This window comes from Paenochrobactrum pullorum (assembly GCF_041929845.1).
GTDB classification, from domain to species: domain Bacteria; phylum Pseudomonadota; class Alphaproteobacteria; order Rhizobiales; family Rhizobiaceae; genus Paenochrobactrum; species Paenochrobactrum pullorum.
The window spans coordinates 1-115,343 of sequence record NZ_JBHEEH010000003.1; the positions used below are offsets into that span (position 1 = coordinate 1).

95 protein-coding genes and 5 pseudogenes (1 of these 100 running past the window's edge) are annotated in these 115,343 nt (G+C 48.4%); 59 read left to right on the top strand and 41 right to left on the bottom strand.

Features of this window, described 5'->3' with window-relative positions; genetic code table 11:
- Positions 1-466: 466 nt before the first annotated feature.
- From JNC77_RS07735 to JNC77_RS07785, 11 genes and pseudogenes are all read right to left on the bottom strand, one after another.
- A pseudogene (locus JNC77_RS07735) lies at positions 467-1,148 on the bottom strand (IS6 family transposase).
- Between the two features lie 341 nt (positions 1,149-1,489).
- Positions 1,490-2,515 (bottom strand): annotated as a pseudogene (locus JNC77_RS07740) (IS110 family RNA-guided transposase).
- Between the two features lie 160 nt (positions 2,516-2,675).
- Positions 2,676-4,112, bottom strand: coding sequence for a radical SAM protein (locus JNC77_RS07745; RefSeq protein ID WP_374831159.1), 1,437 nt, complete (start codon positions 4,110-4,112; stop codon positions 2,676-2,678).
- A 36-nt stretch (positions 4,113-4,148) separates the two neighbouring features.
- Positions 4,149-5,435, bottom strand: coding sequence for a glycosyltransferase family 2 protein (locus JNC77_RS07750; protein ID WP_374831161.1), 1,287 nt, complete (start codon positions 5,433-5,435; stop codon positions 4,149-4,151).
- Between the two features lie 11 nt (positions 5,436-5,446).
- Positions 5,447-6,802 (bottom strand): glycosyltransferase family protein, encoded by a 1,356-nt coding sequence (locus tag JNC77_RS07755; RefSeq protein ID WP_374831163.1) that lies wholly within the window; start codon positions 6,800-6,802, stop codon positions 5,447-5,449.
- 18 nt (positions 6,803-6,820) lie between these two features.
- A complete protein-coding gene (locus JNC77_RS07760; RefSeq protein ID WP_374831165.1) occupies positions 6,821-7,840 on the bottom strand; it encodes a Gfo/Idh/MocA family protein in 1,020 nt (339 codons plus the stop codon).
- A gap of 36 nt (positions 7,841-7,876) precedes the next feature.
- On the bottom strand, positions 7,877-8,650 hold the full coding sequence (locus JNC77_RS07765) for a ThuA domain-containing protein (protein ID WP_374831167.1): 774 nt from the start codon (positions 8,648-8,650) through the stop codon (positions 7,877-7,879).
- Complete coding sequence (locus JNC77_RS07770) at positions 8,610-9,692, bottom strand: ABC transporter ATP-binding protein (protein WP_374831169.1); 1,083 nt, start codon at positions 9,690-9,692, stop codon at positions 8,610-8,612. Before JNC77_RS07770 ends, JNC77_RS07765 begins: the two co-directional genes overlap by 41 nt.
- Before the next feature lie 5 nt (positions 9,693-9,697).
- Positions 9,698-10,540 (bottom strand): carbohydrate ABC transporter permease, encoded by an 843-nt coding sequence (locus tag JNC77_RS07775; RefSeq protein ID WP_374831501.1) that lies wholly within the window; start codon positions 10,538-10,540, stop codon positions 9,698-9,700.
- A 2-nt stretch (positions 10,541-10,542) separates the two neighbouring features.
- Positions 10,543-11,520 (bottom strand): carbohydrate ABC transporter permease, encoded by a 978-nt coding sequence (locus tag JNC77_RS07780; RefSeq protein ID WP_374831171.1) that lies wholly within the window; start codon positions 11,518-11,520, stop codon positions 10,543-10,545.
- A gap of 17 nt (positions 11,521-11,537) precedes the next feature.
- Positions 11,538-12,818, bottom strand: coding sequence for an ABC transporter substrate-binding protein (locus JNC77_RS07785; protein WP_374831173.1), 1,281 nt, complete (start codon positions 12,816-12,818; stop codon positions 11,538-11,540).
- A gap of 168 nt (positions 12,819-12,986) precedes the next feature.
- Here JNC77_RS07785 and JNC77_RS07790 point away from each other — a divergent pair.
- From JNC77_RS07790 to JNC77_RS07800, 3 genes and pseudogenes are all read left to right on the top strand, one after another.
- A pseudogene (locus JNC77_RS07790) lies at positions 12,987-13,315 on the top strand (hypothetical protein); the annotation flags it as partial.
- A gap of 48 nt (positions 13,316-13,363) precedes the next feature.
- Complete coding sequence (locus JNC77_RS07795) at positions 13,364-14,416, top strand: sugar phosphate isomerase/epimerase family protein (protein WP_374831175.1); 1,053 nt, start codon at positions 13,364-13,366, stop codon at positions 14,414-14,416.
- Positions 14,417-14,444: 28 nt separating this feature from the next.
- Complete coding sequence (locus JNC77_RS07800) at positions 14,445-15,605, top strand: Gfo/Idh/MocA family protein (protein WP_374831177.1); 1,161 nt, start codon at positions 14,445-14,447, stop codon at positions 15,603-15,605.
- 382 nt (positions 15,606-15,987) lie between these two features.
- On the opposite strand, the pseudogene JNC77_RS07805 reads toward JNC77_RS07800, so the two are convergent.
- The 3 genes and pseudogenes from JNC77_RS07805 to JNC77_RS07815 all read right to left on the bottom strand — a co-directional run.
- Positions 15,988-16,158, bottom strand: a pseudogene (locus JNC77_RS07805) (IS6 family transposase); the annotation flags it as partial.
- Between the two features lie 15 nt (positions 16,159-16,173).
- Positions 16,174-17,214, bottom strand: a pseudogene (locus JNC77_RS07810) (IS110 family RNA-guided transposase).
- 396 nt (positions 17,215-17,610) lie between these two features.
- Positions 17,611-18,294 carry a GntR family transcriptional regulator gene (locus JNC77_RS07815; RefSeq protein WP_374831179.1) on the bottom strand — a complete coding sequence of 228 codons (684 nt, stop codon included), beginning with the start codon at positions 18,292-18,294 and terminating at the stop codon, positions 17,611-17,613.
- 120 nt (positions 18,295-18,414) lie between these two features.
- Between JNC77_RS07815 and JNC77_RS07820 the strand changes: the two genes are divergently transcribed.
- The 11 genes from JNC77_RS07820 (at position 18,415) to JNC77_RS07870 (ending at position 31,291) form a co-directional block, all read left to right on the top strand.
- Positions 18,415-19,056 (top strand): flavin reductase family protein, encoded by a 642-nt coding sequence (locus JNC77_RS07820; protein WP_374831181.1) that lies wholly within the window; start codon positions 18,415-18,417, stop codon positions 19,054-19,056.
- Positions 19,053-19,754, top strand: a complete 702-nt coding sequence (locus JNC77_RS07825) for an aspartate/glutamate racemase family protein (RefSeq protein ID WP_374831183.1) — start codon at positions 19,053-19,055, stop codon at positions 19,752-19,754. Before JNC77_RS07820 ends, JNC77_RS07825 begins: the two co-directional genes overlap by 4 nt.
- A gap of 298 nt (positions 19,755-20,052) precedes the next feature.
- Complete coding sequence (locus tag JNC77_RS07830) at positions 20,053-21,021, top strand: ABC transporter permease (RefSeq protein WP_374831185.1); 969 nt, start codon at positions 20,053-20,055, stop codon at positions 21,019-21,021.
- 9 nt (positions 21,022-21,030) lie between these two features.
- Entirely contained in the window at positions 21,031-21,963 is a 933-nt protein-coding gene (locus JNC77_RS07835; protein WP_374831187.1) for an ABC transporter permease, read from the top strand.
- Between the two features lie 3 nt (positions 21,964-21,966).
- Positions 21,967-23,160, top strand: coding sequence for an amidohydrolase family protein (locus JNC77_RS07840; RefSeq protein WP_374831189.1), 1,194 nt, complete (start codon positions 21,967-21,969; stop codon positions 23,158-23,160).
- Positions 23,160-24,668 carry an amidohydrolase family protein gene (locus tag JNC77_RS07845; RefSeq protein ID WP_374831191.1) on the top strand — a complete coding sequence of 503 codons (1,509 nt, stop codon included), beginning with the start codon at positions 23,160-23,162 and terminating at the stop codon, positions 24,666-24,668. Before JNC77_RS07840 ends, JNC77_RS07845 begins: the two co-directional genes overlap by 1 nt.
- Positions 24,661-25,647 (top strand): ABC transporter ATP-binding protein, encoded by a 987-nt coding sequence (locus JNC77_RS07850; protein WP_374831193.1) that lies wholly within the window; start codon positions 24,661-24,663, stop codon positions 25,645-25,647. Before JNC77_RS07845 ends, JNC77_RS07850 begins: the two co-directional genes overlap by 8 nt.
- Positions 25,644-26,624, top strand: a complete 981-nt coding sequence (locus tag JNC77_RS07855; RefSeq protein WP_374831195.1) for an ABC transporter ATP-binding protein — start codon at positions 25,644-25,646, stop codon at positions 26,622-26,624. Before JNC77_RS07850 ends, JNC77_RS07855 begins: the two co-directional genes overlap by 4 nt.
- A gap of 79 nt (positions 26,625-26,703) precedes the next feature.
- A complete protein-coding gene (locus tag JNC77_RS07860) occupies positions 26,704-28,275 on the top strand; it encodes an ABC transporter substrate-binding protein (RefSeq protein ID WP_374831197.1) in 1,572 nt (523 codons plus the stop codon).
- 54 nt (positions 28,276-28,329) lie between these two features.
- A complete protein-coding gene (locus JNC77_RS07865) occupies positions 28,330-29,814 on the top strand; it encodes a chlorohydrolase family protein (RefSeq protein ID WP_374831199.1) in 1,485 nt (494 codons plus the stop codon).
- Between the two features lie 10 nt (positions 29,815-29,824).
- Entirely contained in the window at positions 29,825-31,291 is a 1,467-nt protein-coding gene (locus JNC77_RS07870; protein WP_374831201.1) for an amidohydrolase family protein, read from the top strand.
- Positions 31,292-31,376: 85 nt separating this feature from the next.
- Here the strand turns inward: JNC77_RS07870 and JNC77_RS07875 are convergent, their stop codons facing one another.
- Complete coding sequence (locus JNC77_RS07875) at positions 31,377-32,318, bottom strand: isoaspartyl peptidase/L-asparaginase family protein (protein WP_374831203.1); 942 nt, start codon at positions 32,316-32,318, stop codon at positions 31,377-31,379.
- A 229-nt stretch (positions 32,319-32,547) separates the two neighbouring features.
- Here JNC77_RS07875 and JNC77_RS07880 point away from each other — a divergent pair, with 229 nt between their 5' ends.
- Positions 32,548-33,369 (top strand): M55 family metallopeptidase, encoded by an 822-nt coding sequence (locus tag JNC77_RS07880; protein WP_374831205.1) that lies wholly within the window; start codon positions 32,548-32,550, stop codon positions 33,367-33,369.
- Positions 33,370-33,470: 101 nt separating this feature from the next.
- Here the strand turns inward: JNC77_RS07880 and JNC77_RS07885 are convergent, their stop codons facing one another.
- The 4 genes from JNC77_RS07885 to ahpC all read right to left on the bottom strand — a co-directional run bounded on the left by JNC77_RS07885 (position 33,471) and on the right by ahpC (position 42,614).
- Entirely contained in the window at positions 33,471-34,940 is a 1,470-nt protein-coding gene (locus JNC77_RS07885; protein ID WP_374831207.1) for a glutamate synthase subunit beta, read from the bottom strand.
- Positions 34,941-34,972: 32 nt separating this feature from the next.
- Positions 34,973-39,661, bottom strand: a complete 4,689-nt coding sequence (gene gltB / locus JNC77_RS07890; protein ID WP_374831503.1) for a glutamate synthase large subunit — start codon at positions 39,659-39,661, stop codon at positions 34,973-34,975.
- Between the two features lie 740 nt (positions 39,662-40,401).
- The gene (gene ahpF / locus JNC77_RS07895; protein ID WP_374831209.1) at positions 40,402-41,970 is read right to left on the bottom strand and encodes an alkyl hydroperoxide reductase subunit F; all 1,569 of its coding nucleotides are present in this window, start codon (positions 41,968-41,970) and stop codon (positions 40,402-40,404) included.
- Positions 41,971-42,050: 80 nt separating this feature from the next.
- The gene (ahpC, locus tag JNC77_RS07900; RefSeq protein WP_374831211.1) at positions 42,051-42,614 is read right to left on the bottom strand and encodes an alkyl hydroperoxide reductase subunit C; all 564 of its coding nucleotides are present in this window, start codon (positions 42,612-42,614) and stop codon (positions 42,051-42,053) included.
- 270 nt (positions 42,615-42,884) lie between these two features.
- On the opposite strand from ahpC, the gene JNC77_RS07905 reads away from it, so the two are divergent.
- From JNC77_RS07905 to JNC77_RS07940, 8 genes are all read left to right on the top strand, one after another.
- Positions 42,885-43,556 (top strand): HAD family hydrolase, encoded by a 672-nt coding sequence (locus JNC77_RS07905; RefSeq protein WP_374831213.1) that lies wholly within the window; start codon positions 42,885-42,887, stop codon positions 43,554-43,556.
- On the top strand, positions 43,553-44,515 hold the full coding sequence (locus tag JNC77_RS07910; RefSeq protein ID WP_374831215.1) for a sugar-binding transcriptional regulator: 963 nt from the start codon (positions 43,553-43,555) through the stop codon (positions 44,513-44,515). Before JNC77_RS07905 ends, JNC77_RS07910 begins: the two co-directional genes overlap by 4 nt.
- Before the next feature lie 251 nt (positions 44,516-44,766).
- Positions 44,767-46,083 carry an ABC transporter substrate-binding protein gene (locus JNC77_RS07915; RefSeq protein WP_374831217.1) on the top strand — a complete coding sequence of 439 codons (1,317 nt, stop codon included), beginning with the start codon at positions 44,767-44,769 and terminating at the stop codon, positions 46,081-46,083.
- Between the two features lie 169 nt (positions 46,084-46,252).
- Positions 46,253-47,125, top strand: a complete 873-nt coding sequence (locus tag JNC77_RS07920; RefSeq protein WP_374831219.1) for a carbohydrate ABC transporter permease — start codon at positions 46,253-46,255, stop codon at positions 47,123-47,125.
- Position 47,126: 1 nt separating this feature from the next.
- Positions 47,127-47,960, top strand: coding sequence for a carbohydrate ABC transporter permease (locus JNC77_RS07925; protein WP_374831221.1), 834 nt, complete (start codon positions 47,127-47,129; stop codon positions 47,958-47,960).
- 20 nt (positions 47,961-47,980) lie between these two features.
- On the top strand, positions 47,981-48,979 hold the full coding sequence (locus JNC77_RS07930) for an ABC transporter ATP-binding protein (protein ID WP_374831223.1): 999 nt from the start codon (positions 47,981-47,983) through the stop codon (positions 48,977-48,979).
- The gene (locus JNC77_RS07935) at positions 48,976-49,746 is read left to right on the top strand and encodes an L-iditol 2-dehydrogenase (RefSeq protein ID WP_374831225.1); all 771 of its coding nucleotides are present in this window, start codon (positions 48,976-48,978) and stop codon (positions 49,744-49,746) included. Before JNC77_RS07930 ends, JNC77_RS07935 begins: the two co-directional genes overlap by 4 nt.
- Position 49,747: 1 nt before the next feature.
- Positions 49,748-51,214, top strand: a complete 1,467-nt coding sequence (locus JNC77_RS07940) for a mannitol dehydrogenase family protein (protein WP_374831227.1) — start codon at positions 49,748-49,750, stop codon at positions 51,212-51,214.
- 51 nt (positions 51,215-51,265) lie between these two features.
- Here the strand turns inward: JNC77_RS07940 and JNC77_RS07945 are convergent, their stop codons facing one another.
- The 8 genes from JNC77_RS07945 to JNC77_RS07980 all read right to left on the bottom strand — a co-directional run bounded on the left by JNC77_RS07945 (position 51,266) and on the right by JNC77_RS07980 (position 59,978).
- Positions 51,266-51,514 (bottom strand): YMGG-like glycine zipper-containing protein, encoded by a 249-nt coding sequence (locus tag JNC77_RS07945; protein ID WP_374831229.1) that lies wholly within the window; start codon positions 51,512-51,514, stop codon positions 51,266-51,268.
- Positions 51,515-51,682: 168 nt separating this feature from the next.
- Positions 51,683-52,456, bottom strand: a complete 774-nt coding sequence (locus JNC77_RS07950) for a DUF930 domain-containing protein (RefSeq protein WP_374831231.1) — start codon at positions 52,454-52,456, stop codon at positions 51,683-51,685.
- Positions 52,457-52,594: 138 nt separating this feature from the next.
- Entirely contained in the window at positions 52,595-53,290 is a 696-nt protein-coding gene (locus JNC77_RS07955; RefSeq protein ID WP_374831233.1) for a type 1 glutamine amidotransferase, read from the bottom strand.
- An 18-nt stretch (positions 53,291-53,308) separates the two neighbouring features.
- Positions 53,309-54,688, bottom strand: coding sequence for an aldehyde dehydrogenase family protein (locus JNC77_RS07960; RefSeq protein WP_374831235.1), 1,380 nt, complete (start codon positions 54,686-54,688; stop codon positions 53,309-53,311).
- A gap of 87 nt (positions 54,689-54,775) precedes the next feature.
- Complete coding sequence (locus JNC77_RS07965) at positions 54,776-56,077, bottom strand: NAD(P)/FAD-dependent oxidoreductase (RefSeq protein ID WP_374831237.1); 1,302 nt, start codon at positions 56,075-56,077, stop codon at positions 54,776-54,778.
- A gap of 25 nt (positions 56,078-56,102) precedes the next feature.
- Positions 56,103-57,470, bottom strand: coding sequence for a glutamine synthetase family protein (locus tag JNC77_RS07970; RefSeq protein WP_374831239.1), 1,368 nt, complete (start codon positions 57,468-57,470; stop codon positions 56,103-56,105).
- Positions 57,471-57,787: 317 nt separating this feature from the next.
- Complete coding sequence (locus JNC77_RS07975) at positions 57,788-58,483, bottom strand: TetR/AcrR family transcriptional regulator (protein WP_374831241.1); 696 nt, start codon at positions 58,481-58,483, stop codon at positions 57,788-57,790.
- Between the two features lie 85 nt (positions 58,484-58,568).
- Positions 58,569-59,978, bottom strand: coding sequence for an APC family permease (locus JNC77_RS07980; protein ID WP_374831243.1), 1,410 nt, complete (start codon positions 59,976-59,978; stop codon positions 58,569-58,571).
- A gap of 591 nt (positions 59,979-60,569) precedes the next feature.
- On the opposite strand from JNC77_RS07980, the gene JNC77_RS07985 reads away from it, so the two are divergent.
- The 7 genes from JNC77_RS07985 (at position 60,570) to JNC77_RS08015 (ending at position 70,916) form a co-directional block, all read left to right on the top strand.
- The gene (locus JNC77_RS07985) at positions 60,570-62,000 is read left to right on the top strand and encodes an SLC13 family permease (protein ID WP_374831245.1); all 1,431 of its coding nucleotides are present in this window, start codon (positions 60,570-60,572) and stop codon (positions 61,998-62,000) included.
- Positions 62,001-62,172: 172 nt separating this feature from the next.
- Positions 62,173-62,673, top strand: a complete 501-nt coding sequence (locus JNC77_RS07990) for an RNA polymerase sigma factor (RefSeq protein WP_374831247.1) — start codon at positions 62,173-62,175, stop codon at positions 62,671-62,673.
- A 126-nt stretch (positions 62,674-62,799) separates the two neighbouring features.
- Positions 62,800-63,753, top strand: a complete 954-nt coding sequence (locus tag JNC77_RS07995; RefSeq protein ID WP_374831249.1) for a FecR family protein — start codon at positions 62,800-62,802, stop codon at positions 63,751-63,753.
- 183 nt (positions 63,754-63,936) lie between these two features.
- Positions 63,937-66,456 (top strand): TonB-dependent receptor, encoded by a 2,520-nt coding sequence (locus JNC77_RS08000; protein WP_374831251.1) that lies wholly within the window; start codon positions 63,937-63,939, stop codon positions 66,454-66,456.
- Between the two features lie 229 nt (positions 66,457-66,685).
- The gene (locus JNC77_RS08005) at positions 66,686-67,207 is read left to right on the top strand and encodes a sigma-70 family RNA polymerase sigma factor (RefSeq protein WP_374831253.1); all 522 of its coding nucleotides are present in this window, start codon (positions 66,686-66,688) and stop codon (positions 67,205-67,207) included.
- A gap of 101 nt (positions 67,208-67,308) precedes the next feature.
- Positions 67,309-68,229, top strand: coding sequence for a FecR family protein (locus tag JNC77_RS08010; RefSeq protein WP_374831255.1), 921 nt, complete (start codon positions 67,309-67,311; stop codon positions 68,227-68,229).
- A 125-nt stretch (positions 68,230-68,354) separates the two neighbouring features.
- Positions 68,355-70,916, top strand: a complete 2,562-nt coding sequence (locus JNC77_RS08015; protein ID WP_374831257.1) for a TonB-dependent receptor — start codon at positions 68,355-68,357, stop codon at positions 70,914-70,916.
- 41 nt (positions 70,917-70,957) lie between these two features.
- Here the strand turns inward: JNC77_RS08015 and ccoS are convergent, their stop codons facing one another.
- The 9 genes from ccoS to JNC77_RS08060 form a co-directional block, all read right to left on the bottom strand.
- Positions 70,958-71,143 carry a cbb3-type cytochrome oxidase assembly protein CcoS gene (ccoS, locus tag JNC77_RS08020; RefSeq protein WP_374831259.1) on the bottom strand — a complete coding sequence of 62 codons (186 nt, stop codon included), beginning with the start codon at positions 71,141-71,143 and terminating at the stop codon, positions 70,958-70,960.
- A gap of 28 nt (positions 71,144-71,171) precedes the next feature.
- Complete coding sequence (locus tag JNC77_RS08025) at positions 71,172-73,352, bottom strand: cation-translocating P-type ATPase (protein ID WP_374831261.1); 2,181 nt, start codon at positions 73,350-73,352, stop codon at positions 71,172-71,174.
- A gap of 29 nt (positions 73,353-73,381) precedes the next feature.
- Positions 73,382-74,164, bottom strand: coding sequence for a DUF2189 domain-containing protein (locus tag JNC77_RS08030; protein WP_374831505.1), 783 nt, complete (start codon positions 74,162-74,164; stop codon positions 73,382-73,384).
- A gap of 204 nt (positions 74,165-74,368) precedes the next feature.
- Positions 74,369-75,247, bottom strand: a complete 879-nt coding sequence (gene ccoP, locus JNC77_RS08035; protein WP_374831263.1) for a cytochrome-c oxidase, cbb3-type subunit III — start codon at positions 75,245-75,247, stop codon at positions 74,369-74,371.
- Positions 75,248-75,260: 13 nt separating this feature from the next.
- The gene (locus JNC77_RS08040) at positions 75,261-75,431 is read right to left on the bottom strand and encodes a cbb3-type cytochrome c oxidase subunit 3 (protein ID WP_374831265.1); all 171 of its coding nucleotides are present in this window, start codon (positions 75,429-75,431) and stop codon (positions 75,261-75,263) included.
- A complete protein-coding gene (gene ccoO / locus JNC77_RS08045; protein WP_374831267.1) occupies positions 75,421-76,167 on the bottom strand; it encodes a cytochrome-c oxidase, cbb3-type subunit II in 747 nt (248 codons plus the stop codon). The genes JNC77_RS08040 and ccoO overlap by 11 nt, the downstream gene beginning before the upstream one ends.
- 2 nt (positions 76,168-76,169) lie before the next feature.
- Positions 76,170-77,825 (bottom strand): cytochrome-c oxidase, cbb3-type subunit I, encoded by a 1,656-nt coding sequence (ccoN, locus tag JNC77_RS08050; protein WP_374831269.1) that lies wholly within the window; start codon positions 77,823-77,825, stop codon positions 76,170-76,172.
- A gap of 5 nt (positions 77,826-77,830) precedes the next feature.
- Entirely contained in the window at positions 77,831-78,313 is a 483-nt protein-coding gene (locus JNC77_RS08055) for a redoxin domain-containing protein (protein ID WP_374831271.1), read from the bottom strand.
- Positions 78,314-78,573: 260 nt separating this feature from the next.
- Positions 78,574-79,149 carry a recombinase family protein gene (locus JNC77_RS08060; protein WP_374831273.1) on the bottom strand — a complete coding sequence of 192 codons (576 nt, stop codon included), beginning with the start codon at positions 79,147-79,149 and terminating at the stop codon, positions 78,574-78,576.
- A gap of 390 nt (positions 79,150-79,539) precedes the next feature.
- Here JNC77_RS08060 and JNC77_RS08065 point away from each other — a divergent pair, with 390 nt between their 5' ends.
- The 3 genes from JNC77_RS08065 to JNC77_RS08075 all read left to right on the top strand — a co-directional run bounded on the left by JNC77_RS08065 (position 79,540) and on the right by JNC77_RS08075 (position 81,723).
- On the top strand, positions 79,540-80,304 hold the full coding sequence (locus JNC77_RS08065) for an EAL domain-containing protein (RefSeq protein ID WP_374831275.1): 765 nt from the start codon (positions 79,540-79,542) through the stop codon (positions 80,302-80,304).
- 3 nt (positions 80,305-80,307) lie between these two features.
- Positions 80,308-80,790, top strand: a complete 483-nt coding sequence (locus tag JNC77_RS08070; RefSeq protein ID WP_374831277.1) for a hypothetical protein — start codon at positions 80,308-80,310, stop codon at positions 80,788-80,790.
- A gap of 141 nt (positions 80,791-80,931) precedes the next feature.
- Positions 80,932-81,723, top strand: coding sequence for an outer membrane protein (locus JNC77_RS08075; RefSeq protein ID WP_374831279.1), 792 nt, complete (start codon positions 80,932-80,934; stop codon positions 81,721-81,723).
- A 65-nt stretch (positions 81,724-81,788) separates the two neighbouring features.
- On the opposite strand, the gene JNC77_RS08080 is transcribed toward JNC77_RS08075, so the two are convergent.
- From JNC77_RS08080 to JNC77_RS08095, 4 genes are all read right to left on the bottom strand, one after another.
- Positions 81,789-82,889: a M24 family metallopeptidase gene (locus JNC77_RS08080; protein ID WP_374831281.1), complete on the bottom strand. Its 1,101-nt coding sequence runs from the start codon at positions 82,887-82,889 to the stop codon at positions 81,789-81,791.
- 61 nt (positions 82,890-82,950) lie between these two features.
- Positions 82,951-84,537 (bottom strand): ABC transporter substrate-binding protein, encoded by a 1,587-nt coding sequence (locus tag JNC77_RS08085; protein WP_374831283.1) that lies wholly within the window; start codon positions 84,535-84,537, stop codon positions 82,951-82,953.
- 59 nt (positions 84,538-84,596) lie between these two features.
- Positions 84,597-85,226: a helix-turn-helix domain-containing protein gene (locus JNC77_RS08090; protein ID WP_374831285.1), complete on the bottom strand. Its 630-nt coding sequence runs from the start codon at positions 85,224-85,226 to the stop codon at positions 84,597-84,599.
- A gap of 47 nt (positions 85,227-85,273) precedes the next feature.
- Entirely contained in the window at positions 85,274-85,426 is a 153-nt protein-coding gene (locus JNC77_RS08095) for a hypothetical protein (RefSeq protein WP_374831287.1), read from the bottom strand.
- Between the two features lie 116 nt (positions 85,427-85,542).
- On the opposite strand from JNC77_RS08095, the gene JNC77_RS08100 reads away from it, so the two are divergent.
- Genes JNC77_RS08100 through JNC77_RS08120 form a run of 5 tightly spaced genes read left to right on the top strand, consistent with a single transcriptional unit; the run spans position 85,543 to position 89,560 of the window.
- Complete coding sequence (locus JNC77_RS08100) at positions 85,543-86,538, top strand: ABC transporter permease (protein WP_374831507.1); 996 nt, start codon at positions 85,543-85,545, stop codon at positions 86,536-86,538.
- Entirely contained in the window at positions 86,535-87,440 is a 906-nt protein-coding gene (locus JNC77_RS08105) for an ABC transporter permease (RefSeq protein ID WP_374831289.1), read from the top strand. Before JNC77_RS08100 ends, JNC77_RS08105 begins: the two co-directional genes overlap by 4 nt.
- Positions 87,437-88,297: an ABC transporter ATP-binding protein gene (locus JNC77_RS08110; protein ID WP_374831291.1), complete on the top strand. Its 861-nt coding sequence runs from the start codon at positions 87,437-87,439 to the stop codon at positions 88,295-88,297. Before JNC77_RS08105 ends, JNC77_RS08110 begins: the two co-directional genes overlap by 4 nt.
- A complete protein-coding gene (locus JNC77_RS08115; RefSeq protein ID WP_374831293.1) occupies positions 88,294-89,037 on the top strand; it encodes an ABC transporter ATP-binding protein in 744 nt (247 codons plus the stop codon). The genes JNC77_RS08110 and JNC77_RS08115 overlap by 4 nt, the downstream gene beginning before the upstream one ends.
- A complete protein-coding gene (locus JNC77_RS08120) occupies positions 88,991-89,560 on the top strand; it encodes a GAF domain-containing protein (protein WP_374831295.1) in 570 nt (189 codons plus the stop codon). The genes JNC77_RS08115 and JNC77_RS08120 overlap by 47 nt, the downstream gene beginning before the upstream one ends.
- Positions 89,561-89,657: 97 nt before the next feature.
- Here JNC77_RS08120 and JNC77_RS08125 read toward each other — a convergent pair whose 3' ends face one another.
- Positions 89,658-90,653: an ABC transporter substrate-binding protein gene (locus JNC77_RS08125; protein WP_374831297.1), complete on the bottom strand. Its 996-nt coding sequence runs from the start codon at positions 90,651-90,653 to the stop codon at positions 89,658-89,660.
- Between the two features lie 184 nt (positions 90,654-90,837).
- On the opposite strand from JNC77_RS08125, the gene JNC77_RS08130 reads away from it, so the two are divergent.
- The 21 genes from JNC77_RS08130 to JNC77_RS08230 form a co-directional block, all read left to right on the top strand.
- The gene (locus JNC77_RS08130) at positions 90,838-91,482 is read left to right on the top strand and encodes a TetR/AcrR family transcriptional regulator (protein ID WP_374831299.1); all 645 of its coding nucleotides are present in this window, start codon (positions 90,838-90,840) and stop codon (positions 91,480-91,482) included.
- A 92-nt stretch (positions 91,483-91,574) separates the two neighbouring features.
- Entirely contained in the window at positions 91,575-92,387 is an 813-nt protein-coding gene (locus JNC77_RS08135) for an ABC transporter permease (RefSeq protein ID WP_374831301.1), read from the top strand.
- Positions 92,384-93,451 (top strand): NAD-dependent epimerase/dehydratase family protein, encoded by a 1,068-nt coding sequence (locus tag JNC77_RS08140; RefSeq protein ID WP_374831304.1) that lies wholly within the window; start codon positions 92,384-92,386, stop codon positions 93,449-93,451. The genes JNC77_RS08135 and JNC77_RS08140 overlap by 4 nt, the downstream gene beginning before the upstream one ends.
- On the top strand, positions 93,438-94,262 hold the full coding sequence (locus JNC77_RS08145) for a GNAT family N-acetyltransferase (RefSeq protein WP_374831306.1): 825 nt from the start codon (positions 93,438-93,440) through the stop codon (positions 94,260-94,262). The genes JNC77_RS08140 and JNC77_RS08145 overlap by 14 nt, the downstream gene beginning before the upstream one ends.
- 47 nt (positions 94,263-94,309) lie before the next feature.
- The gene (locus JNC77_RS08150) at positions 94,310-95,374 is read left to right on the top strand and encodes a dihydrodipicolinate synthase family protein (RefSeq protein WP_374831308.1); all 1,065 of its coding nucleotides are present in this window, start codon (positions 94,310-94,312) and stop codon (positions 95,372-95,374) included.
- Positions 95,371-96,168, top strand: coding sequence for an ABC transporter ATP-binding protein (locus JNC77_RS08155; RefSeq protein WP_374831310.1), 798 nt, complete (start codon positions 95,371-95,373; stop codon positions 96,166-96,168). Before JNC77_RS08150 ends, JNC77_RS08155 begins: the two co-directional genes overlap by 4 nt.
- Positions 96,169-96,557: 389 nt before the next feature.
- Positions 96,558-97,637 (top strand): HlyD family secretion protein, encoded by a 1,080-nt coding sequence (locus JNC77_RS08160; RefSeq protein WP_374831312.1) that lies wholly within the window; start codon positions 96,558-96,560, stop codon positions 97,635-97,637.
- A complete protein-coding gene (gene rbbA / locus JNC77_RS08165) occupies positions 97,634-100,423 on the top strand; it encodes a ribosome-associated ATPase/putative transporter RbbA (RefSeq protein WP_374831314.1) in 2,790 nt (929 codons plus the stop codon). Before JNC77_RS08160 ends, rbbA begins: the two co-directional genes overlap by 4 nt.
- A gap of 1 nt (position 100,424) precedes the next feature.
- Complete coding sequence (locus JNC77_RS08170; RefSeq protein ID WP_374831316.1) at positions 100,425-101,537, top strand: ABC transporter permease; 1,113 nt, start codon at positions 100,425-100,427, stop codon at positions 101,535-101,537.
- A 60-nt stretch (positions 101,538-101,597) separates the two neighbouring features.
- Positions 101,598-102,782, top strand: a complete 1,185-nt coding sequence (locus tag JNC77_RS08175) for an acetate/propionate family kinase (protein ID WP_374831318.1) — start codon at positions 101,598-101,600, stop codon at positions 102,780-102,782.
- A 16-nt stretch (positions 102,783-102,798) separates the two neighbouring features.
- On the top strand, positions 102,799-105,189 hold the full coding sequence (locus JNC77_RS08180; protein ID WP_374831320.1) for a phosphoketolase family protein: 2,391 nt from the start codon (positions 102,799-102,801) through the stop codon (positions 105,187-105,189).
- A gap of 94 nt (positions 105,190-105,283) precedes the next feature.
- Positions 105,284-106,225, top strand: a complete 942-nt coding sequence (locus JNC77_RS08185; protein WP_374831322.1) for a ribose-phosphate pyrophosphokinase — start codon at positions 105,284-105,286, stop codon at positions 106,223-106,225.
- Positions 106,222-107,583 carry an MBL fold metallo-hydrolase RNA specificity domain-containing protein gene (locus tag JNC77_RS08190; protein WP_445482847.1) on the top strand — a complete coding sequence of 454 codons (1,362 nt, stop codon included), beginning with the start codon at positions 106,222-106,224 and terminating at the stop codon, positions 107,581-107,583. Before JNC77_RS08185 ends, JNC77_RS08190 begins: the two co-directional genes overlap by 4 nt.
- Positions 107,580-109,097, top strand: a complete 1,518-nt coding sequence (locus JNC77_RS08195) for a thymidine phosphorylase family protein (RefSeq protein ID WP_374831324.1) — start codon at positions 107,580-107,582, stop codon at positions 109,095-109,097. Before JNC77_RS08190 ends, JNC77_RS08195 begins: the two co-directional genes overlap by 4 nt.
- A gap of 226 nt (positions 109,098-109,323) precedes the next feature.
- Positions 109,324-110,079, top strand: coding sequence for a YrbL family protein (locus JNC77_RS08200; protein ID WP_374831326.1), 756 nt, complete (start codon positions 109,324-109,326; stop codon positions 110,077-110,079).
- Positions 110,080-110,275: 196 nt separating this feature from the next.
- The gene (locus JNC77_RS08205; RefSeq protein ID WP_374831328.1) at positions 110,276-110,674 is read left to right on the top strand and encodes a ParB N-terminal domain-containing protein; all 399 of its coding nucleotides are present in this window, start codon (positions 110,276-110,278) and stop codon (positions 110,672-110,674) included.
- 42 nt (positions 110,675-110,716) lie between these two features.
- Complete coding sequence (locus tag JNC77_RS08210) at positions 110,717-111,712, top strand: ornithine cyclodeaminase (RefSeq protein ID WP_374831330.1); 996 nt, start codon at positions 110,717-110,719, stop codon at positions 111,710-111,712.
- Positions 111,703-112,341, top strand: a complete 639-nt coding sequence (locus tag JNC77_RS08215; RefSeq protein WP_374831332.1) for a type III PLP-dependent enzyme domain-containing protein — start codon at positions 111,703-111,705, stop codon at positions 112,339-112,341. Before JNC77_RS08210 ends, JNC77_RS08215 begins: the two co-directional genes overlap by 10 nt.
- The gene (locus JNC77_RS08220; RefSeq protein ID WP_374831334.1) at positions 112,230-113,036 is read left to right on the top strand and encodes a type III PLP-dependent enzyme domain-containing protein; all 807 of its coding nucleotides are present in this window, start codon (positions 112,230-112,232) and stop codon (positions 113,034-113,036) included. Before JNC77_RS08215 ends, JNC77_RS08220 begins: the two co-directional genes overlap by 112 nt.
- Positions 113,033-114,115 (top strand): PLP-dependent cysteine synthase family protein, encoded by a 1,083-nt coding sequence (locus tag JNC77_RS08225; RefSeq protein ID WP_374831336.1) that lies wholly within the window; start codon positions 113,033-113,035, stop codon positions 114,113-114,115. Before JNC77_RS08220 ends, JNC77_RS08225 begins: the two co-directional genes overlap by 4 nt.
- Positions 114,105-115,343 carry the 5' portion of an MATE family efflux transporter gene (locus JNC77_RS08230; RefSeq protein ID WP_374831338.1) on the top strand. Its footprint extends 165 nt past the window's final position, so only the first 1,239 of its 1,404 coding nucleotides appear in the window; the start codon lies at positions 114,105-114,107; its stop codon lies off the right edge, out of view. Before JNC77_RS08225 ends, JNC77_RS08230 begins: the two co-directional genes overlap by 11 nt.

Here is a 115,343-nt window from a genome sequence, read left to right on the forward strand (position 1 = left end):
TATCGACATCAACAGTTTCGATTTAAATGGTAAGGAGCTCAAAATAGCGCAGTTACCTCCGCAACTGACGCCGCCAGGATTGTTTTTGACAACAACTGAAACGTTTCAGGCGCGGTGTTATTGATAGCCATTTCAAATAAAAAACCGGAGTTTTTATACTCCGTTTTTTTATTACTTATAAATATATTAAGACGGTTTTGTTGCAAAAAGAATTCGGATTTGTCACAAAGTTTTTAAATTAGTGATTACCTAATCATCATATTGAATGCTGGTCTCGTGATACAGGAAGAGGAGATCTACATGCTGTTAAATGCTATTGTTGAGAAGCTCAAGATCACTCCAAGAATGATTTCAAGAGCCGCACTTTGAAGTTTGAACCGTACTGGGTTTGCCGGAGGCTCTAACTTGTAAGGGCTGTGTCGCAAAGTTTTGATTGGTTCAGAAGCGGCCATATTTCTGGACTCAATTATGCTGCGAGTTCAGCAAAGACCTGAAATGGCGAGCGGTTATCGTTTGCAAACTGGTTTTTACGGATCATGTGGGCTACTTTGATGCTCGTGACGGTGGCTGCGGCAGAATGAAAAGCTTTGAAGCCGATCATTGGCTTGGTGATCAGTTTGATAAAGCGGTGATCCTGATCAAGGATATTATTGAAATATTTGATCTGCCTGATTTCAATGGGATCGACTGTCCAGTGAATTTAAGGATGGTGTTAACAGCTTGAAGGCCAGCCAAATTGGCTCCGCTTTTGTCAATGACAACCCTCTCGGGAAAGCCATTAGTTACGATGATCTTCTTGAAACACCGCCACGCCGCGGCCAGATCCCGACGTTCAGACAGCATGAAATCAAGCGTTTGGCCATCGCCGTCAACAGCTCGCTAAAGATACGTCCATTTTCTTTTCACCTTGATATAGGTCTCGTCAACTCGCCACGAACTGGTTGTGCGGCGTTTTCGTAGCTGAGCTTGCACAGCGATCTGCGAAGAGTAGCGAACAACCCATCGGTTTAGGGTTGCATGGTCAACTGAGATGCCTCGTTCATCAAGAATCTCTTGCAATTCACGGTATGTAACTGGGTAGCGACGTAAAGGAAAACCGCATGCAGGATGGCGCTTTTGGGAAAGTGTGCGCCTTTGAAATCGACCATCACGCGCTTCCGCCTTATTAAATTCCTACATAATTTCATATGATAACTCAGCCCAATTGAAAACTTTGCGACATGTATGGACGCCCCGTTGGTTGCAAGAAAAATCTTTTGGAAATTATTACGCGTGTAAGTCGGGTGCTGACATGTATCCGGCCTCTGATGCAGCGTTCTACATGCGGCGGGCCTTTATGGGAGTTTGTAGATCAAGTCCAATTCAAAACCGCGTGCGCTGAGCACTGTGTCGCAATCTGGTTTTCCTGATCTCGTCTCATCGACTGTTACGCCATATCTTTTCTTCTGACCTTCTTACACCTCCGACAACCTCCTGATCGTCACAGTTTTTACCCTGCTGCGATCAGAGCCTGATAAATTCCGCCTTTTGCCATCAACACCCAAACAATACGTGCCATCTTGTTAGCCAGCGCGACCCTTATCAGCATTGGTGGCTTTCGTTTGAGCATATGTGCCGGCCATGAGCCGGGTGTACTTCCCTTTCGTGTCGCCCATCGTACAACAGCACTTGCCCCGATAATGAGTAGACGACGCAACGTTCGCTCTCCCATCTTCGATATTTTGCCCAGCCGCTGTTTCCCGCCTGTCGAGTGTTGTAGTGGTGTAAGACCAAGCCACGTGGCGAAATCGCGCCCGCGTTTGAACGTCGCCGCTGCAGGTACCTATGCGATTAGTGCGGTTGCGATGACCGGACCAATTCCGGCAATAGTCATCAGACGATGCGCGACTTCATCTTGTTTAGTGCGACGGGCTACCTCAGTATCTAAAAGTGTGATATGTTGATCCAAGGCACCAAGCATCTCTACGAACACTTCAAGGACTGGACGAGCCATGTCGGGTAGATCTCTCTCCGGGTCTTGCACAGCAATAATCAGCTTGCTGACATGGGAGGGACATTGCGCAACAATAACCTCAAACTCTGCCAAATGGCTGCGTAATGCATTGATGATTTACATGCGCTGTCGCACGAGAAGATCGCGCACTCGGAACGCAAGTGCTGAAGCCTGGCTCCCCTGACTTTTTGCAGCAACAAAGCGCATTGTTGGGCATAGAACTGCCTTGTAGATTGCCGCTGCATCAGCGGAATCATTCTTTTGGCGTTTTACAAACGGCTTGACATAAACAGGTGCGATCAACCCAAGAGTATGGCCAAGGTCGCCGATCTCCCGACCCCAATAGTGATTGATGGCGCATGCCTCCATTGCAACGGTACATGCTGGCAGCTTGCTAAAAAATTCGGATAATTGATCGCGCCGCAGTTTCTTGCGTAAAAGCACAGTTCCAGCTCCATCACAACCATGAACCTGAAATACATTTTTCGCTAAATCCAGACCAATAGTGGTAATCTTTTCCATGGACGCCACCTTTAAATGGTGTTCAACACCGCCATTATGCCACATTAAGGCTGTCGGGGCGCGTCAACCCCATCCGGGCCAGAATTCGCCTCCCTTGAACCTTCCGGCTTCAAGCCGAAAGTGCTTCAGTGAAATACAAATTTATAATATCAATATTATATTATAAATTTTTATTAAGAATAGCCTCAGAGAGAATTCTCCCATTCCTTGTTAATTCAACAGAATTAGAATTCATTACAATCAAATTTTTATTATTCAAATCAGTCAAATTATTCGATATATATTTATTATTAAAAAAAGAATTACCATTGAATTTTTCTCTATGTATTTCATCCAGGATAGGCTGGCATGTGGAAAGTGCCATTTTAAAAGATATGATTTCCTGTCTTGCGGGAGAAATACCCTTAACGGATAATATAGGTATTTTACCATTAACGACGGAATTTTCATAATCTGAGAACTCAGTGTAATTCACTGCCTCTGATCTGCGGCACTTCGAACTTCCTCCCAGACCAATTGCAACCTCCGGAAATTGCTTATCCTGATCTGTAATTATTCCTTTCCACTTCTCTGGCTTGGCGCCCTTTTTATAATAATACATATTAGGATGCTCATTATAATCGTTCAGCAATAATTCATCAATGATTTCACGCATTTGGTATTGCTCGCCAAGGCTTGGAAGATGTGTTTTTGGTTGCTCCTCCTTTTTCTGTAGCTTCTTTTGCCAGAATGACGGACGTTGCATGGAAACGCCGGTTCGGGTCTTCATAAAATCCTCAAGATGCAATTTTGTGCAGACAAGATGTTCTAAATTTAATTCACGCGCTTTTAATATATCCTGCCGTACCAGATCGACATTTTGATTGCGTAATCCGTAAATCAAATCAACGCTGATCCACTCAAAGCCCGCCATTCTGGCATTATGTACCGCTTCAAAGCAGTCCTGACTATTGTGCATCCTGCCTGATGACCGGATAACCTCATCCGAGAATGACTGAACGCCAAAAGAGATTTTTGTAATTCCCAGACGAGAAGCGGCTGTTAGAAAAGGCAAAGTTAAGCTGCCGGGCTCGCCTTCGATGCGTAAAGTTGCTTCGCTGAAGTTGAAATGTGTGCGATAGAATTGCAGCAGTCTTTCCAGCTCCTCAACGGGTAACAAAGAGGGGGTGCCGCCAAACAGATTAAATTCACCAATTGGAACATCAGCTAAATATGGAACTGCCTGCAACCACAATTTTGCTTCCAAAATATTCAGGTCGATCACTCTGGCATACATATCCCGTGATTTAGGATCCTTTGGGTTAACCAGAACGATCGGAAATTGGCAGAAATGGCAGCGATAGCGACAAGTCGGAATGTAAGCCCATAAATGGATTGGATTATTTTGCTTGAGCGTATGATTTAAATCTGAGAAAAACTTCGCTACAGGATAATTGTCGATATCTCCGGGAAAAACATGAGCGCCAAACGGATCTCTGTACACATACTGGAGCAGATCACTGTTTTCCGGTTTTTCCAATATATCCGTCACCAACGGCCGCGGATAATGTGGATCAAGAATATTCAAAGATGATAATGCTTCACTAATATTCTTCATAGCTTCACCAATCTGGAGATATGTTTTCAATTGTTTTTAGAAGACACCGCCATTCGCAAAGTAATTATGTGCATTGCCGGATTCCCGATCCTCGCAATAATAATAAACATACTTGTTAAACGCATCAGGATGAGATCGTAAAACATCATCAAGACAATCAGGTAACTTAGGAGGATACCCTATATCCTTTCCGATATATTGCCGCAAACGAGCAAATATCTCATCTCTGAATTCAAAATAAAGCCGATATGACGGGGTTTTATACAAGTGAATTGGTTTGAAATTTAATATTCCTGTCTCAGCCTTAATTTCTTCAATTCGATTAACAATATTACTTAACAGATCAATGTCAAAGAAATCGATGACATTTTCATTATTGTAAAGCTTCTGATTTAATAGTAATGGCAATATAATATTCTTTGGAATAAAGTCTTTTATAGAATAATCCCATGCTAAAGCTGCCTGCTCATCACTTAAATCATCTTGAAGATTGTTATCAGAAATTGTTCGTACATCTTTCATAACGATGGTTCCGCCAGAACCATAAGCAATTCCGTGTATAACTTCATTGAGGAGCAAATCCACACGTCTGCTATTGATCTGCACTTTGGCGTGATGCGCGTAAGTATTGTTGCCACCACTGGCAACGATCTTGATACCAAAATCCCAGTCATCTGATAAATGCTGTACGAAACAGCCATTCTTGATTTGATAAAAGATTTCTATTCCGCCAACGGTTTCATATTTTTCCCTCTCAACAGCGAAACCTTTACCATCCGGAAATCCGCCAAAGAGAGTGAATGCAAAGGCTCTGCAACGGAGTGTTTTTTCGATTTGCTGCCATAGATTAGGACGGCTGTGAAAATGATTTTTATCGTAATAATAATTGCATGTGCCAAGATCGGCATCATCCTCAATCATCTTACTGTATAATTTGTAGAGCCACTGCTTATCGACAACGCAATCGGCATCTGCGGACAATATATAAAATTTATCGCTTCCCAATGTGTGTTGATCCCGTTGGCGAGACCGCTGGATAACCCAGTCCATTCCTCTTTTGCGTGCGGAGGAAACGCCTTGAATGGTTTCTGAGATACAATAGAGATTAAAATCCGGGTGTCGGACATGAAAATCCTGAATTTCTGCAACGGAATTATCTGTTGAATTATTGTCAACAGTCACAAGCTCATAAAGGTCACGGTCAACCAAAGCTCTATCATCATATTGATGATAGAGCGCTTCAAGAGCATGGACTATCATCTCTTGTTCATTAAAAACCGGAACAACGATTGATAGTCGTATTTGATCCTTCATCTCATACATAATCGTGCCAATTATTGAAAAAACTCACAAAATTTATGTAATACTCGGTCTGATAAATGCTTTTTACCTGTCTGAAAGTTAAATCCTGCATAGGCTTTCATTCTTTCCGGCGCATTCAACAATGCGTAGACATCATCAATAAATGTCTCATCCGGTAAACCATCCTGCTCTTTGGTTATTTCCATGACCGGCGCCAAATATCCCTGACTGCCATAAACAGTATCGTAATATTCGTAACGCGTCGTGAGATAGCATCGGCCCAAAGAAATCGCTTCGCCGATTGGATTACCATAACTGTCATAATCATAAGACGTCAGAAAAGAGACGGCATTTGATACTAAAATGATTGTTTCAACGGAGAATTTTTCATTATTAGAATTATCTAATGTAAACGGTAATTCGCCTAAAAACAATATGTTTTTAGTAATTTTGAGACGATCCGCCAGCAAAATGAGATCCGAAGTACAGGCTATATTTTCCTTTGTGTCACCCAAAATCAGTAAATATACCTCTTTGTTTTGTGCAGAAAAACGCTGTCGCAGATGGCTAACCAGATGAATATCCCGGTCTATCCGTTTCTGAGGAATTAAACGGGTGGATCTGGTAAGAATAATATCCGTGTCTTTAATCTTGAGGAATGGCCGTACAAACCCGGCATCTTTGCAATCTTTAAATTTATAGGTATTCGGCAAAACGGTGAGATCAATATCCGAGCCAGCCCATTGCCTCATCTTCGATGCAGCTGCATCGTGGAGTGTCACATAGTGGATGAACGGAGAAACCGTAGGCTTTATAGCATTGTAATATGGCGCAGTACCATATTTCTGTATAGCAGTTTCACTGCTCCACATCAGGTCATGGTCTCGCCAGATAACGAATTTTTTTAATTTAAATTCTCTTCCATATGTATCAATCGCTTTATACAATGCTTTCGTAAAAATAACATTTTCAGGCAGCGTTCCATTCTCGACAATAATATAATCTATATTTTCACGTCGCCAGCAATCACAAATACTATGAGAGAGAACATCCGAGATATTTTCTATTTGTTTATGCAAATCCGGATTTTTTAATTTTAACGGTCCAGATGTGTTAACCGCACGAAATACACAGTTCAAAAAATCAACATTATAGTCATTCAGTAAATGGACATCCGCAGTGCGTGCGAGCTCAACCCAGCGTGGAAAATACCGTTGTAATCCTGCATAAGGTTTACCGAAGTTTCCCTTATCCGTTTTAATGTCGTAACCAATATCAAGAAGGATATGAAAACCCTTCTCTTTCAGAACGGCCCCAAGTTTGAGTGCTTCGGTGATAATTCCGGATAGTACTATCCCATCAAAAGAAATAATCCAGATATTTTTCATATCAAATATCCTCATAACTCACAGGGAATTCATCGCTATATCAAGCAGCCGCTGAATTTTTGCAGCCTGTTCAAAAGATGGTTCCTGTGTTCCTTCTTTCATCACCGCATCAGTAAAGCACTGATACGTTGTGCGTACCATCGGAGCCTCTACCTGTTGCCAGTTGCCATCATCAACGTCCGCACCTGTGCAAACCGCAAGACTGGTTCCCTGATGCCAGTGCCTTAACTCCAGACCGCCTTTGTCGCCATAAACAGAGAGCTTCAGTTCATTGATACGTCCCGTCGCCCAGCGGCTGGCATGGATAACCCCCAATGCTCCGTTGGAAAAACTGGTTGTCATGACAAAGCTGTCATTGGCGTCCAGTTCATAATCTTCACTCCGGTTTTCCAATGTTTTGTCGAATGTCTTGAGACGGCAGGAGATGGCTTCAATATCAAGATCAGCACCGAAAGTTACAAAATCCAGTATATGAATACCGACATCACCAAGCACACCGTTTGAGCCGTGTTTGGTTGATAATCTCCAAAGCCATGCAGGGTCATTACGCCAATCACCCCAATATTTTGATACCAGCCAGCTTTGCAAATAGGAGGCTTCAACATGATGCGGAGAACCGATCACACCGGTGCGGATCATATCCCGCGCTTTGGATAATTCAGCTATATTGCGATAGCTCAGATTAACCATCCCGACTTTACCAGTTTCTTGTGCGGCTGTGACCATCGACAATGCATCGGCATAATTTGTAGCGAGCGGTTTTTCGCAAAATACATGCTTACCTGCCGACAGTACCTGCAAAGTTGTAGCACAATGGCAGGCATCGGGTGTGGCATTCGCTACCGCATCAAACTCACCCCACGCTATTGCTTCATCCAGTGTGTTGAATAAATGCGGGATGGAATGGGCCCGCCCGAATGATTGCAGCCGGATAATATTGAGATCGACGGCCGCAACGATTATCACTCCTTTGATCGCACTAAAATGCACCGCATGATTATGTGCCATCGAACCGGTACCAAGGATCAGTAAGCGCATAATCTTCTCCTGAATCTCTTACGATGCAGAAGTGCTTTAATCATCGGCATCACTCCGCAGGACAGGTTTTTCTTCAGTAAGATGTTCTGGCGCCTTATCCGCCGGTACATTCGGGGCATCGGCAATCATCATGACTCTGTTTGGATTATGGGCCCAATGGACGGCATTACGCAGAACATGTCCGATATGCTTATTATAATATGTTGGATAGGTTTCGTGCCCTGGGCGAAAATAAAATATGTGGCCAGCTCCGCGCTTATAGGTCAGGCCGGAGCGAAAGACCTCGCCGCCTTTAAACCATGATATAAAGACGGTTTCTAAGGGCTCAGGAACTGCAAAGGCTTCCCCGTACATTTCCTCGTTTTCAAGTTCAAAATATTGCGGTAGTCCCTTTGCAATTGGGTGTGAAGGATTGACCACCCATAATCGTTCTTTTTCTCCGGCCTCCCGCCATTTCAGCGAGCATGGTGTTCCCATCAGTCGCTTGAAGAGTTTGGAAAAATGCCCTGAATGCAGCACAATCAGCCCCATGCCCTGCCAGATGCGATGGATAACGCGTTCAACAATTTCGTCACCGACTTGTTCATGCGCCTGGTGTCCCCACCAGATCAGAACATCTGTCACCGCCAGTTTCTCTTCACTGAGGCCATGCTGATCCTCCTGCAATGTCGCGGTTGATACGGCCAGATCTTTATCTTCAGTCAGTAGTCTGGCTATTTGGCTATGCATGCCATCCGGATATAGTTGACTGACTTGCCTGTTGATCTGCTCATGAACATTCTCTCCCCAAACAAGCGTTTGAATAGTCATCCAGATTGCCTCCTTCTTTCACGCCGCGCCCCAGAAAATGGCCGCTGGCGTCAAACCTGTAGAGATACTTGCTGTTTTTTACGGTAATATGTACCGTTTTTTCAGTTTGTTGCATTGCCGGTGTGTCTGCCGCATCTGCCCGCACGATCAAAGGTTCATCTGCACCTATATCAACATAAAGGTAGACCTCAGCACCGAGGTTCTCGCGCAAAATAACCCTGCCACTCCAATTAGCAGGCCTGGGGGAGAGGCTGAGATGTTCAGGTCGTATTCCGACTATACGTGTTCCGAAGGCCTCCGCAAAATGTCCGTTCAGAATATTCATTTTGGGGGAGCCGATAAATCCTGCAACAAACAACGAACATGGAGCATCGTAGAGTTCTGAGGGCGTACCGACCTGTTCGATTTTGCCGCACTGCAAGATGCATATGCGGTCGGCAAGCGTCATAGCTTCAACCTGATCATGCGTAACATAGATCATGGTTGTTTGCGGCATTTTCTGTTTTAACCTTGTTATTTCTATACGCGTCGCAACACGAAGAGCTGCATCAAGATTAGACAATGGCTCATCGAACAGAAACACCCGCGGGTTGCGCACGATGGCGCGGCCAATGGCAACACGCTGGCGCTGACCTCCGGAAAGCTGACGCGGCAGAGATTCAAGACAGGGTGTGATTTGCAGCATTTCGGCAGCTTCACGCACACGCCTGTCAATCTCTTGCCGGCCATATTTCGCCAGTTTAAGACCAAACGCCATATTCTTATAGGCTGTCATATGTGGATACAGAGCATAGGACTGAAACACCATCGCTATGCCACGTCGTGAAGGCACCAGCTTATTGACGACATCGCCATCGAATAAAAGTGTGCCATCCGTAATGTCTTCAAGACCGGAAATCATACGCAAAAGTGTCGACTTTCCGCTTCCTGAAGGGCCAACGAATACCATCAATTCACCGGACGCAATTTCCAGTTTAACACCTTTGATAACTTCCAGTACGCCGTAGGATTTACGAAGATTATCCAGCCGGATATGTGTCATGATATCTATCCTTTGACACCACCGGTTGTCAGACCGGAAATGATTTTACGTTGAAAAATCAGAACAAGAATAATCAGCGGCATCGTAACAAGCGTGGATGCCGCCATAATATTTCCCCACGGAAGCTCATGTCCGCTGACGCCGGTCAGCAGGGCAATTGTCACAGGAATTGTGCGCATTTCAGAGGATGAAGTGAAGGTCAGCGCAAAGAGAAACTCATTCCATGCCGCAATGAAGGCCAATAAACCTGTTGTCACCATAGCGGGCCACATCAGGGGTAAAAAAATACGTGTAACGATTACCAACGGGCCGGCCCCGTCAATGATTGCGGCCTCTTCAATCTCGACGGGCAATTCACGCATGAACGAAGTCAAAATCCAGACCGTAAAAGGCAGTGTAAAAATCATGTAAGAAAAAACGAGGCCGGCAATGCGGTTATACAGACCAAAAAAACGGATCGTTTCAAACAGACCGGCAAGGACAGCAATTTGCGGAAACATGGAGATAGAAAGGATAACCATCAGGATCAGACTGCGGCCACGAAACCTGATACGGGATAAGGCATAGGCAGCCAATACTGAGAGAAATAGCGATAATAAGACGGCTATTCCGGCAACGAACAGAGAGTTGAAAATGTTGCGTGGGAAATTGGCAATATTGATTACAGCGTAATAATTGGCCAATGACAGATTTTCTGGCCAGTAATGTATTTCAAACAGGGCTGTTCCCGTTTGCAGGCTGGTGGTTGCTGCATAATAAAAAGGAAACACGGCAACTATGATAATAAGCGCAACCAGAAAATAAAATGCGCAGACCCGTATGCAGGTTAGTATAAAGGCTAAGGCCATCATTACTCCTCCTTCCGGAGGATTGTGCTGCCAAAACTCAAAACAAAGATGGTCATCAATGCGAGGATAAGAAACAATAGCGTTGACTGCGCCGCACCATAGGAAAACTTGTCAAAATCAATGAGATTTTCGCGCGCCAGAACAGACATTGTTTTCGTCTGTGAACTGTTGGGCGTCAAAACATAGATCAGATCAAAAATACGCATAGCATCCAGCATGCGGAATATAATTGCTACAATCAGTGCCGGACGAAGCAATGGCAGGGTCAGACAGAAAAATTGTTTGACGGGATGCACCCCGTCCACCCGCGCTGCTTCATAAATTTCGCGCGGGATCATTTGTAAACCAGCCAGTAGTAACAAGGCCATGAAAGGCGTGGTTTTCCAGACATCCACAATAATTACTGCAATCATCGCTGTGTCTGCACTCGCTGTCCAGGCAACAGGATGCGAAATCATACCAATGCGCATGAAGAGGTCATTTAAAATGCCAAACTGATCATTGAGCATCCATCCCCATAGTCTTGCTGATACGATTGTAGGAATTGCCCAAGGGATGAGAATGGCGGCGCGTACAAGCCCGCGCCCTTTAAATGAGCAATCCAGTACAAGCGCGATAATCATGCCGAAGATTGTCTCGAAAAAGATAGAAACAAAACTGAAATAAACGGTGTTCCATACGGACTGCCACCACACCATATCCGTTATCAAGCCGGAATAGACAACCCGTCCGCTTTGCAACTCTACCCATGAAAAATAATTTTGCAGCCCGATCCAGCGCGCGGCACCAAGATCGGTCAGTCTCGCATCTGTCAAAGAAAACCAGATTGTCCGGCACAATGGCCATAGCGCCACAAGCGTTAAAACCAAGCCGACAGGCATGAGAAACAGTATAGCCATTCGCTGCCTGCTTCGTAACAGATCTGTGTGATGCAATGGTCCTTTAAGTCGTTCCGAAGGCGTTTTGACTAAAGTGCCCATTTGATACACATCTCCGATTACCAGACATTGCCTTTGAGAATAGTGAGCTTTTCCTCTAGTCGTGCAAGATTTTCGGCCGCAGTGCCGTTTCCGGATAGCGTGTCATGTACAGCGCTCCAAAACAACGCGGAAACTTCATTATATTTGGATTTTGTCGGCGCAGACGGACGCGCAACCGCTGTTTCGAATATTGGCTTCCACTGTGCCAACAATGGCTGCGCTTCGATTATCTGAGGATCATCGTAGAGTGCTCTGATTGTTGGCAGCAAAGAGAGCACAATTGCACGTTCTTTCTGCGCCTGCTTTGACGCAAGGAATTTCGCAAGTTCAATGGCCTCTTGTGGATGCTGAGAATATCTGGAAACCGCAACATTCCAGCCGCCGAGCGCTGCGGCCGATGCTTCGCCCGCCTTCGCGGATGGTAAAGCTGTGACACCAACTTTGCCACTTATCGGGCTATCCTTATTGTTGCTTAACGGATAAACATAGGGCCAGTTGCGCAGGAATACTGCATTGCCGGTTTGCCAGACACCGCGGCTTTCTTCTTCACCGTAGCCCAGTACACCCTTTGGCGTGATTGAACCAATCCAGCTTTGCACGATTTCAAGTGCTGCAATTGCGTGGTCATTATTGACAGATATCGCGCCGTTTTCTTCAATGATGTTTCCGCCGCCGAAAGCCTTTATCCATTCTAATGCTGTGCAGGTGAGACCTTCATAGGCATTGGCTTGGAACACATAGCCATTCATACCTCTCTTGCCGGCGGTACGTTCTTTATCTTGTATATATTGTGCTGTTTCAGTTAGTTCGCTGAAGGTTTTCGGTACAGGCTTTCGGTATTTCTCCAACAAATCTTTGCGATAAAACAGTACAGCGGCATCTGCAAAAAGCGGAAGAGCAATCAGCCTACCATCAACCGTTTGGCTTTGAATGGCTGATGAAAAATGGTCTGCCATAATATCTTTGGCCACACTGGTCAGATCCAGAAACTGGTTCGCCAGTTGCGGAGCCCAGACAATATCGGTACGATAAAGGTCAATATCCGTATTACCCGCTGCCAGCCAAAGCCGATATTGGGTAAACTGATCAGAAGAGTTAGATGGCATATCGACGATTGTGACTTTATTGCCGGTGGCTTTTTCAAAATCATTCAATTGCTTGCGCAACAATGCCTGACCGTTTCCGGTATCACCGGAAGCAATAGTCAATTCTGCGGCTATTACAGGTCCAGATAAAAAAATTAAGACTATTAAAGCCGTTATTTGATGAAAAATATTTTTTGAGCAGTTGATAAACATATTCATTTTCACATAAAATTACATCAAATTTAAGTATCTGCATAAATGATAGACGATAATTTACCCTTTAGTATCCCAATTTTTTATTGTTATTTCTTGGTGGGTATTGATTGGGTGGGGCGCGTCGGCCTTGATGTGGCAGAATAGAACCCATCACTACCCTGCAGTGCACTTGGCCTTAAAGGCGCAGCCAAAATGATTGAGGATCAGGCTCTCTGCGTCCTTTTGCAAGACCGTTATGCCGGATGGAACAAGCCGCCGTCACAAGCTATGCTCAAAGGTAAGCAAGCGCTGAAAGAGATTGCCCCTTATATTCACACTAAAGCATGTCTCCCAAAAGTGGGCACCGGTTTTGGGATAAAGACATGCGTAAAAACAAAACGCTAGAGCGAGCACGGTGGATACGATTAAGTGCGACACGCTCTAGTAAAATTGAGCCGCGACCGGTTTCCGGCAGACAGGAACTCTTGGAAAAGATCGTAAACCGCTATGTCTGACAGGTAAATTTTCAGCAACTTTTAAGCGCAAAAAATGGGAGTGGGATGATGAAAACGATTAAAGGACCAGCGATATTTCTGGCGCAGTTTGTAAGCGACAGCGCTCCTTTTAATTCTTTCGATGCAATCTGCAAATGGGCTGCATCACTTGGTTATAAAGGCGTACAAATACCAACTTGGGACAAGCGTCTGTTTGATCTGGAGAAAGCTTCAGATTCACAATCCTATTGTGATGAAATCAAAGGCATAGCGGCATCGCATGGTTTGGAAATTACCGAACTATCAACGCATCTTCAGGGGCAGTTGATTGCCGTTCATCCGGCTTATGATACTGCATTTGACGGTTTTGCAGCTGAAAGTGTTCGTGGCAATTCGCAGGCACGAATGGAATGGGCGAATGATCAGGTGCGGCAGGCATTACGTGCATCCAAGCGTTTAGACCTAAATGCAATGGCATCTTTTTCCGGCGCACTCGCCTGGCCCTACGTTTATCCCTGGCCCCAACGCCCCGCCGGTTTGGTGGAAACCGCTTTTGACGAACTGGCAAAGCGCTGGACACCGCTACTTGATTATGCGGATGAGAATGATGTGGATATTTGTTACGAAATTCATCCCGGTGAAGATCTGCATGACGGCATCTCCTATGAGATGTTCCTAGAGCGCGTGAATAATCATACGCGCGCCAATCTGCTCTATGATCCGTCGCATTTTGTACTTCAGCAGCTTGATTATCTGGAATTTATCGACATTTACCATCAGCGCATCAAAATGTTTCACGTTAAGGATGCTGAATTTAACCCGAGCGGCCGACAGGGCGTCTATGGCGGTTTTCAAAGCTGGGTCAATCGTGCGGGACGTTTCCGTTCGCTTGGTGATGGGCAGGTGGATTTCAGCAGCATCTTCTCCAAACTAACGGCTTATGATTTCGACAGCTGGGCTGTTCTGGAATGGGAGTGCGCGATCAAACATCCGGAAGAAGGTGCGCGTGAGGGCGCGGATTTCATCAAGCATCATATTATTCGGGTCACTGAACATGCTTTCGATGATTTTGCCAATGCGGGCACTGATGAAGCAGCCAACCGTAAGATGCTTGGTCTTTGATCGAAGCTTTCGCCGAAAGGAACATGCTATGGCAACTGAACACCAGCAGCACCGTATCAGGCTTGGAATGGTCGGCGGCGGACAAGGCGCATTTATTGGTGCGGTTCACCGGATTGCCGCACGCATTGACGATCAATATGAACTGGTCGCCGGAGCGCTGTCATCCAATCCGGAGCGAGCCAACACATCCGCGCGGGAGCTCGGCATTGCTGCAGATCGAAGCTATGCTTCTTATGAAGAAATGGCGCGTGCGGAAGCGGCGCGGATCGATGGCATTGAAGCTGTTTCAATTGTTACGCCGAACCATTTGCATGCGCCGATAGCACGCGCGTTTTTAAATGCCGGTATTCATGTCATCTGTGACAAGCCATTGACGACATCGGTGAAAGAAGCCGAAGAACTGGTCGCTCTGGTTGAAAAATCCGGAAAGCTTTTTGTTCTGACCCATAATTACAGTGGCTATCCGATGATGCGGCAAGCCCGTAGCATGGTTGCTAGTGGCGAGCTTGGTGATATTCGGGTCATTCAGGTGGAATATCCGCAAGACTGGCTGACCGAGCGCTCCGAGCTGAGTGGCGATAAGCAGGCAGAATGGCGTACTGATCCGGCACGTTCCGGTGCAGGCGGAGCGATTTGTGATATCGGCACTCATGCCTACCATCTGGCTGGTTTTGTTTCCGGTCTTGAAACAGAACAAGTGCTGGCACAGCTGACATCCTTTGTTGAGGGGCGAAGCCTTGATGATGATGTGCAGATCATGCTGCGCTACAAAGGCGGCGCACGCGGTTCTCTCTGGGCAAGTCAGGTGGCGGTCGGCAACGAAAATGGTCTGAAACTGCGTATTTATGGTAGTAAAGGCGGGCTGGAATGGACGCAAACCGACCCGAATTATCTGTGGTTCACGCGTTTTGGTAGGCCAAAGCAACTGATCACCCGTGGTGGTATCGGCGCCAATGCGGCTGCCAACCGCGTTACCCGTATCCCCGGCGGACATCCGGAAGGTTATCTGGAAGGCTTTGCTACGATTTACACAGAAGCAGCCCATGCAATCCGTGCTGCGCGAACAGGTGTAAAGCCTGATGCGCAAGTGCTTTATCCGACTATCTACGACGGTTTGGACGGTATGCGCTTTATCGAAGCCTCAGTCGCTTCCAGTCAGGCTGGCAATCAATGGACGCGCCTGAAATGACAGCATTATCCAGCGCAACCCACACAGATAGTGGCAGTGTAACCTTAACCTACGCGCGGATACAAATCGATCTATGAGGGTGTTGTTGCATGGATCGCCATTTAACTGAATGCAGGTAGCATTTTATGGTGGGAGTATCACAAAGTTTTGTTTGAACATAAGCGGCCTTATTTGTGGACGCAATTATGCGGGCTTGTCGCAAGGTTTTTCGCAGGCCGTGTTTCCGACAAAAAAGCTATAATGTTCATACTTTAATAACCTTTATGCTTCCAAAGCACTAAGTCGCCAACCCATTCTGCTTGATAACATTCCAGTCACAGGAAACCCCAAAGCCTTTGCGTAGCCATAGCATAACTTCAAAAGCCATGATTGATGGTTGAGTGTCGACTTCAAGACCACGTTCCAGAAATATTTCTTCGAGATCTCGGTAGCTTAAGAGACAGCGTAAATACCAACTGACTGCCTGCAGGACTAGACAGGTCACAAACTGACGACCTTTAAAGTCATTTTTGGAATGTTGTTTGAGCTTCTCAACAAGAACATTTAACAGCATGGAGATATCGTCCTCCTATGATGATTGTTCAGAGACAATTGATTTGGTTGCGATTTTAAAATTGGGAAAGTCGTCAAAAACCCATTTATTCTTAAGGGTGTCATAGATGATGGCGAGCAGCTTTTGCGCGGTGGCGATGGTGGCCTTGCCCGTACCGGGCCGCTCCTTGATGCGCCGGTAATAGCTGTTGAGGTAGCCGGAATCGCGGATCGCCATCAGTGTACATTGAACCAGTGTGGTGCGCGCCAGCTTGTCCCCGCGTTTGGTGATCCGATCACGATTGTCGGTATCGTTGGACTGGCTGACCTTCGGCACGATACCCAGATAGGTCGCCAATTTGTTGGAGCTGTCAAAATCTGCAACATTGCCGATCGACGTCAGAAGCACGGCTGCCGAGCGGAGACCAATGCCCTTGATGGAATCCAGTCCCTTATAGCCATCAAGCTGCGCGGCAGCGGTTTCAATTTCCTTATCTATTTTAGCACTGGCCACCGTCAGGCTGATGGCCTGATCACGGATGATCGTCAATTCAAACTATTCAAGCGCAGAGAAGAGCGTAATCTCCAGCTTTTCCAGCGCCCGCCTTGAGCCGAGACTTTTTTTGATCTTAATGCCGTGTCAGACAAATTGGGCGTAGATCTTGTTCAACAGCCGCGTGCGCTGTTTGACCTGCAGGTCGCGGGTATGGGTCAGCGAAGCCAATTCACTGTCGCGCGTGGATGTCACCTGAGTTTCCGGTAACATGTCCTTCGACAGAAAGAACGCCAAAGCCCGCGCATCGTTCTTGTCGGTCTTTTTCACCGATTTGCGGATCACCTGAAATTGTTTGGCATTGACCACAACAACGCGTTTGACAATGCCGATCACCTGATCACAGAACCATGAACTGTTGCCCGTCGCCTCTACCGCGATTTCGTCATCAACTGACAGGGTTGCGCAAAATTGGTCAAGATCGGCCTGGGCCAGCTGATACGTGGCGAGCGCTTCACCGCTGTCCTGATCCAGATGGCAGGCAGTAAAACTGTTGGTATGAAGATCGACATCGATATATGCCATTTACTATACTCCCATGATTGGCGTGTGGCGGGATCCAGTAAAGGGATGTGAACGCCAAGCCAAACTCCTATACGAGATCACCAGCCAAAACCGAGCCTCACGAGGGTCGTTCGGAAACAGGCGACGGGCAATCTCCTGCGACGATAGACCAGCATTCAATATTATGATTAAGCAATCGCTAATTCAAAAACTTAGCGAAAAGTCCCTCTAGTCTGCCCATTGAGACCGGGCAGTGATTTTGTTAACCAATGATACTCGTTGGGCAACAGGGCAAAATATTCAAACTATCATTTCACTCCCAACCGAGAGAGCGAGTAAATGATAAATATGTTTAAGAACAACAGATTTCATATTATAAAAATTAATTTTTGAATAAGCGCTTAAATCTTAAGCCTTTTATTCGCTGTGTTGTAAAGCATCCCGTAAACTTTTCACGCTCTCTTTGTCGCCGGAAAGCCTCAACTCCCTTTCGACATGATCAAGGTGATGCGCCATGGCTTTCTTCGCCGCTTTCAGATCACCCTTACGTAAGAACTCGATAATTTCTGCATGCTCATCAGGGCCGCAATTATGTTTATCAGAATTGCGAAATGCTGCCGTGATCAAGGAACTGCGACTGATAAGATCACGCATCAATCCGGTCAGAAATGAGGCTCCTGACATTTCAGCCAACATTAAATGAAACCCGCCAGACAATTTAATAATCTCACGTTTGTCATTTTTGTCATTTGCAATGCGTTCAAGTTCGACGTGTTGCAGCATTGCATCAACTTTAGCACCGTCCAGACGATCGACTAAACGTTCAAGCACACGTTGCTCGACGGCACGGCGGATGTAAAAAATATCCTTCGCATCCTCGACGCTCGGCTCGGCAACAAAAGCACCTTTATTTGTCTCAGTTTCAATCAAACCTTCATGCGCAAGTATGGTTAAGACCTGCCGCACACGTGCCCGGCTGATACCAAAAATTTCTGCGAGTTCCGTTTCTTTCAGCCGCGTCCCCGGACGTAACCGACGTTCTGCAATCGAAAGCCAGATTCGTTCCGCGATCTGTTCTATGGTTAGCGCTTCCATGGTCATCCTGAAATTGTTTGATTTGAAGCTAACTTATTTTTTTCTTTTAATCCAGAAGAAATGATGTCAATATTGTCGACAATCTAGTAGACAATTAATCTAAAAATGAGTCGAGTGGGGGTTCCGATGGATTTTGATTTCACAGCAATCGATGCGGCTGACCGTTATCGGTTGCTGACTAATTTTATTGGCCCCCGCCCTATTGCACTTGTAACGACACGTTGTATCGATGGCCAAGATAATGGCGCTCCGATGAGCTTTTTCAATGTTTTTTCACACGAGCCTCCTTTGGTGGTTTTAGGCATTCAACCAAAGCTGGACGGCCGTGAAAAAGACACTGTAGCCAATATCCGCCGCACGTCAGAATTCACCGTCAACATGGTTGATATGGCTCTTTCCCAAACCATGCTTGTTTGTGGTTTGGGGGTCGAGACAGGCGTTGATGAATTAAAACTGGCCGGTGAAACGGTCAAAGCCGGTAAGCAAATTGATTGCTCGTGGATACCCGCCAGCCCTTGCGCAATGGAGTGCAAGGTTGAACGTCTGATCGAATATCCGCGTCGTGTTTTAGTGATCGGCGAGGTCGTTCATATGCATGTTCGCCGCGATTGTCTGGATGAACAAGGACGTTATGTGAACCCTGAAATTTACCATCCGATAGCCCGCCTTCACAGTGACAACTACATTGTTTCGGATCGGCAATTTGTGCTGAAAGCGCCTAAATTAGACGAGTTGCACAAGCATATAGAAGAAAAAGAAAAAAGATGAAAATCTTCCTGATCAATCCTAATTCGACAGAAAACATGACAAAAGTCGCGCTGAAAAGCGCGCAACGTGTGGCTTCTGCGATTACAACCATTGAGACCGGCACAGGCATTGGTGCACCGCGCAGTATTGAAGGTTTTGCCGATGAGGCCATGTCTGTTCCCTCTATGCTGAACCAAATCCGTCGTGCAGAAATAAATGGTGCTGAGGCTACAGTTATTGCGTGTTTTGATGATCCCGGTCTTGATGCAGCCCGAGAAGTGGCCGCGGGGCCGGTCATTGGTATTTGTCAGGCAGGCATACAGGCGGCAATGATACTGGCAAAACGCTTTTCTATCATTACGACACTGCCGCGTTCAGTGCCTGTGATTGAAGATCTGGTGAAGCTTTATGGTGCTTCAGGTCATTGCCGCAAAGTGCGTGCCATTAACCTGCCGGTTTTATCTATCGAAGCAGAAGCCAATCAGGCTTTTAGGCTTCTGATTGATGAGATCTCGCGTGCTCGCGATGAAGATGGAGCTGAAGCAGTCGTCCTTGGTTGTGCAGGCATGTCGGAAATGGCTGCCAAACTTACAAATGCCACTGGTGTTGTTGTCATCGATGGCGTTGTGGTTGCCATTAAACTTGCCGAAGCCCTCATTGGTGCCGGTTTGCGGACTTCAAAATCTAATGCTTATGCCTTTCCACGGGTTAAAGGATGAGTACATCCAAAGAGTAGCGAGCAATATGTCGCATCAAAATTTGGTCTGTTAGCAGAAAGATTTGGAGGATCTTCTGCAAGATTGTCTACAAAACAGTTGACAGAATTTTTGATGTAGCTAACTTTTTCGATATCGACGTGTTTCTGAACACGGCACTGGGAGGAGAGAATTTGATGAGACTGAGAACGCTTATTGCGTTACTGGACGGTCGTGACGGATACCCGTCGCCGCAGCGGCGGAAAGATTGCTTTCCCTGTCTGGTTAATCTCGGATTATTGGCTGGCTACGGATGTAAGCCATGATTGTTTTTATCATTAAAAAACTCGCCAATGCGATTGTTGTGATGCTCTCTGTAGCATTTCTCGCCTTCTTGATTTTCCGCCTTGCGGGCGATCCGGTCGACATGATGTCATCCGAGCAAACTACTGAAGCTGATCGTGAGTTATTGCGTGAAAAACTGGGACTCAATGACAGTTTTCTTGTTCAATATATGCGTTTTGTCAGCAATGCCGCACATGGCGAATTTGGAATTTCTTACCGAAACGGACAAGACGTGCTCGGCCTGATTGCCGAACGTTTTCCGGCAACCATGGAATTGGTCATTGTTGCAACTATTTTGTCGCTTGTGATTGGCTTGCCGCTTGGGGTTCTGACCGCAATCAAACGCGGGAAATGGTACTCGGAGTTTTTGCAATTCGGCTCGATTGTTGGTGTTTCCCTGCCAAGTTTTGTCGTCGGTATTTTGTTGATCCTTGTTTTTTCCGTAAACCTTGGCATTCTACCGGCTTTCGGGCGCGGACAAGTGGTTGATTTTGGTTGGTGGACAACAGGCTTCTTGACCAAAACAGGACTATTGGCACTGGTTTTGCCTTCAGTCTCGCTGGCACTTTATCAAATTACACTCATCATGCGTCTTGTCAGAGCAGAAATGCTTGAGGTTATGCGCTCGGATTATGTGAAATTTGCCCGTGCCCGCGGCATCAACCGTCACAAAATTTACTTCCGTCATGCACTTCGTAATTGTCTGATGCCGGTTGTAACCCTGACCGCCATGAATATCGGCACACTGATTGCTTTTGCTCTGATTACAGAGACAGTTTTTCAATGGCCGGGGATGGGCATGTTATTCATTCAGGCCGTGACATTCATCGATATACCGGTCATGGCGGCCTATCTTTGCCTTGTCTCTTTTATCTTTGTTTTCCTCAATACGATGGTTGATATCACCTATGCTGTGATCGACCCTCGATTGCGCAACTCGAAATAGGGGGGGGATATGGCGACAACAAGCACGACACCTTCACGTATCCAGCGTATCCGCAACAGTGATCTCTGGTGGTCGTTTAAAAACTCATGGTCGGCACGTATTGGTGCCTTCCTGCTCATTGTTTTGCTCGGCTCTGCACTGCTGGCTCCCTATATCGCCCCGCAAAATCCTTATGACACAGCATCACTGGATATGTGGTTATCGGAGCTTCCGCCGATCTGGCAGGAAGGCGGCCAAATGCCGTTTATCCTTGGCACCGACACACAAGGCCGCGATATGTTGTCGGTCTTGCTATACGGCACCCGCATTTCCGTTATGATCGGTTTTGCTTCTGTGTTTTTCTCATTGATTATCGGTTTGAGCTTCGGCCTGTTTGCGGGTTATTTCGGCGGTCTTCTTGATGATCTTTTGATGCGGATCGGCGATATTGTCTTGTCTATTCCGACAATTTTGATCGCGATCCTTGTCTCGACTGTCGTGCGCCAAATTTTACCGCCCGATTTACGTGAAATCGGAGCTGCCGGTGTGCTGGTTCTTGCCATCACCTTGTCGGCATGGGTGCAATATGCACGAACCGTGCGGGCACAGGCTATTGTCGAGCGTGGCAAAGAATATGTCATGGCGGCAAAACTTTTAAATGTTCCCAACCGCCGCATCATGTTCAATCACATCCTGCCCAATACGCTGACGCCTGTTTTGGTCGCAGCTACTTTGAGCTTCGGCATGGCGATTTTAACAGAAGCCACCCTCTCCTTTTTAGGCATTGGCATGCCTCCGGGCCAGCCTTCGCTTGGCACATTGATCCGTATCGGCAACCAATATCTGTTTTCCGGTCTTTGGTGGATGGTGATCTTTCCGGTTGTTCAACTTTCCTTGCTGGTCGTCTCGGTCAACCTTCTTGGTGATTGGTTGCGCGATGCCCTTAATCCAAAGCTGAGGTAAATCATGTCTGATCTCATTATCCGCAACATCCGCCCTTTGGGTGAAGAAACGACAGATGTCTTGATCCGTGACGGTATTATTGTTGAATATGGCAAGATTGCTGATTTGCCTGACTTTCCAACCGAGGACGGTAATAATGCCATTCTTTGGCCAGGGCTCATCGATGCACATACCCATCTCGACAAAACGACATGGAACATGGATTGGCATGTCAATAACCGTCCTGCCAATTTGCGCGGACGGATTGATTTCGAACGGGAAAACCGGCTCGAATTAGGGCTTGATCCGCATGTCCAGTCCATGCGCCATGCCATCAGCCATGCAGCACATGGGGCTTCACATATCCGCAGCCATGTCGATATTGATCTGACACATGGTTTGCGTTTGGTTGAGGGTGTGCAAAAAACCCGCGAGAAATTGCAAGGCATTATCGACATTCAAATTGTCGCCTTCCCGCAGTCCGGCGTGATGGTCATGCCCGGTGTCATTGATCTCCTTGACGAGGCATTGGCCAATGGTTGCGAGGTTTTGGGCGGCATCGACCCATGCGGCATTGACCATGATCCGAAGGGGCAGCTGGATGCCATTTTTGCGCTGGCTGTAAAACATGGCAAGCCGATTGACATCCATCTTCATGAAGCAGGCGAACTGGGTGCCTTTACCATGGAGCAGATATTTGCCCGCGTGCGTGCAAATGGCATGCAAGGCAAGGTGGATATCAGTCACGCTTTTGCATTGGGGATGAATGATTACCTGCGTGTCGAGCAATTGATCGAACAAATCGCTGAACTCGATATCGGCATAGCCACGACAGGTGCGCCTTCGGCAACGGTGCCATCACTCAAACGGTTGCGTGAAGCGGGCATCCGTGTGGGTGCCGGCTGTGACGGCATCCGCGATACATGGGGGCCTTGGGGCCTGCCCGACATGATGGATCGTGCAAGGATTATCGGCATGAAAAATGGTGTGCGCTCCGATATTGATCTGCGCCACATGCTTGAACTTGTCAGTCAGGGCGGCGCTGATCTCATGCGCCTTGAGGGTTATGGCGTTAAAACTGGCTGTAAAGCTGATTTCACGCTTTTGCAGGGACAAACAATCGGCCATGCCGTTGTGCAGCCCGCAACACCACCACTAGTTGTGAAAAACGGCCAAGTTGTTGCCCGCAACGGAATCTGCATTGTGAGCATGCCATAATGAAACATAATCCTGCACAAGCCGCATTGGCGGATCTGACACTGGGTGCTCGCCCTGATGGCCGCACCTTGCTGACCGCTCAATGGGTTCTTGCCCATGAAAACGACCAGCACATCCTTCTTAAAAACGGTGAAGTGGTCATCGAAAACGGGTTGGTTATTTTTACCGGTCATGGTTTTGGCGGTGATGTTGCGCGCCGTATTGACTTCGGCGCATCACTGATTTCACCCGGCCTCATTGACCTTGATGCTTTGTCCGATCTCGACACCACCATTCTTGGGATCGACCATTTTCCGTCTTGGAAAAAAGGGCGCGTGTGGCCGCTTTCTTACGTCGAAAACGGGCCATATGAGATGTATTCCGCTGAGGAACTGGTGTTTCAAAAGCGCTTTGCTTTCGGACAACTGCTTTTAAATGGTATTACGACAGCAGCCCCCATCGCCTCGCTTTTTTATCGGGAATGGGGCGAAACAGTAGCCGAATTTGATGCGGCGGCCGATGCTGCCGGTGAATTGGGCTTACGTGTTTTCTTATCGCCCGCCTATCGCTCCGGCGGCATGGTTTTGCATCAACCGGGTGACATGCGGGCACATTTTGACGAGCCGCGTGGGTTTGCAGGTCTTGATGCTGCCAGTGATTATATCGCACGCCAAGCGGGCCGTTATGACGGTTTGATACAGGGGCTGTTTGCGCCGGACCGCGTGGAAACCGCAACGGCGGGCTTAATCCGTGAAACGATGAAACGGGCAGAAGAGCTTGATGTACAGGTGCGCCTGCATATGGCGCAAGGTGTGATGGAAGTTGAAACTGTCCGCGCGCTTTACGGCTCGACTGCACCTGTCTGGCTTGCCAAAGAAGGGCTGCTTTCATCACGTTTGATGGCACCTCATGCCACCGAAGCGACAGAAGAAGATCTTGCACTTTACGCCGAGCATGGTGTTTCGGTCATCCATTGTCCGTTGGTTTCCGGACGTGGCGGCGGCAGCCTCAACAGTTTTTCCAAGCTACGCGATCTTGGCATCAATATTGCGATGGGCACGGATACAACGCCGCCTGATATGTTGATGAACCTTTTAGTAGGTTTCATCACATGCCGGATGAATGATGGCGGGCCTGAGCGCATCATGACACGCGATCTTTTCGATGCGGCAACTCTTGGTGGCGCAAAGGCACTCAACCGCCCAGATTTGGGTCGGCTTATGAAAGGTGCACGTGCAGATATTGCGGTTTTCGGGCTTGATGATGTGATGATGGCGCCGTCAATTGATCCGATCACTACATTGGTCACCGGCGGATCAGGCAAGGTGACACGCGCAGTTTTTGTCGATGGCCGTCTCTCGATGCGCTTTGGCGAAGTTGCAGGCATTGACATGCAAGCCGCACGTGATGAGGCACAGGCGCAATTTGATCGTCTGGTCGCGCAATATCCTGCACGCACATGGGGCCATCCGCCTGTCAGCGAAATTTTTCCTCCAAGCTATGTCATGCGGGAGAATGTTGATGGCTGAATCAGTACAAAATTGTCTTGAAGTCAAAGACCTTGTGGTAGAATTTCCAAACCGTCATGGCACGGTGACAGCACTCAACAAGGTTTCGCTGACAATCAAGCCTGGCGAAATTTTAGGCATGGTGGGTGAATCGGGTGCCGGTAAATCCATGACCGGCCTCGCCATTCAAGGGCTGCTTGAACGCCCTGGCCATATTGCGTCCGGTGAAATCTGGCTCAATGGCCGTCGTATTGACGGGCTTAATGATCGGGATATGGAAACGATCCGCGGTCGGGAAATCGGTGCGATTTTTCAAGATCCTTTAACCTCGTTGAACCCGCTTTTTACAGTCGGCGCACAGCTTGTGGAGACCATCCGTCAACACCAAAAATCAATGAGCAAAGCAGATGCCCGCAAACGTGCAATCGAGCTTCTGATTGAAGTCGGCATTCCCGCACCCAATGAGCGTGTTGATCATTATCCTCATCAATTTTCCGGCGGGATGCGTCAACGGGTTGTTATAGCGCTGGCGCTGGCGGCCAAACCAAAGCTTATTATCGCCGATGAACCAACCACCGCGCTGGACGTATCGATTCAAGCGCAGATCACCGGACTCTTGCGCAAACTTTGCAAAGAACATGGAACAGCCGTGCTGCTTGTCACGCATGATATGGGGGTCATTGCCGAAACGGCTGACCGCATTGCCGTTATGTATGCAGGTCGTCTGATCGAGGTCGGTTCAGTTGAAACAGTGCTGAAAAGCCCCTCCCATCCTTATACCAAAGGGCTGATGGCTTCTATTCCAGCGCTCGGCGCACGTGTTGCCCATCTTCATCAAATCGACGGTGCAATGCCGCGTCTCAATGCAATCCCGCCAGGTTGCGCTTTTAATCCGCGCTGTATTTCAGCAGGGCCGCGTTGCAGCCGTGAACTACCGGAGCTCATACCAACATCAACTGGTGCTGCGGCATGCTGGTTGCAAAACGGAGGTGTGCAATGACAAGACAACAAAATATGGCAACTGCCGAGAGCACAGCATTAAAGGTCAGCCATCTTGATCGCATCTTTGATGCCTCGCCGTCCTTTCTTAATCGTTTGATTTACCGGCAGCCGCGCAAATTTTTGCATGCGGTCAGTGATGTCAGTTTTTCGGTTCCCCACGGTGGCTGCTATAGCCTTGTAGGAGAATCCGGCTGCGGAAAATCAACGGTTGCAAGGCTTGTAACCGGCATTTATGCACCAACATCGGGCGAAATCCGCTTTCTGGCTGGCAAAAATGGTGTGCCGCTTTCTGCCCAGATGATCTTTCAAGATCCCTATGCGTCGCTCAATCCGCGCTGGCGGGTAAAGAATATCATTGCAGAACCTTTACGCGAATTGAAACTGCGCAATAGCGCAGCCGAAATTGATGCCCGTGTGGCAGAGTTGCTCGGTATCGTAGGGTTGGCTGCAACGGATGGCGACAAGTTTCCGCATGAATTTTCCGGCGGACAACGCCAGCGAATTTCTATTGCCCGTGCATTGGCATCCGAACCCGACTTTCTGATTTGCGACGAACCGACATCAGCACTGGACGTTTCGGTGCAGGCACAAATTCTCAATCTGATGCGCAAATTGCAGGATGAATTGGGGCTGACCTATCTCTTCATCAGCCATGATTTGTCTGTTGTCCGCCACATGTCGGATAAAATCGCTGTTATGTATCTTGGGCGTATTGTCGAAGAAGCCGATACGGAAACGCTGTTTGCCGATCCCAAACATCCCTATACGCGCTTGTTGTTACACACTATTCCGAACGTAAACGAGCCGCATCGTGATCGCGAGATTGTTGCCGGAGAAGTTCCAAGTCCGCTGGCACCACCGCCCGGCTGCCCGTTTCATACACGCTGCCCGATTGCAGAAGCAAAATGCAAAGTTGAACGACCAGAATTGATGCAAAAAACCGATGGAGCACGCGTTGCCTGTCACCTTGCCTGAAAAAGAGGACTTTGCAGCAAAACCAACCATAACCCATTCAATACCAACAATAAGAACAACAGACCTTAGGAGAGGAACTATGTCTACTATCATTAAACTTGCCGCCGCCGCTTTGGCGCTTTCAGTCAGCGCATTTTCTGCGCAAGCCGAAACAGTTAAATGGGGTTCGCGGGCGGATATTTACTCGCTCGATCCAAATTCCATTCCATCCACCTCGAACCTTGCCTTCCTCAATCATATTTATGAAGGCCTAATCCGCTATGACAAGACCTTCAAGCTTGAACCGGCGCTCGCCACAGAGTGGGAATTGGTCGACAATAAAAGCTGGCGCTTCAAACTGCGTGAAGGCGTAAAATTCCACGACGGAGCAGAATTTACCGCAGATGATGTTGTTGCTTCCTTCAAGCGCGCGGGTGATCCGAATTCACCGCTCAAAGGTAATATGCCGCTTTATAAAGACGTTCGAAAAATTGATGATCACACAGTTGAAATCGATGTGACTTCACCATCATCGCTTTTCCTCAATGACATCACCAATATTTTTATCTTCGATGAAGGCTGGCTCAAAGCCAACAATACTGAAGAACCAACACGCTATGATGAGGGTAAAGAAGGCTACGCCACAACGCACACCAACGGCACCGGCCCTTTCCAATTGGAAAGCCGCAAACCGGATGCCATGACGGTTCTGACAGCCTATGAAAATTGGTGGGACGAGCGCCAACATAATGTTGATCGTCTTGAATATATTCCAATTACCTCTGCGGCCACGCGTGTTGCCGCTCTCCTTTCCGGCGAGATCGATATTATTGACAGTGCACCTATTCAGGATCTCGATCGCTTGAATGCCGATCCGAACGTAAATGTTAAAAGCCTGACCGAGTTGCGTACGGTTTTCGTCGGCTTTAACCGCCGTGACAAGTTACCAAATGGTGCGGAAAATCCGTTTAACGACATTCGTGTGCGTCAGGCGTTTGAATTGGCGATTGATCGTGATCTGATCAATAAACGTGTCATGCGTGGGCTGGCGCGCCCTTCCGGTTCACTGATTGCACCTGATATTGCAGGTTATTCAGCTGAAATTGATACCTATGAGCCAGCCAATGCGGAAAAAGCGCGGGCGCTCTTGGCAGAAGCGGGCAAAGAAGGTCTCGCTTTCAATTATACCTGCATGAACGATGAAAGCATCAATGAAGAAGATTGGTGTCAGGCCATTTCAAACTTACTGACCCGTGCAGGTTTCAAACCGACAATCGACATGGGGCCGCGCGCTATTCAATCTCCTAAGCGTTCAAAAGGTGAAACTGAAGTTTTCAACTTAAGCTGGGCCAATGAACCGACACTGGATGCCTTTTCACTGCTTTCGCAAGTGCTCGCAACTAAAGATGGCACATTTGGCGTTTCAAACTATGGCGGATGGTCGGTTCCGGCTCTCGATGAAAAAGTGCGCGAGGCTGCAAATATGGTTGATCCGGATGAGCGTATCAAACTGGAGGGCGAAGCTTTGAAGATCGCCAAAGATGAAGTGATGGCCATTCCGCTGCATCAACAGCCGATTGCATGGGCAACAAACAAGAAAATTGAGTCAATGGATTTACGGGCCGACAATAAAGCACGCCATTGGTTCACCGTTGTAGGTCAGGCCAAATAATAAAACTATCATGCCGCTCCGTTTTGACGGAGCGGCATTTTATGAGGGGGCTTCATGCCGAACGAGCTTGATAAATTACACTTGGGGCAGCGTCCCCAAGGCCGAACTCTGCTGACCGCAGATTGGCTTTTGGGTTATCGCGACGGCAGCCATGTTTTTCACCGCAATGGCGAATTGGTGATTGAAGGCAATTGCATAATCTATGTCGGCTCACGCTTTGAAGGTGACGTTGCGCGCCATCTTGATTTTGGTGCCGCACTGATATCTCCGGGTTTGATCGACCTTGATGCTCTGTCCGATCTTGATACTTATAGTCTCGTTCTTGATAACCAGCCGGGCTGGTCGCGCGGGCGCATCCATCCTGATACCTATCTGGCAAAAGGGGCTTACGAAATGTATTCCCCTGAAGAGCTTGCTTTCCAGAAGAAATTTTCATTCGCCACCTCACTTTTAAACGGTGTGACAACCGCACTGCCGATTGCATCCTTATATTATCGTGAATGGGCGGAAACGGCGCATGAATTTGATGCTGCTGCCGATGCAGCCATTGATATTGGCTTAAGGGTTTTCTTAAGTCCTGCTTATCGATCGGGTGGTGCAGTCGTTGATCAGCACGGCACGATTGATCTTTATTTTGATGAAGAACGCGGCTTTAAAGGCCTTGAAACGGCATGTGATTTTATCCGTCGTCGCGCGGGCGATGGTGCCGGTTTGATCAATGGTTTGCTTGCACCTGACCGCGTCGAAACCAATACGGCCAAATTGATGCAAGCGACATTCAAAGCAGCAGATGAGCTTGATGTTCCTGTTCGCATTCACATGGCGCAAGGTCAATTCGAGGTTGATATGATGCGCCGTTTGCATGACGCAACTTCAGCTGAATGGCTCACCTCACTTGGTTGTTTCAATGATCGGGTGATCGCACCACACGGCACCCACGCAACTGAAACTGATCTTGATCTTTATGCCGAACATGGCGTGACACTTGCGCATTCCCCGCTTGTCTCTGCACGTATGGGTTCTATTTTGAAAAGCTTTGCGTCGATACGGCAAAAAGGCATCAATATCGGTATGGCGACCGATACCGCACCACAGGATATGTGGATGAATATGCTGACAGGTCTTACGGCCTGCCGGATTGCGGAAAAGCGTTCCGATGCCGCCTTCAGCGCGGATTTTTTTAATGCTGCCACCCTTGGTGGAGCACGCGCTTTAAAACGTTCCGACATTGGCAAACTCGAAGCTGGCGCACTTGCTGATATCGCCATCTTCCGGCTGGATGATCCGGCGATGACCCCAACCGTTGATCCAATCACAACATTGGTTCTGGGCGGGACAGGCAAAGTTACCGAAGCGGTTTTTGTTGATGGCAGATTGTCAATGCGCCGTGGTCAGGTGGCTAATATCGATATCAAAGCCGCACGCGTGCAAGCGCAAACACAATTTGAAGGCTTGGTCGAAAAATATCCCGACCGGAGCTGGAAACATCCTTCTGTAAACCAGCTTTTCCGCCCCGCTTTTCCCATTATTGAATATTGACGAGGTTGCTATGATTGAAACCATTTTCACAAATGCCACTGTTTTGACGATGGACGCCGACCGCCGGATCATCGAAAATGGTTTTGTGCGTGTTGCAGGCGACCGGATTATCGGGATTGGCCGATCGGATGAAGCTGCACCTAAACCAGAAGACAAAGTGATTGATTGCCACGGCAAACTGGTTATGCCCGGCCTTATCGACGCGCATGGTCATGCCGGACATTGTTTGATCCGCGGCATTGGTGTTGATACCAATCCGTTATGGATGCGTATTGTGACACCTGCTTATTGGCATGCGACCACGCGTGAATTCTGGGCTGTCGAAGGCATGGTTTCTGGCTTGGAGCGTCTTCGCGCCGGTGTCACAACTGGTGTCAGCATCATCAGTTCCATGCCACGCAGCGATGATCCCGAATTTGCTATTGGTCATGCCCGCGCTTATGAACAAATAGGCCTGCGCGAGATTATTTGTACCGGTCCCGCAGGCCTGCCGTGGCCGCGAGAGGCAACACGCTGGGACAGCGGCAAGCCTGTACGCCATGCCGTGACTTTTGATGAAATGATGGAAGGGGCAGAGGCAACCATCCAATCCATTGATGGCAGCGGCGATGGTCGCATTCGTGTTTATTTAACCCCTTTTACCATCGTGCCTTCGGTTGACCCGTCCAATATGTCTTCGCCTGATCAAGCAGCACAGCTCAAACAGGTTGATCGTGATCATGCCCGCTCTGTCAGAGAACTTGCACGTAAATATGGTGTGAGGCTTCATTCAGATGCTTTTGCGGGTCAAATCAGACTTGCGGCGCAAGACAAAGAAAATGCGCTGCTTGGCCCTGATATTCATCTACAGCATTGCTGGGGTATTTCGCATCAGGAAATTGATATTCTGGCCGAGACCGGCACCTCTGTCACCCATGCACCTCCCGGCCGTTCTACGCCGGTGATTGAAATGATGGCTCGCGGTGTCAATGTGGCGATTACCACCGATGGAACGGCACCAAACCGCTTTTTTGATATTTTGCAAACGGCGCGGCTGTTCCAAGCAACCCAGCATGTCTTGCGTAATCATGACCGCTATTATTTCCCGCCGGGTAAAGTACTGGAAATGATCACTATCGACGCGGCGCGTGCTTTGGGACTGGATCATGAAATCGGCTCGCTGGAAATTGGCAAAAAGGCAGATATTATCGTCATCGATATGCAAGCACCTCACCTGACGCCTGATTGGCAGCCGGTGCATCGTTTGATTGCGCAAGCAATTGGCAGTGATGTTGAAACCGTGATGGTCAATGGCAAAACCATCTATGATGACCGCCGTGCACTGAACGTCGATGAAGCGGAAGCTTTACACGAAGGCAACCGTGTTGCCCGTGAATTTGTCACCAGAGCCGGACTTGGCGAGCATCTTCGAGATCCGGGCTGGGGGCAGGTTTACCGCACTTTCGACGAGCCTGTCGAAGTCGCACCCTGGTCATAAGATAAAAGAAGCCCCATGATGCAGATATGATTTAAAAAAGAGGCCGATAACGGCCTCTTTTGTTTTATAATATAATCAAAGTCGCTTAATCATCTTTGCCGTAAATACCGGTATGGATGACACCATCAGCACCGCACCAAGCACGGTACATGCCCGGACTATTAAATGGCAGTTCAATATTGCCTTTGCCATCAATAGCAATCAATCCGCCTGAACCACCCACTTCACCCAATTCACGCACCACATCACCTGCGGCTTGCGCAAGGCTTTGATTGGCCCAACGCATACGTGCATCAATTTCGTGCCCCACTGCCCAACGAATGAAATATTCACCATGACCGGTGGCAGAAATAGCAGCGGTTTTATCATCTGCCCAAGTGCCTGCGCCGATAACTGGGCTGTCGCCTACACGACCAGGTGTTTTCGCAGTCATGCCGCCTGTGGACGTTGCAGCCGCAACATGGCCATGTTTGTCCAGCGCCACAGCACCCACAGTGCCATGTTTACGAGCCGGATCACCATCATCGGCCAGACCCAAACGGCGGCGCTCCATTTCGGCATTCAAAGCATCAAGGCGTTGCTGGGTGGAAAACCATTCCGGTTCCATCATTTCCAACTCTGCTTTTTCACAAAAACGTTTGGCACCCTCACCCCCCAAAAAGACATGCTCCGTTTTTTCCATCACTGCACGGGCGGCCAAAACCGGATGACGCGGGCCACAAATACCGGTAATCGCTCCGCAATCCCGTGTTGCACCATCCATAACGGCCGCATCCATTTCATGGGTTGCATCAGTCGTAAAAACAGCGCCTCGTCCGGCGTTAAAAAGAGGATTGTCTTCCAGTGCCATCACGGCAGCAGTTACAGCATCAAGAGCGGTTCCGCCTTCATTCAAAATATTCAAACCTGCTTCCAGACAGGCTTTGAGACCTGCATGATATGCAGCTTCACGATCCGGTGTCATATTGGTTTTCAAGATCGTGCCCGCACCACCGTGGAGTGCAATAACAGGAGTAATTTCAGACATAATATTCCTCAGATATTGGTATGTCCGGTGCATAAATGCCACCGATAAAAATGCCGGACTTTTTGTATAGAACAATGCGCGTGAGAAAGAAATAAAGCGGTTTCGTTGATTTCAAAAAGTTGAAGCCGTTTTTATGAAAGTTTGAGAAATAATTTACCAACACAGCGGCAACATCGTTTAAAAGATTGACAATAAACAACGAACTTAATCGGAATGGCCGGAGGGAAAGATGCGGGTTTATATATGTGCGGATATTGAAGGTGTTGCAGGCGTTGTCACGTCCCAGCAAGGCCAACCCGGCAATCCGGAATATGAGCGCGCACGACGTTTAATGACAGAAGAAGTCAATGCAGCCATAGAAGGTGCCTTGGCGGGTGGTGCCGATTACATACTGGTTAATGACTCTCATGGCCCTATGGTCAATATTATTCCGGAATTATTGCATTCATCCGCAGAGCTTATTCTCGGACGCCCAAAAAAATTCAACATGGCGGCCGGTCTGGATGAAAGCTTCGACATGCTTTTCTTTACCGGTCATCATGCCAGTGCAGCGCAATATGGTGTTCTTGCCCATACGACCAATGGATTTGCTTTTCGCGGCATAAAACTGAATGGCCAACAGGTTGGCGAACCCGGTTTTTACGGCGCTTATGCCGGTGAACTTGGTGTACCTGTCGCCTTGATCACCGGTGATGATCAAACAGAGAAGGAAAACCGCCCGTTTTTCCCTGAAGCAGTATTTGCAACTGTCAAAACAGCTCTCGGTAACCGAGCAGCACGTCAGGTGTCTGTTCATAATGCACGCATGATGATCCGCGATCTTGCCAAAAAAGCGGTTGAACGCAAAAATGAGCTGAAGCCTTGGAAGCCTTTTACTGGCCGTATTCATGCTGAATTTACGATGAATTCGCCACTTCTTGCCGATCAGATGGCGATTATTCCTTGCGCCCAACGAACAGACGCAACAACCATTAGCTTTGACTGTGAAAATATTGCTGAAGCGGTCGGATGGATGGGTGTTCTTTCAGGCCTCTCCGCCAGTGTAAGATAAGTTTAAATCCAGCAACAAACTCCGATCATGTCATAGATTGAAATGATCGGAGAAATCATTATTAAGCCTCCGGCTAAACAAGCGATACTGTTAGCGTTTGTTTACGAAGGCAACAAACTTGCGCCCATCAGTTGCAAATCAATAGCGCGTGCTGCCTGTCTCCCCTCACGTATAGCCCACACCACCAAAGATTGCCCCCGCCTGACATCACCGGCGACAAAAAGTTTGGCGACTGTTGAGCGATAATCCGTCGTATTGGCTAAAACACTGACATTGCCGCGTGTGTCGGTTTTCAGTTTTAACCGCTCACCCAATTGTTCAATCACACTCTGCTGGTCAGGGCCGCTAAAACCCAGTGCAATAAATGCCAAATCAGCCTGTAAGATAAATTCCGTGCCGGCAATAGGCTTACGTCTTTCATCAACACTGCAACAGGTTATATGGGTTAATTTACCATTTTCACCACCAAACCCGAGTGTCGCCACCTGAAATTCGCGCATTGCTCCTTCAGCTTGTGATGAGGAAATACGAAGTTTAGTTGCCCAATATGGCCAGACACCAAGCTTGTCTTCCCGCAACGGAGGCTCAGGGCGGATATCAAGCTGTGTGACCTGCACCGCGCCTTGACGAAATGCAGTACCGACGCAGTCAGATGCAGTATCGCCACCGCCCACAACCACCACACGTTTTCCATCAGCCGAGATTGTTTCATTGAGCTGCCAATGCCGCGATTGCTCATCCTCTTTGCCGACACGACGGTTTTGTTGAACCAGATAAGACATGGCATCATAGACACCATGCAGCTCACGCCCCGGCAAGGCCGGATCGCGTGGTGTCTCTGCACCGCCGCAATAGAGCACGGCATCGTAATCATCCAATAATTGCTGAATTGCTATATCTTTGCCAATTTCAATGCCGCAATGAAAATTGACCCCTTCACCCTGCATTTGCGCTAGACGACGGTCGATCAGATGTTTTTGCATTTTAAAATCAGGAATACCATAACGCAGCAAGCCACCGGCACGGCTTTCACGCTCATAAACATCAACCCCGTGTCCAGCCCGTGCCAACTGTTGCGCTGCTGCCAAACCTGCCGGTCCTGAACCAATAATTGCCACGCGTTTGCCGGTTTTGATGGCAGCAATTTGTGGCTGCATCAATCCCAATTCGAAAGCTTTATCTGCCAAAGCCTGTTCGATCGTTTTGATCGCCACAGGCATATCTTCGAGATTAAGCGTGCAAGATTCCTCACACGGTGCCGGACAAACACGACCGGTAAATTCCGGAAAATTATTTGTCGAATGAAGATTGACAATCGCTTCTTGCCATTGACCGGAATAAACCAAATCATTCCAATCGGGGATCTGATTATTGACCGGACAACCAGTGTCACCACCTTTATCACCATGGCAAAAAGGCACGCCGCAATCCATACAGCGCGCAGCCTGCCTTTGCACTTCTGTTGTGCTTAAAGGCAGCGTAAATTCACGAAAATGCCTGATACGATCCGAGGCTGGCTGATATGGCGCAACCTGCCGATCAATCTCCATAAAACCTGTAACTTTACCCATTTCAATAACCTGTTCTTGAGCTGGAATGTGATTTACTCTGCTGCAACCGGATTGCGCAGAAATTCCATTTCTTCCAGCGCACGGCGATATTCGACCGGCATGACTTTGACGAATTTCGGGCGATATTGTTCCCAGTGATCAAGGATGGCTCGTGCCTGTTTGGAGCCAGTATAATGATGATGATTGGTCAAAAGCTGCACCAATCGCTCCTCATCATGGCGGGTCATATTGCCCGACACATCCACCCGCCCTTTATACATCAGGTCTCCGCCTTGATGGCTCAGGCGTTCCAGAATATCATCTTCCTCTGCAACCGGCTCCAGCTCGACCATGGCCATATTGCAGCGTTGTGCAAAATCACCGGCTGCATCAAGTACGTAAGCCACACCGCCAGACATACCGGCTGCAAAATTGCGCCCCGTTTCACCGATGACCACCACAACGCCGCCGGTCATATATTCGCAGCCGTGATCACCTACACCTTCAACCACCGCAACAGCGCCGGAATTACGAACGGCGAAACGTTCACCTGCTTGCCCGCATATATAGCATTCGCCTTCAATGGCACCGTAAAGCACAGTATTGCCTGCAATGATTGCCTGTGCTGCATCAAGTTTGCTGCTCGCGTCAGGACGAATAACAATGCGACCGCCGCTGAGCCCTTTACCAATATAATCATTGGCCTCGCCAAAAAGTTCAAAACTGATGCCATGCGCCAGAAAAGATGCAAAAGATTGTCCGGCTGTACCTTTAAAACGCACTTGGATCGTGTCTTCGGGCAAACCTTTATGGCGATATTTGCGCACCAAAGCTCCTGAAAGCATCGCACCCACGGAACGGTCGGTGTTTTTGATTGTTTTTGTTAAAACAACCTTCTCGCGCCGCTCCAATGCCGGTTCCGCTTCTTTAATCAATTGACGATCCAGCACATCATCAATCGGATGCTCCTGACGTTGTGTGCAGCGCAGCTTTTCTGCATCATTGCTAGCCGTCAATGGACGGTAGAAAATGCGGCTGAAATCCAAGCCTTGCGCTTTCCAGTGATCAATCGCTGCTTGTTGCTCAAGCAAATCCGTGCGACCGATAATGTCATCGAGTTTTTTAAAGCCCAGTTCCGCCAGCAATAAGCGCACTTCTTCAGCCAGATAGAAAAAGAAATTGATCACATGTTCCGGCGTTCCTTTAAAGCGACGGCGCAACACCGGATCTTGGGTCGCAACACCAACCGGACAGGTATTGAGGTGGCATTTGCGCATCATGATACAACCGGCAGCAATCAAAGGCGCGGTTGAAAAACCAAACTCATCGGCACCAAGCAAAGCGCCGATAATCACATCGCGTCCGGTGCGCAAACCACCATCCACCTGAAGGGCAATACGCGAGCGCAAGCCATTCAAGACCAGTGTCTGATGCGTTTCGGCCAAGCCTGTTTCCCAAGGTGAACCGGCATGTTTAAGCGATGTCAGCGGTGATGCACCGGTGCCGCCATCATAACCGGAAACGGTGATGTGATCGGCACGCGCTTTGGCAACACCGGCAGCCACAGTACCAACCCCCACTTCCGACACCAGTTTAACCGATATATCAGCTTGCGGATTGACGTTTTTAAGATCGAAAATTAGCTGTGCCAGATCTTCAATCGAATAAATATCATGATGCGGCGGCGGTGAAATCAAACCAACACGCGGGGTGGAATGGCGTGTCTTGGCGATGGTTGCATCAACTTTATGGCCCGGCAGCTGGCCGCCTTCTCCCGGTTTTGCACCTTGCGCCACTTTAATCTGGATCATATCGGCATTAACCAGATATTCTGTTGTAACGCCAAAACGTCCCGAAGCAACCTGCTTGATACTGGAACGATACGGATTGGATGATCCATCAGGTCGCGGATAAAGCCGGTCGGGTTCCTCGCCGCCTTCGCCCGTATTGGATTTGGCACCCATGCGGTTCATGGCAGCAGCCAATGTCGTATGTGCTTCGCGCGATATTGAACCAAATGACATTGCACCGGTGGAAAAACGCTTCACAATTTCTGTGGCAGGTTCAACATCCGCCAGATCAACAGGTTGTTCTGCCCGTTCTACAGCGCTTTTAAGATGAAATAACGAGCGAATTGTTTTGGCGGCAGCTGAGCGGCTATTCAGCATATTTGAATATTGGGCAAAACTTGCCGGATTTTCATTGCGCACGGCATGCTGCAATTTTGCCACCGCATCCGGTGACCACATATGGGCTTCGCCGCGGATACGATAGGCATATTCGCCGCCGACATGAAGCGCATTGGTACCACCAATTTCTTTGATGAAAGCTGCGTCATGGCGCAGCACAGTTTCCTGCGCCACTTCCTCCAAGCCGACACCTTCGATCATTGATGCAGTACCGAAAAAATAACGGTCAACAAATTCTTGTTGCAGGCCGATTGCATCAAAAATCTGCGCCCCGCAATAAGACTGATAGGTCGAGATGCCCATTTTAGACATCACCTTGAGCATACCCTTACCAAGAGATTTTATATAACGGTTGACCACTTCACGGCTATCGACTTCCGCCGGAAATTCACCACGATGATGCATGTCGATTAATGTATCGAAGGCAAGATAAGGATTGATTGCCTCCGCGCCATATCCGGCCAGACAGCAAAAGTGATGCACCTCGCGCGGCTCGCCCGTTTCCACCACCAAGCCGACAGACGTACGCAATCCCTTGCGTATCAGATGATGATGCACGGCAGCCGTTGCCAGCAATGCAGGGATTGCAATACGATCGGGCCCGACCTGACGATCAGACAAAATAATAATATTATAACCGCCATGCACAGCAGCTTCAGCCCGTTCACAAAGACGCTCCAATGTGCCGCCCATACCAGCTGCACCTTCATTGACCGGATATGTCATATCCAGCGTTTTGGTATCAAACCGATCTTCGGAGTGACCGATCGAGCGAATTTTTTCCAAATCTGCATTGGTCAAAATAGGTTGGCGCACTTCCAGACGTTTGCGCCGCGAGGTGCCGACAAGATCAAAAATATTCGGTCGCGGACCAATAAAAGATACAAGGCTCATCACCAGTTCTTCACGGATCGGATCAATCGGCGGATTGGTGACTTGCGCAAAATTCTGCTTGAAATACGTGTAAAGCAGCTTGGCTTTATCCGACAGCACCGAGATCGGCGTGTCAGTCCCCATCGAGCCGACAGCTTCCTGCCCTGTTGTCGCCATGGGTGCCATCAAGAGCTTGGTGTCTTCCTGCGTGTAACCAAAACTGCGCTGACGCTCCAGCAGGCTGACATCACGTCGTAATGCGCGCGGCTCTACTGGTGGCAGCTCCTCCAGCACCAACTGGGTATTTTTGAGCCACTGGCGATATGGATGGGCATTGGCGATTTGTGATTTCAACTCATCATCACCGATGATGCGCCCCTGTTCCAAATCAATCAGCAGCATACGGCCGGGCTGTAAGCGCCATTTTTTGACAATGCGGCTTTCCTCAACCGGCAAAACACCTGCCTCGGACGCCAAAATAATACGATCATCATCCGTAACCAGATAACGGGCAGGACGCAAACCATTCCGGTCAAGTGTTGCGCCAATCTGGCGGCCATCGGTAAAGGCAACCGCGGCAGGACCGTCCCAGGGTTCCATCAAGGCTGCATGATATTCATAGAACGCCTTGCGTTCATCACCCATCAATTTGTTGTTGCCCCATGCTTCAGGGATCAGCATCATCATTGCATGGCTTAAAGAATAACCACCTTGCACCAGAAATTCGAGCGCATTATCAAAGCATGCCGTATCAGATTGCCCCTCATAAGAGATCGGCCATAATTTAGAAATATCATTTCCAAACAACTCGCTATCGACCGAAGCCTGACGTGCTGCCATCCAATTGACATTGCCGCGCAAGGTGTTGATTTCACCATTATGCGCAACCATGCGGTATGGATGCGCCAAGCGCCAAGAGGGAAAAGTATTGGTGGAAAAGCGCTGATGAACCAATGCCAACGCACTTTCAAAACGCGGATCATTCAGATCGTGGTAATAAGCACTGACCTGAAAACTTAAAAACATCCCCTTATAAACAATAGTGCGCGCGGAAAGCGAAACGATATAAAAACCTTTATCATCGCCATTATTTTCTTGATAAATCCGGTTGGAGATCACCTTGCGGAGCACAAACAAACGCCGTTCAAATTCATCCTCAGAGGTGATCGACGGATTGCAGCCAATAAAGACCTGCATATGATAAGGTTCAGTCGCAATAATATCCGGTTCTTTTGAAAGAGACGAATTATCAACCGGCACCTCGCGGAAAGCGATAAATTGCTGGCCTTCCATTGTTATAACTTCACGAATTAAGCTTTCAATCTGGTGACGCAATTCTTCATCGCGGGGCATGAAGAGATAACCGACACCATAATGACCGGCTTCAGGCAGCTGGATGCCGCTTTCAGCCATTTCTTCGCGAAAAAAACGATGCGGGATCTGAACCAAAATGCCTGCACCGTCACCCATCAGCGGATCGGCACCCACGGCACCACGATGGGTGAGATTTTCCAGCATTGACAAGCCATCGCGCACAATTTGATGCGACGGCTTGTTTTTCATATGTGCGATAAAACCAACCCCGCAGGCGTCATGTTCATGGCGCGGGTCATAAAGCCCTTGCTGTTGCGGCAGGGTGCCATGATGCAAATTTGTTTTAAAAGATGCGCTTCGATCCACGACGGGATCTTCGGTAATATGCTGGGTTTTAGGGGTTTTGATCGATGTTATTGTTTTGCCGCTTTTCTCTGTATGTGTGTGAGCTTGAATTGCCCCAACAGAATGCGACTTAATAAACATCGAAACCTCCTTAGATCCGGTTTTGGATCATGTGCCGGTTCAGACGTGCGGCTGCAACCCGTCCTCCGGACGGGATGAAAAACGGCACCGAGACGGCAGAATTGATAAATAAGTTGGAAAAACTGCTTATTCCGAGAAGAAAGCAGAATAGAAAAAGAGTGCCATGCAACAGATCAATCATCATGTCCTCCTTCTTTCTTTCAAATGATCCGGTTATGAGATCAGTTCGTATCGCCAAAAAATGCGAGCCATCTACGGAATAGTTCTCGTCAGAACAGTCAACAACATTTGCATATGCCATTCCATTATCGACTGAGAACACAGGTTAAATTGAGACATCACACACTGCATTGAAGCCAATTTATAGCTAGTTCAATAGGTCAGTAGTGCTGCCCTATTATTTTATTGCAGATTTTTTACGCTTCCACAAGACCGAAATGATCGAGACGGCAACATTTTTTGCAACTTTATTGCGCTTGCATACTTCTTTTATGGAAAATCAATGATTTATGCTGGCACGCACTGATAACAAAAAATATCTCTTAAACGCATAAAAAGCTGCACTGTTGCAACAGTGCAGCTTTTACTTTTTCGAAGTGGGAGCTGAAGAAAGACGGGCGTTACGCCGCTTTTACTTCCGCTGGCAACCGGATCAGATAATCAAAAGCAGAAAGCGAAGCTCTTGAACCTTCGCCCATCGCAATCACGATTTGCTTGTAAGGTGCAATTGTACAATCGCCTGCGGCAAACACACCGGACATCGAGGTTGCACCATAAATGTCGGTGATGATTTCACCGCGTTCATTCAGCTTCAACGTATCTTTCAGCCATTCAGTGTTTGGAACAAGGCCGATCTGCACGAAAATACCTTCGAGCGGCACAGTATGAACATCACCACTGATACGATCTTCATAAATCAAGCCGTTAACGCGCTTGCCGTCACCTGTCACTTCAGTAGTTTTGGCAGATGTTATAATCGTCACATTCGGCAGACTTCTGAGTTTCCGCTGCAAGACATCATCTGCACGCAAGACCTTATCATATTCAATCAATGTGACATGGCGAACGAGACCGGCAAGATCAATTGCTGCTTCAACGCCGGAATTACCGCCGCCGATAACAGCAATCTTTTTGCCTTTAAACAAAGGGCCATCGCAATGCGGGCAGAAAGCCACACCTTTATTGATATATTGTTCTTCACCCGCAACATTCATTTTGCGCCATCTGGCACCGGTTGACAAAATAACCGACGTACCTGTCAGGCTTGCACCGGAAGCAAGTGATACTTTGAAACCCTCAGCCGTCTGATCAAGCTTAACGGCCTGCTGACCGCTGATGATCTCTGCATCATATTGGCGAACATGCTCTTCCAAAGCACGCGCAAGCTTAGGGCCTTCTGTATGGGGTACCGAAATCAGGTTTTCGATCGACATAGTATCGAGAACCTGACCACCAAAACGATCTGCCACAATGCCGGTACGGATACCTTTACGCGCTGCATAAACAGCAGCAGCAGCACCGGCCGGGCCGCCACCAACAATCAGCACATCAAAAGGTGCCTGTTCGTTGATTGCTTCCACAGCACGTTCACCGGCACCAGTATCGATTTTGGCCAAAATTTCTTCTGCACCCATTCGCCCCGAACCGAACACTTCGCCATTCAGGAAAATTGAGGGAACAGACATGACCTGACGCTCGGAAACCTCATCCTGAAATAAAGCGCCGTCAATGGCTACATGCTCAATTCCGGGATTGAGCACCGACATCATATTCAGTGCCTGCACGACATCAGGACAGTTTTGGCAGGACAAGGAATAATAAGTCTCAAAGCGGAAATGACCTGGGAGATTGCGAATTTGATCAATAAGCGCCTGCTCGACCTTTGGCGGATAACCGCCAACCTGCAACAGTGCCAAAACGAGCGAGGTAAATTCATGACCAAGCGGCAGACCTGCAAAGGTCAGATGAATGTCTTCGCCTGGTGCATTAAGCGCGAAAGACGGAACACGCGCCCCTTCAATCACGCCGCGTTTAATGGTGATTTTATCTGACTGTTCACGGATTTGTTCGAGAAGCTGCATCAGCTCGCGTGATTTGGCATCATCACCTGCAAAAGCCGTAATTTCTACCGGCCGGACCAGACGTTCCAGATAGCCCTTCAATTGGGTTTTCAAGTTCGTATCGAGCATAATAATTCCTCTGAAAAAAACGATAGCGGTCATCAGGCGGCCTTGGGAGCAGCCGCCTGAGTTTCATGTTTTAAGAATAATTAGATTTTGCCGACCAGATCGAGTGAAGGAGCAAGAGTTGCTTCGCCTTCCTGCCATTTTGCAGGGCAAACTTCACCTGGATGTGCGCGGACATATTGCGCAGCTTTGATCTTGCGTACGAGATCAGATGCATCACGGCCAATACCTTCAGCTGTGATTTCCATGGCCTGAATGATACCATCCGGATCAATGATGAAAGTTGCACGGTCTGCAAGACCCTGACCTTCACGCATAACACCAAAATTATTGGTTACAACACCACTTGGATCTCCAAGCATGGTGTAATTGATTTTACCGATTGTGTCGGATGAATCATGCCATGCTTTATGGGTGAAATGCGTATCGGTGGAAACAGAATAAACCTCAACACCCATTTTCTGCAATTCTTCATAATGGTCTGCAATGTCGCCCAGCTCGGTCGGGCAGACAAAAGTGAAGTCGGCAGGATAGAAGAAAAAGACGGCCCATTTGCCCAAAACATCTTCTTCGGTCACGGAAATAAATTTGCCCTGACGGTAAGCCTGCGCGATGAAAGGTTTGATCTGTGTATTTACGGTTGCCATTGATGCACTCCTGTCAGAATGGTGTCTAAGGTGCATATAGGGGTTATTTCATAATTTTCCAAATCAATTAAAATTCTTTCATTGATAGGTTTTACTTATCAACACCAAAGAGTAAAATTTGCATCTTTGATAAAAATTTGAGGGGCATAGGCCAGTTAAAATCACCTCTCCAGTTGGGGTTTAAAGCCAAGGGCGCAGCTTGACTTTCCCAAATGAATTGACGTGCAGATTTAAAAAAACATAGTGTATCGCCGAGGCGACAACATTGGGGTGGATGAAATTATCGATCTTATCATTTTTGACTGCGACGGCGTATTGATCGACAGTGAAATTATCAGCGCCAATATGCTGATCCATGAACTGGAAAAGATCGGTATCAATATTGACCGCAGCTATGTCGCCAGGCATTTTTTAGGACGCAGTTATCCAACTGTTTTCTCAACCATACGCTCTGATTTCGGCGTTGAATTGCCAGCTTCGTTTGAAGACCAATATCGTGATCAGCTATTAAAAGCATTTGATGAGGGGCTTGAAGTCATAACAGGGGTTGAACAAATATTGCGCGAGGTGAAAAAACCGTGGTGTGTGGCAACATCGTCCAGTTTGCCTCGTGCTGAAAAATCACTGGAACTGACGGGGCTTCGTGGATTGGTCGGCGACAGACTTTTTACCGCCAGCATGGTCGAGCGTGGCAAGCCCGCTCCTGATCTTTTCTTTCATGCCGCCAAACAAATGAATGCTGCGCCGGAGCGCTGCCTTGTGATTGAAGACAGTCTTAACGGAATTAGGGCGGCGCGCGCTGCCGGTATGAGGGTTTGGCGATTTACCGGTGGAAGCCATATGAAAGGCCAGCATATTGATGAAGCTGATGATATAAAGTCTGATTTACAATTTGATGATTTTTCCGTTTTTTCAACATTGATTGAGCAAAATTTATTATGAGCCTAACCCCGATGAACCGAGCCGATACCGACCTTAAATCCGATGATGCAGTCGCGCGTGCAGGCTGGCTTTATTATGCAGGCGGGATGACGCAGGATCAGGTTGCAGCCGAAATGGGCATTTCGCGCCAGCGTGCCCAACGGCTCGTCAGTCGCGCAGTGGCAAGCGGCATCATTAAAGTGCGTCTCGAGCACCCTATTGCGGCCTGTCTGGAATTAGAAGCCCGATTGCGTGAGCGCTACGGCCTGATCGAATGCCGCGTTGTACCAATGCTGGGTGCCGGTGCTGACCCGGCCCATGTCATCGCACCTGCTGCTGCCGCTTTGTTTGAAAAAATATTGGCACGAACAGAACCTCAGGTCATTGGTGTTGGCACTGGTCGCGCATTGCGTGCAATGGCGGATGAATTACAAAAAGGGACATGTGACCGCCATCGTTTGGTATCATTGATCGGTAACATTTCCACTGATGGCTCTGCCACAATGTTTGAAGTGATCCTTTATATTGCCTCCCGTTTGAATGCTCCGCATTACCCGATGCCCGTTCCTGTTATCAGCAGCAATCGTGAAGAACGTGATGCGTTTCTAACTTTGAAGCCTGTACAAGCAGTTCACAGATTGGGGCGCAAAGCCGACGTGATTTTTGTCGGTGTCGGCCAGATGAACCATCAAGCGCCCCTTTTCCTTGATGGTTTTGTCAGCGAAAAAGAGCTCGATGAAGTGCATGCCCTTGGAGGAATCGGAGAAGTTGCGGGGCATATTTACGACCATGAAGGCCATTACATTGAAAGTGAAATCCACGATCGTATGGCAGGGATACGCGTTGAAGCCGGCCTTGAACGGCTGGCGGTTGGCATTGCAGCAGGTGCCAGCAAAATTGATGCTATTCGCGGCGCTCTGAAAGGGCGAATTATCAATGGCCTGGTCACCGATGAAGCAACCGCTATTGCATTACTTTGATTAGTTTCAATGGTTTAACGTATTTTTATCACTCGCCTTCAAAAGGCTTTCCATAGCGTCCATATCATCATTTTAAACATCTTTATCCGGCAAGGTTGAAGACCTCGCCGGATATTTCTTATCATGCTTTTGTCTTAGATAGCTGACGAACACATGTTTTGCCGGAAATAGAACTTGACAGAATTGTGCCGTTGTCGAATATTTGACCAACGTTCGAATAATTGCTCAAGAAATACCTTGGGAGGGGTAAAATGTCATTAACGATACGTGGATTGGTTGGAGCCGGTTTTATGGCTGCCTTGTCGATGACGGCAAGTGCGGAAACGATTACGGTTGCAACGGTCAACAATGGCGATATGATCCGCATGCAGGGTCTGATGCCGGAGTTTAAAGCCCTTCATCCTGATATTGATGTTGAATGGGTCACTTTGGAAGAAAACGTGCTGCGCCAGCGCGTCACCACCGACATCGCCACGCAAGGCGGCCAGTATGATGTGTTGACCATCGGCAATTATGAAGTGCCGATCTGGGCCAAACAGGGCTGGTTGCTGCCGCTTGACAATCTCGGCGATGATTATGACGCAGCCGATCTTTTACCAGCTGTTGCCGCATCGGTCAGTCTAGACGACAAGCTTTATGCCGTCCCGTTTTATGCGGAAAGTTCGATGCTGATGTATCGCACAGACTTGCTTGAAAAAGCGGGACTGACCATGCCGGAAAATCCGACATGGGAATTTGTGCGTGAAGCTGCTGAGAAAATGACGGATAAAAATGCCGGTGTCTTCGGCATTTGTTTGCGCGGGAAAGCCGGTTGGGGTGAAAACATGGCGCTTCTGCCTGCCATGTCCAACTCGATGGGCGCGCGTATGTTCGATATGGACTGGAAGCCGCAATTTGACAGTCCGGAATGGAAAAAAACCATCGATACCTATCTGGATCTGATGACCAATTTTGGCCCTCCGGGTGCATCTTCCAATGGTTTCAATGAAACATTGGCACTGTTCCAAACAGGTAAATGCGGCATGTGGATTGATGCAACTGTTGCTTCATCCTTCATCTCAAATCCAAAAGACTCAACCGTTGCCGACAAGGTTGGTTTTGCCAAATCTCCAAGTGGAGAAGGTATCGACAATCATGGCAATTGGCTTTGGTCATGGAACCTGGCTATTCCGAAAACATCTAAAAAAGCTGATGCCGCCCAGACTTTCGTCGCTTGGGCAACTTCCAAAGCCTATCTGGATCTGGTCGCCAAAAAAGAAGGCATTGCCAATGTGCCTCCGGGCACACGCACATCGCTTTATGAAAATCCAGAATATCTGAAGGAAGCACCATTTGCCAAGGTAACACTTGAAGCAATCATGGCTGCAAATACACAACATCCTTCAGTTCAGGAGGTGCCTTATACAGGTGGTCAGTTCGTAGCCATTCCTGAATATCAGGCTATCGGCACGGCAGTCGGGCAACAGTTTTCTGCAGCTCTTGCAGGTAGTGTCACCGGTGATGCAGCCAGAGCCACTGCGCAGCAGCTGGCAACCCGCGAGATGACCCGCGGCGGTTATATCAAATAAACCGGCGCTTTATTGCTACGCCCCCATCCAACGGGATGGGGGCGTAGCTTTCTTGTTATCAAGCTCTAACTGGCATGATCAATATTTCCATTGATTGTTTCGCATTAAAATAATCCTGCTCATCCGTGTTATTTTGCTGAACAGGATTAATCAGACAAGGCACAAAGACATGGCCACACAAGCATCGCGCTCGGCAAGTCGCCTGATGATTTCGCCCGCAGTTATCCTGTTATTATTATGGATGATTGTACCGCTGGGCATGACCATCTGGTTTTCGTTTCTGCGCTATAATCTTTTGATGCCGGACGCGATTAGTTTTTCAGGCTTCGAAAACTATCACTATTTTTTCACCGATCCTGCCTTCTGGCCAGCTTTATTGAATACATTGATTTTGGTTCTGGGCGTGCTGGCGATCACCACCATCGGCGGCACCTTGCTGGCATTGTTGCTTGATCAGCCAATATTGGGGCAAGGTCTTGTCCGTGTTTTAGTGATTGCGCCTTTTTTCATCATGCCGACGGTTTCGGCTCTGGTTTGGAAAAACATGTTTTTCAATCCGGTTAACGGATTGTTCGGCTGGGCCGCGCGCAGCCTCGGTTTTGCGCCGATTGATTTTCTAGCCCAATATTCCTTGCTGTCGATCATCATCATTGTTGCATGGCAATGGCTGCCTTTTGCCACCCTGATCCTTTTAACAGCGCTGCAATCGCTCGACCGTGAACAATTGGAAGCAGCCGAAATGGATGGCGCCGGAGCGTTCTCCCGCTTTTACCATATCATGCTGCCGCATCTGGCTCGCGCAACAACCGTTGTCATTTTGATCCAGACTATTTTCTTGCTGTCCATTTTTGCCGAAATTCTTGTGACCACCAATGGCGGCCCCGGCACATCATCAACCAATCTAACCTATCTCGTTTATGCTCAGTCATTGCTGCAATTCGATGTCGGCCTTGGTTCTGCCGGCGGCATTGTTGCGGTCATTTTAGCTAATATTGTCGCGATCTTCCTGATGCGGATGATCGGGCGTAATCTGGAGACGTGATATGAGCAAACGAAATCATAGCTCAAAGCGTGTTCTGGCTTTCACAATTCTGGCATGGGTTGTGGCTCTGATCATCTTCTTTCCGATTTTGTGGACGATTTTGACATCCTTCAAAACGGAAGCAGATGCGATTGCCAGCCCGCCCAAGTTCCTGAATTTCGACTGGACGCTTGACAGCTACCGTGCTGTGCAGGAGCGCTCGAATTATTTCCTGCATTTCCGCAATTCGGTCATCATTTCATTGGGCTCGACCGTACTGGCTTTGCTGATTGCCATCCCCGCTGCATGGTCGATGGCATTTGTGCCGGGCAAACGCACCAAAGATGTGCTGATGTGGATGCTTTCCACCAAAATGATGCCGTCTGTCGGCGTGCTGATCCCGATTTATATGCTGTTTCGGGATGCAGGTTTGCTCGACAGTCTGCTGGGTATTACCTTCATTTTAACTCTTATCAATCTGCCCATCGTGGTGTGGATGCTTTATACTTATTTCAAAGAGATTCCGGTGGAAATTCTGGAAGCTGCCCGCATGGACGGCGCAACTTTGCGCGCCGAAATCATCCATGTTTTAACGCCGATGGCAGTTCCCGGCATTGCATCCACATTATTGCTTAATATCATTCTGGCGTGGAATGAAAGCTTCTGGACGCTTAATCTGACCACGGCCAATGCAGGCCCCCTCACTACATTCATTGCCAGTTATTCCAGCCCAGAAGGGCTGTTCTACGCCAAACTTTCCGCGGCTTCGACACTCGCAATCGCCCCCATTCTCATTCTTGGCTGGTTCAGTCAGAAGCAACTGGTGCGCGGCCTGACTTTCGGCGCTGTCAAATAAGCGGATTAAAGGAATACAATATGGGACAGATCGAACTCAAAAGCGTCACCAAAAGTTTTGGCTCAACGCAAGTTATCCAACCCTTGGATTTAAGCATCAATAAGGGTGAATTCGTGGTATTTGTCGGGCCGTCCGGTTGCGGTAAATCCACGCTTTTGCGCCTGATTGCAGGGCTTGAAGACATTACATCCGGCACAATCTCTATTGATAGCAAAGACGCAAGCAATCTTGCACCGGCAAAACGCGGACTGGCTATGGTTTTCCAATCTTATGCGCTTTATCCGCATATGAGTGTGCGTAAAAACATTGCATTCCCGTTGAAAATGGCAGGAATGGCACAAAATGAAATTACCAAACGCGTTGAAACCGCTGCACAAACATTAAACCTTACGGCCTATCTTGATCGGCGCCCCGGCCAGCTTTCAGGCGGCCAGCGCCAGCGCGTTGCCATCGGGCGTGCCATTGTGCGCGAACCGTCAGCTTTTTTGTTTGACGAACCATTGTCCAATCTGGATGCGGCATTGCGGGTGAATATGCGGCTTGAAATTGCCGAACTGCACCAAAAACTTAAAACAACCATGATCTATGTCACCCATGATCAGGTGGAAGCCATGACTTTGGCCGACAAAATTGTGGTTTTACAAGCAGGCCGGATCGAGCAAATCGGTACACCGCTGGAGCTTTATCACAAGCCAAAAAACCGATTTGTTGCAGGCTTTATCGGTAGCCCGAAAATGAATTTCATTGAAGGCGAAGAAGCACAGGCCAAAGGTGTACATGCGATCGGCATCCGTCCCGAACATATTAAGGTCAGCAATGATAATGGCCTGTGGACTGGCACTGTCACCGTTGCCGAGCATATGGGCTCGGACACCTATCTGCATGTGCAAACCAAACATGGTGTTATCAATGTGCGTGTTGACGGCTCGTTCACCGCACGCAATGGCGACCAGGTATTTCTAACCCCCGATCAAACTCAACTTCATCACTTCGACAGCGAAGGACTGGCACTGGCATGAGACTGAAAGATAAAACCGCAATCATCACCGGTGCAGCACGCGGTATCGGAAAAGCTTTTGCCACCCGTTATGTTGCCGAAGGTGCCCATGTCGCCATTGCCGATATTAATCTGGCCGCCGCGGAAGCCACCGCGCAGGAAATAGGCCCACAGGCTTTTGCCGTTCATCTTGATGTCACCAAACAAGACAGCATAGATCAGGCGGTGAAAACTGTCGAAGAAAAGCGTGGCGGCATTGATATTTTGGTCAATAACGCAGCATTATTCGATCTCGCACCCATCGTTGAAATTACCCGTGAAAGCTATGACCGCCTGTTTGCCATCAACGTATCCGGTACGCTTTTCATGATGCAATCGGTTGCCCGCTCGATGATTGCGCGTGATAAGGGGGGCAAGATCATCAATATGGCCAGCCAGGCCGGACGACGCGGAGAGCCGCTTGTCGCCGTTTATTGCGCGACCAAAGCCGCCGTCATTTCTTTGACCCAATCCGCCGGTTTGAACCTCATTCAGCATGGCATCAACGTGAACGCGATTGCACCAGGTGTCGTGGATGGTGAGCATTGGGACGGTGTCGATGCATTATTTGCAAAATATGAAAACCGGCCTTTAGGCGAAAAGAAAAAGATTGTCGGTGCCGAAGTGCCGTTGGGCCGTATGGCACAAGCTGAAGATTTGACCGGCATGGCCGTTTTCTTAGCTTCAAAAGACGCTGATTATATTGTTTCCCAGACATATAATGTCGACGGCGGCAACTGGATGAGCTGATATGACACTTTCTGATAAAACGCTTAATCACCTGCCGGAAGGCATTCGCCGTCCTGTCTATGACCGCGCAAAACTCAAAGCCGGTATCGTCCATATTGGTTGCGGTAATTTCCACCGCGCCCATATGGCCGTTTATCTTGATGATTTGTTTAATTTAGGCGAAGGCCATGAATGGGCAATCATCGGCGCGGGTGTGCGTGCCAATGACGCGCAAATGCGTGAAGTTTTGAGCAAACAGGACTTTTTGTCATCGGTGATCGAACTTGATCCCGCTGGCAAAAGTGCCCGTATTGTCGGTGCGATGATCGATTTTCTGCCGGTTGAAAAAGGCAATCACGCACTGATTACAGCCATGAGCAATCCTTCCATCCGCATCGTTTCATTAACGGTTACGGAAGGCGGCTATTATATCGACCCCAAAACCGGCAGCTTCAGTCCGGATCATCCGGATATCGTTTATGACGGTGCCCATCCGGACAAGCCCGAAACGGCTTTTGGCGCCATCATTGCGGCACTGAAAATTCGCCGCCAGAATGGTGATGCGCCTTTCACAGTGATGTGCTGTGATAATGTTCCGCATAATGGCAATGTCACCCGCGATGCTGTCGTTGGTCTGGCTCAATTATCTGATCCGGATTTTGCCCGTTGGATAAGCGATCAAGTCGCTTTTCCAAACAGCATGGTAGACCGGATCACCCCTGCGACCGGCAAACGCGAGCTTGAATTAGCCCAATCTTTGGGGCTTGATGACAAAGCGCCTGTAACCTGCGAACCATTCCGGCAATGGGTGATGGAAGATAATTTTCCGGCCGGCCGGCCAGCTCTTGAAAAGGTTAAGGTGACTTTTACCAACGAAGTGCATCGCTTTGAAACGATGAAAATTCGTATTCTCAACGGTGGTCATGCCATTATTGCTTATCCGGCAGGTTTACGAGACATAGAATTTGTGCATGAAGCGATGGAAGATGAGCAAATCCGGACTTTTCTTGATCATATCGAGAGCAATGAAATTTTACCGATAGTTCCTCCTGTGCCCGATACAGAGCTTGATGCTTATAAAAAATTGATTATTGAGCGCTTTTCCAACCCTGACATTGGCGACACGATCCGCCGTCTCTGTCTTGACGGCTCCAATCGGCAGCCGAAATTTATCATCCCATCCATTCAGGATGTAATTGCAAAGGGTGGCGATGCATCAGGCTTGATTCTGCTCTCGGCTTTATGGTGTCGTTATTGTTATGGTGTCAGCGAAAACGGTAATGAAATCGCTCCCAATGACCCCAATTGGGAGCGTTTGAAGGCATGCGCCATTGAAGCACGCGATAATCCGGAAATATGGCTTTCCATGCGCGAAATCTACGGCGATTTAAACGAAAATACCACCGTCGTAGAAGGCTTTACCAAAGCGCTGAACGATATTTGGTCAGAAGGCAGCCAAACAGTTATTGCCCGTTTTTTGGCAGCCTGATTATAAGGTTATGATACACCCCGTAAAATTTACGGGGTGTATCTTTAAAAATTATCGTTTACAGGAAGCGGTATAAATCCGGCCGTTTCTGTCACGATATTGACATTGGCCATTGCGCAGAGTGCGCACCAAATAACCGGTCCCTGCACCCGCAGCAGCACCAATCAGTGCACCTTTACCACCGCCGGCAATGCCGCCGATCGCAGCACCTGCTGCAGTTCCGATGCTCAAATCTTTTTCTGTCGATGTACAGGCTGACAATGCAAGCACGGCAGCCAAGGCCAAACTAATTTTTAACATGATTTCCTCCAACTGTTATCTGTCAAAAACGACGATAACTTTTTTCAATGTCCAGTGCGGACTTATGTAAAGCATACTATATTTAAAACGGCAGGAACCATAGAAGGTTCCCTCAAACACACGTTAAAGTGACTTTGAACGGATTATAAATGACGACCATACCTTACATTAATCAGCCAGCAAACCTCTGCGCTGCCAATCATTTTCAGGAATTAAATTGCCGAGTGTATAGTTAAATGATGAGACCTTCATATCATTCAAATTAATTTCACATGTGAAATCAACGTCATACCATTTTGCATGACTGCGAAAGGCACCACCTCGCATTTTCAAACTGGTTTCAGTCAGTTCGCTTGCTTTGCGCGCCATCATGTCCGGTGGCGTATCAGGGCGTGCATGACGAATTTGCTCCAATGCTTCGATACTGCAAATCTGGCTGACACGCTGTTTTGCAGAAAGTGTTCCCAATGCCTGCTTTACCCGTGGATCGGAAAGGGCTGCATCAGAATAAATCTGTTTCGCGGCCACCATTTTAATCGTATTTTTTTCAGGCAAATTCACGGAAATATTTGATTTTTCAGCACTGAGAACAGTATCATCGCCTGATGCTTCATCCTTCTTTTGCTCTGCGGTTTCTTCAACCGGTTCAACCAGTTCAGGCGCTTCAGACGGATTTTCTTGGCCGCTCAGTGGTTCGATTTCTGCGTTATCATCTTTGTTCTCAACTGCAGATTCAAAAGCTTGGGGTGGCGCTGCCTCATCTGACGGGTCAGCATAATGTTCCTCTTCAGGTGGTTGAGCTGGCTCAACCAATTCCACGTCTACATGTTCCGGCTCGTCATTATGTGTCGGTACGGGCAATGTGACAAACAAAAATGCCAAGACAAAAACATGCAAGCCGATGGATATAACTCCACCCCATATGCTATTTTTATCCGGCATTAATTCTGCATCTCTTCATTCTGCTATCATTTGACATACATTAAATAGAGAATAAAAAGACATGCCGTCAATGAAGATGGCAAATCTCAACCCCGCTGCGCTTCATCCTAGCACAAAAGGCATCGCATTTTTAGCTTTTTATGACGTGCTATCTGCACGGAAAAGTTCCGCTACAGTTTTAGCCATTTTTGCCGACATTGCTGCTTGCGATTGCAGGCTTGCCAATGCAACATCGGCAATATCTTCCGGGAAGCGGCTGCCGCGAAAACGCTTGACCATATCAGCAATATAGCCGGTTGAAAACTCGGGATGAAACTGCACCGAGATAGCCGGAAAATCATAACGCAAAACACCGAGCGGACAAAAATCATTCCCACCGGCAGGCTTTGCTTGCAGCGGTGCTTTAACGACCTGATCCTGATGCAAAACAAGCACGGGATCGCTTTCCTGATCGAGCTGATATGTCTGCGTTCCGAAACCCCAGCCTTTTGTTGATTTTTCAACCACGCCGCCATAGGCCTGCGCCATGATCTGATGACCAAAGCAAATGCCGCATACAGGGATTTTTTTATCCCGCAGACAAATCAAAAAATCTTCCAATGATTTGATCCACTCAATCGGATCATAAACACCATGTCTGGAGCCGGAAATCACATATGCATCAAATTGTGCAGGGTTTTCCGGTAGTTTCTCGCCGGAAACAATTGATATTGTCTCAAAGTCCGCTTGCGCCAATACCGGCTTGAGCCAGTTTTCAATCATCACCGGATAAGTGCCGAATTCAGCCTGACATTCTTCAGGTGGCAGACCGGTTTCAATAATGCCAATGCGCATATTCGTTCCTTTAACTCGTCAGCCTTTACGCAAGTGATAGGATTTTGGACGGGTCAAAGCATTATAACCCAAGATTGAAAGCGTAACACCATGTCCCGTATCCTTGCAGCCTGTCCAGCAGATTGCAGGATCAAGATAATCACAACGGTTCATAAAAACAGTGCCGGTTTCCAACAATTTGCCCAATCGGGCGACCCGCTGTGCATCTTGTCCCCACAGGCTGGCGGTAAGCCCGAAATGACTGTCATTCATCAGTGCAACGGCTTCTTCATCTGATGAAACTTTCATCACCGCTACCACGGGCCCAAAACTCTCATCACGCATAATACGCATTGCATGGGTCACATCGGTTAAAAGCTGTGGCGCAAGATAGGCACCGCCATCATCTTCAGGAAAGGCAGATGCGGGTATAAGAAGCTGTGCTCCCGCCTCAACAGCTTCGGAAATCTGGCCGCGGATTTCATCCGCAAATCGACGATGCGCCATCGGACCTATTGTGGTGGAAGCATCAAAAGGGTTGCCAAGTTTCAAACGCAGAATTTCTGTAACCGACTTTTCGACAAAAGCCTCAAAAAGCGCTTCGTGAACATAAATACGCTCAATGCCGCAGCAGCATTGACCGGCATTGAAAAAGGCGCCATCCATCAATGAAGCAACGGCCACATCCAGATCGGCATCTTCCATAACATAGGCCGGATCTTTGCCGCCCAGCTCTGTGCCAACCGGCGTAAAAGTGCCGGCAGAGGCCTGCTCCATAGCTTTGCCGCCACCAACCGAACCGGTAAAATTGACAAAACCGAAATGCCCCTCACCGATCAGCGCCGAACTAGTTTCATGATCCAGATGGATATTTTGCAACACTCCTTCCGGCAGTCCCGCTTCTTTGAAAACACGTTCCAAACGTTCACCGACAAGTAATGTTTGAGATGCATGTTTCATCAACACGCTATTGCCCGCAATCAGTGCCGGAACAAGGGAGTTAATCGTCGTCAGATAAGGATAATTCCACGGCGCTACAATAAAAACGAGCCCGCACGGCTCTTTCTCGATCCGGCGTTCAAATTGTGCGCTGTCTTCAATGATGATAGGTGCCAAAGCCTCTTCGGCAATTAAAGCCATATAGCTTGCCCGCTCCAGACAACCATTGAACTCAAAAAACTGATGCACCGGACGCCCCATCATATGCGCCATCTCGATGCCTGCCTCTTCTTTCTCAAGCGCGAGGCGCTTAATTGCGGCCATCACAATCTCAACGCGCTCATTCAACGGGCGTTGCGACCATGTTTTTCCGGCTGATTTGGCATGCGCGATCATGTTACGCGCCTCTTGCGCTGTAACAGTTTCTCGGCTTGCAAATATGGTGTTATCGACCGGCGAAACACATGTTAAAGCGCTCATTTACTCCCCTTTCCTGGCCGGTAGCGATGCTATCGTCAGTCAATTTTCAAATTATTGTCAGGTCTATCGTCCAGATAAGAATGCGCTTTAGTTGCCGCGGTCTTTCCAGGCTTCAAGCATTTGAAAATACCACATGCCGACAGCCATACCGATATTGCCCAAAGTGCGCCCCACCGGAAAACGCCAATGTTTGACATTGGCAAATACTTCCAGATCTTTGCCATAACCGCACATGGCATTCGCCATGATTTCACCGACAATATGCGATGTGGCAATGCCGTGACCGGAATAGCCTTGAGCATAATAGACATTGTCGGTGACATTACCCAGTTGCGGTATACGGTTGACGGAAATGCCGTCCATACCATGCCATGCAAATTCAATATCAACACCACGTAAATGCGGCAGGGTCTTTTCTATGGTCGGACGCATGGATTGAGCAAGACCGGCAGTGTCACGACCACTATAATTCGTGCCGCTGCCGAAGATCATCCGCCGGTCGGCTGTCAAACGGTAATAATCAAGCACAAAGCGGGTATCATAAATCGAAAAATCTTTCGGGCTGACTTTACGTGCCATTTCTTCGCTTAAAGGTGCCGTGGCAATAATGCCAAGCGAAGCGGGAAACAACATACCTGAAAGTTTGCTGCGCGCCAGCTTATGATAGCTGTTACCGGCGATCAAAACCTTATCGGCGGTTACCTGCCCATAGGCTGTATGCAATACCGGTCGTTTGCCATAAATGATTTTTTCAACCGGCGTTGCTTCAAAAATCTGCGCACCAAGGCTACGCGCTGCATCCGCCTCGCCAAAACATAAATTAAGCGAGTGAATGTGCATATTGCGCCGGTTGATCAGTCCTGCGTGATAAATCTCGCTTCCCACATATTCAGCCAGATCAGCCCCACGCAAAAGCGCAACATCATCGCCCATGTCATGCAATCGGGCATTGCGTTCCATCTCTTCCAATTCCGGAATATGCGATGGTTTCCATGCCGCAAAAACATGTCCGAATTTCAAATCACATTGGATATTATATTTCTCGATGCGGTTACGAATAATATCGTGACCGTGCCAGCGTAAATTCCATACAAATTCAGGCGCATCTTTACCTAATGTGCGGGCAAATTCGCGCTCCATTGCCTTGTCGCCCGAAAGTGAGCCAGTGATCTGGCCGCCATTGCGCCCTGATGCACCCCATCCGATGTGGTTGGCTTCCAGCACAGCAACGCGCTGACCACGTTCAGCCAGCTCCACCGCACTGGCAAGCCCTGTGAAACCACCGCCAATAATAGCCACATCCACATCAATATCGCCGTCCAGTCTTGGGAAAGGCGCAACCTTATTGGCAGTCGCAGCATAATAAGAGCGCGGATAAGATTCGGTCATTGTTGTTCCCTTATGCTCGTCGCGCTTATACGGACTGGCGATAGGTTTGCAGTTCAAATTCAGTGAGACGCGCCGCAAAAATATCCTGCTCCTGCTGTTTGCAGGCGGCAAAAGCCTCTACAAATTCGGGATGGAGAATAGTTTTTACTTTGGCAGAATTTTTAAACTGCCGCAGCGCTTCATTCCAGTCGCGCGCCAAACATGGAAGATCAAGTTCATGCGAGTTGGTACTGACCGGTGCTGCCGGTTGCATCTTGTTTTCCAAGCCATAAAGCGCACCACCCAACATTGCAGCAAGCACGATATATGGATTGGCATCGGCACCCGCAACACGATGTTCAATGCGTCGGCCAACACAAGGGCCTGCCGGAATACGTAAAGCACTGGTGCGGTTTTCATAGCCCCATGCGACAGTTGTCGGCGCAAGACCTCCCGGACACAAGCGGCGGTAAGAATTTAAATGCGGCGCAAAAGCCAGCGTCATATCAGCCATACTGTCCAGCAAGCCGCCAACCGCATATTTCAAGGCTTCGGAGCCAGTTTCGCTGCCATCATCAAAAATATTCTGATCATTCTTATCAATGATCGAAAAATGGACATGCATGCCGCTGCCGGCATGAAACTGAAAAGGTTTTGCCATAAAACAAGCGTGATAGCCGTGACGCTGTGCGGCATTGCGAATGATCTGCTTGAAAAAAACCGTATCATCAGCGGCTTTTAATGCATCCGCCTGATGCAAAAGATTGAACTCGAATTGACGCGGCGCCCCTTCGGCCGTTGCCGCTTCCACTTCAATGCCGCAAGCCGCAGCAGTTTCATAAATTTCATCAAGAAAGGCGGATGTTTCAGCTAATTCCGATATTGAATAAATATCATCAAAATTGCTTAAACGATTGGCCGCATTGGCCGTGGTCGGGCTTGCAGGATCAGCCGACGGATCAAGAAGATAAAATTCCACCTCTGTTGCAACAACAGGGCGCAAATCATGGCGGGCAAAGCGGTTTAAAACTTCGGCGAGCAAGTGGCGCGCATCCGCATAATATGGGCTGCCGTCTTCCTTGCTCATCCATAAATGTAAAAACGGCTGATCAGCTTCTTTGCTCCAACCCAGATCGGACAAAGCACGGCCTGTCGGATGGCAAATACCATCCAGATCGCCTCTCTCCATCGTCAGGCAGGTTCCGGCAACGTCCGTTCCCCAAATATCAACCCCAATGGATGACATCGGCATACGTGTGCCGCCATGCAAAGCACTTGCCAATTTTGCACCGGGCAAACGCTTGCCGCGAAATATGCCGTTCATATCGCAAATGGCTGCATAGAAAGAACGCGGAATTTCAGTCTCCTGTGCTTGGGTTTTGGTGGCTGGCTTTGCTGCTGCCAAAATAGTCATTCCGTTCCTCCAGTGCAGTCTTCTTGGTTAAATCCTACAGTGTAGAAATAATAACGTCAAGCAACAGCTTGTCAGATAATTAAGGAATGTCATCCACGATCAATCCAACGCTGGCATTTTGTTAAATCGCGACAATCGTGCCGCTTAGAAGGGCTTTAAAAGCTTTTTTTAAAAACACATATAAGCCATCATGCTTGGCTCATCTCATGGAATTCAGAACATAAAACTGATGCATTAAGAGGGCGTTCAAATTGAAAGCCCGATATATCAATCAATCCATCAAATACCGTTTTGCATGGCCAGCATTTATACATGTATCACAAGGATTGCATTTTGCTTCTCTCGCGGATGCCATCGAGAAAAACCTCGACAGAAAGCGAAAAAACCGTGCTCGGCGCGAGATCATTATAAAGCGGCATGGCTTTTTTGAGCAAGGGATAAGATTTTTCGGGAAGATCTGCGACTTCGGCCATATCAACCGCTTCAGCAGGACGGATCAGCCCACCCGTTTCGCCCACCGCCAAACCGGTTATACACCCATACCAACCAAGACATAGCGCCGGAATTTCGCGTTCCGCTATCCCTGCTTCGGTCAATGCGCCATGAACCATTTCCATATGTAAAAAGTCGGCGTGACCGGTATGCAGAAATTTTTGCATCAGCCAAAAACTATTGGGATAACGCAGTGCTAAACTGCGATACTGATCTGCCAAATGCCGCATTCTGCCACGCCACGGCCTGTCAGGCGGTGCAGGGCGAATTTGCTCTTCCATCCGGTCGGCCATCGCCCGCAATACCCCGTCTTTCGATTTGAAATGATAGAGTATCGACATTGGATCATAGCCCATACGTGCGGCAAGTTTGCGGATAGTAAAACCGGAATCACCGGATTCTTCCATGAGTGCGAGTGCCTCTTCGGCAATTGCTTCACGCGAAAGGCCACGCGCACCTTTGCTGTTTTTCAACCTGGCACCTGCAGCAGATAATGGAAGGGCATTGTCTTTATCGCTCATAGGCTGACTATAGAAGGCTCGCCGGATTCTGACAAGAACCCGGCGAGTGAATGAACATTAATCAAAATATTGATTTAGCCATCAATTAATCGGCCAGATCCAGCTTCGGAACCGGTCGTTTGAACATTCGCGTCAGATAAAGCAGATAGGAAAAACCAACTGCAACCCAGATAATACCGACAGTAAAGGTTGTGGCCGAAAGACCAGTCCACAGCCAAACGGTGAGCAAGAAACCAAATCCTGGCAAAAATCCGTAGCGGAACCAGTCAATGCCCTGTCTTTTCCCCTGATCAAAAAGATAGGTTTTGATCACCGACAGATTAACGAAAGAGAACGCGGCCAGGGCACCAAAGCTGATCATACTGGCAGCCAGTTCAAGGTCGATTTCCAAAGCAATCAGCGAGATAACACCCACAAAAACAGTCGCCCGCACCGGTGTTCCAAGAGTTTTATGTACGGTTCCAAATAAGGTATAAGGCAGAACCCGATCACGACCCATCGCATAAAGAATGCGTGAAACACTGGCTTGTGCTGCCATGGTCGAAGCAAAAGTACCCGTCATATAGGCAGCAGTGAAGAAGCTGACCATAAATGCGCCGCCCGCTTTGCCCATAACTTCGACAGCCGCCGCATCCGGATCGGCAAAAGCCTGCCAGTCAGGAAATACAATATGTCCTGCCCAAGCAGACAGAATGAAAATCAAGCCCCCGCAAACAGTGCAAAGCATGATCGCACGCGGAATGTCACGTTTTGGATTTTTTGTTTCTTCCGACAATGTGGAAACCGCATCAAAACCAAGAAACGACAAGCAAAGAATTGCTGCGCCTGAAACAATGGCACCTATTCTCATATTTTCACTGTAGAAAGGAGCGAGTAGCGACGGCGCACCATCACCTCCGATCGAGGTGAAAAATAATGTGAAAAAGAAAGCCAAGAAGATAAATTGAAAGGCAATAATGACAAAATTCATACGGGCAACAACTTTAATACCAAGGATATTCAAGACCGTTACGAGTAGAATTGCACCCATTATCCACCACGACGCAGGCACTGACGGGAAATATTCCGACATATAAATGCCGATCAGAATATAGTTCAGCATCGGCAGAAAGATGTAATCCAGCATTAAGGTCCAACCGACCATAAAGCCGGCATAACCGCCAAAGGCATAACGTGAGTAACTATAGGCAGATCCTGCAGCCGGCAGCACTTCCACCATACGTCCATAACTGTAGGCCGTAAAAAACATCGCCGCCAAAGTCAGCACATAGGCGGCTGGCAAATGTCCTAAAGTAACTTGCGTTACAATACCATAAGTATCAAAAACAGCGAGTGGCACCATATAGGCAAGGCCAAAAAAGACAAGCGATGGCAGGCCCAAAACACGGTGCAGCTTATTTTGCTGCGGCGCGCTTACGCTGGCAAAAGTCGAGGCATCGGCATAGGTAAAGGTTCTGTTTTCCGCACTGATATTTCCTCCCGGTTCAGGTTTCATGATATCCTCCAATATCGTGTTCTTGTTATTTTCAGCTGATATTTTGTTTAAAGCTTCCTTCCAAAAATCGTGATGGCAAAATATCGCTGATAAAACTCTGCACAGTTGCTTTTATTGCCGTGCTGGATAGCTGGATCTTTCATTCTGCCGCCTCCTCCTGACGGCATATGCGATCATACGGCGCATCTTCAAAACATGCCTATAAGAATATTCTACAGTGAAGAAATCAAGCAAAAAATTCATATTGATAAGTTTCATTTATCTTCATTCGTCCTACAAGATAGAAATTATATTTTTCTTAATTGTCAGAGATATGAAAAAATCCGAAACTTTAATCTTATGAAACAAAGCATTATCTAAATTTGTAAAAAGAAGCATGGCCGCGCCATAAGCAAAAATCGGCTCATCATTTAAAATCTATGCACCATAGAAATGAGACTGCATTTACGGCCAAAATCTGATCCAAAAAAGTTTAGCCAGTATAAACTTTACCTTTTTTATCATATTATGTCTGGTCAAGAAAAACATTTTTGATATGTTAGCTGGAAGCGCAAGGCTTGGGGGAAATTCTCCCAATTGAAAGATCATTTTATGCCCCTTTTTAAAATTGAAGCATCCGTGGCTCAGGCAGATAAAAAACGTTTCCCCTTTGATCGCGCCGGTCGCTTGACCTTATTGATTACGTTTTTAAGCCTGTTGTCGGGTATAGTTTTTTACAGCCATTTATCATGGGAACAGACAGTCGCAGTTATGCTGAGTGTCTTTTGTATCGGCATGTGGGCAACCTCCGCCGTCCCTGAATATTTGCCTGCTTTTGTTTTCTTTGTCATTGCGATCATTTTTCATGCAGCGCCGCCGGATATTGTGATGGGCGCCTTTGTTTCATCAACCATCTGGCTTTTATTCGGCGGGATGATTGTCGGCAGCGCCATTCGCTATACCGGTCTAGGAAAGCGTGTCGCGATTTTACTCTCCGCCTGTATCGGCACGACTTACACAAGCGTCATTACCACAACGGTGATGTTCAGCATGGCGCTTTCATTTTTCATTCCCTCCTCCATGGGACGGATTGTTCTGCTGGTACCAATCGTTATTTCGCTGGCCGAACATGCCGGATACAGCAAAACCTCGAATGGAATGCTGGGTATGCTGATGGCTGCCGCTTTTGGTACCAATATACCTGCTTATACGATTTTGCCGGCCAATCTTCCCAATATGATCCTTGCCGGTGCTGCCGAAAATATTTACGGAATTAAAATCGGCTATTGGAACTATTTGCTCTTACATTTTCCGGTGTTGGGATTTATCAAAGCCTGCGTATTGATCGCTTTGATTATCAAGCTTTTTCCGGAATCAACACCGCCTCAGATATATGAAGAACGAACAAAATCGGCGTCGATGTCGGTACAGGAAAAATGGCTGACCCTAATCATTGTTCTGTCACTGCTGCTTTGGTTTACCGATGGATTTCACCAGGTTTCGCCGGGCTGGATCGCGCTGGCAGGCGGTGTTTTATGTTTGTGGCCGGGCAGCGGGCTGGTCTCTCCTAAATGCCTGAATGATGAGATCAATTACGGCACTTTGTTTTTTGTCGCCGGTATAATGGGGCTTGGTGCACTGATTGCTCATAGCGGACTTGGCACGATAGTGGTGGCGACGCTGAGCAACTTTGCCGGTTTCGAACAGGGTGAAAGCTTGGGCAATATTGTGTCCATGACCATCATGGCGATGATTGTTGCCACCATCACCAATCTGCCCGGTGTTCCAGCCGTTATGACGCCCGGTGCCGAACAATTATCAATCCTCTCCGGACTGCCGATTGAAACCGTGTTGATGACACAGGTTTTAGCCTTTTCCAGTGTCGTTTTGCCTTATCAGGCACCGCCCTTGATTGCCGCAGCACAAATTGCGGGCTTACCCTTACGCAGCGTGATAAAACTTTGCTTCATATTGTTCATGGCAACGATCATCTTCATTCTGCCACTTGATCTGCTATGGTGGAAACTGATGGGCATGTTTTAAAAATTGCCTTTTAAACTATCTATAGTTGATGTCTTTATTGTGTGGCATCAACAAGCACTTGCATAAAGAAATAATATGACTACTAAAATCATATTAAGAATTATGTGCCATTGATAATGAATAATTACAGCATGCGGCTTTAACTCAGGCGGCACTATTAGCGAAAAATGTCATGAATTGGGACCTGCAAGATCTGTTCAGAAGACATGCAACGGATATTGCCCGTTTTCTGCGCCAAAAGGGTCACGATCCCGAAACGGTGAAAGATATCACGCAAGATACTTTCATGCGCATTCATGATAAGGAAAAGCATAAAAATATCAGCAATATACGATCTTATTTATTCCGTATTGCCGATAATCTAGCGACCGATTATTTCCGCGCGGCAAAGTCGCGTAACCGCTATGTCACTGCGTCAGAAACATTTGATGCAGCAGATGAGAGCCCGGATCAAGAACGCGTGGCTGATTATCGCCAGCGCCTTGCACTGCTGGAAAAAGCCGTTGCATCTTTGCCGCCAAGGCAAAAACAAGTATTTCTGATGCATAAATTTGACGACCTCAGTCATGTCGAAATTGCACAAGAATTAGGTATCACCCGCAGTGCGGTTGAAAAACTGATCATGAAGGCGCTCGCGCATTGCCGTGAACAACTTGGCGAGCATCTGGAATGACAATGCTTGCTTTCGCCTATAAAAAAAGTGAGGTATCAGGCGGTGTGAAACGTCTTAATAATAAGCCTTGCACAGCTGGCATGGTTACGGTTTCACACATGTGTAAGAAAATAGTCGGCGGTCACGATGGTAAATAGCAATAACGACAAAGCTTTAACCTCACGCGATGAGGCCTTGGCATGGTTCGTTACCATCAATTCCGGCAATGTATCCGAAGCCGAGCGCGCAGAGCATGCGACATGGCTGGCCCAAAGCCCTGAAAATGCATCAGAATATCAGTCACTTGGTTCCATCTGGTCAGATTTGGATGCGATGGGCGATCCGCGCCAAAAACAAATAACCTATCGTCCGGCGCTTAAAAAAACGACCTCAAGGCGGGCTTTTTTATCGGGTGGTGCTGCATTGGCTGCAAGTAGCGCTGCTATTTTTGTCATTCACCCGGATTTTTTAACCAGTGATTATGCCACTGGAACCGGTGAAATGCACAGCATCATCTTGGCGGATGGCAGCCATGTGGATCTTGATGCCGATAGCGCCATTGCGGTTGATTACAGCAATAACACCCGCTTGATCAAACTCTTGCGCGGGCGCGCTTTCTTTGATGTGGCCAAAGATACAAACCGTCCCTTCACAGTGCAGGCAGCCGGCGGCAGCGTCACCGCATTGGGCACACGTTTTGTCGTGCATGAATGGGCAAATGAAGTCACAGTCTGGGTCGAGGAAAGTGCGGTTTCGGTTATTGCACCCGATCAAAGCAAAAGAATTGTACAAGCATCGCAGCTGACAATTTTTAATTCTGCCGGTTTTGGGCTTTTCGATACTGTTGATGCCAATATTGAAGCCGCCTGGAAAAGAGGCAAGCTCATTTTTGAAGACCGCCCTCTCCGGCAAGTTTTGGCAGATGTCAATCGTTACCGGCGCGGCATCATCCGCGCAACCGACAGTAAGCTGCTTGATATGCGTGTCAGCGGAATTTTTGATATCAATCATCCAGACGGCGTATTGGACGTCATCCGCAACACTTTGCCAATCCGCAGCAGAGAGCTTACACCCTATCTGGTTTTTTTAAGCCCGGCATAATTCCCTTTAAATCCTAAGCATAAAGTTGAAAATATAATATGATAATTATTTTCAACTTTAAGGGTGAGGGAGTCGCATGCAGGACTCGTCTTTGTCAGTGAAGGGCATTGTTATGCCGGCAAGCACGATCAGGACGGAGTATAATAAGAAACCATGCATATGGAATTTTCAGGCAATTTATCCATGGGGATGAAAACAGGAAAACTGTTGCTGGCACTGCTTGCCTCGACAGCAATTCAGATGAGCCCGTCTTTTGTGCCAACCGCTCATGCCCAGCAGGCCAATATCAATTATTTTATTTCGGCCGGATCATTGGGCTCGGTGATTTCCAGCTTCGGCGATCAATCCAATCTGCAGGTTCTTTATCAGGCGGATCTGGTACGCGGCAAACAATCAGCGGGTTTGCACGGCAGCATGAGCAAACAGGAAGCCTTGTCTCGCCTGCTGGCGGGTACGGGCTTAAGCTATAACTTCACCAATGCCAACACCGTGACAATCACGGATCGCGTCGCTTCCGCCACAAGCGCTGCCACCAATGACGATGGCTCTATTCTGCTGGAAACGATCACGGTGAGCGGTGCCCTCAACAATGCCGATAAACCCTTCCAGACATCAGGCTCCTCATCTTATATCAGCGCCGAGCAAATCCAGATCGTGCCGCCTTCATCCACCGGCGATATTTTGCGTAATGCACCGGGTGTCTTTTCATCCGGCAACCGTACCGGTCAGGCTCTGGACGTCAATATCCGTGGGCTTCAAGGCATGAATCGTATCGCCACACTTGTTGATGGCGCCCAGCAAAGCTCATCCGCTTATCGTGGCTATAAAGGCATGAGCAGCCGCACCTTTGTCGATCCAGAATTCATCGGCGGGATCGACATTCAAAAGGGGCCGCCGTCGGGGGCACAAGGCAGCGGCTCAATGGGTGGCGTTGTCAATATGCGTACGCTTAATGCTGATGACATCATCATGGACGGCAAGTCATATGGCGTAAAAATCAAAGGCGGTTTTGCCGGCAACAGCGTCAAGCCGCGTGAGTATTTTTCTCCGCCTGATACTGAAGCCCCCCGCTTTGGCGGCAATGACTGGCTGAATGGCAACAGCAATATAGCCAGTGTTGCATTGGCCACCAAGCAGGATAATTATGAACTGGTCGGTGCCTTTGCCTATCGTCGCAACGGCAATTATTTTGCCGGTAAGCATGGTGAACGCCAAGTCAAACGCTTTAGTTTTGGTGGAAAATACACTTGGGGGCCAATGTCGGCCTATCGACCGGGCAGCGAAATTTTCAACACATCACAAGACACCAAATCGCTGTTGCTGAAAGGCAAGTTTAATTTCGAGCACGACCAAACGGTCGAGCTTGGCTATATTCGTTATGACAGCAAATATGGCGAGGAATACGGCGACATGAACAATCCCGTCGCCATTGGTGGCTGGCCGCCTTATCAGGCCAATTTGAGCCGCACCAAATCCGACATGTATACGGCAAAATATACGTGGAATCCGGAAGAAAACGATCTGATTAATTTTCAGACCAATGTCTGGCATACCCGATTAAACGACAAATGGGCTGCGATTGAAATTCTGACCGGTGTACCGGGTGACACCAAAACCGACACAACCGGTGTTGAAGTCACCAATGCCTCACATATTGATACAGGCTTTGGCCTTTTTGATCTCAATTATGGCGCTACTTACTCGCGTGAAAAGACAATACAAAATCCGGATACCAATATCGGGATGGAGGGAAGCCGTGAAGTTGGCGCAATTTTTGCCAATGCTGATTATAAACCGGTTGATTGGCTGACACTGAGCGCGGGTCTACGCTACCAAAGCTATCAAACACGCGATAAAAGCGAAAATTCCACGATTGACGGTCTTGATGGATCACGCTTGACACCAAGGCTGGGCGTGATGGTTGAGCCGCTTGACGGCTTCCAGATCTTTGGAAATTATGCACAAGGCTGGCGCCCGCCAAGCATCCGCGAAACGCTTTTCAATATGCCTGGTCTGATTGAACCAAACCCGCTTTTGAAGCCGGAGCGCTCTAAAAACTACGAAATCGGCGTCAATTATCTCAATGACAATCTGTTGCTTGATGACGATAAATTACGTCTCAAACTGTCTTATTTTGATAATAGCTATGATGATTATATCGTCAGAACCTACGGCAACCGTGCCGGTCTGCCTTATCCTTATCGTGTTTATGCCAATATTGACGGGGCAAAATTCAAAGGTTTTGAAATTTCTGCTTCTTATGATGCAGGAATGTTTTTTGCCGATGCCAATTTCAACCGCTACACCAATGTGAAATATTGCTATGCAACGAAAGCGGGTGAAGATTCTGCCTGTAATGACAGCACACCACCCGATGATTATCAAAGCATCTATGTGCCGCCTGTTTATAGCGGCTCGCTGACATTGGGCGCACGTTTTCTTGATGAAAGCCTGACAATTGGTGGCCGTGTCAACTTTATAGGTGATCGCGCCTTGAAACGCAGCGGTGTCGGTATGGTTGAGAGCGAGTGGCGCTCCTATCAAGTTTACGACACTTTCGCTACCTATAAGCTGAACGAGAATTTCTCCTTCAATGCCAGTATCGAAAACATCTTTGATCTCTATTATCTTGATGCGATGAGCGAAGCATTGACCCCTTCGCCGGGTCGTACTTTCCGCTTGAGTGCGACAGCGCGATTCTGATCTTTTTATAAAATCCCCAAGGCAGAACCATTCTTGCCTTGGGGATATCCTCTTTCATAAACCATGTTTAATTTTAAACATGACCTGTTTTATCATATTAACTTGATAAAAAATCCTGAAACAGATATGGGAGAAAAGACGGCAGGGCAAAGATTATATCAGATAAACAGTGTCCGGCTCAAAAAACGTGCATGTTTGTTCAATCTGGTCTGATCGCAGGAACCTCGCAATGGCACTTCTCAGCCATAGTTTCACTCATCTTTACGGATCGGAAAAAGGTCGTCTCAAACGATTTATCGCACGTATTGTCGGTAATAATGCAACAGCTGACGATTTGGTGCAGGATGCCTTCTCAAAGCTGATCGATGCATCCGGCAAACAAAAAATTCATGAGCCTGCCGCCTATCTGACCCGTGCCGCACGCAATCTCGCCCTCAATCATCTGCGCCATTTACAGCAGGGTGTTGAGGTTACGATTGACGATCAGATATATCTCGCCATTGCTGATCGTAAACCATCGCCGGAAATGGAAGTGCTTTACCGGCAGGAGCTACGCCGTTTGTTGACGGCACTTTCAAATTTGCCGCCACGCAGACGCGAAATTTTTATTATTCACCGTTTCGAAGGTGCAACTTATAGCGAAATTGCCGAGAGGTTTCAGCTATCGCGCCGTACCGTCATCAATCATATTTTTAATGCCCTTAATGATCTTGATCTGGCATTAGGGCCTGATTTTTTACAGTTTCCTTAGTAAGTTGTTACTGCTCGAGTGTCTTTATTGATAAGACATTGCCACCTACTGGTGGTTTATTGCAATAAACTTGGACGAATTATTAAACCGGATGCACCTTTATGGTTGATGATCACCGATCCCCGCTCATACGTGAAGCCCTGCGTTGGTTTGCAGTGCTCAGGGATGATGGTGCCACCGAAAAAGATCATCAGGCGTTTGAACAATGGAAAAACCAAAGCGCTGAACATGAGGCTGCATGGATGCGTGCCGGTACGCTCTGGACTGCCTTTGCACCGGTTGAAGCAGAATTGCGCCAGACACGCAGAACCAAACTCAGCAGGCGCGCTTTCATCAGTTCAAGTCTTGGCCTGTTTGGTGCTGCCGGGGGCGGTTATTTATTTTACCGCAACGGCATGTTTGCTGATTATGCTACCAATGCAGGTGAATTGAGAACATTGACTTTAACCGACGGTTCAGTGGTTGATCTGGGCAGCCGCTCGGCATTATCGGTTAATTATTCGGATGCCGGTCGCCACCTGACACTGCATTGGGGTGAAGCCTATTTCAACGTGGTGCCTGAACGCCGCCCCTTCATTGTCAATGCCAATGACGGGCAAACAACCGCGCTTGGCACTTCCTTCAATATCAAAGCCGACCACCAGCTTGTCACCGTTGCCGTAACCCAACATCAGGTTGAGATAGCTTTGCCCAATCTGCCGGCAAAACGCTTAAACAGTGGTTGGCAACTGGCCTATAATGGCGATGAAATTTTGGCAGCACAAGCTGTCGACATCAACAATGTCGATGCATGGCGCCGGGGACGGCTGATCTATCACAACGAAGCTTTAAGCAGTGTTCTCAATGATATCGAGCGATATCGCGGTGGTTTTATCATCCTCACGGACAAGAGGTTAGGGCAAATGCTGGTCAGTGCTGCATTCAGTACCGCTTCAGCCGATGCAGCCCTTGATTCAATTGCGCAGACCTTACCCATAAATGTTTCAAGGGCAGGTAATCTCGTCATTATCTCCGGTCGTTAAATTTTAAAAATAAATAACAAATCTGCTTGGTAACTTGTAGCTACCCGCGTGTCATACATATGAGAGCCAATAAACGGCACTCTTACCGATGACATTCGCCAATGGCGGAAATGTGAGGGGCTTTAATGATGGAATACACGCAGTTGACCGGTAAGGTTTTAACCGCACAACACACATGTTTAACGCAGCCAACAAGCAGAAAACTTGCCTGCCTGATGGCAGCACTGATGGTGACAACCAGTCTTTCAGTTGTGATGAAACCTGCCATTGCTGTAGCCCAGTCAACAAATAATGAGCGCCATTTCACTATTCCCGCCCAATCACTCTCTACTGCATTGCTGGCATTTTCCAATACAAGTGGTGTCGATATTTTCTTTGATCAGAACGATATCGGCACCCGCACAACAAGCGGTCTCAACGGCAGATATACGGCACAAGCAGGACTGGCGCGGTTGCTTGCTGGCACCGGTCTTCGCTATCATTTTACCAATGCCAATTCCGTCACCATCAGTGACCGTGTTTCCAACAGTCATGACACCGCCGCACGTGTCAATGACGGCTCGATTTTACTGGACACGATCACTGTACACGGTCAGGTTCAACCGGAAAATGCACCCTACATGACTGCCGGTTCAACGGCTTATGTGTCAGCAGAAGATTTAAGCCGCCTTCCCTCCAGCAGTCAGGGTGATCTTTTCAAATCAACACCGGGTGTCGTTTCCGCAGGCAGCCGCTCCGGTCAGGGTTTGAATATCAACATTCGCGGCCTTCAGGGCATGAACCGCGTTGCAACCTTGATTGACGGCACGCAACAATCCACCTCCAGCTATACCGGTTATCGCGGGCAAACCAGCAGTGTGTTTGTTGATCCCGATCTGATTGCCGGTATTGATATCACCAAAGGTCCAAGTGATGGCCCGCTTGGTAATGGTGCAATGGGTGGGGTTGTGAATATGCGCACTCTCAATGCGCGTGATGTTGTGGCGGAAGGCAAAGAATATGGTGCCCAAATCAAAGCCACAATGGGCAGCAATACCAAAACACCACCGGCGGTTAATACCTACGAACAGCTCAATGATGCGCCTTCATTTTTAAATGGCGACAGTTTCAACGGCTCAATTGCTGCTGCTACCGTTCAGGATAATTATGAATTTCTGGCAGCTGTTACCCGCCGTAAAACCGGCAACTATTTTGCCGGTAAAAAAGGCGGAAAACTGCTTGCTGATGATACTGGCGCATTATCACCGGTTCCACCGGGCGGCGAAGTTTTCAATACATCGGAAGATTCTTTTTCCGTACTTTTAAAAGGCAAAGCGCATTTCAATGAAGATACATCATTGGAATTAAGCTATATGCGTTATGAAAATAAACATGGGGAATTGGATGATTTTCCTTATGTTTACGGTTTCATCCCGCCAAGTCAGAAAGACCTGAACCGCCGCAAAGTGGATACTTTGACCGCCAAGCTGGCGCATAATCCTTCCGATAATCCTTATATTGATCTGCATGTTTCCTCATGGCTGACCAATGTCAAACGGGAGGCACCTATCAGCCTCGAAGGAAGTGCTGATGTCAAAACTTATGGCGTGGAAATTTACAATAACTCCAGTATCGAAACTGCGCTTGGCCATTTGGCACTGACCTATGGCGCGCAGATTTCTTTGGAAGATTCAGACGGAGATGAACTCTATGATTCATATTCATGGGATCCATCGCAAACATATTTGATCAGTGCCGGGCCAACAGGAAAAAGGCGTCTTGCCAGTGTTTTCAGCCGTGCCAATTATGATGTGACAGACTGGCTTAGTTTTGGCGCGGGGCTACGTTATGATACTTATAAAATCGAACAAGGCGGCGGCGCTTTGGCACATTATGGTGACAAAGACGGCTCCCGTTTGAACCCATCTTTGTCAGTGACTGTCACCCCTTGGGAAGGCATCCAGTTTTATGGTCATTATGCGCAAGGCTGGCGCCCGCCGGCTCTGCGTGAAACAAGCTTCCAGCTCGGAACCATTCTTTATCCCAATCCCGATCTGAAGCCTGAAAAGGCCGAGAATTATGAAGCCGGCATCAATGTAATGCGCACGGATATCTTTACCGACGGCGATAATTTGCGTGTGAAAGCCAGCTATTTCCATAATAAATACAAAGATTATATCATCCGCGACTCCATCGCTCAAAACTGGTCCGAGCCACGCCATTGGGCCAATATCCCAAGCGCTACATTTGAAGGACTGGAGCTCTCCGTCAAATATGATACGCAACGCATATTCATTGAAACCGGACTGACCAGATATTCCAAGGTCGAGTTTTGCCACCAGCTGACAGGTTGTGATTCAAAAGCTATCGGCATTGATTATGGCAGTAATTATATTCCGCCAAAATATTTGCTGACACTGAGTGGCGGTGTTCATATGTTTGAACAAAAACTGACTGTGGGCGCGCGTGCAACATTTATAGGTGAACGCGCTTTGAGCGAGTCAATGGGATTGGGCTATGTAACCCCGACGCTTTGGCCTAAGCGAACAATTGTCGACCTGTTTGGTAATTATAAATTCAACGAGACCGTCTCTTTGAATTTCAATGTCGAAAACCTGACAAACCAGTATTATCTGGATCCGCTTTCATTCACACGGGCACCTGCACCGGGGCGCACGATCAGAGCAGGCTTGACTGCCAAATTTTAATGATAAAAATGCCGGACATGTTCACAGCTTGTCCGGCATTTTTAATTATTTGATTTCAATTTTTCAGGTGGATGGATTGAAACTTCATCATTGTCATCAATAAAAATCCGGTGCCCTGCACCTTCAAGATCTTCATATTGACCATTTTTCAGTGTCCAGAAAAAAGCAGCCAGTGCAATGCCGCCTAAAATCAGCGCGATTGGTATCAAAAAAATCAGGCTGCTCATCAACAACCTCCATAAAAATCCAAAAATGTCAGCTTTTGGCAACCGGTTTTAATGAACCGGCTTTCAATCGCAACGCATTGGCTACAACCATGATTGACGAAACAGACATTGCCAAGGCGGCAATAAGTGGTGTGACATAGCCTGCCACCGCAACGGGTATAGCGATAGCATTATAAATAATCGCCAGCACAAAATTCTCCCGCACCAATTTTGCCGAAGCTTGAGCAATCGACAATGCAGCGGGAACTGCAGCAAGACTCTTGTGCAGAAAAACAAAATCAGCAGCATTGCGTCCGATATCTGCCGCGCTGGCAGGTGCCATAGATACATGGGCTGCGGCCAATGCAGGTGCATCATTCAACCCGTCCCCAACCATCAATGTATGATAGCCCTCGACTTTGAGCCCGTTCAAGCGGGAGACTTTATCGGCGGGCAACAGACCCGCAGCATAATTATCAATATGTAATTGGTTACTAACCTGCAAAACAGCTTTTTCCTGATCACCGGATAATAAAAGAACTTTTATTCCTGCTTGGTGAAGTTGCCGGATCGCCTCATCAGCAAAGGGCCGCAACTCATCTAGAAATGCAAATGATGCCGCACATTTTCCGTTACATGAAAAAACAGTGCCGCTCATTTTATCCCCTTCAATATCTGAAAGTGCCCAATCGGCTCGGCCAAGCCGGTAGGTATCTTCACCAATTCGCGCCTGCAATCCGAAACCTGCATATTCCTGAATAGACGAGAACAGGATTTTGTCTTGTAAATCGTCAAGTTTGCGCGCTATCGCTTTGGAATAAGGATGATTGGATTGGCGGGCCATTGCGGCAGCGATAGTGAGCTTATCAGCAGTTATCGGTATAACTTGCGCGACCGGTGAGCCCAATGTCAGCGTTCCTGTTTTGTCGAAAACAACTGCATTCACGGCATTCATACGTTCAATCGCCGAACCGTCTTTAACCAAAATTCCATTTTCAAACAAACGTTTGGCAGCCACAACCTGCACAATCGGTACAGCAAGACCAAGCGCGCAAGGACAGGTAATAATCAGCACCGCAATGGCAATGGTAATAGCTTGATGCCAATCACCAGTTGCAATAAGCCAACCGATAAAAGTGAGTAACGCCATAGAATGGACAACAGGTGAATAAAGTTCCGCCGCACGATCGGCAATGCGCCGATAATGGGCGCGGCCGTCTTCTGCCGCCTCCATCAAACGCAGCATTTGTGCAAGAAATGATGTTTTGGCTGTGGCCGTTGCCCTTATGATCAATGGCGCAGTTAAATTAAGCATGCCTGCTTGCACCGCCATGCCAGGCTCAACACGTCGCGGTGCAGTTTCGCCAGTTGCAATCGCGCAATCAAGTTCGGAAATACCTTCAGCAATTTCGCCGTCAACCGGCACACGATCACCGGCTGCCAGCACCAGACACATCCCGGTTTTGATTGCATCAACCGCCAAATAAGAACGGCCGCCATCTTCATTTTCAATTGTTGCGCCATTTGGCACGAGACGTACAAGCCCTTCCACGGCACTGCGGGCTTTTTCCCGCATCATATAATCCAAAGTGCGGCCGATAAGCAGAAAGAAAATCAGTGATGTGGCAGCATCAAAATAAGCATGCGGGCCGTTATGAACCGTATCGTATAAACTCAACAGATAGGCAAGAATGACACCGATAGAAATCGGCACATCCATATTTGTACGCCCGTGCCGCAATGCCGCCCATGCCGATTGGAAATAAATCCGGCCGGAATAAAGCAGACATGGCAGGGCAATAAATGCTGAAATCCAATGAAATGCATGACGGGTTGCCGGATCGGCGCCAGCCCAGACGCCAACGGAAAACATCATCACATTCATTGAGCAAAAACCGGCAACCGCTAAAGCCAGTACCAAACGTCTGAGTTCCGGATCACGATTATTTCGTTCTGCTTCGGTGAAATTAGCAGCAAAACCTATCTCTTCCAATGCAGCTACAAGATCAGGGGCTTGATCTGCATGCCAATGCACATTGACCCGTTTGGTGGATAGATTAACCCGAACACGCTCCACACCTTCAAGCTTTCGCATACCGGTTTCAATAGCACGGATACAATTGGCACAGTGGATAGCGCCGACGGACAGTTCGCTTTCAAAAATGCCGCCACTGATTTCACGGCTGGCGATCAATTGTTCTTCGACACGCGGATTTTTAATCATGGCCATGAGGGGCTGAGCACGGGTCGAACAACATGTCATCTGATGGCCTTATAGCAATGCCAGCTGGCATGCCCCAATAGCGGAAAGATGACAATCATGCCGAGAAAACCTGTGGCAAAACATAGTATAAAAAGCCCGACAACAATCGCGCCCCAAACCAACATGACCGGCAGATTATTCCATACAAGCGACATGCTGGTGCCCATAGCAGTAAAACAATCTGTTTCTTCTGCCAGCAACATCGGAACCGCAAACATACTGATGGCAAAACCAAAAGAGGCAAACAGCCCGCCAACACAAATACCGGTAACCAACAAAGCCCAGCCTTCCAATGTTGTGAAAAGCATGATCACAACACCTTCAACCCCCGGAAAAGGATTGAGCCCAAAAAAAAGCGCATAAATAATAACGGCAGAACGCATCCATAAAAGCATCAGGCCACACAAGATTACACCTGTGAACCATAGCTGTGAACCGGAAGCGGCGCGCACCATGATCATGCGCATAAAACTGACCGGTTGCCCCTCTTCCAGATCGCGGCTTTTTTGATAAAGCCCCAATGCAAATAATGGCCCGATCACCATAAAACCCGCAATGGCCGGAAACAAAATATAATCAAGATGAAACCGCAACAGCCCCCAGACAACACCCAGCGAAACCACAAACATCAACATGCCATAGGTCAAACTGCCCACCGGTTTTCGCCATAAGTCCCGCCAGCCCGCAACCAACCAGTCAAAGGCCGCCGTTAGGGGCAAATGCCGGTTATTACGCCCAACCAATGGTGGCTCTGTCATTTGCGCTTGTTCAATCATCATGATGGTTCCGCCTTTAACAAGAAGAGCGCGCGGCACGATGCGCGCCGTCGCTGCCTGACTTGGCATGAGGTACACAATCCGGTTGCGATTGAATCGCAATAAAGATCAAATGAGCATTGGCAACCACAAATAAAACCACCACAAAAAGCGCGATTAAAATTGCGGTTATGCGCCAATGATTGCGTGTTTTCACAATTGTCGTTGTCATGGTGTTTGCGAACCTAGCGACAACACATAGGCCGTCAAAAGCTTGATTTCGGCAGGACTGAAACGGCCTTCCCATGAGGGCATCTGCCCTTGGCGACCATAATACACAGATGTATAAACCGACTGAAGATCGCCCCCGTAAATCCAGTGTTTATCGCTTAAATCCGGTGCACCGACATCTGTGCTGCCTTGCCCCTCATCACCGTGACAGGCACTGCAATTATCAGCGAAGATTTTCTGCCCCGCATTGATTTTTGCAGCCTCTTGCGCACTCGTTTCAAGGCCGGATAGCGAACGCACATAGGCGACGACTTCCAGAATTTCATTGCTCTGCAAAACCTCTTCTTGTCCAAAACCCATCATTTGCGACATCCGTGTGTCTGGGTGGGCTGAATTGATGCCGACACGGATTGTTTCGGCAATTTCATCCGGCTCCCCGCCCCACAACCAGCTGGAAGTTGTAAGGGCAGGAAAGCCGGCGCCCCCGGTTCCGCCAGTACCGTGGCAGACCGAACAGTTATCCGCAAAAAGCGTGCTTCCGGTAGCTTTCACATGTGCCATCAATTCAGGATCGCCCGAGATATCGCCAATTTCTTTTTCTGCAATCTGATCCATCCATACAGCACGTGTAACAGCTGCCGCCTGAACTTTCTTTGCGACTGTATCTCGCTGATCAATGCCGAGCAGTCCTTTGGTATAGGTCACACCCAATGGCCATGCTGGCATCAGCACCCAATAAACAATGCCGAAAAGCGTCGTCACAATAAGAAAGAATTTTACCACGCGCGGAACCGGATTATCCAGCTCTTCAATACCATTCCACTCATGGCCGGTTGTTTGCTGGCCGGTCACCGGATCAAGTTTTTTAATAGCCATAACAATGCCCCGACTAAGCCTTTGGACGATCGTCTTGATCTAGAATGGCGTATTTTGCCCGCTTGAACTGCTTTTGATTGGCGGGTCGCAAGGCGTAAATCAGCACACCTATGGCCATTGCAATCAGATAAAACAGCCCCCAGCTCTTGGAAAGAGCGACTAAAAATTCATGATTAATTTCCATCGCCTAACTCCGTTCGTTCTGCTGTTTCCAGATAGGCTGCATCCGTCAATTTGCCCAAAATTTGCAAATAGGCGACAAGCGCATCCATCTCGGTCAAGCGCTCTGCATCGCCGTCAAAAACGCGGATATTGGTGTTTTCACCGTAACGCTCAACCACCCCTTCAGCGCGTGAGCTGTCAGGATGTGCCTGCCCATAAGCATCCGCTTCAGCATTGATGATCATCTCGTCGGTGTAAGGCACACCCACTGCACGTTGCGCAGCCAAATGATTGGACATGTCATCAATCCGCAGCGTATTTTTCATCAGCCACCCATAACGCGGCATGACTGATTGCGGCACCACATCGCGCGGATTGATCAAATGTGCCACGTGCCATGCATCACTGTATTTGTCTCCCAGCCGCGCCAGATCAGGGCCGGTGCGTTTGGAACCCCAAAGCATGGGATGATCATAAGAAGATTCCACTGCCAATGAATAAGGGCCATAGCGCTCCACTTCATCACGCAAAGTGCGTATCATCTGCGAATGGCAGGCATAGCAGCCTTCACGAATGTAAATATTGCGTCCTGCCAGTTCCAGCGGCGTATAGACACGCATGTCCGGCGCGTCTTCAACCGTTTCATTGATGGTAAAAAGCGGAGCAATTTCGACAAAGCCGCCGATCGATGCCACCACTATGATAGCCACCACAAAGCCGATGGCACTTCTTTCCAGCTTCCCGTGAAGTTTAGGCATTATTACTCTCCCGCCTGCGCGCAAACAGCATTGGCCGGTACATCGGCAGACAAAGTGATGTCAGCCGCGATTTGGCGCGCCATGCGGATAGTCATCCAGATGTTATAGGCACAAACCATTGCTCCGCTTAGGAAGAACAAACCACCTACCGCCCGCGCGATATAGTAAGGATGCATCGCCTCCATACTTTGGATAAAGGAATAGCTGAGCGTGCCGCTTTCATTATAGGTGCGCCACATCAGGCCTTGAATGATGCCCGAATTCCACATTGCAAAAATGTAGATAAATGTGCCTGTGAGCGCGAGCCAGAAATGTACTTCGACAAGCTTTGGCGAATACATGGTTTTGACTTTCCACATCCAAGGCACAAGCGCATAGAATGAGCCGAATGTAATCATTGCAACCCAGCCAAGCGCTCCCACATGCACATGCCCAACCGTCCAATCAGTATAATGCGACAGTGAATTGACGGGACGGATTGCCATGAACGAACCTTCAAATGTGGTCAGTCCGTAGAAGACCGCCGACACCATCATGAAGCGCAATGTTGCATCATCACGAACCTTGCCCCATGCGCCGTTTAGTGTCGCCAGCGCATTGCCCGCAGATGCCCATGAGGGAACCAGCAATACGATGGAAAATGTCATGCCGAGTGTTTGCACCCAATGCGGCAAGGCCGTGTAGTGGAGGTGATGCGAACCGGCCCACATATAAAGAAAGGTGATGCCCCAGAAACCGATAATCGACAGCCGATAGGAATAAACCGGTCGCTCTGCCCGCTTTGGCAAATAATAATACATCATGCCCAAAAAACCGGCCGTGAGGAAGAAGGCCACCGCATTGTGCCCGTACCACCACTGCGTCATCGCATCCTGAACACCGGAAAACAGCGAATAACTCTTGGCTTGCCCCCATGAAATAGGCACAGCAAGATTATTGACAATATGCAGCAAGGCGACCGCCAGAATGAACGCCATATAATACCAGTTGGCGACATAAATATGCGGCTCCTGCCGGCGGCGCAACGTTCTTAAGTAAATGCTGAAATACACAACCCAGACGATCACCAGCAGAATATCCGCATACCATTCAGGCTCGGCATATTCTTTGGATTGAGTAATACCGAGCGGATAACCGGTCACTGCAAGAATACAAAACAGGTTATAGCCAAGCAGCACGAACCAAGGGCTGATCTGATCCGGCAGACGTGCACGCGTGGTTCTTTGCAGGACATGAAAAGATGTTGCAATCAGACCATTGCCGCCAAAGCCAAAAATCACCCCTGTTGTATGTATCGGCCGCAAACGGCCAAAACTTGCCCATGCTTCATCGACAAAGGTGAGCTCCGGCCATGCCAGAAGGGCAGCCACCCAAACGCCGACAAACATACCAAGCAGCGCCCAGGCAACAGAAATCACAATCCCCGCACGTGTTGGATCGTCATAATATTGCGTGAAACTTTCCGGTGATGGCTCCGGATCGTAAAGGCCCGATAAAACTTTGAAAATCAGCCCGACACAAAAGGCCAGAATGATAAAACCATGCACGGCCAGCGGGTCATGTCTTCCGGCGACAGCAAGTGCAAGGCCGGCCAAAGCAAAAATAAGCAGTATAGCCACCGCCCATTTGCGCTGGAACACAGTAATATTCGCTATCATAAGTGCTACTCCTGCAAGCCGTCAGCTTCAGCAAGCAACAGAGCGATTTCTGCACCAATCTGCATGTCATCAACAGCACCAATCGCGTGGTGGCGAATGATGCCTTGACGATCAATCAGTACCAAACTGGGTGTTCCACGTAATTTATAAGCTGCCATCGTCTGCGGAATGGCGCTATCAGCGCATGGGCGATCGACGGCAATAGGAAAACGCAAACCATATTCATGAATGAAAGCTTCAAGAGATACAGGGCTCATGGCAGCATGATGTTCAAAAACCGTATGGACACCGATTACTTCAACATCCTGTTTTGCAAATAACTGGCTGATCTTTTGCGCCTGCGGCAGACCATGCTGAACACATCCGGGACAAAGCATTTGAAAAGCATGGAGCACCACCACTTTTCCGCGCAATGATTTCAAACTCAACGGCGTTGCGGTGTTGAACCATTGTGCAACAATGAGTTCCGGAGCGGACTGACCCTTCATGGCTATCACTTCCTTGTGCATAACAACCAAACTGGCAGGTGGTGTCTGTGATCAGACAAATCCACCGCGCCGCACAAAGCCTAGCTGAATGGGGTAACACAAAAGAGTTCCAGTTAAGGAAAGCCGTATAGGCCAGCCTAATGTATAAATAAGTTCATTAAATTAATAACTTAAGTTAAAGCTTGCCACAAAACCAAAGAGCATGACAAGCCATAATACTGTCTTTTTCAAAAACTTCACAAAGCTGCTAAAGCTATGATTCAATCGGAAACAACCGCTTCATTTTCTTTTGCAATGATGCGCATGATAGTGCGGTAAGACACATTATATTTTGAAGCTAAGGTTTGGATTTTTTCCTGTTTTGTGTGAACTGCATGGTGAATTTCCTGTGCCTGAAGGGCCGATATACGCGGCGGACGGCCAAGCTGTATACCTTTATTGCGCGCTGTCTCGAGGCCTGCGCGGGTGCGTTCACTGATAAGCGAGCGCTCAAACTCAGCCAAGGCTGCCATCATATGAAAAACTAAGCGCCCACTGGAAGAACTTGTATCAATATTCTCATTCAATGAGCAAAGTTCAACGCCACGTAATCCAAGTTCTGCGAGAAACTCAACCAACCCGATCAGTGTTCTGCCGATTCTATCCAAACGCCAGACAACCAGAACATCCCCACGTTGCAAATATGCAACAACCTTATCTAATCCTTCACGCGAGAAGGTGGCTCCAGAAATGCCCTCATCGGTAAAAATGTGATCACAATTGGCTTTTTTAAGCGCCTCAATTTGCATATCCACGCGTTGTTCGCCGGTTGAAACCCGTGCGTAACCTATTCTCATTCCCATGTTTTTCTGTATTGACCTCGACTTTATTCGTGTTCTGCACAATCCGGTGAAAACATCAACGTGCACAAGATTGCTACTAATGAACGCAAAGCCAAGGAAGGCAACCATTGGTAGCAAAATAGTGTTGACATAAATGATCCTTTACGCCGCACGACTGTATCCCCCTGATCAACTTGCGAAAATGCCGTGAATCCGGCATATATTCGACGCATTTTTGAATTATCTTAGGAATGACAAAAAGGATGGTTTTTGACCACAGCTCTTGTGGGTAAAAAAGAATTTCATAAAACTAAAATAATCCTTTTAGATCAATTAGTTCTAAAAATAATTACTAACTTCATAAGCATCCTCACGCCCCCGGCATTTTTGTCTTTGGGGGTCTGAATGTTCGATGAATTTGATACTTTTGACCATCAATATGTGCTGGAAGTGGCTTCTGCCATCGATTCAGCTCGCATGTCATTCCATATTCAAGGCATCCATTGTGCGCAAAATCGCCATGATATTCTTTATCACGAGTGTCTTGCCCGCATGGCTGCACCAAATGGCGAGCTATATAACGCCAGCGAATTTGTCCCTGCCTTGGAAGTTTTGCAGAAAACTTCTTTGCTTGATCTCCACATGATCGGAGAAGTGCTCAATCGGCTCGAAGCAGATCAAACAGCCGTTTTGGGTTGTAACATCAGTGCAGATACTGTTTCCGGCGAAAAAGAATGGCCTCTTATTCTTGATCAAATCCAAGATCGTAAGCATCTAACGCAACGCTTGGTTCTTGAGATTATCGAAACCCGCCCACTTGGGATTTTGAGTACTCTGGCAGATCGGTTAGAGGAGGCACAAAGCTTAGGTTGCCGCATCGCAATTGATGATTTTGGTGCCGGTTATCTACCCCCTATCCAGCTCTATTCACTTAACCCGGATATTATCAAAATCGATGCCGGTTTCATTTGGGCCACACGTCAAGATGATAGCTGGCTGAACAGCATCCACCATTTTGTACAATTTGCGACGTCTTTCGCACCCATAGTGGTTGCCGAAGGTATTGAAACTGAATCTGACCTGATACGCGCCGAGAAAATTGGTTTTACTCATGTCCAAGGCTGGCACCTGTCCAAGCCTGTCTCATTGCCGGCAATGAGGAACATTTGAAACATGTCAAATTCCATCGGAAAAAAGCATAAATGGTCTTTTGTCAAAAATATTCTGTCTGCTGTCTGGCATGACTTTCTCGTTCAAATAAAAACCCGCTTACCTGCTGGTAAGGACCATTTACAATTTGATGAAGCAGCAAATAAAGACTGTTACAGTGAAAATGTAGAATTACCGATATGTCCGCAATGCCTTGATGCAAAACGGCTTTTCAGTTGTGCCCGCTGGCCGGATTGCGGCTGTCCCGATGGCACCAGAGACGTGTTTTGTCAGGGGAAGACTGTACCATGCCAATGTGTGGACAAAGATCAATCTCACAGACATTCTTTTTCGTCAGAACGTCTGCATAGTTCATTGATCACCGCAAGCTATGTGGCGCCAGCGTTGTTATGGATGTCACTGGCATCATCCCGCGCGTCATCTCAGTTATCTTTCACATCATATTCAAGATCACTGCCACCAGCACGACTTAATTCCGGCGGCTGATAAGCGTTTAAACTTACTGAATATGTTTAGTATTGCTTAAATCTAACAGTAGAAAATTTAAGCAATTCAACTCGTCCCAAAGCAATATTTATTTAGTAAAAACGAATAATATTGCAAACTTTGTTTCATTTGGAGGTCATTATGAAACTTAAATCTACCCTATTATACACTGTATTTTCAGCCGTAGCTATTTCAGCTGTTTATGCTGCCGATGCGGTTGTTTATACAGAACCTGTACCCGTAGCTTTTGTTGATACATTTTCGTGGACCGGGGGATATATTGGTTTAAATGCCGGATATGCCGGCGGTAAATTCAAACACCCATTCACATCAACATCAGTACCACAAGTGAATGCACCAGAATCTCAAGTCATGGCGCTCAGAGCAGCGGGCGGTAGTATTGTAAACTCTGGTTCTGCGGACATTACGGCAAGTGGTTTTGCTGGTGGCGTGCAAGCAGGTTACAACTGGCAATTCGACAATAATTTTATTGTCGGTATTGAAGCCGACTTCCAAGGCTCAAACATGAAGGGTGAAATCAAACTTCATCAAGATGATCTGCAGGTAAAAGCCGGCACCAAAGTCAACTGGTTTGGTACAGTACGCGCCCGTCTCGGCTACACACCTGTTGAGCGTTTCATGGTTTATGCAACAGGAGGTCTGGCTTACGGCAAGGTCAAATCCTATGCTGATGCTTCGAATGGCTATGAATCAGAAAGCCTTTCAAAATCCAAAACCAAAGCAGGTTGGACAGTTGGTGCCGGTGCAGAATATGCCTTCACCAACAATTGGACACTGAAAAGCGAATATCTCTACACCGATCTTGGCAAGACCACTTTAGCCAATTTCTCGGATGATTGGGGCACGCATTTCAAACTGAAAAATGATGTCAGTTTCCATACTGTACGTGTTGGGCTGAATTATAAATTCTAATTTCAAACCTGCAGTAATAGAAGCCGCCCTGCTCCAGTCGGGCGGCTTTTTTCATCAATCAATTATCAAGCTTGTTTGACAATCATATCACGCGGCATGTCGGAGAGGACTTCAGCGCCTGTCGAGCGCATGATCACGATCTCTTCCTGACGTACGCCAAACTCTTTCGCCAGATAAATACCTGGCTCGATCGAGAACACCATGCCTTCTTCCAAAACCACATCGGACGTGCCGGTGATGTAAGGCGTTTCATGCACATCCAACCCCAAACCATGGCCGGTACGGTGCAGGAAATATTCGCCAAAACCTGCCTGTGTAATGTGATCACGCGCTGCACGATCCACTTCACAAGCTTTGACACCCGGCTTGGCGGCGGCGATTGCTTTTGCTACTGCTTCATTCACAATATCAAACACTTGCGTGAATTTCTCTGTTGGTTCACCAAAGAAACCGCTGCGGGTCATGTCGGACGGATAGCCGTTCAATCGCGCACCAATATCGATCATCACAGCATCGCCGCTTTGTAACTTGGTTGCGCCGGTATGATGGTGTGGATAAGCACCATTTTCACCAAAGCAAACGCTGACGAAAATAGGCCGTGCGCTATTAGCCTTGAAATGATCACGAATAACAGTTGCTACATCCAGCTCTGTAATGCCGAGTTTCAATGCATCATAGCCTGCCTGCATGGCAGCATCATTCAACAAGGCGCTGGCTTTGAGCAGAGCATATTCATGCTCGTCTTTATGCGCACGCAGATGGCCAACGGTGTCATTGGTAAATTTCCGCGCTGTGTGCGGAACATTGTCCAAAACCAGCAAGGCGAAATCCGCACGCATGGTTTCATCCAATGCTATCACCGGATTGGCTGGCAGTTCGCAAGCGCTAACCAGTTCGTTAAAAGCGGCAATCGGTCCATCGGCATCCGCCCAAGTGACAAATGGCAGATCGGTTTTATTGCGTGCGCTATCCGCATTCAAAACAGGCATCAAAAAGCCCGCATGTTTTTGCGAAACGAGCAGCATTACAGCGCGTTCATCGCCATGCGGATCAACGCCGCTCATATAAATCATATGCGTCGAAGGCCCGATCACCACCAGATCGGTTCCGGTTGCAAGCATTTGCTCACGCAATGCCGCAATACGCTTTTCGTTTGAAAAAGACATGTTCAAATTCCTGATCTCAAAAGTTCGAGGGCTGCAATACAGCCCTCGAAACCTTTGATTTTTAGTTTTTGGTCACAAGACGATAATAAACAAAATCAGCAATCGCGCCATTCACATAGCCGTTTACTTTGTTGTTCATCGGAACCTGATAGGCAGCCTGAAACATAACGACAATCGGCGACTCTGCCTGAACGCGTTTTTGCAGTTCAGTATAAAGCTCTTTACGCTTTTCTGCATCTGGCTCGGATAAGGCTTTGTCGGTCATGTCATTGATGTCGTTTGGAACCGCCCAAGCATTGCGCCATGCTGTGGTTGCCTGATAATTCTCGTCGGAATTATCACGGTTATAAGCAAATGCTTTGGCATTGGAATGCGGATCCATGAAGTCCGGCCCCCAATAGAGCAACACGCCATCATGGCTGCGTTCACGATATTTGGTAATGACCTGAGAACCGGTGCCCGGCAGAATGTCGAAATTGATGCCGCCTTCAGCAAAGCTTGCCTGCAAGGATTGAGCCATATCGGCAAAAGGTGCCGAATTGATCACATCAAGCTTCACATTGATCGGTGTTTTAATGCCGGCATCTTTCAGGATCTGTTTGGCTTTTTCAGGGTTGTAGCTATATGGCGTTTCGTCATATGAACCAGGGAAACCCTTTGGCCAGAATGCCTGATGCGGCACCATCTGACCTTTAAGGAAGGTATTGGACATGCCTTCATAATCAACCAGATAACGAGCGGCTTCCCAAACAGCTTTCGGCTGCAAAGCTTCTGATTTTTGGTTGAAAGCGAGGAAGTGAACGGCTGCCTGCGGGAAGCTTTCTACTTTGATATCATCGCTTTTGATACCGGCAATCTGGTCGGCGGTCATATTGCGCGCCATATCAACATCACCTGATGTCAGCAACAATTGCTGCGTCGCAGATTCCGCCACATGACGAATGACAATGGCACGCATCGCAGGTGCGCCTTTGAAATAATCAGGATTGGCGTTCAAGCGTACCATTTCACCCGGCTTATAAGCAGCAAGTGTGAAAGGGCCTGAACCTGCACTGTTGGTGTTCAACCAACCATTGCCCATATCGCCGTCTTTTTCATTGGCCATCACTGTTTTTTCATCAACAATGGAAGCCGGACGGGCAGCCAGTACGTTCAGCACAAAAGCGGATGAGAAATCGCCATCATATTTGAGCACAACCTGACCGTTATCGACTGTAATCATCTCATCGACATTTTCAGGTGTCCAGCCAAGCTGGGTGAGGATGAAAGCCGGTGTCAGATTCAGCTTGATGACGCGGGCAAGCGAAAAGACCACATCTTCCGCACGCACCGGATTGCCGGAGTTGAACTTGGCATTTTCGCGCATGGTGAAGCGGATGGTTTTTGCCGCTTCATCGGCAACCCATTCGGATGCCAGACCTGCTGCCAAAATGCTTGTGTCTTCTGCATCATATTGCACCAGACGGTCATAAAGATTGCTGACCAGTTCACCTGATGAAAACTCGTAAGCCTGTGCCGGATCGAGTGCTACAATATCATTGATATTTTGTGCCACCACCAAGGAATGATCCGGCGTTGCCGCCCATGCAGGCTGCATGAACGGCAGTGTCAAAGCGGCCGCCATCAAGGCTGCTTTATAAAATTTCATAAAAATTTCCTCCACTTCAGTTTAAGTGCTGTTGTCAGCGTGTCAGTTGTTGATATGCATCACAAAATTTTGGTCGGCACCTCCGGCACCACCACATTGTTCAAACCGGAATTATTGAAAACGGCCAGTGAGCCAACCCATAATAGGCGGGCTGGTTTATCGCTGCGATTGCCCCATGAATGAGGCGTGATACCGCGATAATGCAGGCTGTCACCTTCAACCATGGTAAATTCCTGCCCGTCGAGACACAGAATGATTGAGCCTTCCAGAATGTAAATCAGCTCGTCGCCTTCATGGCTGACAGCCTCGGCCTCATAACCGGCCGGTGCATTCAAAATGAATGACGAAAGCTGATTGCCCGGCAATTGACTGCCAAGCTTTTCATAAAGCAAAGGCGAACCGGCAATCGAAAAGCGCGGGCGGGTGGCCGCTTGGGTAAAGCCCTGCTCCAATGTCGGCTCAGAGATAAAATAATCCAGGTTCACATCCAGTGCGCGGGCAATACCGGCAAGCGCTGCCAAGGTGGGCGTTGCGAAATCCCGCTCGACCTGACTGAGATAACCAACCGACAAATTGGCGCCATCGCCCAATTGCTGCAATGTCATGCCAAGCTGCTTTCTGCGCATACGGATCAGGTGTCCGATCTGCGTTTCAAGCTCTGATGATGGGCGGCCAAGTTTTTTACTCAAATTTTTCCCTCATAAAAATTTTTTTGATTTAATCAGATTTTTCGTTATTATCCAAGTGAAATTTTGCAAAGAGCATAGTGAAGTAAAGCGCTTTTATCCGGTTTTTTCATTGAAAAACCATAGGAAACGCGCCGGAAATCAATTGTTTGAGCAAAATCAAATGACATGCCTGTGGGAGGCTCAATGATCTTTTTCTTCATGCCGCATGCGGCTGATTCTGGCGGGAGGATTAGCAATGTCTGCTGATCCCTCAGCCTCAAATAGTCTGAATTCTCTGGAAAAAGTCACAGGCAGGCTTGGCCAGACTTTCAAAGATATGAGTTATTTTTTAATCGTCATTCTGGGTACCTTTATCGGCCTTCTGGCGATCACTTTCTTCATCGGCCGTATTGTGCCGATTGATCCGGTGCTCGCAGTTGTCGGTGACCGCGCCAGCAAAGAAGTGTATGAAGCTGCACGCCAAGCCATGGGTCTCGACCGCCCGCTGATCATGCAGTTTTTCTCTTATGTCGGCGATGTTTTCAGCGGTAATCTCGGCAATTCCATTTCCACCGGACGTTCAGTTGCACAGGATTTGGCACGCGTTTTCCCCGCCACTTTAGAAATGGCCACCATCGGCATAATCATTGGTGTGGTGTTTGGCGTACCGATGGGCGTTTATGCAGCCACCCATCAAAGCGGCTGGCTGGATCAGCTGATCCGCGTTTTCGGTCTGCTCGGCTATGCTGTTCCGGCCTTCTGGCTCGGCCTTGTCGGCCTGGCATTTTTCTATGCCCATCTTGGCTGGGTTGCGGGTCCTGGTCGTCTCGATGTTTTTTATGACGGTATGATCGATCAAATCACCGGTCTTTATCTGATTGATGCCATCATCGCGCGGGATTGGGAAATTTTTGCCAATGCTTTTGCGCATCTGATTTTACCATCATTCATCTTGGGCTTTTTCAGCCTTGCCTATATTTCACGTATGACGCGCTCCTTCATGCTGGAGCAGTTGGGGCAAGAATTTGTCACAACAGCGCGCGTGAAAGGTGTGGCGGAATGGCGAGTGATCTGGCGCCATGCGTTTTATCCGATCCGCATTCAGCTCGTTACCGTCATCGGCTTGTCTTATGCGGCATTGCTTGAAGGCTCGGTTATGATTGAAACCGTCTTTTCATGGCCGGGCATCGGTAATTATCTGACGACTGCCTTGTTCAATGCAGACATGAATGCCGTTTTGGGTGCCACACTGGTGATCGGTACCGTCTTCATTCTGATCAACAAATTGTCTGATCTTCTCTATCAGTTTCTGGATCCGAGGGCGCGCCGATGAGCACATTGCACAACTGGCTTTTAGACGACTCGCCTTCTTCGCGTTTTCAGGCACGGATCGGACGTTTTTGGCGCGTTTTCACCGCTCTTTTGCGTAATCCGCTGACCGTTATCGGCCTGATTATCATTTTGGCATTGCTGCTGATTGCAGCTTTTGCACCGATGATTGCCCCTTATTCACCTACCAGCCAAAACCTCACCGCCCGCTTGATGGCTCCAAGCAGTGAACATTGGATGGGCACAGACGAGCTTGGCCGTGATATCTGGTCACGCGTGGTTTATGGTGCACGCATCACTTTGCTGATTGTCACTATGGTTGGCGTCATTGCAGCACCCCTTGGCTTGATTATCGGTGCGGTTGCCGGCTATTTCGGCGGCTGGGTAGATCGCGCCATGATGGCGATCACCGATATTTTTCTATCCATGCCCAAGCTTATTATGGCGCTGGCTTTTGTGGCAGCGCTCGGGCCCGGCATTGAAAATGCGATTATTGCCATCGCCCTCACCGCATGGCCGGTTTATGCCCGTATTGCACGCGCTGAAACCATCACGTTCAGAGATGCGGAATTTATCGCCGCCGTTCGCATTCAAGGTGCAGGTCACACCCGCATTATCTTGCGCCATGTGCTGCCGCTTTGTGCCTCATCCACAATCGTACGTGTGACGCTCGATATGGCAGGCATTATTTTGACTGCTGCCGGGCTTGGCTTTCTTGGCCTTGGTGCGCAACCACCACTGCCTGAATGGGGCGCGATGATTGCCAGCGGTCGTAATTTTATTCTCGACCAATGGTGGGTGGCAACCATGCCGGGCTTTGCGATTATTCTTGTCAGCCTTGGCTTTTGTTTACTGGGTGATGGCCTGCGTGATGTGCTTGATCCAAAACAGGGAGGCAAACAATGAGTGCTGCTGAAACAAGCCAACCTTTATTGGACATCAAAAACCTCACCGTGACATTCCCGACCGCACGCGGTCCGGTCAATGTTGTCAAAGGCATTTCCTTTCACCTTGGTCGTGAAAAGCTCGGCATTGTGGGCGAAAGTGGCTCCGGCAAATCCATGACCGGTCGTGCCATTCTCAAACTCATTCGAAGCCCGGGCAAGATTACTGCCGACCAGATGAACTTTGACGGCATTGACTTGCTGAACACATCCGAGCGGCAAATGCGTGCCTTACGCGGCAGCCGTATTTCGATGGTGATGCAGGATCCGAAATTTTCGCTCAATCCGGTGATGACCATTGGTGACCAGATTGCGGAAGCTTTGCAAACGCATGAGAAAATCTCGCGCAAAGAGTTAAATGCCCGCGTCATTGCGATGCTGGAAGCTGTGCGGATCAACAATCCGGCGCATGTCGCCAAGCTTTATCCGCATGAAGTATCCGGTGGCATGGGGCAGCGCGTGATGATTGCGATGATGCTGATCCCGAAGCCGGATTTGCTGATTGCGGATGAGCCGACCTCAGCACTCGACGTTTCCGTGCAGGCGCAAGTGCTTGATATTATGGATGCACTCGTTTCAGACAATGGCATGGGGCTTTTACTTATCAGCCATGATCTTAATCTGGTAGCCCGCTATTGTGACCGGATCATTGTGATGAATAGCGGTGAAATTGTTGAGGAATGTCTGGCGAAAGATCTGCATCAGGCCAAACATCCATATACGCAGGGTCTTCTTGCCGCCATGCCGAAAATTGATGAGGATCGCGACGAGCTACCCGTGCTTGACCGCAGCCTCTGGAGCGCAGGAGCACGTACATGAGTGGTGCGGCCATTGAACTGAAAGACCTGTGTATTTCTTACGGCAGAACGCAGGTTGTGCATGATGTAAATGTATCGGTGGCTCATGGCGAAAGCTTTGCCCTTGTGGGTGAAAGTGGCTCCGGCAAATCGACCATTTTGAAAGCCATCATGGGTCTGGCGCCTGATTGGAGCGGTGAAATCTCCATTCTGGGCAAATCACGCCTCCATGGCGCCGACAAGCAGGCAGCACTGCAATGCCAAATGGTGTTTCAAGACCCTTATGCATCGCTGCACCCGCGCAAAACCATTGATGATTGCTTGGCCGAAGGCATGTCCATTCATGGTTTAAGCGGGCGCGACCAAAAGGTTAAAGACATGCTTGATGCAGTGGGGCTCGATCAACGCTTCCGCTTCCGTTATCCGCACCAATTATCCGGTGGTCAGCGTCAGCGCGTTGCCATTGCCCGTGCTTTGATGCTGGAGCCTAAAGTGCTGCTGTTGGATGAGCCAACTTCTGCCTTGGATGTTTCCGTTCAGGCAGAAATTTTGAACCTTTTGAAACGCTTACGCAAAGAGCGCAACCTCACATATTTGATGGTCACCCACAATTTGCCGGTTGTTTCATTTTTGTGCGACCGGATGGCCATCATGCGCCACGGTCGTGTGCTGGAAATTGCCGATGTCACCCAGCTGAAACAAGGACGTTTCAACAATGACTACGCGCAAGAATTATATGTCGCCAGTGGCGGCAACCAATAGGGAAGAAAAAGACATGACCCGTTTTCAAGCAGAATTGACTGCATTTGATAAAGCATTGGCAAAAGCCACCCAGCCGGAACAGCCATTTGAGGCACTTTGGCGTTTGACCGATGCAGTCATTGGTGCAAAACTGTTTACGCTGATGGAAGCCGATATGAAAATCGAGCGTTCGGGACGTATTTTCACCTCGCACCCGGAAGAGTATCCGGTCTCCGGCAGCAAACCGATTACCTATAATGCCTGGTTTGATGTCGTGCATAAAGAGCGTCGTACATTTGTCGCCAACAACCTCGTCGATATCGACAAGGTTTTTCCTGATGCAGTGCTGATCGGCAAGCTCGGCTGTGCGTCGGTCATCAATCTGCCGATTGTGTTAAATGACACCCTTGTTGGTACCGTCAACATTCTGAACGGTGAAAACCACCACACGGAAGAACGTGTGGAACTGGCCAATACTGTATTGTCTATTCCGGCTAAAGCGGCATGGCTTGCCAGCCGCTATATCAAAAACCAGCAGGCATAATTTGGAATAAAATATGCCTCGGAATGCTGAATTCATTTCGAGGCATATAAGTAAATTATCTTATATTTTATAAAAAGAGCCTTCGTCGTTTGCGCATTTATTCTTTCGGCATTTTGATCGACATATCGAGATAATCATTGCTGTAAGCCGTTTTGATATCAAACGGCTTTTCCAGATCGAAATATTTCTCGACCATTTCATAGTCGTTTTTCATCCGCTCGTCATCAAAAACGCCAAGACCAACTTCCGTCGTGGTTTTATCACGCATTAGCTCCTGAATGCGGTTCCATTGATCTTCCTGATTGCTCTTATCCAAGCCGGAAACCTGACTAAGCAAAGCCTCAATGCAAGGGTCTTTATCCTTCACGCAAGTTTCAAAAGCTTTTTGGGTCACTTGCATGAACTTACGGACAGTTTCAGGGTTTTTGTTCAGATAATCCGCATTGACAATAATGGAATTGCCATAAGGGTTGATACCGATATCACGCCAGGCCAAAAAGCCCAGATCATCACCAAATTCACGCACTTTCATGTCGTGTTCGTTATAAAAATCACTGGTGATATCAATGGCACCGCTTTTGAGTGACGCAACTTTTGCCTGCGGAGAAATATTGACGAATTTCACTGAAGCCGGATCAATTTTTACCGCTTCTGCAAACATCGGCCACATCACACGAGAAGCATCCGCTGGCGGATTACCAATTGAATGGCCGGGAAAATCTTCAGGCCCTTTGATGCCTTTGCTTTTCAGCCAATAAAAACCTTGCGGCGAGTTGGTGTAAACCGTCATCAAGGCCACACTATCTGCTCCCTGCCCTTTGGCCAGCAGCACTGTCGGCATATCGGCAATGCCGAATTGTGAGAAACCGGCACCGACTTTTTGTGCAGCCGCACCAGAACCGCGACCGCTCTCGATATTAACGGTCAGTCCTTCTTTTTCATATAAACCCGCCTGTTTGGCATAAAAATAGGGCATATGATCTGCGGTCGGCACCCAGTTTAAAACAATATTGATGTTTTCAGCTGAAGCAACGGCTGGCACCATGATACATGAGGCCAAAAATCCTGCAATCAATTTATTGAACGTTTTCATGGATATGCCTCCCAACATGTTCCGTTATATTTGTTCAAGTCATCACTTATTTTGAAGCCTTGTCAGAAATGAAAAGCATGCTTGATCTATCGTGACGCCGCGTTCATATCTGGTAAAATATTTGCACAGATGTTAAAAGAACGCAATAACCAAACAACTGGTTGGTTGATTAAAGGATATATTTTTGACAGCGCCAAAAAAACAAGAAACCGTACAGAAGCGTGATCCTGTTGCGACATCAAAAGCATTGCTTCAGGCAGCCATGACAGAATTTACCCAATATGGCTTTGAGGGTGGCCGTGTTGATCGTATTGCCCAAATGGCAGGTTGCAACAAGCAGCTTGTTTATCACTATTTCGGCAGCAAGGCTGATCTTTATAAACTGACGTTGGAAGAAGTTTATCGCGAAATTCGTGAAAGCGAGATGCAGCTTCATCTGGAAGATTTACCACCCGAAGAAGCAATGGCACGTCTGGTGGGCTTTTCTTTTGACTATCTGGCCGAGCATCCGGAATTCATTGCGCTTCTCAATGATGAAAACCGCATGGGCGCATCCCATCTCAAAACCTCCGACAATATTGCTGAAATGCACTCGCCGCTTGTGAAAATGATTGACCAAACATTGGCCAGAGGCATTGAGGCCGGATTGTTCAATCAGAAATTCGAGCCGGTTAATCTCTATCTTTCGATTGCTGGTCTCTCGTTTTTTTACTTCTCCAATCACAAAACGCTCTCGGTTATTTTCAAACGCGATATGACCTCGAAAGAAAGCATTGATGCCAGACGTCAGCATGTTATTGACCTGATCCTGAATGCGCTGCGGCCGTAAAAGTAAACCTCACAAATAATCAACCAACTGGTTGGTTGACATTTTCCTGAAAGCGCGGTTTACTTCAAATCAGGAGTTCAGGGGAGTGATAAATGGCCGAAGCGATCGATTCCGGCAGTGAGCAAAAAGAATTGCTCCGTTTAAAGCGCCGAGAGGTGAATAAAAATCGCGCGATTGCGATTGCAGTTCATGTGGCGGCGCTATTGTTATGGGAGTTTGGCGTTCGTTGGTTTGAGGTTGCGCGCTATATTCTGCCCGCCCCAAGCGACGTGATCGCAACCATTACATCTGCAAAATATGACTGGTTCAACAATAGCTGGGTTACGGCAAGCGAAATTCTGGGCGGCTATCTGCTGGCTATTGTTTTAGGCATTGTAACAGCCTTGCTGTTTTCATGGTCAAAATGGCTGACAACACTTGCTTTTCCATTGCTGATTACGCTCAACATGATCCCGAAAGTGGCACTTGGGCCTTTGGTGATTGTCTGGTTCAGCTATGGTATCAGCACCAATATTCTGATCACATTCTCGCTTTGCTATTTTCCGATTTTGCTGACCACAATCAGGGGTTTGCGCGAGATCGAACCCGATCTGCTTGATCTGGTCAATTCATTGCGCGGCACCAAATGGCAGCAATTTATCTACATTCAATTGCCGGGTGCCATGCCTTTCATTTTCTCCGGCATGAAAGTTGCAACCATTCTTGCTGTTGCGGGCGCTGTGGTGGGTGAATTCATCGCTTCCGACCGCGGTCTGGCCTATCTGATGATACAGGTACAAGCCTCCCTTGATACGCCGGCAATGTTCATGGCCGTCACCCTTATCACGCTTATCGGCATGCTGCTTTATCTCGCAGTGCTGCTTCTTGAGCATATGATCGTTCCACAAGATGCGAGAAAATCATGACACAGACTTCATCACAAAACGGCATCAAAGTGCTGGATCTCAGCAATCATCCTGCTGGTTTTACCTCCACAGACGAACTTGAAGCTTTCTTGTCGCTGCCGTCCCAAGCTTTGATTGATGATATGCGTAAACTGGACGGCGATATCATGATCCTCGGTGCATCCGGTAAAATGGGGCCATCACTTGCGCGTCTTGCCAAAAATGCAGCACCTGAAAAACGCATTGTGGCAGTTGCACGCTATAGTGACCCTGCTGCGCGTGAACAATTGGAAATGCACGGCATTGAAACCATTGCCTGCGATATGCTGGATCGCGAAGCTTTGGCTAAACTGCCGAAGATTAAAAACATCATCTTTATGGCAGGTCGCAAGTTTGGTTCCAGCGGTGAGCAGGCTGCCACTTGGGCAACCAACACGCTGATGCCGGCTTTGATCGCGGAAATCTTCCACCAGTCGCGCATTGTCGCCTTTTCGACCGGTTGTGTTTATGAATTTGTGGCCACCGACAGCATGGGCAGCAATGAAAATTCACCGCTCAACCCTCCGGGCGAATATGCACAATCCTGCATCGGTCGTGAGCGTTTGCTGGAACATTTTTCGCAAACCCATCAAACACCCGGCATTCTCTATCGCCTCAACTATGCAATTGATCTGCGTTATGGTGTTCTGCATGACGTCGCAGTTAAAGTCCGCGATGGCCTGCCGGTCGATGTCACCATGGGACATGCCAATGTGATCTGGCAGGGCGATGCCAACGCTATTGCATTGCGCTGCCTGTTACATGCAACCGTGCCGACATCCCCGATTAATGTGACCGGCCCTGAAACAATTTCTGTGCGCTGGCTTGCCAATGAATTTGCCCGCATGATGGGCAAAGAAGCCATTATCACGGGTGAAGAAGCCGATAAAGTGTGGCTCTCCAATGCGACACTTTCCAATCGTCTGTTTGGCTATCCCATCATTTCGCTCGGCCAAATGATGCAGTGGACATCCGATTGGGTGATGGCGCAGATGCCCTCGCATAACAAGCCGACGCATTTTGAGGCACGCGATGGCACCTACTGAGGCTTTCAATATTGTTCAACTGTCTGAAAAAGACATGGCTCAAGCCTGTTTGCTTTCCAGTCAAGCAGGCTGGAACCAAACCGAACAAGATTGGGAACTGTTTTTCAGGCACGGATTGGTTTTTGGCGTATTTGCAACGCCGGAACAACTGGCAGCCAGTGCAGCGATCATGCCTTATGGCGATGATATTGCATGGATTAGCATGGTTCTCACGAAAGCTGAATGGCGCGGACAAGGTTTTGGCACAAGTTTGCTCAAACATTGTTTGCAATGGATAGAAGCTCAAAACCGCACAGCCTTTTTGGATGCGACACCGGCAGGTGAACCGATCTACCGCGCACTCGGATTTGTGCCTTGTTGCAAAATCACACGCTGGCAGGGTTCTGGCAAAACTCTGGCGTTCGCAACACCAGCAAAAGGCTATGCCGATGCGGCTATTGACAAAGCGAACAGTGCTTTTGGCGCGAACAGACATTTCCTGCTGGACAATTTCAACAAGCGCTATCCGGTGGCAATATCTTCGGATGCATCAACAGTATGTTTTGTCAGAGATGGTCGCCTAGCGTGGCAGATAGGGCCGGTTATTGGTTGCAATGAAGTCAAAGCCTTGCAGAGCATCGAAATCCTGATCGAACAATTACCAGGCGCTGTCTTCATTGATCTGCTGGATGATTTTGCAAATCTTGCCCAAGGTCTGGTGCAGCTCGGATTTACCAAACAGAGGCCATTTTTGCGGATGCAAAAAGGCTTGCATCAATTTCAACAAACACAATACCAGACACTAGCCATTGCAGGGCCGGAATTTGGATAGAGCGTCCGATTATAACCAGATTAAAGGGGCGCAAGGAGTTCAGGAAAATGGGATTACATTACACACAACTGCCTGAAAATGTTCTCGATATCATTCGCCGTGGCGCGGTTATTCCGGCGCATCCGCTGGCATTGGATGAGAAACGCAATTTTGACCGCAAACGTCAGCGCGCTTTGACACGCTATTATGTTGATGCCGGTGTCGGTGGTCTGGCGGTAGGCGTACATACCACCCAATTTGCCATTCGCGACAACGGTTTATACGAGCCGGTGCTCAAAGCTGCCATTGAAGACAGTCGCGCATGGACAGATCGTCCGCTTGCTATGATTGCAGGCGTTGCCGGCCAAACCGCACAAGCACTCAATGAAGCAAAAATCGCCAAAGAGCTTGGCTATCACGCCGTTCTCATCAGTATGGGCGCATTAAAAGGTCAAACAAGTGCAGAGCTGATCCAGCATTGCAAAACCATTGCAGAAGAAATTCCTGTCATTGGGTTTTATATGCAAACCTCCGTTGGCGGCATTATTCTGGACGAAGATTTCTGGTGCGAATTTGCGCGAATCGACAATGCGATTGCGATTAAAGTAGCACCCTTCCATCGTTATCGCACACTGGATGTTTTGCGCGGTATTGTCAAAGCCAAGGCCGAAAACAAGATCACTTTATATACCGGCAATGATGACCATATTGTTGCCGACCTCACATTGCCTTTCACCTTTGCGCGCGGTGATGAAGCGGTGACGCTTCGTTTCAAAGGCGGTCTGCTCGGTCACTGGTCGGTCTGGACAAAACGCGCCGTTGAATTGCTGGATCGCATTCATCAGGAAATTGCCGATAATAAACCGGTTTCGCAATCCCTGCTTGCACTTGATGCAAAAGTTACCGATTGTAATGCAGCCTTTTTTGATGTCGCCAATAATTTTCATGGCTGCATAGCCGGATGCCACGAGGTTTTACGCCGCCAAGGTTTGCTTGAAGGCATCTGGTGCCTTGATGAGAATGAAGGGCTTTCCCAAGGGCAGGCTGAAGAAATATCACGCGTTTATCAGGCGCATCCGGATTTGCATGATGATGAATTTGTAGCGCAAAATCGTGAAAGGTGGCTCGCATGACAAATCTGGCAATACAACACAATATCAATGCCGCTCAGCCTTTGATCCGCCTGCAAAATGTACGCAAAACCTATCATACCGGCAATAAAGAATCCGTTGCTGTCTCGGATGTAACGCTTGAAATCAATGAAGGCGATCTGTTGTCGGTGGTCGGGCCTTCCGGTTGCGGCAAAACCACGGTGCTCAAAATTCTGGCAGGCCTTCATAAAGCCAGCGGCGGCAGCGTTATCATCGGCGACGGCAGCAAAACCGATTTTGACGGCACAGATATCGGCATGGTCTTTCAACAGCCTTTGCTGCTGAAATGGCGCACTATTTCTGAAAATGTCATTTTGCCAGCACAGATTTTAGGCTTGCCAAAAAAAGCTGCCAAAGAGCGTGCCAAAGACCTTTTACACATGGTTGGCCTTAGCCATGCACTGGATAAATATCCTTATGAATTGTCGGGCGGGATGCAGCAGCGCGCCGCCATTGCCCGTTCACTTATCCATGATCCAAAGCTTGTTTTAATGGATGAGCCTTTTGGTGCACTGGACGCAATCACCCGCGAAAAGATGAACCTTGAAATGCTGCGCATCTGGCAAGAGAGCAAGAAAACTTTTGTCTTTGTAACGCATGGCATTCAGGAGGCTATTTTCTTAGGCTCGCATTGTGCGGTTTTAACTGCCGGCCCTGCCCGTATGGCGGATTACTTTAAGATTGATCTGCCATCCCCGCGCACATTGGAAGTCAAATTGACCGAACCTTTCGGAAATTATGTGCAACGTGTTTATAGACAACTCGGCATGCATTGATGACATCGTAAATTGAGGGCTGATCCTGAAATGAGATCAGCTCTTCCTATTAATCACAAAAATCTTATTCATTAATTTTATCAAAATATTTTAAAGCTTTATGGAATTTGCTTATTCACAAGCTACGGCAGCAATGTCAAACTCTCATTTTATTAAACATTACTGATACTATAGTATTATACTATTTTAAAACTAAGATGAATTGTAAGTTTTATCACTGCCATTCAAATCAAATCTTCGTGAAAACGCTGAAATAAAACAAATATTCGAATGGTATGAATATTTCCTAGTTTACCAAAAGAAATATTTAGCATTGACTAAAATCAATGACCGAGCTTGATTAATGTCACACTCAGCTAAGAAAGTTTCGCAATAATCAGGCGCAGTCAATGTCAAAAAAAGAATCAGGCAAGTATAATAAATATACTCTTGTTGTAATCTTAGCCCTCGTCGCAGTCGGCGGTTATTACGCATGGCAAAAACTAAACAATGGCGGTTTGCCAGCAGGTATTGCTTCCGGTAATGGTCGCATTGAAGCCGTTGAAATCGACATTTCCACCAAAAGCCCCGGGCGTATCCGCGAAATCATGGCTGATGAAGGCGATTTCGTAAATGAAGGCGACATTCTCGCCCGTATGGATACGGATCAGGCCGAAAGTCAGCGCCGTCAGGCTGAAGCGCAGTTGCGTCGTGCTGAAATCGGTATCGAAACTGCCCGCAGCCTCGTAGCGCAGCGCGAAGCCGAGCAAAAAGCGGCGGCAGCCATTATTGCTCAGCGTGAAGCGCAACTGGATGCAGCCCAACGCCGCTTAACCCGTTCGCAGCAGCTAAGCGAAAGCCGCACCGTATCGCAGCAAATCCTCGATGATGACCGCGCCAATACGCGTGGTGCTGAAGCCGCGGTTAGTGCTGCCAAAGCACAGCTTGCAGCAACAGATGCAGGCATTAATGCTGCCAAAGCGCAAGTGATTGATGCTGAAGCCGCCGTTGATGCGGCAAAAGCCGCTATCACCAGCATCAGCGTCGAAATTGATGATGCAACACTAAAAGCGCCAAAACCGGGTCGTGTTCAATATCGGGTAGCACAGCCAGGCGAAGTAATTTCTGCCGGTGGTCGCGTGCTTAATCTGGTCGATTTAAGTGATGTTTACATGACATTCTTCCTGCCGACTGCACAGGCCGGTCAGGTGGCAATCGGTGCAGATGCGCGTATCGTGCTTGATGCAGCACCGCAATATGTCATTCCGGCCAAAATCAGCTTTGTTGCCGATGTGGCACAATTCACGCCAAAATCAGTGGAAACCGAAGAGGAACGCCAGAAACTCGTGTTCCGTGTTAAGGCTAAAATCCCGCAAGACTTACTGCAAAAGCATATTCAAATGGTTAAAACAGGTCTACCCGGTACCGTTTATGTCCAGCTGAATCCTGATGCCAAATGGCCAGACCACCTTGCGGAAACAGTAAAATGAACAGCGCATTGGCGAGCGGTAATGTGGCGGATGACAAACCGGTCGTCCGCATTCAAAATGTCAGCTTGTCTTATGGCGACAAGCAGGCTTTGCGTGACCTGACACTCGATATTCCTGCCGGTCGCATGATCGGCCTCATCGGACCTGACGGTGTGGGAAAATCCAGTCTGCTGTCGCTGATTGCAGGCGCGCGCATCATGCAGGAAGGCCACATTAATGTGCTGGATGGCGATATTGCCGATAAACGCCATCGCCAGCAGGCTTTTCCGCGCATTGCTTATATGCCACAGGGCTTAGGTAAGAACCTTTACCCAACCCTCTCGGTTTTTGAAAATATCGAATTTTTCGGCAGACTTTTCGGCCATAACAAGCATGAGCGTGAACGCCGCATCGCCGATCTTTTGGCGCGTACCGGCATGTCGCCTTTTGCTGATCGTCCGGCCGGCAAACTTTCCGGCGGAATGAAGCAAAAGACGAGCCTTTGCTGCTCACTGATCCATGATCCTGATCTGTTGATCCTTGATGAACCGACCACCGGTGTTGACCCTCTTTCGCGCCGCCAGTTCTGGGAATTGATCGACGATATCCGCAAAGACCGCCCCGGTATGAGCGTGATCGTTGCAACCGCCTATATGGAAGAAGCCGAGCGTTTCGACTGGCTGGTTGCAATGAATGACGGACAAATTCTTGCCAGCGGCACCCCGAAGGAGTTGATGCAGCAGACAGGCACCGCAAATGTGGATGAAGCCTTTATTGCGCTGTTGCCGGAAGAATTACGCCGCGACCACCATAAAGTGGTTATCCCGCCGCGTGATGAATCCATCACCGACATTGCCATTGAAGCCGAACATGTCACCGTACGCTTTGGTAAATTCACCGCGGTTAGTGATGTCAGTTTCCGTATTCCCCGTGGCGAAATTTTCGGATTTCTTGGCTCCAATGGTTGCGGTAAATCCACCACCATGAAAGTGCTGACCGGCTTGCTGCCTGCAAGTGAAGGTATTGCACGTCTCTTTGGCCGTGAAGTCGATACCAAGAATATCGATATACGCCGCCGCGTCGGCTATATGTCGCAAGCTTTTTCTCTCTATTCGGAATTAACTGTCCATCAAAATCTGGAGCTTCATGCCAAATTATTCGGGATGGAGGAAGCGCGCACTAAAGAACGTATTGCCGAATTGGCAGATCGTTTCGATTTGAGCGATATGATGGATATTTATCCTGACGATATGCCGCTTGGTATCCGCCAGCGTCTGTCATTGGCAGTAGCGCTTATTCATCAGCCGGATATTTTGATCCTTGACGAACCAACCTCCGGTGTTGATCCGGTAGCACGCGATGCATTCTGGCAAATACTGGCCGATCTGTCGCGCAAAGATAATGTAACAATTTTCGTCTCTACCCACTTCATGAATGAAGCTGAATTGTGCGATCGCATATCGCTGATGCATGCCGGTAAAGTGCTGATCAGCGACACACCTGCCGCCATTACCGCCAGCCGTTCTGCCGAAACATTGGAGGAAGCCTTCATCGGCTATCTGGAAGATGCGATCGGCGAAACAGCGCCTGCGCCCCAACCCGTGCATAAGGCAGATGAAACAGTGAGCCGCGAGCCGGTGAAACCGGTAAGAGAACTGCCGGCACCTTCATCCAGCTGGATGCCGGACTTGCGGCGTATGTTTGCTTATACGCGTCGCGAAACACTGGAACTGCGTCGTGACCCGATCCGCGCCACACTGGCAATGCTCGGCAGCGTGATTTTGATGTTTGTGATTGGCTACGGCATCAATCTGGACGTGAATAATCTCAGTTTCGCAGTGATCGACCGTGACGACACCACTATCAGCCGCGATTATGTGCGCCAATTCTCTGGTTCACGTTATTTCATCGAAAAAGCGCCGATCCTTGATTATGACGATCTGGACAAACGGATGCGCAATGGCGAGATCAGTCTGGCAATTGAAATTCCGCCAAATTTCGGCCGCAACATCGAGCATGGCCGCCCTGTCGAAGTGGGCGCATGGATTGATGGAGCAATGCCGGTGCGTGCGGAAACAATTCAGGGCTATGTGCAAGGCACACATCTGAACTGGCTGTCGCAAAAAGCCCGCGAGCTTTACGGTAACACCACAGCGCTCACCAGCTTCAATATGGAAATCCGCTATCGCTATAATCCGGATGTGCAAAGTCTGGTGGCGATGGTGCCAGCGGTCATTCCGCTGCTGCTGCTGGTTATTCCGTCGATGCTTTCGGTGTTGAGTGTGGTGCGTGAAAAAGAACTTGGTTCCATCATCAATTTCTATGTCACACCGGTGACGAAATTCGAGTTTCTGGTCGGCAAGCAATTGCCTTATATCGGGCTGGCTTTCTTCAACTTCCTGATGCTGACGGCATTTGCAATTTTCATTTTTCAGGTGCGTTTCACCGGTAGTTTCCTCACCTATGCAACGGCAGCTCTTCTTTATGTGATTATCACAACAGCTATGGGGCTGGTGATTTCCACCTTTATGAACAGCCAGATCGCAGCCATTTTTGGCACAGCTTTGATGACGCTCATTCCTGCTGTCCAATATTCCGGCATCATTGATCCGGTGTCGTCGCTGCAAGGTGCCGGTGCCATTATCGGCCAGCTTTATCCAACCACCTATTTCACCATCATTTCCCGTGGTACATTCTCGAAAGCGCTTAGCTTCTCCGATCTGGGGCTACCGTTCATGATGTTGCTGATAACCATTCCGGTATTGATGGTATTGGGTATTATTCTGCTCAAGAAACAGGCGCGGTGAGATGAGGATTTCCAATATATTCCGTCTCGGCATCAAGGAACTGCGCGGGCTTGCCCGCGATCCGATGCTGATTATTCTGATTGTCTACGCGTTTTCGCTCGCCATTTACACGGCTTCCAAGGCGATGCCGGAAAATCTCAACAATGCTGCCATCGCAATTGTTGACGAAGACCAATCGCCGATATCGGGACGCATTACCACGGCATTTTATCCGCCATATTTTGTGCCGCCCAAACTCATCTCGACCTATGAGATGGACAAGCGCATGGATTCAGGACTTGATACATTTGCGCTCAATATTCCGCCAAGCTTCCAACGGGATTTGCTGGCTGGCCGCAATCCGACTATCCAGCTCAATATTGACGCAACACGCATGAGTCAGGCTTTCAGTGGCGGACGTTATGTCCAAACCATTGTCACCAATGAAGTGAGCGAATTTCTGGATCGTTATCGCGGCGGCACCAAAATGCCGGTCGAGCAAAATATGCGCTCACGTTTCAATGAAGAACTGAACAAAGGCTGGTTTGGTGCCGTCACCAACGTGATCGCATCCGTTACCATGCTGTCGATTATTTTGACAGGTGCTGCCCTCATCCGTGAGCGCGAACACGGCACGATCGAGCATCTTCTGGTCATGCCTGTCACGCCCGTTGAGATCATGATCAGCAAGGTGTGGTCGATGGGGCTCGTCGTGCTCGTTGCAACCGCATTGTCACTGGTTTTTGTCGTTGAAGGCATATTGGCTGTGCCGGTCAATGGCTCGCTTGTGTTGTTCTTGTTCGGCGTTGCCCTGCAACTTTTCGCAACCACAAGCCTTGGCATTTATCTGGCAACCATTGCCGGTTCAATGCCGCAATTCGGGCTGCTGATTGTGCTGGTTCTGTTGCCTTTGCAGGTTTTATCGGGTGCGATGACACCGCGTGAAAGTATGCCGGAAATCATCCAAAACATCATGCTCGCCGCGCCAAACACCCACTTTGTCATTCTTGCGCAATCGATCCTGTTTCGGGGTGCGGGTTTAAGCGTAGTCTGGCCACAATTTCTGGCCCTTATGGCAATTGGTTCGGTGCTGTTCTTCTTTGCACTAAAGCGGTTCCGCAACTTCTTGAGGTGATTGCGCGTAACTGACTTGCCTGTCACAACTGCAAACCTGCCGATTACGAAAGGACTTGGAATGAATGATTTAATCCTCACATTCAATACAGGGTCATCGACCGTGAAAATCGGCAGTTTTGAACGTGATGGCTCGTCTTTACAAAAATCCGCGAAAGCAGGCATTGATTTTGCCGCGTCTCCGTTGAATTTTCACATGGAGCGCGGCAAGGAACGGCTGGATTTGCAACTGCAATCGCAAGTATCGGCCGATATTGTCGATGTCCTCGGCGAGGTGTTTGATAAGCTTTCAGCTCATATTGACCTGACCCGTATCAAAGCAATCGGACATCGTGTTGTGCATGGTGGCGATATTTTTGAGGGGCCTGTGCTGATTGACGAGCACTCAATTCAGGCCATTGATGAACTCTCCGCCTATGCACCTTTGCATCAGCCCAAAAGTCTGGCGCTGATCAAAGCGATCGCCAAACTTTTTCCTGATATTTTGCAATCAGCATCATTCGACACAGCCTTTCACCGCACCATGCCGGATGTCATCCGCCGTTTTGCACTTCCACGCGCCATGCATGATCAAGGCATTAAACGCTATGGTTTTCATGGACTTTCCTATCAGTCCATTGCAAAAAATTTCAGCAAGCTTGAGCCGGATTTAAGTGCGCAAAAAATTGTTGTTGCCCATCTTGGCAGCGGTGCCAGCCTTTGTGCGCTCGATCAGCGAAAAAGTGTTGATACCAGCATGAGCTTTTCAACGCTTGACGGCATTCCGATGGCCACACGCTGCGGCAATATTGATGCAGGTGTTTTGCTGCATCTGTTGAGCCAGCAGAATATGAGCGCCGATGCCTTGACAGATATGCTTTATCACCGCTCCGGCCTGCTTGGTGTTTCCGGTATCAGCGGTGATTGCCGTGAGCTGCTGGCAAGTGATGCTACTGAGGCAAGCCAAGCAATTGATCTTTTCACCACCCGCATTGCCGGTGAAATCTGTCGTCATGCCAGCAGTCTTGGCGGGCTGGATGCCATTATTTTTACCGCCGGTATCGGCGAACATCAGCCGGAAATCCGCGCCCTCATTGCCCAAAAATTACAATGGCTTGGGCTCGAGCTGGATGATGCAGCCAATAATAACAACGCATTTCGCATCAGCAAACAAGCAAGCAAAATCGCGGCTTTCATGCTCGCAACTGATGAAGAGCAAGTGATTGCCGCTGAAACCCTCACTATTTTAAACCAATCCTCCCAATAGGTTAAGGAATTCCGGAATGACTGATCAGACTGGCACCCAGCCTCTTTCACCCGAACAGTTAAAACTAACCGACCGTTATTGGCGCGCCGCCAATTATCTTTCCGTCGGCCAGATTTATCTGATGCAAAATCCAATGTTGCGCGAGCCATTGAAGCCCGAACATGTCAAGCCGCGTCTGCTTGGCCATTGGGGTACCACGCCTGGCTTGAATTTCATCTACGTGCATCTCAACCGCATCATCAAAGAGCGCAATAAAGACGTGCTTTATGTCTGCGGCCCCGGCCATGGTGGCCCGGGCATGGTGGCCAACACCTATCTGGAAGGCACCTATAGCGAAACCTATCCCGACATCACCGAAGATGTCGACGGTATGCAAAAGCTTTTCCGCCAGTTCTCCTTTCCGGGTGGTATTCCAAGCCACGTGGCACCCGAAACACCGGGCTCCATTCATGAAGGCGGTGAACTTGGCTATGCACTGGTGCATGCTTATGGCGCAGCTTTTGACAATCCTGATCTGGTGGTTGCCTGCGTTGTCGGTGATGGTGAAGCCGAAACCGGCCCGCTGGCAACCGCATGGCACTCCAACAAGTTTTTGAACCCGAAGCGTGACGGTGCAGTACTGCCAATCCTGCATCTCAACGGCTATAAAATTGCTAATCCGACCGTGCTTGCACGTATGTCGGATGAAGAGCTGCACAGTCTTTTTACCGGTTATGGTTATGAACCGTTTTTTGTGGAAGGTCATGAACCGGAAAAAATGCACCAACTGATGGCGGCCACTTTTGATAAAGCTTTTGATCGTATCAAAGCCATTAAAGATCAGGCTGATGTTAACTCTCCCGAGCGCCCGCGCTGGCCGATGATTATCCTGCGTAGCCCGAAAGGCTGGACCGGCCCAAAAGTAGTTGACGGCAAAATGGTGGAAAATCATTGGCGCTCCCATCAGGTACCAGTGGCCAATTGCCGTGCGGATGATGCACATCGCAAAATTCTTGAAGACTGGATGCGCAGCTACGATCCGGAAGATTTGTTTGAGGAAAACGGCAAACTGAAACCGGAGCTGCGCGCACTGGCACCGGAAGGCGAAAAGCGCATGAGCGCCATCCCCCATTCCAATGGTGGTTTGCTGCGCAAAGAGTTGAAAACACCGGATGTGCGTGACTATGCGGTTATGGTCACAGAGCCGGGCGCTGTAGAAGAACAAACCACCAAAATTCTCGGTGATTATCTGCGCGATGTCATCCGGCTTAATGATGAGGATAAAAACTTCCGCGTCTTCGGGCCTGATGAAACCGCTTCCAATCGTCTGGGCAGTGTTTTTGAAGCAACCGACCGCGTCTGGATGGCTGAAACTTTAGACAGCGACGACCATCTGACCGCCGATGGCCGCGTGATGGAAGTTTTGAGCGAGCATCTGTGTCAGGGCTGGCTGGAAGGCTATCTGCTGACCGGTCGTCACGGTTTCTTCTCTTGCTATGAAGCCTTTATCCATATTGTGGATTCCATGTTCAATCAGCATGCCAAATGGTTGCAAGTGGCACGCGAATTGCCATGGCGCAAGCCGGTCGCATCGCTCAACTATTTGCTGACCTCCCATGTCTGGCGTCAGGATCACAACGGCTTTTCACATCAGGATCCCGGTTTTGTCGATCTGGTCGCCAATAAGAGCGCCGATATTGTCCGCGTTTATTTCCCGCCGGATGCCAATACGCTACTCTTCGTAGGCGATCACTGTCTCAAAACTTGGAACCGCGTCAATGTGATTGTGGCCGGCAAGCAGCCTTCCCCGCAATGGCTGACCATTGATGAAGCTGAAAAACATTGTGAAGCCGGTCTTGGAAAATGGGATTGGGCAGGCAGTGAAGACGGCATGGAGCCGGATCTGGTGATGGCTTGTGCCGGTGATGTGCCGACAATGGAAACATTGGCTGCCACCGCGATCTTGCGTGAAGCACTGCCGAATTTACGCATTCGCGTTGTCAATATTGTTGACCTGTTGGCGCTGCAATCACCACAGCATCATCCGCACGGCATTGACGACAGTAAATTTGATGCGCTTTTCACAGCTGACCGTCCGGTGATTTTTGCCTATCACGGCTATCCTTATCTGATCCACCGTCTGGTTTATAAGCGCACCAACCATCCAAACTTCCATGTGCGTGGTTTTATCGAAAAAGGCACGACAACAACGCCTTTCGATATGGCGGTGATGAATGAGCTTGACCGTTATCATTTGGCTATTGAAGCGCTCAAACGTCTGCCGCTTGCTGCCGACATTGCCGAACCGCTGATCGCCACACTCAATGAGAAGCTGCAAAAGCATCATGATTATGTGCGCGAGAACGGCGAAGATATGCCGGAAGTGCGTGACTGGAAATGGCCTTATACCCGCAAGGCTCAGGCGTGATTTTTTCAAACAACGGAGCGGGCATGTCTGTCCGCTCCGAACCTGAATTCATTTCCCTGATATCTTAAAAACAACAATAAACGGATGAGCTAACATGGCTTTAAACTCGGTTGAGAAACGTTTGATTATTCCGCTACCCGGCAATGAAGAACTGGCTGCCGCTATTGCTGCTGCCGGTGATTACCAACTTGGCTCGCTGGAAACCCGCCATTTTCCTGATGGTGAAAGCTATGTTCGTTTTCTCGATAATGTCGAGGGGCGCGATGTTGATCTGATCTGCACACTCGCTCATCCCAATGATAATTTTCTGGCCGTTGTTTTTGCCGCCGATGCCGCGCGTGAGTTCAATTCGCGCTCCGTCAATCTGGTGACACCATATCTGGCCTATATGCGTCAGGATATCCGTTTCAAATCAGGCGAAGCCATTACATCACGCACATTTGCGCGGTTGGTTTCTTCTTCATTCGACAGTTTACTAACCATTGATCCACATCTGCACCGCTATCATTCCTTGTCGGAAATTTACACTATTCCGGCACGGCATCTGGCATCCGCTCCGGTACTGGCCAAATGGATCAGCCAAAATATCGAAAAACCACTGCTGATTGGACCTGATGAAGAAAGCGAACAATGGGTGAGCGAAATCGGCGAGCTCGCCGGCGCGCCTTTCACAGTTTTACGCAAAACCCGCTATGGTGACCGCAATGTGGAAATCCACATGGGTGACCTTTCCCAATGGAAAGACCGCACACCGGTGCTGGTGGATGATATCGCCTCTTCCGGCCGCACCATGGTGGAAGCCGCCAAGCAACTGCAAACCCAAGGTCTTGCCAAGCCTGTTTGTGTGGTGGTGCACGGCCTTTTTGCCGATGATGCTTTTGAGCGTTTAAGTGCCATTGCCGAAAAAGTTGTTTCGACCGATTGCGTACCGCATAGCAGCAACGGCATATCTGTCGCTGAATTGCTGGTTGAAGGTATCAATTATTTTGCTGCCGCCAATGCTGTTGAAACTGCCAAAGCAGGAAAGAGCGCATGATGCTGACACTCAAATCATTAGGAGCTGCCGGTACGGTTACCGGTTCCAAACATCTGCTTTCCAACGGCAAGCATAATGTGCTGATTGATTGCGGTTTGTTCCAAGGCTTGAAAAACCTGCGCGAGCAGAACTGGGAAAATTTAAGCATTGCTGCGCGCGATATTGATGCGGTGATTTTAACCCACGCCCATCTTGATCATAGCGGCTATCTGCCCCGTTTGGTTAAGCAAGGTTTTCGCGGCAAGATTTATTCCACTTCCGCCACGCGCGATGTTGCCGAGCTCATTCTAAAAGACAGCGGTCATTTGCAGGAAAAAGATGCCGATTTTCTCAACCGGCACAAACTCACCAAACATACGCCTGCCCTGCCGCTTTATGATGCACGTGATGCAGAAAATGCATTGGGCCATTTTTCGCGCGTTGAATTTGACCAGACGATCACAATTCTCGATGATCTGCACTTTCGTTTCCGCTATGCCGGTCACATATTGGGCGCTGCCAATGTGCAAATCGACTGGGCAGGAAAGCGCGTGGTTTTCTCCGGTGATATTGGTCGCTATAATCATCCATTGATGCCTGATCCGATCACGCCTGAAGAGGCTGATTATGTGGTGGTTGAATCCACCTATGGCAATCGTCTGCACGACCATGCCGATCCGGCAGAAGCATTAGGCGCGATCACCGAAAAAACGGTTCAGCGCGGCGGCACATTAGTGATCCCGTCCTTTGCGGTTGGCCGTGCACAAGAGCTGTTATATTATTTCTGGAAGCTGAAACAAGCCGGACGCCTGAGCACGGTTCCGATTTTTCTGGATAGTCCGATGGCCATTGATGCAACCACATTGATGAGCAAGCATATGCAGGATCACAAGCTCTCACCGGATGAAGCGCGTGAAGCTTATAAGATTGCCCGCTATACGGAAGATGTAGAAGATTCAAAAGCTATCAACAACAATCCATACCCGAAAGTGGTGATTTCTGCCTCTGGTATGGCAACCGGCGGGCGCATTTTGCACCATTTAAAAAATTATGCTCCGGATATGAAAAACACCATTTTGCTGGCTGGTTTTCAGGCTGCCGGTACACGTGGGCGTGCGTTGCGTGAAGGTGCAAAAGAGCTGAAAATTCATGGCATGTGGGTGCCGGTCAATGCGGAAGTTGCACAAATTGATACGCTTTCCGGCCATGCTGATGCCAATGAGCTGATCCGCTGGCTCTCAGGTTTCCGCATTCCCCCAAAGAAAACTTTCATTGTTCATGGCGAGCCTGATGCATCCGAAGCTTTGCGCATTCATATCGGACGCAAACTCGGTTGGGAAAGCATTGTGCCGCGTCAGGATCAGGAATTTAAATTATGAGTGTTGTTCATTGTGATCATCCTCCATTGAAAGCCCGCCGTTTAGGGCTTTTCACCCATGATCAAGCCGTTGTCATCATGAGAACCGATTGTCCTGCCTGTCATTCAGCTGGTCTTTCTTCCCGCTCGCATATTCAGGTCAATGCCGGAGACCGCTCTGTCTATGCCGAATTGTTGCAAATCGACAGCGACTTGCTCGCACTCGATACAATCGGCCTGTCACAAACGGCATGGGATTTATTAGGCGTCGAGGAAGGCGACGAAGTGGAAGTAAGCCACCCGCCTGCGCTCACTTCGCTTTCTTATATTCGCAGCCGCATCTATGGTAATCGCTTTGATTACGAAGGCATCAGCGCCATTATCAGTGATGTGGTGGCGCGCCGCTACACCGATGTGCATTTGGCAGCCTTTCTAACCGCCAGCGCCACGCCGCCGCTTGATACGCAAGAAACCATCTATCTGACCAAAGCCATGATTGGTGCCGGTGAGCGGTTGGACTGGAACAAAGATATTGTGCTCGACAAGCATTGTGTCGGCGGTCTGCCCGGCAACCGCACTACGCCGCTCGTGGTGGCAATTGTCACCGCACACGGGCTGACAATGCCCAAAACCTCATCACGTGCCATCACCTCCCCTGCCGGTACGGCAGATACGATGGAAACCATGACGCCGGTGGATCTGGAACTCGAAAAGCTGAAAAAGGTTGTGCGCGAACAAGGCGGCTGTATGGCATGGGGCGGCGCGGTGCAGCTTAGCCCTGCCGATGATGTTTTTATCCGTGTCGAGCGTGATCTTGATATTGATACCGAAGGACAGCTGGTAGCTTCCGTCTTATCAAAAAAAGTGGCTGCCGGTTCCACCCATGTGGTGATCGATATCCCGATCGGCCCGACTGCAAAGGTGAGAAGCATCGAAGCTGCTGACCAGCTCGGCGGACTTCTGACAACTGTGGGCGAGGAATTCGGCCTGAAGATTGCCTGCGTCTATACCGACGGCACACAGCCCGTGGGCAGAGGCATCGGTCCTGCACTCGAAGCGCTGGATGTGCTGGCAGTGCTTCGCAATGAAGAAAACGCACCGCAGGACTTGCGTGAACGCGCGGCGGTGCTTGCCGGTCTCGCATTGGAAATCGGCGGCGTTGCGGAAAAAGGACAAGGCACAGCGCTGGCGCTTGAAACTATTGCCGATGGTCGTGCATGGGCCAAATTCCGCGATATCTGCATCGCACAAGGCGGGTTACAAATCCCTGAATCCGGCGATCATGTCTACACGGTCACCGCAACTTTTGACGGCATTGTCAGCAATATCGACAATCGCAATTTGGCACGTGTCGCCAAGCTTGCCGGTGCGCCACGCGCTACAGGAGCGGGCATTTATATGGATGTGCGCCTTGGCGATAAGGTTACTAAAGGGCAAAGTCTGTTTAAAATTTACGCAACGGCACCGGGCGAGCTGGCCTATGCGGTAGAGTTTGCGCAGAATGCTCAAACACTGGTAGATATTCAGCCAATTTAATCATTAAATAACAAGCCAATCACGAGATGTGCGCTCGGGTTGGCTTGTTCCACGCAAATAAAGATGAAAGATCAAATCTTCGTTATTACTTATATAATTTCTTGTAAAAACAGCATTAAAATGCAATAATTAAATAGATGATCGGTGTTATTTTCAGGCCGGATATCATCCATTCATACTAGCCATAATGTGGCTTTAAAAAGCTCCAAAAAAATCCGGCAGTCAAATGTTGTTATCACCAATTTCAAAAACCAGTCACTCAACCTATCTTTTGAGCAATGTTCATGTTTCAAAACAGCCGATCGCTGCCGGGCGTTCGCGTAATGTTTATGCCATTCCGCATGAACCGCCATTATTATTAAAAGTTCAGAAAAAAGCCCCCTCACCGCGCCGATTTTTCAAAAAATGGAAATTGATGGTGCGGATGAGAAGCTATTATAAACAAACAATTCCGCTAATGCGTGAAGTGCGCGAATATAAACGTGTGGCCGATGAGGGTAATCTGACCAACCAGCATTTGCAGAATTTTGTCAGCGTTGCCCAAACCCCGCAAGGAAACGGTATTATAGTGCAGGCAGTATGCCGTGAAAACGGCCAGCTGGCGATGACCTTGCGTGAAATTATCACGCAAGGGAAATATGATAATAAATGCCATTCTGCCTTGAATGATTTTCTCAAATGGTTCGTCCGCAGTAAAATCGTAGCAACAGATGTCCATCTCGACAATATTGTCTACGATGAAAAATCACGCTCTATGGTTTTGATCGACGGTATCGGTGACAAAACATTCGTGCCGTTGCGTGCCTGGTTTTCACGATTGAACCAGCTCAATAAAAAACAAATTGCGAGTGATATTTACCGACAGGTTTCGGTACATTTTCTGGAAGCTACCATCAAGAAAAAAGCTCTTATCTGCCTTCTTGTCTTTGCCGGCACTGCCTTTGGTATCGACATTTCCGATGGGACTTTGTTTGACGGCTAGAATAACCGACAGCATTAAGAGTAAGAATAGGCTGGAGTATAATATACTCCAGCTTTTTTATTGGCATTTAATTGGGAGCAACAATAACTTGAGTTTTATATTCATATTATTATTGACTTTTATGAATATTAGCTTATTTTAATTTATTATTAAAAACAGAATTCATTTGAAATACCAATGCCTTACGGAGATACGTATGGGGCTTTGTAAGCAAAACTATATTCTCATTGAACCAAACAGATTAATACCAACCGAAGAAATAAACGAACTCCACGCGCTGGAACTCGAAAAGCACATCAAAGCCTGCGGTCGCTGGAAAATACCGGTCTCTGTGCATAAGCATGCCATGTTTGTCATGGATGGCCATCACCGTCTCAGCATTGCCAAAAGGCTCAAATTAGCGCGTATGCCGGTGGTTTTGCTGGATTATGACAAAGTCGATGTCTGTGCATGGCGCGACGGTGAAATCGTCACACCGCAGCTGATTATAGAAAAGGCGCAAAACGGCAAAAAGTTCCCTTATAAAACCACCCGCCATATTTTTAAAGAACCGCTGCCTGCCTGCGACATTCCTTTACATGAATTACAAAAGTAATCGCGTGCCTTTTATTTAAAATTTAATTTGAAAGACATGTACATGTCAAAACAATATTTATTGACACCCGCCCTGCATATTTTATCCCGTCAAGATTTGGCGGATATTGAACTGGCACCTGCCGATGTTATTCAACTGGTCGAAAATGCCTATGTTTATTACGCGCAAGATAAATCGCGCTGTCCGACCAAGCTGATGATGCCACTGCCCGATATCAAGCGCGATTCCGTCTCTTATTCCATGATTGGCTATGATGGCGTGCTGCAACAATTGGGTTTCAAAACTTCTTATCGGCAGGGCAATGACAATGCCGATAAATATTATACCACCATCAGTCTCTACGATGACACAACCGGTATGCCTTTTGCATTGATGGATTGTCACCGCGTTGGCGGTTCCAGAACGCCGGCCACCACTGCTATTATAGCCAAATATTGTGCGATTGAAAATCCGCAATCGGCACTAATGGTCGGCACCGGCGCACAAGGGATCAATACCCTGCCCTATTTACTGACAGCTTTGCCCTCTTTGAAGCATCTACGTCTTTTCGGCACACATCCGGATGGAATTACGGCGACCTTTGAAACTTTTGCCCGTTATTTCCCTGACCGCGAAATTGAGCTTGTCAAAGATGTACCCGATGCGGTTACCCAATCGGATATTGTGGTTGCTGCATCCGGGCGCGCTGCACACCCCAAAATTCAAACCCAATGGATGAAACCTGGTGGCTTGCTGATATCCGTTGCCAGCAAAGGCGTTGCAAGCGGCTCTCTGCATCAAGCAGATTATGCCGTTGCCACCAATCAAGTGCAAATGGGTGTTACCGGCAAAAGATTGGCCGGAGCGGACGGCATTATTAAAATTGATGCGGAACTGCACGATATTATCACCGGTCGCAAACCCGGCCGCACCTCCCCCACCGACCGTGTTTTTGCTTTCAGCAGCGGCATGATCATCACCGATATTCCGGTGGCACATGCGCTTGCCACCTGCGCCATTGCGGCAGGACGTGGAACGAGGATCGAGCTATGGACGTGACCCTTTCCAGCCTGCCGGCAATTGAACAACCATGGATGCAGAAAGTTTTGCAAAATAGCGGTTTTATCACGCAGATTGCTGATACAATAGAAGGGCCTTTCCATCTCGTCGAGCCGGAAACTTTTGCCCATAATCTCAACGACTTTGAAGATATTTTACAAAAACATCAGGTCAAGGGGCACGTTTTTTACGCAAAAAAGGCCAATAAAGCTGCTATCTGGCTGAAAGTTGCAGCACTTTTTAATGGTTTTGCAGATGTTGCCAGTCTTCCGGAATTTGCCCACGCTTTAGCTTGCGGTATTAAAGGCAACCATATCGGCGTCACGGGGGCTGCAAAAAGCAATGATCTCCTGCGCCTTGCCAACCAGCATGGTGCGCTTGTTGCCATTGACGCCTTGGACGAGTTGGAACGGCTATTGCAATCGCAGAAGTCACGCAACCCATGCGGATATTATTGCGTGTTCTGCCACCGGAATTTCCTGACAGCCGCTTCGGGCTTAATCCCACTGATTTACAAATGGCGTTGCAAAAATGTGCTGACAATCGCCATCTCGTCACCATGGAAGGTTTTTCTTTCCATCTCGATGGCTATGAGGTTGGCTCGCGGGCAGCACTCACTTTTCACCTGATCGGGGAATGTCTTGCAGCGCGCCAAATCGGACTCGCGGCCCATTCCATTTCCATCGGTGGCGGCTTTGCCTGTGCTTACACGACTGAAGATCATTGGGATAGTTTTCAGGCCAATTTAAATCCCGGCCAATTTCACGGGCATAAAAGCTTTGCAAAATTTTATCCCTATCACCAAGCACCAACTGGCGCTGCAATGCTGGATGAAATTTTGCAAAGCAGTGATAGTGAACATCATTTAAGCCAGGCTCTCAATCAAACAGATATCAGCCTATTGGTGGAGCCGGGGCGCGCATTGCTTGATGGTGCAGGTTTAAGTGTGTTTCCGGTGCAGGGTTTCAAACAAAATGATGCGCACGGTATCATTACCGTTGCAGGTCTGAGCATGAGCCTTTCCGAACAATGGAAGGCAAGCGAATTTTTGCCCGATCCATATCTGGTGCAACGCGGCGCAGAACGCGAACAAAAGCCGGTGCTTGCTTGCATCGGCGGCTCCAGCTGCATGGAATATGACATGTTGAGCTGGCGTAAATTAAGCTTTCCCGCCCGTCCTCGCTATGGCGACCTGATTATCTATCCCAACACGGCCGGTTATCAGATGGACAAGAATGAAAGCACATTTCATCAGCTTGCCCTACCGCCGAAAATTATCGTCTGGCAAAATGAAAATAATCTCGAGTGGAGTATTGACGAATGAACCTGCTCAATACGCAAATCTTACATCCCATTGCGAGCGCGGCTAGTGAGCTGATCGGCAATACTCCAATGCTGGAACTTGCCCGCACCGGTACAGGCAGCCGTCTGCTGCTGAAATTGGAACAAATAAACCCGACCGGCTCGTGCAAAATACGCATGGCGCGCGAAATGATTATTGGTGCCGAACGTGACGGCAAGCTGCAAGCAGGCGGCCATATTGTCGAGCCCACTTCGGGCAATACCGGCAGTGGCCTTGCCCTTATTGCCATTGAACGCAGTTATAAATTTACCGCCATAGTTGATGATCATGCCGCGCCCGATAAATTGCGTGCCATGCAGGCAATGGGTGCCGAACTTGTCTTTGTCAAAAGCACCAAGGGCGGTCCCAGCACCGTGGAGCGACGGCAGAAGGCATATGAAATTGCCGAGAAAACAGGCGCATTCTGGCCGGATCAGCACTATAATCCAGATAATAATCTGGGCTATAAAGGGTTGGCGGCAGAATTATTACGTGATGTCGGCACCGAGGTTGATTATCTGGTGGGCGCGGTAGGAACGGGCGGCACTTTATGCGGTACGGTCAAGGAGTTACGCCATCTTGGTTCGCATGTCACCAGCATCGGCGTTGAACCGAAAGGCTCGATAATTTTCGGCGGTAAGCCGGACAAATACTGGCAAAGTGGTGCCGGTGCACCGCATGGTTTTACCATTGGCAGCAATCTGGATCGCAGCTTGATTGATATAGGTTTGCGCGTCAGCGATCTGGATGCGTTTGCGGCCGCACGTGTCGTTGCAAGGCGCACTGGTCTCCTTGTCGGCGGCACGGCCGGAGCGGCAATTCATGTCGCTTTACAACGTCTCCATTTGATTGAACCTGAAAGCACAATGGTAGTGCTTGTATGCGATGCGGGCGAAAAATATCTCGACAGTTTTTATAATGATGACTGGCTGCGCCAGCGAAATCTTCTCGACAAACAAACAGAGCAACGGCTGCATCAGCTTTTGGATTCCTATCAGGCATCCCTCAAGCTCCCAGCAAAAAATGTGCCGGTAGATAAGCGAAAGTTCCATGCGTGCTAAATTTCGCCCCTATGTCGACATACTGAACATTGCTGCACCGATTATCGGCATCCAATTTGCACAAGTGGCGCTCACCAGCACCGATCTGTTCATGATGGGTTTTTTAGGCATCCATCAGGTGGCGGCCGGTGGTCTGGCGCTACTTTTATATAATCAGTTGCGCACCATGAGTGTCGGCATGGTGACAAGTGTCGGCAATATGATTGCAGCCACTGTCGGGCGTGGTGAAAATCAATCAGGCGCACATAGTCTCGACGAGCCAACGGCTGATGCCGTGCAAAACTTATTGCGCAGTTCCATGCTGCTGGCAACACTGACCGCCGCAATTGCCGCCCTGCTGATGGTGGGACTAGGCATGTGTTTGAACCTGTTGGGGCAGGAAGAAGATATTGCCGCCCTCGCCCTGCCCATCATGCTCACGCTTGCACCCGGTCTGATCCCGATGTTGTGGCTTAATGTTTTGCGCCAATTTGCCGTAGGCATGCGCCGCGCCGGATCATTGATGATGGTGACGCTTATTAGCGTTATCATCAATGCATCGCTCAATCTGATCTTTATTTTCGGACTATTGGGCATGCCCAAACTGGGGCTTGCCGGTATCGGTCTTTCCACCACATTGGTGCAATTAACAAATTTTCTGATTTATTGGCGCATCATCAGCTGCGATAAACAATTATGCCCTTTACTGGCGTTTAATCCATGCCGCGCGACATGGGCATCGCTTGTCAAAATAGCCCGTATGGGACTACCCATTTCTTTAACTTATGGTTCGGAAGCGGCAATCACATCTATTGCCACGGTTTTGATCGGCACATTCGGGCCAATAGCATTGGCGGCTTCCAACATCGTCAACCAACTTGCTTATATTGTTTATCAATTCAATATCGGCCTTTCTCATGGTTCATCCATTCTGGTCAGCCGCACCTTCGCGCAAGGTAATATTGATACGTTAAGCGCAATTGCCAAACGCAGTTTTATCCTCAGTTTCAGCACGATGACGCTCATCGCACTGATTTATATTTTTATCCCGCAAGCCGTCTTGCAGCCATTTATAAAGCCTGATCAAAATCCTGCAGTTTTTGGTTATGCTGCTGTTTTATTATGGTTTGCCATCGCACATCAGTTTTTAAAAGACTCGCAAAATATCTGCATCGGGCTAATGCGCGGCCTTGGCAACACACGCGCGGGATTGACCAAAACCATGATCGGTTATTGGCTGGTCGGCATT

Bases quoted from the DNA above. Each gene is read 5' to 3' on its own strand.
- JNC77_RS07745 (WP_374831159.1), bottom strand. From the start codon at position 4,112: ATGAAGAATATTAGTGAAGCATTATCATCTTTGAATATTCTTGATCCA.
- JNC77_RS07750 (WP_374831161.1), bottom strand. From the start codon at position 5,435: ATGTATGAGATGAAGGATCAAATACGACTATCAATCGTTGTTCCGGTT.
- JNC77_RS07755 (WP_374831163.1), bottom strand. From the start codon at position 6,802: ATGAAAAATATCTGGATTATTTCTTTTGATGGGATAGTACTATCCGGA.
- JNC77_RS07760 (WP_374831165.1), bottom strand. From the start codon at position 7,840: ATGCGCTTACTGATCCTTGGTACCGGTTCGATGGCACATAATCATGCG.
- JNC77_RS07765 (WP_374831167.1), bottom strand. From the start codon at position 8,650: ATGACTATTCAAACGCTTGTTTGGGGAGAGAATGTTCATGAGCAGATC.
- JNC77_RS07770 (WP_374831169.1), bottom strand. From the start codon at position 9,692: ATGACACATATCCGGCTGGATAATCTTCGTAAATCCTACGGCGTACTG.
- JNC77_RS07775 (WP_374831501.1), bottom strand. From the start codon at position 10,540: ATGGCCTTAGCCTTTATACTAACCTGCATACGGGTCTGCGCATTTTAT.
- JNC77_RS07780 (WP_374831171.1), bottom strand. From the start codon at position 11,520: ATGGGCACTTTAGTCAAAACGCCTTCGGAACGACTTAAAGGACCATTG.
- JNC77_RS07785 (WP_374831173.1), bottom strand. From the start codon at position 12,818: ATGTTTATCAACTGCTCAAAAAATATTTTTCATCAAATAACGGCTTTA.
- JNC77_RS07795 (WP_374831175.1), top strand. From the start codon at position 13,364: ATGAAAACGATTAAAGGACCAGCGATATTTCTGGCGCAGTTTGTAAGC.
- JNC77_RS07800 (WP_374831177.1), top strand. From the start codon at position 14,445: ATGGCAACTGAACACCAGCAGCACCGTATCAGGCTTGGAATGGTCGGC.
- JNC77_RS07815 (WP_374831179.1), bottom strand. From the start codon at position 18,294: ATGACCATGGAAGCGCTAACCATAGAACAGATCGCGGAACGAATCTGG.
- JNC77_RS07820 (WP_374831181.1), top strand. From the start codon at position 18,415: ATGGATTTTGATTTCACAGCAATCGATGCGGCTGACCGTTATCGGTTG.
- JNC77_RS07825 (WP_374831183.1), top strand. From the start codon at position 19,053: ATGAAAATCTTCCTGATCAATCCTAATTCGACAGAAAACATGACAAAA.
- JNC77_RS07830 (WP_374831185.1), top strand. From the start codon at position 20,053: ATGATTGTTTTTATCATTAAAAAACTCGCCAATGCGATTGTTGTGATG.
- JNC77_RS07835 (WP_374831187.1), top strand. From the start codon at position 21,031: ATGGCGACAACAAGCACGACACCTTCACGTATCCAGCGTATCCGCAAC.
- JNC77_RS07840 (WP_374831189.1), top strand. From the start codon at position 21,967: ATGTCTGATCTCATTATCCGCAACATCCGCCCTTTGGGTGAAGAAACG.
- JNC77_RS07845 (WP_374831191.1), top strand. From the start codon at position 23,160: ATGAAACATAATCCTGCACAAGCCGCATTGGCGGATCTGACACTGGGT.
- JNC77_RS07850 (WP_374831193.1), top strand. From the start codon at position 24,661: ATGGCTGAATCAGTACAAAATTGTCTTGAAGTCAAAGACCTTGTGGTA.
- JNC77_RS07855 (WP_374831195.1), top strand. From the start codon at position 25,644: ATGACAAGACAACAAAATATGGCAACTGCCGAGAGCACAGCATTAAAG.
- JNC77_RS07860 (WP_374831197.1), top strand. From the start codon at position 26,704: ATGTCTACTATCATTAAACTTGCCGCCGCCGCTTTGGCGCTTTCAGTC.
- JNC77_RS07865 (WP_374831199.1), top strand. From the start codon at position 28,330: ATGCCGAACGAGCTTGATAAATTACACTTGGGGCAGCGTCCCCAAGGC.
- JNC77_RS07870 (WP_374831201.1), top strand. From the start codon at position 29,825: ATGATTGAAACCATTTTCACAAATGCCACTGTTTTGACGATGGACGCC.
- JNC77_RS07875 (WP_374831203.1), bottom strand. From the start codon at position 32,318: ATGTCTGAAATTACTCCTGTTATTGCACTCCACGGTGGTGCGGGCACG.
- JNC77_RS07880 (WP_374831205.1), top strand. From the start codon at position 32,548: ATGCGGGTTTATATATGTGCGGATATTGAAGGTGTTGCAGGCGTTGTC.
- JNC77_RS07885 (WP_374831207.1), bottom strand. From the start codon at position 34,940: ATGGGTAAAGTTACAGGTTTTATGGAGATTGATCGGCAGGTTGCGCCA.
- ahpF (WP_374831209.1), bottom strand. From the start codon at position 41,970: ATGCTCGATACGAACTTGAAAACCCAATTGAAGGGCTATCTGGAACGT.
- ahpC (WP_374831211.1), bottom strand. From the start codon at position 42,614: ATGGCAACCGTAAATACACAGATCAAACCTTTCATCGCGCAGGCTTAC.
- JNC77_RS07910 (WP_374831215.1), top strand. From the start codon at position 43,553: ATGAGCCTAACCCCGATGAACCGAGCCGATACCGACCTTAAATCCGAT.
- JNC77_RS07915 (WP_374831217.1), top strand. From the start codon at position 44,767: ATGTCATTAACGATACGTGGATTGGTTGGAGCCGGTTTTATGGCTGCC.
- JNC77_RS07920 (WP_374831219.1), top strand. From the start codon at position 46,253: ATGGCCACACAAGCATCGCGCTCGGCAAGTCGCCTGATGATTTCGCCC.
- JNC77_RS07925 (WP_374831221.1), top strand. From the start codon at position 47,127: ATGAGCAAACGAAATCATAGCTCAAAGCGTGTTCTGGCTTTCACAATT.
- JNC77_RS07930 (WP_374831223.1), top strand. From the start codon at position 47,981: ATGGGACAGATCGAACTCAAAAGCGTCACCAAAAGTTTTGGCTCAACG.
- JNC77_RS07935 (WP_374831225.1), top strand. From the start codon at position 48,976: ATGAGACTGAAAGATAAAACCGCAATCATCACCGGTGCAGCACGCGGT.
- JNC77_RS07940 (WP_374831227.1), top strand. From the start codon at position 49,748: ATGACACTTTCTGATAAAACGCTTAATCACCTGCCGGAAGGCATTCGC.
- JNC77_RS07945 (WP_374831229.1), bottom strand. From the start codon at position 51,514: ATGTTAAAAATTAGTTTGGCCTTGGCTGCCGTGCTTGCATTGTCAGCC.
- JNC77_RS07950 (WP_374831231.1), bottom strand. From the start codon at position 52,456: ATGCCGGATAAAAATAGCATATGGGGTGGAGTTATATCCATCGGCTTG.
- JNC77_RS07955 (WP_374831233.1), bottom strand. From the start codon at position 53,290: ATGCGCATTGGCATTATTGAAACCGGTCTGCCACCTGAAGAATGTCAG.
- JNC77_RS07960 (WP_374831235.1), bottom strand. From the start codon at position 54,688: ATGAGCGCTTTAACATGTGTTTCGCCGGTCGATAACACCATATTTGCA.
- JNC77_RS07965 (WP_374831237.1), bottom strand. From the start codon at position 56,077: ATGACCGAATCTTATCCGCGCTCTTATTATGCTGCGACTGCCAATAAG.
- JNC77_RS07970 (WP_374831239.1), bottom strand. From the start codon at position 57,470: ATGACTATTTTGGCAGCAGCAAAGCCAGCCACCAAAACCCAAGCACAG.
- JNC77_RS07975 (WP_374831241.1), bottom strand. From the start codon at position 58,483: ATGAGCGATAAAGACAATGCCCTTCCATTATCTGCTGCAGGTGCCAGG.
- JNC77_RS07980 (WP_374831243.1), bottom strand. From the start codon at position 59,978: ATGAAACCTGAACCGGGAGGAAATATCAGTGCGGAAAACAGAACCTTT.
- JNC77_RS07985 (WP_374831245.1), top strand. From the start codon at position 60,570: ATGCCCCTTTTTAAAATTGAAGCATCCGTGGCTCAGGCAGATAAAAAA.
- JNC77_RS07990 (WP_374831247.1), top strand. From the start codon at position 62,173: ATGAATTGGGACCTGCAAGATCTGTTCAGAAGACATGCAACGGATATT.
- JNC77_RS07995 (WP_374831249.1), top strand. From the start codon at position 62,800: ATGGTAAATAGCAATAACGACAAAGCTTTAACCTCACGCGATGAGGCC.
- JNC77_RS08000 (WP_374831251.1), top strand. From the start codon at position 63,937: ATGGGGATGAAAACAGGAAAACTGTTGCTGGCACTGCTTGCCTCGACA.
- JNC77_RS08005 (WP_374831253.1), top strand. From the start codon at position 66,686: ATGGCACTTCTCAGCCATAGTTTCACTCATCTTTACGGATCGGAAAAA.
- JNC77_RS08010 (WP_374831255.1), top strand. From the start codon at position 67,309: ATGGTTGATGATCACCGATCCCCGCTCATACGTGAAGCCCTGCGTTGG.
- JNC77_RS08015 (WP_374831257.1), top strand. From the start codon at position 68,355: ATGATGGAATACACGCAGTTGACCGGTAAGGTTTTAACCGCACAACAC.
- ccoS (WP_374831259.1), bottom strand. From the start codon at position 71,143: ATGAGCAGCCTGATTTTTTTGATACCAATCGCGCTGATTTTAGGCGGC.
- JNC77_RS08025 (WP_374831261.1), bottom strand. From the start codon at position 73,352: ATGGCCATGATTAAAAATCCGCGTGTCGAAGAACAATTGATCGCCAGC.
- JNC77_RS08030 (WP_374831505.1), bottom strand. From the start codon at position 74,164: ATGATGATTGAACAAGCGCAAATGACAGAGCCACCATTGGTTGGGCGT.
- ccoP (WP_374831263.1), bottom strand. From the start codon at position 75,247: ATGGCTATTAAAAAACTTGATCCGGTGACCGGCCAGCAAACAACCGGC.
- JNC77_RS08040 (WP_374831265.1), bottom strand. From the start codon at position 75,431: ATGGAAATTAATCATGAATTTTTAGTCGCTCTTTCCAAGAGCTGGGGG.
- ccoO (WP_374831267.1), bottom strand. From the start codon at position 76,167: ATGCCTAAACTTCACGGGAAGCTGGAAAGAAGTGCCATCGGCTTTGTG.
- ccoN (WP_374831269.1), bottom strand. From the start codon at position 77,825: ATGATAGCGAATATTACTGTGTTCCAGCGCAAATGGGCGGTGGCTATA.
- JNC77_RS08055 (WP_374831271.1), bottom strand. From the start codon at position 78,313: ATGAAGGGTCAGTCCGCTCCGGAACTCATTGTTGCACAATGGTTCAAC.
- JNC77_RS08060 (WP_374831273.1), bottom strand. From the start codon at position 79,149: ATGAGAATAGGTTACGCACGGGTTTCAACCGGCGAACAACGCGTGGAT.
- JNC77_RS08065 (WP_374831275.1), top strand. From the start codon at position 79,540: ATGTTCGATGAATTTGATACTTTTGACCATCAATATGTGCTGGAAGTG.
- JNC77_RS08070 (WP_374831277.1), top strand. From the start codon at position 80,308: ATGTCAAATTCCATCGGAAAAAAGCATAAATGGTCTTTTGTCAAAAAT.
- JNC77_RS08075 (WP_374831279.1), top strand. From the start codon at position 80,932: ATGAAACTTAAATCTACCCTATTATACACTGTATTTTCAGCCGTAGCT.
- JNC77_RS08080 (WP_374831281.1), bottom strand. From the start codon at position 82,889: ATGTCTTTTTCAAACGAAAAGCGTATTGCGGCATTGCGTGAGCAAATG.
- JNC77_RS08085 (WP_374831283.1), bottom strand. From the start codon at position 84,537: ATGAAATTTTATAAAGCAGCCTTGATGGCGGCCGCTTTGACACTGCCG.
- JNC77_RS08095 (WP_374831287.1), bottom strand. From the start codon at position 85,426: ATGAAGAAAAAGATCATTGAGCCTCCCACAGGCATGTCATTTGATTTT.
- JNC77_RS08100 (WP_374831507.1), top strand. From the start codon at position 85,543: ATGAGTTATTTTTTAATCGTCATTCTGGGTACCTTTATCGGCCTTCTG.
- JNC77_RS08105 (WP_374831289.1), top strand. From the start codon at position 86,535: ATGAGCACATTGCACAACTGGCTTTTAGACGACTCGCCTTCTTCGCGT.
- JNC77_RS08110 (WP_374831291.1), top strand. From the start codon at position 87,437: ATGAGTGCTGCTGAAACAAGCCAACCTTTATTGGACATCAAAAACCTC.
- JNC77_RS08115 (WP_374831293.1), top strand. From the start codon at position 88,294: ATGAGTGGTGCGGCCATTGAACTGAAAGACCTGTGTATTTCTTACGGC.
- JNC77_RS08120 (WP_374831295.1), top strand. From the start codon at position 88,991: ATGACTACGCGCAAGAATTATATGTCGCCAGTGGCGGCAACCAATAGG.
- JNC77_RS08125 (WP_374831297.1), bottom strand. From the start codon at position 90,653: ATGAAAACGTTCAATAAATTGATTGCAGGATTTTTGGCCTCATGTATC.
- JNC77_RS08135 (WP_374831301.1), top strand. From the start codon at position 91,575: ATGGCCGAAGCGATCGATTCCGGCAGTGAGCAAAAAGAATTGCTCCGT.
- JNC77_RS08140 (WP_374831304.1), top strand. From the start codon at position 92,384: ATGACACAGACTTCATCACAAAACGGCATCAAAGTGCTGGATCTCAGC.
- JNC77_RS08145 (WP_374831306.1), top strand. From the start codon at position 93,438: ATGGCACCTACTGAGGCTTTCAATATTGTTCAACTGTCTGAAAAAGAC.
- JNC77_RS08150 (WP_374831308.1), top strand. From the start codon at position 94,310: ATGGGATTACATTACACACAACTGCCTGAAAATGTTCTCGATATCATT.
- JNC77_RS08155 (WP_374831310.1), top strand. From the start codon at position 95,371: ATGACAAATCTGGCAATACAACACAATATCAATGCCGCTCAGCCTTTG.
- JNC77_RS08160 (WP_374831312.1), top strand. From the start codon at position 96,558: ATGTCAAAAAAAGAATCAGGCAAGTATAATAAATATACTCTTGTTGTA.
- rbbA (WP_374831314.1), top strand. From the start codon at position 97,634: ATGAACAGCGCATTGGCGAGCGGTAATGTGGCGGATGACAAACCGGTC.
- JNC77_RS08170 (WP_374831316.1), top strand. From the start codon at position 100,425: ATGAGGATTTCCAATATATTCCGTCTCGGCATCAAGGAACTGCGCGGG.
- JNC77_RS08175 (WP_374831318.1), top strand. From the start codon at position 101,598: ATGAATGATTTAATCCTCACATTCAATACAGGGTCATCGACCGTGAAA.
- JNC77_RS08180 (WP_374831320.1), top strand. From the start codon at position 102,799: ATGACTGATCAGACTGGCACCCAGCCTCTTTCACCCGAACAGTTAAAA.
- JNC77_RS08185 (WP_374831322.1), top strand. From the start codon at position 105,284: ATGGCTTTAAACTCGGTTGAGAAACGTTTGATTATTCCGCTACCCGGC.
- JNC77_RS08190 (WP_445482847.1), top strand. From the start codon at position 106,222: ATGATGCTGACACTCAAATCATTAGGAGCTGCCGGTACGGTTACCGGT.
- JNC77_RS08195 (WP_374831324.1), top strand. From the start codon at position 107,580: ATGAGTGTTGTTCATTGTGATCATCCTCCATTGAAAGCCCGCCGTTTA.
- JNC77_RS08200 (WP_374831326.1), top strand. From the start codon at position 109,324: ATGTTGTTATCACCAATTTCAAAAACCAGTCACTCAACCTATCTTTTG.
- JNC77_RS08205 (WP_374831328.1), top strand. From the start codon at position 110,276: ATGGGGCTTTGTAAGCAAAACTATATTCTCATTGAACCAAACAGATTA.
- JNC77_RS08210 (WP_374831330.1), top strand. From the start codon at position 110,717: ATGTCAAAACAATATTTATTGACACCCGCCCTGCATATTTTATCCCGT.
- JNC77_RS08215 (WP_374831332.1), top strand. From the start codon at position 111,703: ATGGACGTGACCCTTTCCAGCCTGCCGGCAATTGAACAACCATGGATG.
- JNC77_RS08220 (WP_374831334.1), top strand. From the start codon at position 112,230: ATGGCGTTGCAAAAATGTGCTGACAATCGCCATCTCGTCACCATGGAA.
- JNC77_RS08225 (WP_374831336.1), top strand. From the start codon at position 113,033: ATGAACCTGCTCAATACGCAAATCTTACATCCCATTGCGAGCGCGGCT.